The organism is Brachybacterium sp. AG952 (assembly GCF_004362645.1).
Classification (GTDB): Bacteria; Actinomycetota; Actinomycetes; order Actinomycetales; family Dermabacteraceae; genus Brachybacterium; species Brachybacterium conglomeratum.
On sequence record NZ_SNXV01000004.1, the window covers coordinates 284,555 to 397,228 of the forward strand.

98 protein-coding genes (2 of these 98 only partly in view) are annotated in these 112,674 nt (G+C 71.3%); 43 read left to right on the forward strand and 55 right to left on the reverse strand.

Annotation, left to right across the window (positions count from 1 at the left end; translation table 11 throughout):
• The 5 genes from ngcE to DEU31_RS11665 all read left to right on the forward strand — a co-directional run.
• Positions 1-646 carry the final stretch of an N-acetylglucosamine/diacetylchitobiose ABC transporter substrate-binding protein gene (gene ngcE, locus DEU31_RS11645; protein ID WP_166649489.1) on the forward strand. 851 nt of this gene lie to the left of the window's left edge, so the window shows 646 of its 1,497 coding nt (coding positions 852-1,497); its start codon lies off the left edge, out of view; it ends in the stop codon at positions 644-646.
• Positions 646-1,566 carry a sugar ABC transporter permease gene (locus tag DEU31_RS11650; RefSeq protein ID WP_133677235.1) on the forward strand — a complete coding sequence of 307 codons (921 nt, stop codon included), beginning with the start codon at positions 646-648 and terminating at the stop codon, positions 1,564-1,566. The genes ngcE and DEU31_RS11650 overlap by 1 nt, the downstream gene beginning before the upstream one ends.
• A complete protein-coding gene (locus tag DEU31_RS11655; RefSeq protein WP_133677236.1) occupies positions 1,566-2,612 on the forward strand; it encodes a carbohydrate ABC transporter permease in 1,047 nt (348 codons plus the stop codon). The genes DEU31_RS11650 and DEU31_RS11655 overlap by 1 nt, the downstream gene beginning before the upstream one ends.
• A gap of 119 nt (positions 2,613-2,731) precedes the next feature.
• Positions 2,732-3,634, forward strand: a complete 903-nt coding sequence (locus DEU31_RS11660) for a MurR/RpiR family transcriptional regulator (protein WP_166649490.1) — start codon at positions 2,732-2,734, stop codon at positions 3,632-3,634.
• Positions 3,635-3,755: 121 nt separating this feature from the next.
• Positions 3,756-4,604 carry an endonuclease/exonuclease/phosphatase family protein gene (locus DEU31_RS11665; RefSeq protein ID WP_133677238.1) on the forward strand — a complete coding sequence of 283 codons (849 nt, stop codon included), beginning with the start codon at positions 3,756-3,758 and terminating at the stop codon, positions 4,602-4,604.
• A gap of 39 nt (positions 4,605-4,643) precedes the next feature.
• On the opposite strand, the gene DEU31_RS11670 is transcribed toward DEU31_RS11665, so the two are convergent.
• The 4 genes from DEU31_RS11670 to DEU31_RS11685 form a co-directional block, all read right to left on the reverse strand.
• The gene (locus DEU31_RS11670; protein ID WP_133677239.1) at positions 4,644-7,058 is read right to left on the reverse strand and encodes a glycoside hydrolase family 3 protein; all 2,415 of its coding nucleotides are present in this window, start codon (positions 7,056-7,058) and stop codon (positions 4,644-4,646) included.
• 70 nt (positions 7,059-7,128) lie between these two features.
• Entirely contained in the window at positions 7,129-8,067 is a 939-nt protein-coding gene (locus tag DEU31_RS11675; RefSeq protein WP_133677240.1) for a carbohydrate ABC transporter permease, read from the reverse strand.
• Positions 8,067-9,092 (reverse strand): ABC transporter permease subunit, encoded by a 1,026-nt coding sequence (locus DEU31_RS11680; RefSeq protein WP_133677241.1) that lies wholly within the window; start codon positions 9,090-9,092, stop codon positions 8,067-8,069. The genes DEU31_RS11675 and DEU31_RS11680 overlap by 1 nt, the downstream gene beginning before the upstream one ends.
• Complete coding sequence (locus DEU31_RS11685) at positions 9,089-10,309, reverse strand: cellulase family glycosylhydrolase (RefSeq protein ID WP_133677242.1); 1,221 nt, start codon at positions 10,307-10,309, stop codon at positions 9,089-9,091. The genes DEU31_RS11680 and DEU31_RS11685 overlap by 4 nt, the downstream gene beginning before the upstream one ends.
• Before the next feature lie 59 nt (positions 10,310-10,368).
• Here DEU31_RS11685 and DEU31_RS11690 point away from each other — a divergent pair, with 59 nt between their 5' ends.
• The gene (locus DEU31_RS11690) at positions 10,369-11,016 is read left to right on the forward strand and encodes a TetR/AcrR family transcriptional regulator (RefSeq protein ID WP_133677243.1); all 648 of its coding nucleotides are present in this window, start codon (positions 10,369-10,371) and stop codon (positions 11,014-11,016) included.
• Between the two features lie 9 nt (positions 11,017-11,025).
• On the opposite strand, the gene DEU31_RS11695 is transcribed toward DEU31_RS11690, so the two are convergent.
• Positions 11,026-12,702, reverse strand: a complete 1,677-nt coding sequence (locus DEU31_RS11695; RefSeq protein WP_133677244.1) for an extracellular solute-binding protein — start codon at positions 12,700-12,702, stop codon at positions 11,026-11,028.
• Positions 12,703-13,039: 337 nt separating this feature from the next.
• Here DEU31_RS11695 and DEU31_RS11700 point away from each other — a divergent pair, with 337 nt between their 5' ends.
• On the forward strand, positions 13,040-14,569 hold the full coding sequence (locus DEU31_RS11700) for a glycoside hydrolase family 30 beta sandwich domain-containing protein (RefSeq protein ID WP_133677245.1): 1,530 nt from the start codon (positions 13,040-13,042) through the stop codon (positions 14,567-14,569).
• Positions 14,570-14,617: 48 nt separating this feature from the next.
• On the opposite strand, the gene xylB is transcribed toward DEU31_RS11700, so the two are convergent.
• Both xylB and xylA read right to left on the reverse strand, forming a co-directional pair.
• Positions 14,618-16,009: a xylulokinase gene (gene xylB, locus DEU31_RS11705; protein ID WP_133677246.1), complete on the reverse strand. Its 1,392-nt coding sequence runs from the start codon at positions 16,007-16,009 to the stop codon at positions 14,618-14,620.
• Between the two features lie 306 nt (positions 16,010-16,315).
• Positions 16,316-17,509: a xylose isomerase gene (xylA, locus tag DEU31_RS11710; protein WP_133677247.1), complete on the reverse strand. Its 1,194-nt coding sequence runs from the start codon at positions 17,507-17,509 to the stop codon at positions 16,316-16,318.
• 203 nt (positions 17,510-17,712) lie between these two features.
• Between xylA and DEU31_RS11715 the strand changes: the two genes are divergently transcribed.
• The 3 genes from DEU31_RS11715 to DEU31_RS11725 are packed head-to-tail and all read left to right on the forward strand — an operon-like array spanning position 17,713 to position 19,436.
• Positions 17,713-18,876 (forward strand): ROK family protein, encoded by a 1,164-nt coding sequence (locus DEU31_RS11715; RefSeq protein ID WP_133677248.1) that lies wholly within the window; start codon positions 17,713-17,715, stop codon positions 18,874-18,876.
• Entirely contained in the window at positions 18,876-19,010 is a 135-nt protein-coding gene (locus DEU31_RS11720; protein ID WP_133677249.1) for a glycoside hydrolase N-terminal domain-containing protein, read from the forward strand. Before DEU31_RS11715 ends, DEU31_RS11720 begins: the two co-directional genes overlap by 1 nt.
• Before the next feature lie 15 nt (positions 19,011-19,025).
• Positions 19,026-19,436 (forward strand): hypothetical protein, encoded by a 411-nt coding sequence (locus DEU31_RS11725; RefSeq protein WP_133677250.1) that lies wholly within the window; start codon positions 19,026-19,028, stop codon positions 19,434-19,436.
• Positions 19,437-19,504: 68 nt separating this feature from the next.
• On the opposite strand, the gene DEU31_RS11730 is transcribed toward DEU31_RS11725, so the two are convergent.
• Positions 19,505-20,545 carry a substrate-binding domain-containing protein gene (locus tag DEU31_RS11730; protein ID WP_010551871.1) on the reverse strand — a complete coding sequence of 347 codons (1,041 nt, stop codon included), beginning with the start codon at positions 20,543-20,545 and terminating at the stop codon, positions 19,505-19,507.
• 194 nt (positions 20,546-20,739) lie between these two features.
• Between DEU31_RS11730 and DEU31_RS11735 the strand changes: the two genes are divergently transcribed.
• Positions 20,740-21,723: an acetylxylan esterase gene (locus DEU31_RS11735; RefSeq protein ID WP_010551872.1), complete on the forward strand. Its 984-nt coding sequence runs from the start codon at positions 20,740-20,742 to the stop codon at positions 21,721-21,723.
• Between the two features lie 9 nt (positions 21,724-21,732).
• Here DEU31_RS11735 and DEU31_RS11740 read toward each other — a convergent pair whose 3' ends face one another.
• The 4 genes from DEU31_RS11740 to DEU31_RS11755 all read right to left on the reverse strand — a co-directional run bounded on the left by DEU31_RS11740 (position 21,733) and on the right by DEU31_RS11755 (position 26,630).
• Entirely contained in the window at positions 21,733-22,914 is a 1,182-nt protein-coding gene (locus tag DEU31_RS11740) for an endo-1,4-beta-xylanase (protein ID WP_029360857.1), read from the reverse strand.
• 101 nt (positions 22,915-23,015) lie between these two features.
• A complete protein-coding gene (locus DEU31_RS11745; RefSeq protein WP_010551874.1) occupies positions 23,016-23,942 on the reverse strand; it encodes a carbohydrate ABC transporter permease in 927 nt (308 codons plus the stop codon).
• Between the two features lie 8 nt (positions 23,943-23,950).
• On the reverse strand, positions 23,951-24,925 hold the full coding sequence (locus DEU31_RS11750) for an ABC transporter permease subunit (protein WP_133677251.1): 975 nt from the start codon (positions 24,923-24,925) through the stop codon (positions 23,951-23,953).
• Positions 24,926-24,959: 34 nt separating this feature from the next.
• The gene (locus tag DEU31_RS11755) at positions 24,960-26,630 is read right to left on the reverse strand and encodes an extracellular solute-binding protein (RefSeq protein WP_133677252.1); all 1,671 of its coding nucleotides are present in this window, start codon (positions 26,628-26,630) and stop codon (positions 24,960-24,962) included.
• Between the two features lie 464 nt (positions 26,631-27,094).
• Between DEU31_RS11755 and DEU31_RS11760 the strand changes: the two genes are divergently transcribed.
• Entirely contained in the window at positions 27,095-27,790 is a 696-nt protein-coding gene (locus DEU31_RS11760; protein WP_133677253.1) for a DUF624 domain-containing protein, read from the forward strand.
• Here the strand turns inward: DEU31_RS11760 and DEU31_RS11765 are convergent.
• Both DEU31_RS11765 and DEU31_RS11770 read right to left on the reverse strand, forming a co-directional pair.
• On the reverse strand, positions 27,774-29,027 hold the full coding sequence (locus tag DEU31_RS11765) for an endo-1,4-beta-xylanase (protein ID WP_133677254.1): 1,254 nt from the start codon (positions 29,025-29,027) through the stop codon (positions 27,774-27,776). The two genes, DEU31_RS11760 and DEU31_RS11765, sit on opposite strands and share 17 nt — an antisense overlap.
• Complete coding sequence (locus tag DEU31_RS11770) at positions 29,024-31,387, reverse strand: glycoside hydrolase family 3 N-terminal domain-containing protein (protein ID WP_133677255.1); 2,364 nt, start codon at positions 31,385-31,387, stop codon at positions 29,024-29,026. Before DEU31_RS11770 ends, DEU31_RS11765 begins: the two co-directional genes overlap by 4 nt.
• Positions 31,388-31,734: 347 nt before the next feature.
• On the opposite strand from DEU31_RS11770, the gene DEU31_RS11775 reads away from it, so the two are divergent.
• The 6 genes from DEU31_RS11775 to DEU31_RS11800 are packed head-to-tail and all read left to right on the forward strand — an operon-like array spanning position 31,735 to position 37,958.
• Entirely contained in the window at positions 31,735-33,060 is a 1,326-nt protein-coding gene (locus tag DEU31_RS11775) for an extracellular solute-binding protein (protein WP_133677256.1), read from the forward strand.
• Positions 33,061-33,062: 2 nt separating this feature from the next.
• Positions 33,063-34,037 carry a sugar ABC transporter permease gene (locus DEU31_RS11780; RefSeq protein ID WP_208109984.1) on the forward strand — a complete coding sequence of 325 codons (975 nt, stop codon included), beginning with the start codon at positions 33,063-33,065 and terminating at the stop codon, positions 34,035-34,037.
• 1 nt (position 34,038) lies between these two features.
• On the forward strand, positions 34,039-34,851 hold the full coding sequence (locus DEU31_RS11785; protein ID WP_126988752.1) for a carbohydrate ABC transporter permease: 813 nt from the start codon (positions 34,039-34,041) through the stop codon (positions 34,849-34,851).
• Positions 34,852-34,891: 40 nt separating this feature from the next.
• Positions 34,892-36,115 carry a Gfo/Idh/MocA family oxidoreductase gene (locus DEU31_RS11790; protein ID WP_133677257.1) on the forward strand — a complete coding sequence of 408 codons (1,224 nt, stop codon included), beginning with the start codon at positions 34,892-34,894 and terminating at the stop codon, positions 36,113-36,115.
• Positions 36,112-36,873 (forward strand): ThuA domain-containing protein, encoded by a 762-nt coding sequence (locus DEU31_RS11795; protein ID WP_133677258.1) that lies wholly within the window; start codon positions 36,112-36,114, stop codon positions 36,871-36,873. Before DEU31_RS11790 ends, DEU31_RS11795 begins: the two co-directional genes overlap by 4 nt.
• Positions 36,870-37,958: a Gfo/Idh/MocA family oxidoreductase gene (locus tag DEU31_RS11800; protein ID WP_133677259.1), complete on the forward strand. Its 1,089-nt coding sequence runs from the start codon at positions 36,870-36,872 to the stop codon at positions 37,956-37,958. Before DEU31_RS11795 ends, DEU31_RS11800 begins: the two co-directional genes overlap by 4 nt.
• Before the next feature lie 12 nt (positions 37,959-37,970).
• On the opposite strand, the gene DEU31_RS11805 is transcribed toward DEU31_RS11800, so the two are convergent.
• Positions 37,971-38,645: a maleylpyruvate isomerase N-terminal domain-containing protein gene (locus DEU31_RS11805; RefSeq protein WP_133677260.1), complete on the reverse strand. Its 675-nt coding sequence runs from the start codon at positions 38,643-38,645 to the stop codon at positions 37,971-37,973.
• A gap of 15 nt (positions 38,646-38,660) precedes the next feature.
• On the reverse strand, positions 38,661-40,232 hold the full coding sequence (locus tag DEU31_RS11810; RefSeq protein ID WP_133677261.1) for a TrkA C-terminal domain-containing protein: 1,572 nt from the start codon (positions 40,230-40,232) through the stop codon (positions 38,661-38,663).
• Positions 40,233-40,520: 288 nt separating this feature from the next.
• Here DEU31_RS11810 and DEU31_RS11815 point away from each other — a divergent pair, with 288 nt between their 5' ends.
• Entirely contained in the window at positions 40,521-41,603 is a 1,083-nt protein-coding gene (locus tag DEU31_RS11815) for a Gfo/Idh/MocA family oxidoreductase (protein ID WP_133677262.1), read from the forward strand.
• 94 nt (positions 41,604-41,697) lie between these two features.
• Here DEU31_RS11815 and DEU31_RS11820 read toward each other — a convergent pair whose 3' ends face one another.
• Complete coding sequence (locus DEU31_RS11820; RefSeq protein WP_133677263.1) at positions 41,698-43,227, reverse strand: HNH endonuclease signature motif containing protein; 1,530 nt, start codon at positions 43,225-43,227, stop codon at positions 41,698-41,700.
• 326 nt (positions 43,228-43,553) lie between these two features.
• Here DEU31_RS11820 and DEU31_RS11825 point away from each other — a divergent pair, with 326 nt between their 5' ends.
• Positions 43,554-44,087 (forward strand): MarR family transcriptional regulator, encoded by a 534-nt coding sequence (locus DEU31_RS11825; RefSeq protein WP_243733822.1) that lies wholly within the window; start codon positions 43,554-43,556, stop codon positions 44,085-44,087.
• Positions 44,088-44,135: 48 nt separating this feature from the next.
• Positions 44,136-45,425 carry an MFS transporter gene (locus tag DEU31_RS11830; protein WP_133677264.1) on the forward strand — a complete coding sequence of 430 codons (1,290 nt, stop codon included), beginning with the start codon at positions 44,136-44,138 and terminating at the stop codon, positions 45,423-45,425.
• Positions 45,426-45,714: 289 nt separating this feature from the next.
• On the opposite strand, the gene mgtE is transcribed toward DEU31_RS11830, so the two are convergent.
• Together mgtE and DEU31_RS11840 are read right to left on the reverse strand one after the other, a co-directional pair.
• Positions 45,715-47,070, reverse strand: coding sequence for a magnesium transporter (mgtE, locus tag DEU31_RS11835; protein WP_133677265.1), 1,356 nt, complete (start codon positions 47,068-47,070; stop codon positions 45,715-45,717).
• A 67-nt stretch (positions 47,071-47,137) separates the two neighbouring features.
• The gene (locus DEU31_RS11840; RefSeq protein ID WP_133677266.1) at positions 47,138-49,285 is read right to left on the reverse strand and encodes an MMPL family transporter; all 2,148 of its coding nucleotides are present in this window, start codon (positions 49,283-49,285) and stop codon (positions 47,138-47,140) included.
• Positions 49,286-49,359: 74 nt separating this feature from the next.
• On the opposite strand from DEU31_RS11840, the gene DEU31_RS11845 reads away from it, so the two are divergent.
• Complete coding sequence (locus tag DEU31_RS11845) at positions 49,360-49,947, forward strand: MarR family transcriptional regulator (RefSeq protein WP_133677267.1); 588 nt, start codon at positions 49,360-49,362, stop codon at positions 49,945-49,947.
• A 117-nt stretch (positions 49,948-50,064) separates the two neighbouring features.
• Here the strand turns inward: DEU31_RS11845 and DEU31_RS11850 are convergent, their stop codons facing one another.
• The 3 genes from DEU31_RS11850 to DEU31_RS11860 form a co-directional block, all read right to left on the reverse strand.
• Positions 50,065-50,574 carry an SRPBCC domain-containing protein gene (locus DEU31_RS11850; protein ID WP_166649491.1) on the reverse strand — a complete coding sequence of 170 codons (510 nt, stop codon included), beginning with the start codon at positions 50,572-50,574 and terminating at the stop codon, positions 50,065-50,067.
• 116 nt (positions 50,575-50,690) lie between these two features.
• On the reverse strand, positions 50,691-51,956 hold the full coding sequence (locus DEU31_RS11855; RefSeq protein ID WP_133677269.1) for a Bcr/CflA family efflux MFS transporter: 1,266 nt from the start codon (positions 51,954-51,956) through the stop codon (positions 50,691-50,693).
• A gap of 206 nt (positions 51,957-52,162) precedes the next feature.
• Positions 52,163-52,738 carry a DUF664 domain-containing protein gene (locus tag DEU31_RS11860; protein ID WP_133677270.1) on the reverse strand — a complete coding sequence of 192 codons (576 nt, stop codon included), beginning with the start codon at positions 52,736-52,738 and terminating at the stop codon, positions 52,163-52,165.
• 135 nt (positions 52,739-52,873) lie between these two features.
• Between DEU31_RS11860 and DEU31_RS11865 the strand changes: the two genes are divergently transcribed.
• Complete coding sequence (locus DEU31_RS11865) at positions 52,874-53,851, forward strand: YafY family protein (RefSeq protein ID WP_133677271.1); 978 nt, start codon at positions 52,874-52,876, stop codon at positions 53,849-53,851.
• 32 nt (positions 53,852-53,883) lie between these two features.
• Here the strand turns inward: DEU31_RS11865 and DEU31_RS11870 are convergent, their stop codons facing one another.
• The gene (locus DEU31_RS11870; protein WP_133677272.1) at positions 53,884-54,726 is read right to left on the reverse strand and encodes a sulfite exporter TauE/SafE family protein; all 843 of its coding nucleotides are present in this window, start codon (positions 54,724-54,726) and stop codon (positions 53,884-53,886) included.
• A 196-nt stretch (positions 54,727-54,922) separates the two neighbouring features.
• On the opposite strand from DEU31_RS11870, the gene DEU31_RS11875 reads away from it, so the two are divergent.
• Complete coding sequence (locus tag DEU31_RS11875; protein ID WP_053916582.1) at positions 54,923-55,123, forward strand: hypothetical protein; 201 nt, start codon at positions 54,923-54,925, stop codon at positions 55,121-55,123.
• A gap of 78 nt (positions 55,124-55,201) precedes the next feature.
• Here DEU31_RS11875 and DEU31_RS11880 read toward each other — a convergent pair whose 3' ends face one another.
• Positions 55,202-55,873 (reverse strand): DAK2 domain-containing protein, encoded by a 672-nt coding sequence (locus DEU31_RS11880; protein WP_133677273.1) that lies wholly within the window; start codon positions 55,871-55,873, stop codon positions 55,202-55,204.
• A gap of 11 nt (positions 55,874-55,884) precedes the next feature.
• The gene (locus tag DEU31_RS11885; RefSeq protein ID WP_133677274.1) at positions 55,885-56,883 is read right to left on the reverse strand and encodes a dihydroxyacetone kinase subunit DhaK; all 999 of its coding nucleotides are present in this window, start codon (positions 56,881-56,883) and stop codon (positions 55,885-55,887) included.
• A 130-nt stretch (positions 56,884-57,013) separates the two neighbouring features.
• On the opposite strand from DEU31_RS11885, the gene DEU31_RS11890 reads away from it, so the two are divergent.
• Positions 57,014-57,517 (forward strand): DUF3592 domain-containing protein, encoded by a 504-nt coding sequence (locus DEU31_RS11890; RefSeq protein WP_010551905.1) that lies wholly within the window; start codon positions 57,014-57,016, stop codon positions 57,515-57,517.
• Positions 57,518-57,730: 213 nt separating this feature from the next.
• Here the strand turns inward: DEU31_RS11890 and DEU31_RS11895 are convergent, their stop codons facing one another.
• Positions 57,731-58,870 (reverse strand): 3,4-dioxygenase subunit beta, encoded by a 1,140-nt coding sequence (locus tag DEU31_RS11895; RefSeq protein ID WP_133677275.1) that lies wholly within the window; start codon positions 58,868-58,870, stop codon positions 57,731-57,733.
• 385 nt (positions 58,871-59,255) lie between these two features.
• Here DEU31_RS11895 and DEU31_RS11900 point away from each other — a divergent pair, with 385 nt between their 5' ends.
• Complete coding sequence (locus DEU31_RS11900) at positions 59,256-59,930, forward strand: histidine phosphatase family protein (RefSeq protein ID WP_208109985.1); 675 nt, start codon at positions 59,256-59,258, stop codon at positions 59,928-59,930.
• A 141-nt stretch (positions 59,931-60,071) separates the two neighbouring features.
• Here DEU31_RS11900 and DEU31_RS11905 read toward each other — a convergent pair whose 3' ends face one another.
• From DEU31_RS11905 to DEU31_RS11935, 7 genes are all read right to left on the reverse strand, one after another.
• Positions 60,072-61,091 carry an aldo/keto reductase gene (locus DEU31_RS11905; protein WP_166649506.1) on the reverse strand — a complete coding sequence of 340 codons (1,020 nt, stop codon included), beginning with the start codon at positions 61,089-61,091 and terminating at the stop codon, positions 60,072-60,074.
• Positions 61,092-61,212: 121 nt separating this feature from the next.
• Positions 61,213-61,923: a CbiX/SirB N-terminal domain-containing protein gene (locus tag DEU31_RS11910; protein ID WP_133677277.1), complete on the reverse strand. Its 711-nt coding sequence runs from the start codon at positions 61,921-61,923 to the stop codon at positions 61,213-61,215.
• Positions 61,920-62,822: a uroporphyrinogen-III synthase gene (locus tag DEU31_RS11915; RefSeq protein WP_133677278.1), complete on the reverse strand. Its 903-nt coding sequence runs from the start codon at positions 62,820-62,822 to the stop codon at positions 61,920-61,922. Before DEU31_RS11915 ends, DEU31_RS11910 begins: the two co-directional genes overlap by 4 nt.
• Positions 62,819-63,826, reverse strand: coding sequence for a uroporphyrinogen-III C-methyltransferase (gene cobA, locus DEU31_RS11920; protein ID WP_133677279.1), 1,008 nt, complete (start codon positions 63,824-63,826; stop codon positions 62,819-62,821). The genes DEU31_RS11915 and cobA overlap by 4 nt, the downstream gene beginning before the upstream one ends.
• Entirely contained in the window at positions 63,823-64,209 is a 387-nt protein-coding gene (gene nirD / locus DEU31_RS11925; RefSeq protein WP_133677280.1) for a nitrite reductase small subunit NirD, read from the reverse strand. The genes cobA and nirD overlap by 4 nt, the downstream gene beginning before the upstream one ends.
• On the reverse strand, positions 64,206-66,770 hold the full coding sequence (gene nirB / locus DEU31_RS11930; RefSeq protein WP_133677281.1) for a nitrite reductase large subunit NirB: 2,565 nt from the start codon (positions 66,768-66,770) through the stop codon (positions 64,206-64,208). The genes nirD and nirB overlap by 4 nt, the downstream gene beginning before the upstream one ends.
• A complete protein-coding gene (locus DEU31_RS11935; RefSeq protein ID WP_133677282.1) occupies positions 66,767-67,771 on the reverse strand; it encodes a formate/nitrite transporter family protein in 1,005 nt (334 codons plus the stop codon). Before DEU31_RS11935 ends, nirB begins: the two co-directional genes overlap by 4 nt.
• 260 nt (positions 67,772-68,031) lie before the next feature.
• Between DEU31_RS11935 and DEU31_RS11940 the strand changes: the two genes are divergently transcribed.
• On the forward strand, positions 68,032-69,012 hold the full coding sequence (locus tag DEU31_RS11940) for an LLM class flavin-dependent oxidoreductase (RefSeq protein WP_133677283.1): 981 nt from the start codon (positions 68,032-68,034) through the stop codon (positions 69,010-69,012).
• Between the two features lie 34 nt (positions 69,013-69,046).
• Here DEU31_RS11940 and DEU31_RS11945 read toward each other — a convergent pair whose 3' ends face one another.
• Positions 69,047-70,051, reverse strand: coding sequence for a M14 family zinc carboxypeptidase (locus DEU31_RS11945; protein WP_133677284.1), 1,005 nt, complete (start codon positions 70,049-70,051; stop codon positions 69,047-69,049).
• Positions 70,052-70,219: 168 nt separating this feature from the next.
• Here DEU31_RS11945 and DEU31_RS11950 point away from each other — a divergent pair, with 168 nt between their 5' ends.
• Both DEU31_RS11950 and codB read left to right on the forward strand, forming a co-directional pair.
• Positions 70,220-70,816 carry a nucleoside deaminase gene (locus DEU31_RS11950; RefSeq protein WP_243733823.1) on the forward strand — a complete coding sequence of 199 codons (597 nt, stop codon included), beginning with the start codon at positions 70,220-70,222 and terminating at the stop codon, positions 70,814-70,816.
• Positions 70,813-72,096, forward strand: a complete 1,284-nt coding sequence (gene codB / locus DEU31_RS11955) for a cytosine permease (protein ID WP_133677285.1) — start codon at positions 70,813-70,815, stop codon at positions 72,094-72,096. Before DEU31_RS11950 ends, codB begins: the two co-directional genes overlap by 4 nt.
• Positions 72,097-72,133: 37 nt before the next feature.
• Here the strand turns inward: codB and DEU31_RS11960 are convergent, their stop codons facing one another.
• Positions 72,134-72,997 (reverse strand): DUF3883 domain-containing protein, encoded by an 864-nt coding sequence (locus tag DEU31_RS11960; protein ID WP_133677286.1) that lies wholly within the window; start codon positions 72,995-72,997, stop codon positions 72,134-72,136.
• A gap of 183 nt (positions 72,998-73,180) precedes the next feature.
• On the opposite strand from DEU31_RS11960, the gene DEU31_RS11965 reads away from it, so the two are divergent.
• The 3 genes from DEU31_RS11965 to DEU31_RS11975 all read left to right on the forward strand — a co-directional run bounded on the left by DEU31_RS11965 (position 73,181) and on the right by DEU31_RS11975 (position 78,184).
• Positions 73,181-73,609: a (deoxy)nucleoside triphosphate pyrophosphohydrolase gene (locus DEU31_RS11965; RefSeq protein ID WP_133677287.1), complete on the forward strand. Its 429-nt coding sequence runs from the start codon at positions 73,181-73,183 to the stop codon at positions 73,607-73,609.
• Positions 73,609-76,749, forward strand: a complete 3,141-nt coding sequence (locus tag DEU31_RS11970) for a DEAD/DEAH box helicase (RefSeq protein ID WP_133677288.1) — start codon at positions 73,609-73,611, stop codon at positions 76,747-76,749. The genes DEU31_RS11965 and DEU31_RS11970 overlap by 1 nt, the downstream gene beginning before the upstream one ends.
• A gap of 85 nt (positions 76,750-76,834) precedes the next feature.
• Positions 76,835-78,184 (forward strand): FRG domain-containing protein, encoded by a 1,350-nt coding sequence (locus tag DEU31_RS11975; RefSeq protein WP_166649492.1) that lies wholly within the window; start codon positions 76,835-76,837, stop codon positions 78,182-78,184.
• Positions 78,185-78,205: 21 nt separating this feature from the next.
• Here DEU31_RS11975 and DEU31_RS11980 read toward each other — a convergent pair whose 3' ends face one another.
• Entirely contained in the window at positions 78,206-79,528 is a 1,323-nt protein-coding gene (locus tag DEU31_RS11980; protein ID WP_133677290.1) for an acyltransferase, read from the reverse strand.
• Positions 79,529-79,680: 152 nt separating this feature from the next.
• On the opposite strand from DEU31_RS11980, the gene DEU31_RS11985 reads away from it, so the two are divergent.
• The 3 genes from DEU31_RS11985 (at position 79,681) to DEU31_RS11995 (ending at position 82,554) form a co-directional block, all read left to right on the forward strand.
• A complete protein-coding gene (locus DEU31_RS11985; protein ID WP_133677291.1) occupies positions 79,681-80,364 on the forward strand; it encodes a class I SAM-dependent methyltransferase in 684 nt (227 codons plus the stop codon).
• Between the two features lie 256 nt (positions 80,365-80,620).
• Positions 80,621-81,652, forward strand: coding sequence for a ParA family protein (locus DEU31_RS11990; RefSeq protein WP_279535630.1), 1,032 nt, complete (start codon positions 80,621-80,623; stop codon positions 81,650-81,652).
• On the forward strand, positions 81,649-82,554 hold the full coding sequence (locus DEU31_RS11995; RefSeq protein WP_133677293.1) for an SIR2 family protein: 906 nt from the start codon (positions 81,649-81,651) through the stop codon (positions 82,552-82,554). Before DEU31_RS11990 ends, DEU31_RS11995 begins: the two co-directional genes overlap by 4 nt.
• Positions 82,555-82,618: 64 nt before the next feature.
• Here DEU31_RS11995 and DEU31_RS12000 read toward each other — a convergent pair whose 3' ends face one another.
• The 5 genes from DEU31_RS12000 to DEU31_RS12020 all read right to left on the reverse strand — a co-directional run bounded on the left by DEU31_RS12000 (position 82,619) and on the right by DEU31_RS12020 (position 88,362).
• A complete protein-coding gene (locus DEU31_RS12000; RefSeq protein WP_243733824.1) occupies positions 82,619-83,821 on the reverse strand; it encodes a DUF1524 domain-containing protein in 1,203 nt (400 codons plus the stop codon).
• Positions 83,822-84,073: 252 nt separating this feature from the next.
• Positions 84,074-84,454, reverse strand: coding sequence for a nuclear transport factor 2 family protein (locus tag DEU31_RS12005; RefSeq protein WP_133677294.1), 381 nt, complete (start codon positions 84,452-84,454; stop codon positions 84,074-84,076).
• Positions 84,455-84,540: 86 nt separating this feature from the next.
• Complete coding sequence (locus DEU31_RS12010) at positions 84,541-85,338, reverse strand: SDR family oxidoreductase (protein ID WP_133677391.1); 798 nt, start codon at positions 85,336-85,338, stop codon at positions 84,541-84,543.
• Positions 85,339-85,489: 151 nt separating this feature from the next.
• Entirely contained in the window at positions 85,490-86,407 is a 918-nt protein-coding gene (locus DEU31_RS12015; RefSeq protein ID WP_133677295.1) for a type II CAAX endopeptidase family protein, read from the reverse strand.
• 44 nt (positions 86,408-86,451) lie between these two features.
• Complete coding sequence (locus DEU31_RS12020; protein ID WP_133677296.1) at positions 86,452-88,362, reverse strand: S9 family peptidase; 1,911 nt, start codon at positions 88,360-88,362, stop codon at positions 86,452-86,454.
• 134 nt (positions 88,363-88,496) lie between these two features.
• Here DEU31_RS12020 and DEU31_RS12025 point away from each other — a divergent pair, with 134 nt between their 5' ends.
• Positions 88,497-89,273 (forward strand): MerR family transcriptional regulator, encoded by a 777-nt coding sequence (locus DEU31_RS12025; RefSeq protein WP_133677297.1) that lies wholly within the window; start codon positions 88,497-88,499, stop codon positions 89,271-89,273.
• A gap of 28 nt (positions 89,274-89,301) precedes the next feature.
• On the opposite strand, the gene DEU31_RS12030 is transcribed toward DEU31_RS12025, so the two are convergent.
• Positions 89,302-89,484, reverse strand: coding sequence for a hypothetical protein (locus tag DEU31_RS12030; RefSeq protein ID WP_126986154.1), 183 nt, complete (start codon positions 89,482-89,484; stop codon positions 89,302-89,304).
• An 800-nt stretch (positions 89,485-90,284) separates the two neighbouring features.
• Here DEU31_RS12030 and DEU31_RS12035 point away from each other — a divergent pair.
• The 4 genes from DEU31_RS12035 (at position 90,285) to DEU31_RS12050 (ending at position 94,152) form a co-directional block, all read left to right on the forward strand.
• Complete coding sequence (locus DEU31_RS12035; protein WP_133677298.1) at positions 90,285-91,412, forward strand: hypothetical protein; 1,128 nt, start codon at positions 90,285-90,287, stop codon at positions 91,410-91,412.
• A gap of 160 nt (positions 91,413-91,572) precedes the next feature.
• The gene (locus DEU31_RS12040; RefSeq protein ID WP_010551928.1) at positions 91,573-92,790 is read left to right on the forward strand and encodes a toxic anion resistance protein; all 1,218 of its coding nucleotides are present in this window, start codon (positions 91,573-91,575) and stop codon (positions 92,788-92,790) included.
• A gap of 286 nt (positions 92,791-93,076) precedes the next feature.
• A complete protein-coding gene (locus DEU31_RS12045) occupies positions 93,077-93,634 on the forward strand; it encodes a dihydrofolate reductase family protein (protein WP_133677299.1) in 558 nt (185 codons plus the stop codon).
• Positions 93,631-94,152: an SRPBCC family protein gene (locus tag DEU31_RS12050; RefSeq protein ID WP_133677300.1), complete on the forward strand. Its 522-nt coding sequence runs from the start codon at positions 93,631-93,633 to the stop codon at positions 94,150-94,152. The genes DEU31_RS12045 and DEU31_RS12050 overlap by 4 nt, the downstream gene beginning before the upstream one ends.
• A gap of 11 nt (positions 94,153-94,163) precedes the next feature.
• Here DEU31_RS12050 and DEU31_RS12055 read toward each other — a convergent pair whose 3' ends face one another.
• The 5 genes from DEU31_RS12055 to DEU31_RS12075 form a co-directional block, all read right to left on the reverse strand.
• Complete coding sequence (locus DEU31_RS12055; RefSeq protein WP_133677301.1) at positions 94,164-96,947, reverse strand: sugar-binding protein; 2,784 nt, start codon at positions 96,945-96,947, stop codon at positions 94,164-94,166.
• A gap of 76 nt (positions 96,948-97,023) precedes the next feature.
• Positions 97,024-98,208: a PfkB family carbohydrate kinase gene (locus DEU31_RS12060; RefSeq protein WP_133677302.1), complete on the reverse strand. Its 1,185-nt coding sequence runs from the start codon at positions 98,206-98,208 to the stop codon at positions 97,024-97,026.
• On the reverse strand, positions 98,208-99,011 hold the full coding sequence (locus DEU31_RS12065; protein WP_053918393.1) for a carbohydrate ABC transporter permease: 804 nt from the start codon (positions 99,009-99,011) through the stop codon (positions 98,208-98,210). The genes DEU31_RS12060 and DEU31_RS12065 overlap by 1 nt, the downstream gene beginning before the upstream one ends.
• A complete protein-coding gene (locus DEU31_RS12070; RefSeq protein ID WP_166649493.1) occupies positions 99,008-99,871 on the reverse strand; it encodes a sugar ABC transporter permease in 864 nt (287 codons plus the stop codon). The genes DEU31_RS12065 and DEU31_RS12070 overlap by 4 nt, the downstream gene beginning before the upstream one ends.
• 220 nt (positions 99,872-100,091) lie before the next feature.
• Positions 100,092-101,459, reverse strand: a complete 1,368-nt coding sequence (locus DEU31_RS12075; RefSeq protein WP_133677303.1) for an extracellular solute-binding protein — start codon at positions 101,457-101,459, stop codon at positions 100,092-100,094.
• 157 nt (positions 101,460-101,616) lie between these two features.
• Here DEU31_RS12075 and DEU31_RS12080 point away from each other — a divergent pair, with 157 nt between their 5' ends.
• Complete coding sequence (locus tag DEU31_RS12080) at positions 101,617-102,384, forward strand: DeoR/GlpR family DNA-binding transcription regulator (protein WP_133677304.1); 768 nt, start codon at positions 101,617-101,619, stop codon at positions 102,382-102,384.
• Positions 102,381-103,904 (forward strand): 6-phospho-beta-glucosidase, encoded by a 1,524-nt coding sequence (locus DEU31_RS12085; RefSeq protein ID WP_133677305.1) that lies wholly within the window; start codon positions 102,381-102,383, stop codon positions 103,902-103,904. Before DEU31_RS12080 ends, DEU31_RS12085 begins: the two co-directional genes overlap by 4 nt.
• Positions 103,905-104,236: 332 nt before the next feature.
• Here DEU31_RS12085 and DEU31_RS12090 read toward each other — a convergent pair whose 3' ends face one another.
• Together DEU31_RS12090 and DEU31_RS12095 are read right to left on the reverse strand one after the other, a co-directional pair.
• Positions 104,237-105,070 carry an aldo/keto reductase gene (locus DEU31_RS12090; RefSeq protein ID WP_133677306.1) on the reverse strand — a complete coding sequence of 278 codons (834 nt, stop codon included), beginning with the start codon at positions 105,068-105,070 and terminating at the stop codon, positions 104,237-104,239.
• Positions 105,067-105,465, reverse strand: a complete 399-nt coding sequence (locus DEU31_RS12095) for a GNAT family N-acetyltransferase (protein WP_133677307.1) — start codon at positions 105,463-105,465, stop codon at positions 105,067-105,069. The genes DEU31_RS12090 and DEU31_RS12095 overlap by 4 nt, the downstream gene beginning before the upstream one ends.
• 598 nt (positions 105,466-106,063) lie before the next feature.
• On the opposite strand from DEU31_RS12095, the gene DEU31_RS12100 reads away from it, so the two are divergent.
• Entirely contained in the window at positions 106,064-107,152 is a 1,089-nt protein-coding gene (locus tag DEU31_RS12100; protein ID WP_133677308.1) for a hypothetical protein, read from the forward strand.
• 51 nt (positions 107,153-107,203) lie between these two features.
• On the opposite strand, the gene DEU31_RS12105 is transcribed toward DEU31_RS12100, so the two are convergent.
• The 6 genes from DEU31_RS12105 to iolC all read right to left on the reverse strand — a co-directional run.
• A complete protein-coding gene (locus DEU31_RS12105; protein ID WP_133677309.1) occupies positions 107,204-107,671 on the reverse strand; it encodes a VOC family protein in 468 nt (155 codons plus the stop codon).
• Positions 107,672-107,861: 190 nt separating this feature from the next.
• Positions 107,862-108,593, reverse strand: a complete 732-nt coding sequence (locus DEU31_RS12110; protein WP_208109989.1) for a GntR family transcriptional regulator — start codon at positions 108,591-108,593, stop codon at positions 107,862-107,864.
• A gap of 231 nt (positions 108,594-108,824) precedes the next feature.
• Complete coding sequence (locus tag DEU31_RS12115; RefSeq protein ID WP_133677310.1) at positions 108,825-109,898, reverse strand: Gfo/Idh/MocA family oxidoreductase; 1,074 nt, start codon at positions 109,896-109,898, stop codon at positions 108,825-108,827.
• Complete coding sequence (gene iolB, locus DEU31_RS12120) at positions 109,895-110,776, reverse strand: 5-deoxy-glucuronate isomerase (protein WP_133677311.1); 882 nt, start codon at positions 110,774-110,776, stop codon at positions 109,895-109,897. The genes DEU31_RS12115 and iolB overlap by 4 nt, the downstream gene beginning before the upstream one ends.
• A gap of 37 nt (positions 110,777-110,813) precedes the next feature.
• Complete coding sequence (locus tag DEU31_RS12125; RefSeq protein WP_133677312.1) at positions 110,814-111,749, reverse strand: deoxyribose-phosphate aldolase; 936 nt, start codon at positions 111,747-111,749, stop codon at positions 110,814-110,816.
• On the reverse strand, positions 111,746-112,674 hold the 3' portion of the coding sequence (iolC, locus tag DEU31_RS12130) for a 5-dehydro-2-deoxygluconokinase (RefSeq protein WP_133677313.1). 112 nt of this gene lie beyond the right edge of the window; only the last 929 of its 1,041 coding nucleotides appear in the window; its start codon lies off the right edge, out of view — the gene reads right to left on this strand; its stop codon occupies positions 111,746-111,748. The genes DEU31_RS12125 and iolC overlap by 4 nt, the downstream gene beginning before the upstream one ends.

Sequence of the window (112,674 nt, forward strand, 5' to 3'; positions counted from 1 at the left end):
CGGCGCCTGGCAGCAGGACGCCGTGCGCGAGGCCGCCGAGGCGCTGCTGCAGCTGCGCACCGACGAGCTGATCCTCCCCGGCGTCGCCCAGATGACCCACGTCCAGTCGCAGACCGCGTGGCTGAACCACGAGGCGGTGTTCATCCCCGTCGGCGCCTGGCTGGAGAACGAGATGAAGTCCGCGATCCCCGAGGGCTTCCGCATGACCGCCGCGGCGCTGCCCTCCCCGGACCCGGCGCTGGCCGACCTCACCCCGAACAACCCCGGGGCCGGCTGGTTCGTGCCCGAGGGCGCCGCGAACAAGCCCGCCGCCCTCGAGCTGCTGCGCGCGCTGCTGTCGAAGGAGTCCTCGCAGAACTACGCCGAGCTCTCCAACAGCGTGACCATGGTCGCCGGCGCGCACGACGACCAGCAGCTCAGCGACCCGTTCACGACGCTGACCGAGATGATCGAGCGCTCCAACGCGGTCGAGCCCTGGCAGGTCGTGAAGTACCCGACCTGGTACCCGGCGATGGCGGAGGAGACCCGCGCCGCGCTGATCGCGCTGCTGCTGGACGACCTCGACGTCGACGGCTTCCTCACCCGCTGCCAGAAGGCGGCGGACCAGGTCGCCGGCGACGACGCGATCGCGAAGCAGACCCGCTGATGCATCTGCGCGGCAGGTGGTGGCTGATCCTCACCTTCATCACGCCCGGTCTGGTCCTGTACTCGGTGTTCGTCCTGTCGAGCTTCGCGCAGGGGGTGCAGATCTCGTTCACGAACTGGACGGGCTACACCCCCACCCTCGAGTACGTCGGGCTGGACAACTACGTGCGGATGGCGAGGGACGGGGCGTGGTGGAGGGCGGTCTCCCACAATGCGGTGCTGCTGGTGATCATCCCGGTGGTCACCCTCGGGCTCGCGCTGCTGCTCGCCACGCTGATCACCCGCGGCGGCTCGGGCACGCTCCGGGCCGTCCGCGGGGCGGGCGCCTACCGGGTGCTGTTCTTCTTCCCGCAGGTGGTGCCGGTGGTGATCATCGGCATCATGTTCAGCTACATCTACGCCTCCCGCGGCGGACTGCTGGACGGCCTGCTGCGCCTGGTGGGCACCGACATCCTCGCGGTCGTGCCGAACGGACCCCTCGGGAACCCGCGCACGATCCTGCTCGCGATCGCGCTGGCGGCGGTGTGGTCCTCGGTCGGCTTCTACATGGTCCTGTTCCTCTCCGCGATGAGCGGGGTGCCGCAGGAGCTGTACGAGGCGGCGTCGCTGGACGGGGCGGGGCGGGTGCGCAGCTTCGCGCACGTGACCCTGCCGCTGATCTGGTCGCACGCCCAGACCGCGCTGATCTATCTGGCGATCGGCACCCTGGACTCGTACGCGCTGGTCGCCGTGATGTCGATGACCGGTACGGCGGCGGACTCGGGGGCCGACGTCATGTCGACCTACCTCTACCGCACCGCGTTCTCCTTCAACTCCCAGTTCGGCTACGCCTCGGCGATGGGCACCGTGATGATGCTCGGCTCCGTGGCGCTGGCCCTGGTCACCTTCCGCCTCACCAAGCGCGAGGAGCTCGAGTACTGATGGCCCCCTCCCCCGCGACCTCCTCGTCCACACCGGCCCAGCCGCGCGCCGAGGTCAGCTCCGCGCCGACGGGCCCCGCGCTCGACGACCGGCCGGCGGGCGAGCCCGCCGGGCACTCCCCGGGCGGGTCCGCCTCGTCGGCGACGACGACGTCTCCGTCGGCCGACGGGCCGCACCGTCCCCGTCGGCCGCATCGACCCCGTCGACCCCGCGGCTCGGGCCTGCCGCACCTGATGCTCGTGCCCTGGGCGCTCGTGGTGCTGGTGCCGCTGGTCTGGATCCTCGCCTCCTCGCTGAAGACCAACGAGGAGATCTACAACGACCCCTTCGGCCTGCCGGGCGAGCTGCGACTGGGCGTGTACGTCGACGCCTGGCAGCAGGCGAACATCGGCGCGTTCTTCACCAACACCGTGATCGTGGTCAGCGGCGGAGTGGTGCTGACGATGCTGCTGTCGGTGATGACCGCCTACGTGATGGCGCGCTATCCCTTTCCCGGCAGCCGGGTGCTGTACTGGCTGTACCTGGCGGGGATGACCTTCCCGGTGTTCCTCGCGATCGTGCCGCTGGTGCGGATCGTGCAGGGGCTCGGACTGTTCGCGACGAACCTGGGCCTGGTGCTCGTCTACGCCGCGTTCTCCCTGCCGTTCTCGATCTTCTTCCTCACCGGGTTCTTCCGCACCCTCCCCAAGGAGCTCGCCGAGGCGGCGTTCCTCGACGGAGCCGGGCACTTCGGGGTGTTCTTCCGGATCATGCTGCCGCTGGCACGGCCGGGGCTGATCTCGATCGGGGTGTTCAACGTGCTGGGGCAGTGGAACCAGTTCCTGCTCCCGCAGGTGCTGAACCCGCAGCAGGACGAGGAGCGCTCGAACTTCGTGCTCAGCCAGGGGCTGGCGGCCCTGGCCCTCGGGGAGAACTACGAGACCTCACCGACGTCGATGGCGCAGCTGTTCGCCGGGCTGATCATCTCGATGGTGCCGGTGCTGATCGTGTACGTCCTCTTCCAGAGGCAGGTGCAGGAGGGTCTGAGCGCCGGCGCCCTGAAGTAGCGCGCGGGACCCGACGCCGAGTCGCCCGCCCTGCCCGCGCCGCTCGCCCTGCCCCACATGCCATGATGCCCAGCACACGGGCCCGGCCCCGTCCGGGAGCCCACGACCAGGAAGGCCCCATGCCCTCGACCTCACCCGACGCACCGGGACCTGGCGCCCCGGGGACGCCGCATCCGCCCGTCCTCGCGCTGCTGCGCACCTCGCTTCCGACGCTGCCTCCGCAGCTGCAGCGCCTGGCGGTGCTCGCCCTCGAGTCCCCCGCCGAGGTGGGGCGGATGACCATCACGGAGTACGCCGAGCGCGCTGGCGCCTCGGCCGCCTCGGTGACCCGCCTGTGCCGCACCCTCGGCATCGAGCGGTTCACGACGCTGCGCACCGAGCTGGTGCTGGCCGCGGAGCGACCCGCCGCCGGCGGTGGCCCGCGGGTCACCGGGGACATCACGGCCGAGACTCCGCTGCCGGAGCTGATCGCCAGCCTCGGCGTGCTCTCCACCGGCTCGATCGAGGAGACCTCCCGTCTGCTGGACCCGGCCGAGGTCGCCACGATCGTGCAGGCCCTCGGGGATGCCCGGCAGGTGTTCGCCACGGGCGCCGGCTCAGCGCACGTGGTCGCGGTCTCCCTCGAGCACAAGCTGCGCAGCCTCGGCATCCCGGCCACCACCTTCCACGATCCGCCGTCGGCCGTGATCGGGCTAGCGGCCTCCCGGCCCGGGGACGTGTTCGTGGCGGTCTCGGAGACGGGCACGGCGAGCGAGACCGTGCCGCAGCTGGCCGAGGCGAAGCGGCGCGGCTGCCTCACGGTGCTGATCACGCGGCTGTCCAGCTCCCCGGCCGCGGAGATCGCCGACCACGTGCTGCTCGCCGTGCAGGACCGTGCACCGCTGCGCGTCGGCACGCTGACCAGCCGGATCGCCGAGATGTATCTCGCCGACGTGCTCGCCAGCGGGGTGGTGGTGCGCCATCACGAGCGCTCCCTCGAGGCGCTCTCCTCCGTCGAGGAGGCGCTCGAACGGTACTGGTGAGCGGGGACGGACCGACGCCTGACGCCTGCGGTCCCGCCCACGCCCTCCGTCCCGCCATCGACGCTCCTCGCGCCCGCCCGCTTCCGCCCTTCCCGCACGCCACCCACCCAGGAGCCCCTGCATGACCACCCCCGCCCTGCCCGCCCCGTCGGCCGATCTCGCGCCGCTGCGGGTGATGAGCTTCAACGCGCTGTTCGCGACCGACACGACCACCGCGGCCGATCCCGGGCACTGGCCCCACCGCGCCCCCGCGATCGAGGCGCTGCTGGCCGCCGAGCGCCCCCACCTGGTGGGACTGCAGGAGATGCAGGAGCACACCTTCGGCCCGGTCGAGCAGGGACTGGGGCAGGCATACCGACGGCTCGGCACCGCCACGCGCGGCGGCAGCGACGGGCTGATCAACCCGATCCTCTACGACGCCGGGCGCCTGGAGCTCGTGGCGTGGAACCAGTTCTGGCTCTCGGACAGGCCGCGCGAGATCGGCTCGGCGACCTGGGGGAACGCCGGCCCGCGGGTCGCGGTGTGGGCGCGCTTCCGCGACCGCGAGACCGGCGGGGAGCTCGTGCACCTCAACACCCACCTCGACCACGTGATCACGCAGGCGAAGGTCAAGGGCGCCCAGCTCATCGCCGACCACCTGCGCCAGTTCCACCTCCTGCACCTGCCGGCGCTGGTCACCGGCGACTTCAACTCTGTCGCCGCCGACTCCCCCGCCTACGAGGTGCTGGTCGAGGAGTTCGGCCTGCAGGACACCTGGCGAGAGGCGGCCGAGCGCACCACGCCCGGCTGGGGCACCTTCCCCCACTTCGGCGAGGTCGAGGTCTCCGACTTCCGCATCGACTGGATCCTCGCGAGCCCCGGCGTGGAAGTGCTCGAGGCGTCGATCAACGCCGGGCGGCCGGGCGGGGTGTTCCCGAGCGACCACCTGCCGGTGCAGGCGAGCGTGCGGATGCCGGTGACGGGGGCCTGAGCGGGACGCCGGCGGGAGCCCCGGCCCTGCCCCGCGCGCTCAGCCCCGTCGGCCGGCGCCGGTCTCCCGCTCCAGCAGCATCCGCAGCACGTTCCGCGCCGTGCGCTGCACCTCCCCCAGCGTGATGCCGCCGTCCCTGGCGAGGGAGTCCTCGATCGCGTCGTCCCGGGTGGTGCCGAAGTGGACCTTCGAGCCGGGCATGAGCACGTCCACCTGCGCCCGGACCCGGTAGGCGCTGTCGCGCAGGGCCGAGAAGTGCGGATCGGGCTCCATGCGCATCCACCAGTCGGTGACGACGTTGCCCTCGTACCCCCACTCGCCGCGCAGCACGGTCGTGACCAGGTCGTAGTGGTAGTGGCCCCACACCCCGTTGATGCGGTTGTAGGAGGTCATGAGGTTTCGCGGGCGGGCCTCGCGCACCACCGTCTCGAAGGCGCGCAGGTAGATCTCGCGCAGGGCGCGCTCCGAGACCCGGGAGTCGTTGACGGTGCGGGCGGTCTCCTGGTTGTTCGCGGCGAAGTGCTTCGGGCAGGCGGAGACGCCCTGGGACTGCACCCCGGCGACCACCGCGACCGCCATCTCGCCCGTGAGCAGCGGGTCCTCGGAGAAGTACTCGAAGTTCCTGCCGCACAGCGGGTCGCGGTGGATGTTCATGCCGGGCGAGAGCAGCATGTCGGAGCCTTTGGCGACCATCTCGGCGCCGTGCAGCGCGGCGAGCTCCTGCACCGCGGCCGGGTCCCAGGAGGAGGCGAGCGCGGTCCCGCACGGCAGCAGGGCCGCTGTCGCGGCGAGCCGCAGCCCGGAGGGTCCGTCGGTCGTCGTGACCACGGGGATGCCGCGTGCGCGCAGCGCCTCGGTGACCCCGCCGAGCGTCCCCGCGTTCCCGGGCACGCCGAGCGGGCTGTCCATGACGATGTCCCCGTAGGCGAGGGAGGCGAGCTCCTCCGGGGAGAGCGCGGCGACGAAGCGGTCCAGGTCGAGCCGTCCCGCGGTGACGTCCTCGAAGCGGGCGGTGGGGTCCTCGGCCGGGGGGATCGTCTCGGGAAGGCGGTCCAGGATCCGCTGAGGGAGGTCCACCCTCGCCGTCGGCACCGTCTCCCGCCCGCTGAGCGCCCGGCCCTCATCGTCGCGGCGCAGCACGCTCCGCTCGAAGGCGTGCTCGGGCCGCACCGCGGCGACCTCCTCCAGCTGCCGCACCACCCGCAGGGAGGGCACGTGCGCGGAGCCGACGTGCACGGCCCGGCGCACGTCGGGGCCGACGAACAGGCGGTGCTCCCCGGCCTCCAGCACCCAGGCGCTGCGGTGCCCGCTCGCCCCGGAGTCGTCGTACCGGGCGTGCTCGGCGAGGTCGACCGCGAGCTCGAGCCGCACAGACTCCCCGGGCGCGAGCTGCGGGGTGCGGGTGAAGGCGGCGAGGGTGCGGGCGGGCCCGCCCAGCGTCCCGTCGGGCGCGCCGAGGTAGACCTGCACCACCTCGGAGCCGCTGCGCTGCCCCGTGTTCACGGCGGTGACCTGCACGCTCGCCTGCTCGCCGGAGACCGTGACCGTGACCTCGCCCAGATCGACCTGCGTGTAGCCGAGCCCGTATCCGAAGGGGAACAGCACGTCCCCGGGCGCGAAGGTCTCGAAGTGGCGGTAGCCGACGAACACGTCCTCGACGTACTCGGTCGCCTCCGTGTGCCCGAAGTGGCCGGCGGAGGGGTGGCTTTCGTAGCGTCGGGCGATGGTGTCAGTGAGCCGTCCGCCGGGCTCGCTCGCGCCGGTGAGCACGTCGGCGGCGGCGCGGGCGCCCTCCATGCCCCCGGACCAGGCCAGCAGCACGGCGGCGGGCTCGAACTCGTCTATCCACGAGAGGTCGATGACGTTGCCGGTGTCGACCAGCACCACCATGTGCGCGAAGGCGGCGCCGACCCGGGCGAGCAGGGACCGCTCCTCGCCGGTGAGGTGGTAGCCGCCCTCCTCGAGGACGTTGTCGCGGTCCTCCCCGGCGGCGCGGCCGATGACCACGACCGCGGTCCCGCAGCGCTCGGCCGCCGCGCGGATCGCGCTCTCCTCGAGCGGCATCTCGGGGAAGTGCCGCGGCCAGCGGCCCCACTCCTCGCCGGGATCGGCCGGATGCCGCGCCGTCCAGGACTCGTAGCGCGCGGCGAGCTCCTCGTCGACCGCGACCGCCCCACCCTCCCGCAGCGAGTCCAGCAGGTTCGTGACATAGGGCGGGTTCACGTCGCCGCCGGAGCCGTAGCCGACCGCGATCCAGTCCTTCTGGGTGCGGCCGAAGAGCGCCACCTCCGCTCCCGGCCGCAGCGGGAGCGCCCCGTCGTTGCGCAGCAGCACGATGCCGCGGGCGGCGAGCTCGCGGCAGCGCGCGGCGAGGGCCGGATCGACCTCGGGCAGGGCATCGTCCGCCGCGGCGCGGACGGCGGTGGGGCGCTGGGACAGCAGGGCATCGGTCATGGTGGAGGCGCTTTCGTCGGCGGCGCCGCGTGAGCGGGCCGCTGCGGGTCGGTGGGCGGAGGCGGCCGGGTCAGCCCTTGATCGCCCCGGTCAGCACGCCCTTGGTGAAGAACCGCTGGGCGAAGGGGTAGACCACGAGGATCGGCAGGGTGGCGACCACGACGATCGCCATCTGCACCGTCTGCGCGGGCGGTGCGGGCCGATCCGGAGCCTGCAGATCCGTCATCGCGTTGGACTGGACCACGTACTGGTTCAGCACCAGCTGGATCGGCCACTTGGTGGTGTCGTTGATGTACAGAAGGGCGTTGAAGAAGGAGTTCCAGTAGCCGACCGCGTAGAACAGGGCGATCACGGCGAGGACCGCCTTCGACAGCGGCAGCACGATCGAGGCGAAGATCCGGAACTCGCTGGCCCCGTCGATCCGGGCGGACTCGAGCAGCTCCTGCGGCAGCTCCATGAAGAAGTTCCTCATCACGATCATGTTGAACGCGCTGATCAGCCCCGGCAGGATCAGCGCCCAGTAGCTGTCCAGCAGCCCCAGCTGCTTGATGAGCAGGTAGTTGGGGATGATCCCGGCGCCGAAGAACATCGTGCACAGCACCATCACCATCGCGGCCTTCGAGAAGGGCACCTGGCGGGTGCGGGTCAGCCCGTAGGCGAGCATCGAGGTGAACACGAGCGACAGGAGCGTGCCGACCACCGTGATGCCGGCGGTGACCAGCAGGGAGCGGGTCACCACTCCCCCGGCGAAGATCGACTCGTAGGCCGAGGTGGAGAACGAGGTGGGCCACAGCTGTCCCGAGCCGACAGAGCGTCCGTCGGCGAAGGAGAACATGATGACGTAGAGGAACGGGTACAGCATCACCACCACGATCGCGGCGATCGCGACGACCTTGAGCGACTGCATGGTGGGCGAGGGACGGTCCATCCACGGGGGACGGCCGGCGGCCGTGCGGCGCGGACGCCGCCGGGTGGGGTCGGGCTGGGCGAGCTGGTCGATGACGGTCATCAGAAGATCCCTCCGGTGCCGAGACGCTTGGCGATGCGGTTCGCGCCGATGACGAGGACTGTTGCGATGACGCCCTTGAGCAGCCCGGCCGCGGCCGAGAGCCCCCAGTCCCCGCCGGCGACGCCGCGGTAGTAGACGAAGGTGTCCAGCACCTGCGCGGCGTTCGCGCCGACGGCGGGCTGCTGGAGCAGCAGCTGCTCGAACCCGACGGTGAGCACGTTGCCCACGGTGAGGATCAGCAGCAGCGAGATGACGGGCACGAGGCCGGGCAGGGTGATGTGCCACATGCGCCGCCAGGACCCGGCGCCGTCGGTGGCCGCGGACTCGTACAGCTCGGTGGGGATCGAGGAGATCGCGGCGAAGAAGATGATCGTGCCCCAGCCGATGTCCTTCCAGATGACCTGGCTGACCACCAGGATCTTGAAGGTCTCGGGGTTGGTCATGATGTTCACGCCGTGCAGCCCGATCAGCTCGAACATCTCGGCGATCGGCCCGGCACCGCCGAGGATCTTCTGCCAGATCGCGATGACGATCACCCAGGAGATGAAGTGCGGCAGGTAGACGACGGTCTGGATGGCGCGTTTGATCCTCTCGCTGAGCAGCGAGTTCAGGAACAGGGCCAGGATGATCGGCGCGGGGAACGCGAAGGCGATCTGCAGCAGCGAGATCACCAGGGTGTTCACCAGGGCGCGCAGCACCTCGTCGTCGGTGAGCAGATTCGCGAAGTTCTGCAGCCCCACCCACTGCGAGTCGAAGACGCCGCGGAAGGCTGAGTAGTCCTGGAAGGCGACCACGTTCCCGGCGAGCGGGAGATAGGCGAAAACCGCGAAGAACAGCACGCCGGGCACGATGAACACGTACATCTGCCATTCACGTCGCATCCGCTGCAGGAGGCTGCGTCGGCGGGGCGCGACGGGCGGTGTGGCCGACGGGTCGGCCGACGGGGCGATGCTCTTCGGCGGCGGCACGGCGGCGAGCGCCTGAGCCGTCGGCGCCGGGGCGGGGTCCTGGGCGTCGATGCTCATCGCGGACGTCCTTCCTGGGTGGTGGTGGGGCGGGCCGCGCCGGGCCCGCCGGGGGCGGTGATGCCCGGGAGGGCCTCGAGGACGGCGCTGCGGAGGTGGCAGCGGGCGGCGGGGAGGTGCTCGAGCAGCTGCTCGAGGATCTCGCCGGGGCGCTCGGGCGCGGGGCCGGTGCCTGCGGCGTACCGGGCGAGCTCGTCCCAGCGCTCGGGGCGGGCGATGACCAGCGGCGAGGTGGGGCGGTCGAGCTTCTTCCAGGTCCAGAACGTCCAGGGGATTTGGTGGCGCTCGAAGAGGGAGAAGGCCTCGGTGTACCAGCTCTCCTGGTTCTCGCCGCTCTCCCCCATCCACAGCGGCAGGCCGAGCCGCTCGCGCAGGTCGAGATAGGGCCGGATGCTGTCGGTGGTGGGCTCGGACCAGTACTTGTGGAAGTGCAGGCAGGAGTTCTCGTCCCAGACCCGTTCGAGGCCGTCGAAGCGGGTGGACCAGTGCCAGCCCTCGATGGAGAGTAGGTGGTGGGGGTCGACCGCGCGGATCTCGGCGATGACGTCGCGGTAGAACTCCGCCAGGCGCGGCACGAGATGGGCGTGCTGCTCGGGCAGCGGCTCGTTGAGCAGGTCGTAGGCGATGACGGTGGGGTCGTGCGCGTACCGCGCGGCGAGCAGCCGCCACAGGCCGAGGCCCTGCGTGTAGGCGTCCGGGTCGGTGAACAGCTCGGGCAGTCGGTGCGGGGAGTCGTCGATGTTCGCGCCGGTCTGCCCGCCGGGCGCGCCGTGGAGGTCCAGCACACAGCCGATCCCCGCCTCCCGACACCAGGCGAGGGTGTCGTCGACGTGGGCGATGCCCTCCGTGCGCAGTCCCTCCCCGTCCAGCAGCAGGCGGGCGTTCAGCGGCAGGCGCACGTGGTCGAAGCCGGCGGCGGCGATCAGGGCGATGTCCTCGGCTGTGATGAACTGGGCGCGGTACCGGGTCCAGAAGTCGGCGGCCGCCTCGGCGCCCTCGAGCTCCTGGACCATCGCCTCGATCCGGCGCGGGGAGTCGACGTGGCCCTCGAGGTCCCACATGTATCCCTCGGGCAGCAGCCAGCCGCCCAGGCCCATGCCGCGACGGAAGGCGGGCGCCCCGTCGGGCGCGATGAGCTCCGTGCCCTCGCGGCGGTGGAAGTCCGCGGCCGACGCCCCGCGGGGCGCCGCGGTCGCGTGGGTCCTCTGCGCTGTCACTGCTGCTCTCCTCCTGTGCGTGCCCCGCGTCCCGGGCGGGACGCACTAGGGTGCGGGCCATGGCCAGCACCTCCCCGGACCCGACCGACCCGACGCTGGGTCCGCGCGCCCGACGGTCCGCGCTGCGGCGCCGGGAGATCCTCGAGTCGGCGGCGCGCACCATCGGCCGACGCGGCTACGCCGGGGCGTCCCTCGCGGCGATCGCGCAGGACGTCGGCATCTCCGCGCCGTCCCTGCTCCACCACTTCCGCAACAAGGAGTCCCTGCTCACCGAGCTGATCGCCTACCGCGACGAGATCTCCCGCGGCGGCGGGCCGACGTCCTTCGACGAGGGCGGCCAGGCGCTGCTGGACCACCTCGGGGACACCGCGGAGCTCAACGCCCGCGACCGCGGTCTGACCCAGCTGTACGCGGTGCTGCTCGGCGAGTCGATCACCGAGGGCCACCCCGCCCAGGAGTCGTTCCGGGCGCGGTTCGAAGGGCTGCGGGCGCCGGTGCGGGACGCGCTGCTCAGCGCCGTGGCCGATCCGTCCCTCGACGAGCAGGACGTGCTGGAGGCCGCGGCCGCGATCGTGGCGGTGATGGACGGCATCCAGTACCAGTTCCTGCTCGCGCCCGAGTCGTTGGACATGGCCGCGGTGACGCGCCGGGCCGTGCGGGCGATCCTGGCGGACCTCCGCGACGGCTCCGGTCGCGACAGCGGATGAGGGCATCGCTCAGGACGCCTGGTCGAGGGCTTCGGTGTACTCGTCGCAGAGGGTCTGCCCGCCGCCCTTGAGCCATGCGTCGCGATAGGTCTGCATCTCGCTCAGCGGGCGACGGCCGGTGACGAAGCCGTTGCGGTAGTCCTCGTTGATCGAGTCGAGCTTCGCGTTCAGCGTCGCCGCGCTCGGGGCGATGATGCCCGCGACCGGGTTCGGCACGGTCTGGGAGATCAGCGACTCCATGGTGGTGCGGAAGTTGTCGACGTAGTCGTGCAGGGTCGAGCCGATCGAGTAGATCGGCGAGTTGAAGGCACCCAGCCACTGCAGGGCCAGGCGGTCCGAGTCCGCCTGCTCGTCGTTCAGACCGACGATCTCGTGGTCCTTCCCGAACTCGTAGTTCACGCCCTCGGTGCCGGTGCCGATGAACAGCGCCTCCTCGGAGCCGAAGGGCGCGCGCCAGTAGTTGACGATGTTCAGCAGCTCGTGCAGGCGCTCCTCGTCCTCGGCGGCGGCCGCGGAGATCGCGACGATGCCCCAGTAACCGTCGTCGCGCTGGATGACGAGGTCGCCGCCGTCGACGGCCGGGGGCACGAAGAACTCGAGCTCGGCCTCGGGGGTCGCCTCGACGACCTGGCCGATGATGGGGTTTCCGAAGAAGCCGGAGAAGGAGTCGACCGAGAGCGCGATCTGGCCCGGGGTGAACATGTCAGGGAGGTCGCCGCCGATGCCGTCGGGGTGGATGGCGCCGGCCTCCCAGAGCTTGGTCTCGAACTCCATGACCTGCTCGAAGGCGTCGGTCATGAGGACGTTGGTGACCTTTCCGGCGTCGTCGAGCTGCCAGGTGGTGCCGGCGCGGAACATCCACTCGAACATCGCCTGGACCGTGCCGCTGATCCCGGCGAGCGCCCAGATCTGCTTCCCGTGCGCCTTCTTCAGCCCCGCGATGTCCGTCATGACCTGCAGGAACTCGTCAGTGTTCGTGCCCAAGGAGTCGTGTCCGGCCATCCGCATGAGGTCGCCGCGGATGATCGGGAAGTTCGTGAGATAGGGGTTCTCGTTGGGGATGCCGTAGAGGTGGCCGTTCTTGGCGGAGACCTGCCAGGCGTTGGTGGAGACGTTGGCGAGGTTCGGCCACTGGAGGATGTTGTCGCCGGCGAGCACCTCGGTGAGGTCGGCGAAGGCGCCGTCGGCCAGGGCTCGCTGCCCGATCGCGTCATTGTCCTGCACGAAGGAGAGATCGGGGACGCTGCCCGAGGCGATCGTGGTGGAGAACTTGTCGTTGTAGCCGTCGGAGGCGGTGAGGGTGGGGGTGAAGGTGACGTTCAGCCGCTCCTCGAGCTCCTGCCAGTACACGTTCTGCTCGCGGGGCCGGGGCGGTGCCGCCCACAGCACCTGGAAGGTGGTGACCTCGTCGCCGCTGCCGGGGACCTCGCCCACGGAGGTGAAGTACTCCTTGACGGGGTCGGTGATGATCATCGGCATGCCCTCGACCTCGGAGACGATCGCGCCCTCCGGGGCGGGCGGCTCGACGTAGGTGGGCAGCTCGAGGTCCTGCTGCTCGAAGCCGCCGGCGGAGCCGCCGCCCCCGCCGCTGCAGGCGGCGAGCCCGGTGACCCCAAGGGCGGTCGCGCCGAGCGCGAGGACGCTGCGGCGCGAGGGGCGGATGGTGCGCGAGGAATCGTGATGCATGACGCTCTCCCTTGAGGTCGGGTCGACAACCGAGCAAACGCCTAACGGTCATTAGGCGTTGATGACCGGGAGTCTAGACGGGCCCACGGGCGGCCCGAGGTGCCTCACGTCACGATCGGGTCACGGATTCGGCGCCCTCGCGCGCGCGGGTCGGGGAGGCACCGAGGGGCCGCCGACGCCCGCGACCCGGGTTCCGCCCGGTGCGGCGCGCGGCTAGGGTCGGCGCCGTCACTGCCCCTCCGCCGACGCGGGGCATCACCTCGGGCACCGCTGCTCGAGGCGCTGACCTGCACGGTCGACGACACCGGGCCCCGCCATGCCCCGGAAGGACCCCGCCATGACCGCACCCCTCCGCCGCCGCACCGCCCTGACAGCGCTCGGCCTCACCACCGCCGGCGCGGCCGCCGCGCCACTCCTGTCCGCCCCGGCCCATGCCGACGGCCCGCCGACGGGGATGCCCTCCCAACAGGTGCGGGTGGACCGCTCCGGCGGCGTGGTCGCCACCCAGGGCGAGCGGGAGATCGTGTGGGAGCAGGTCCCGACCACGGACGCCGCCCCGGACGCGACGCTCGAGATCGACACCGCCTCCCGCCGGCACACCCTGGACGGCTTCGGGCCCGCGCTCACGCATTCGGCGGCCTGGCTGCTGCTGCGCATGCCCGCCGCCCGGCGCCGCCGGCTCCTGCAGGAGATGTTCTCCCCGAACGGCCCGCTGCGCCTGAGTGCCCTGCGGATCCCCGTCGGGACCTGCGACTTCGCCCCCAACGAGGGTGAGCGGACCTACTACACGCTCGCCGACGAGCCCGGCCCGTCGGCCGACCCGCTTGCGCACTTCGACCTCTCGCGCGACGAGGGGACGATCCTGCCCGTGCTGCGCGAGATCCTCGAGGTCGCCGGGGAGCTCGAGGTGGTCCTCTCGCCCTGGTCGGCCCCGGCCTGGATGAAGATGAACGGCTCGCTGATCGGCGGCGCCCTGCACGAGGACGAGGAGACCCGCCGGCTCTGGGCCGAGTACCTCGCGCGCGCCGTGGAGGCCTACGAGGCGGCGGCGCCGGGCCTGCACGTCTCGGCGCTGACCGTGCAGAACGAGCCGCTGCACGACACGGCCGCCTATCCCTGCATGGGCATGTCGCCCGAGGTCCAGACGTCGGTCATCTCCCACCTCCTCGAAGAGCTGGACGAGCGCGGCCTGGACACCCGGATCCTCTCCTACGACCACAACTGGGACCGCGTCGACTACCCCCAGCAGGTACTCGACGAGCTGGCCGGGCAGGGCATCGACCCGCAGCGGGTCGGGTCCGCCTTCCACGCCTACGCGGGCAGCGCCGATGCGGTCGAGCCGCTGCACGCCGCCCACCCGGACTCCCCGATCTGGTTCACCGAGCAGTCCGGGACCCAGGATCCCGGCAAGCCCTACAAGGCCGACTTCGCCGACGGGATCTGGTGGATGTCCAACCAGCTGTTCCTGCCGGCCCTGCGCCACCACCACCAGGGGATCATCCTGTTCAACCTGGTCCTGGACCAGGACGGTGGGCCGGGACCGGCGACCTTCACCAACGGCACGGGGCTGTTCCAGATCGACGAGTCGACCGGGGCCCTGACCCCGAACTCCGAGCTGTACGTGATGGCTCACTTCTCCCGCTTCGTGCCGGTGGGCTCCCCCGTGCTCGCCTCAGCGGATGCCGAGGACCTACCGAACGTCGCCTGTCTGCGCCCCGACGGGTCGGTGGTCGTCGTGCTGCACAACAATGCACCCGCCCGCACCCTCCGGGTCCGCGCCGGGGAGCGGGAGCTCACCGTCGCTCTGCCCGGCTGGACGCTCGCGACCTGCGTACTCACCGAGCGTCAGCAGGTGCGGCGACGGTGAGCCGGCGGTGAGCCGGGCGGCGTTCCCGCGGGAACGCCGCCCGCGCCCTCACCCCCAGCCCTCGGTCCGCTCCTTCAGCTCGCGGTAGGCCTCGAGCACCTCGGGCGTCGGCTCCGCGTCGACGATCCGCGAGCCGCTGATCTCCCAGGCGGGGGGCTCCTCGGTGCCGGCGAGCGCCCAGGCGGCCTGACGGGCGGCGCCGAGGGCGACGAACTCCCCGTCGGGCGCGATCGTGACCTCACGGCCGAAGATCGCGGGCGCGAGCTGCTGGACAGCGCGGGAGCGGGCGCCGCCGCCGATCAGGGTGATGCGGCGGGCGGCCGTGCCGGTGCGCTTTTCGAGGGACGTGATGCCGTCGGCGAGGGAGCACAGCAGGGCCTCGACGTAGGCGCGGGCCACGTCCTCGCGGGTGGTGGAGGTGCTCATGCCGGTCAGGGTGGCGCGGGCGTGGGGGCGGTTCGGGGTGCGCTCCCCGTCGAAGTAGGGCAGCAGGGTCACGCCGTTCGCGCCGGGCTCGGAGGCGAGCGCCAGCTCGGCCATCTCGTCGTGGCTGACGCCGAGCAGGGCGCGGCCGGCCTCGAGGATGCGGGAGGCGTTGATGGTGGTGGTCATAGGCAGGAAGCGGCCGGTCGCATCGGCGAAGCCGGTCACCGTGCCGCTGGCATCGCCGGGTCGCGCATCGCTGACCATCGCACACACGCCGGAGGTGCCGATCGAGACGGAGACGTCGCCGGGGCCCAGCGACAGGCCGAGCGCGGCGCCCATGTTGTCGCCGGTGCCGGCCGCGATCGCGGCCCCGGAGGCGGTGCGGGCCATGACCTCGTTCGGGGCCTCGGGCAGGCGCGGCAGCTCGAGGCCCTTCCCGAGCGCGGCCTCGACGAGCTCGGGCTTCCATGCCTCCTCGCGGGTGGAGTAGTAGCCGGTGCCGGAGGCGTCGCCGCGATCGGTGAACGGGGCGGTGCCGGACTCGGCGAGGTGGAGGGAGACAAAGTCGTGCGGGAGCAGCACCTGCGCAGCACGCCGCGCGTTCTCGGGCTCCTCGTCGCGCACCCAGCGCAGCTTGGACGCGGTGAAGGACGCGACCATGAGGCTGCCGATCTCCTCGACGCTGGCTGCGGCCCCGCCCATCTCCTCGATCAGGGTCTGCGCCTGCGGGGCGGAGCGGGTGTCGTTCCACAGCAGCGCATCACGCACCACCTCGCCCGCCTCGTCGAGCAGCACCATGCCGTGCTGCTGGCCGCCGACGGCGAGGGCGTCGGCCCGCTCGAGCAGGGGGCCCGCCGCCTCGTCGACCGCCCGGAGCCAGGCGCGGGGGTCGACCTCGGTGCCGTCGGGATGGGAGGCGCGGCGCTCCTCGAGCACCTGCCCGGTCTCGGCGTCGACGAGCAGCGCCTTCGTGGACTGGGTGGAGGAGTCGATGCCGAGGACGAGCGGGGCCATGAGGGGTCCTTTGCGAGCGGGTCGGGACGGAAGGGCAGGTGAGGGGGCCTGTCAGGCGGTCAGCGGGGCGCGGGCGCGCCCCGCGCACGAGGCCAGGGTACGGGCGAGGAGCGACCGGCCGCCCCCGGAAGCCGGCCTCGGGCCGGGGCGGTGCCGGAGGGTGCGCGGGCCCGGCCGCCGCATCCAGTGGCGCTCAGCCCGCAGCCACCCGGCCTATGGCCGATGGCTGCGGGCTGAGCGCCAGTGGAAGACACGGGCCCGATGCAGGGCGCCCGCCGACCAGCCTCGGGCCCCGGGCCTGGATCCTCAGGCGCGGAAGCCGAGGAGGTGCTGCATGGCCAGCTGCTGCAGGCGCACGAAGCCGTAGTTCCGCTCGCCGGCCTTGTCGGCGTCGAAGTCCTCGAAGGTGGAGCGGTCCGCGAGGAGGTCCGCGAGGGTCTCGCCCTCGCCGAGGGTGGGCTGGGAGAGCTCCTCGATGCCGGAGTAGGCCATGGCCTCCTGCACCTCGGAGTCCTGACGGAACGCGATCGCGCGCTCCTTGAGCATCAGGTACATCTCCATGTTCGCCGCCGCAGAGTCGTACTGGCCCTGCTCGTGCTCGGTGCGGGAGGGCTTGAAGTCGAAGTGGCGAGCGCCCTCGTAGGCGCCGGGCTTCGAGGGGAAGCCGTTCTCGAGCAGGTCCACGGTGAAGAACGCGCTGATCAGGTCGCCGTGACCGAACACGAGGTCCTGGTCGTACATCGGGCCGTGCTGCCCGTTGAGGTCGATGTGGAAGAGCTTGTCGCTCCACAGCGCCTGGGCGAGGCCGTGGGTGTAGTTCAGGGTCGCCATCTGCTCGTGGCCGGTCTCGGGGTTGATGCCGACGATGTCGCCGTGCTCGAGCTGCTCGATGAAGGCCAGGGCGTGGCCGACGGTGGGCAGGAAGATGTTGCCGCGGGGCTCGTTGGGCTTGGGCTCGAGGCCGATGCGCAGGTCGTAGCCCTTGTCCTTGATGTAGCCGGCGACGGTGTCGAGGCCCTCGCGGTAGCGCTCGAGCGCGGCGTGGAGATCCTTGGAGCCGTCGTACTCGGAGCCCTCGCGCCCGCCCCACATCACGAAGGTGCTCGCGCCGAGCTCGGCGGCGAGGTCGACGTTGGCGAGCACCTTGCGCAGGCCGAAGCGGCGCACGGAGCGGTCGTTGGAGGTGAAGGCGCCGTCCTTGAAGACTGGGTGGGCGAAGGTGTCGGTGGTGACCATCTCGATCACCAGGCCGGTCTCCTCGGTGACCTTCTTGAGCTGGTCGATGATCCGCGAGCGCTCCTCGGGGGTGGCGTCGAAGGGGATCACGTCGTTGTCGTGGAAGGTGAAGCCCCAGGCGCCGAGCTCCGCGAGCTTGCGGACGTGGGCGGTGAGCTCGAGCGGCGGGCGGGTGGCGGAGCCGAACTGGTCCTGCGCCTGCCAGCCCGTGGTCCACAGGCCGAAGGAGAACTTGTCGTCACGGGTGGGGGTGGGTGCGGTCATGGGGTGCTCCTCGGTGGTGGTCGACGGCGTCGTCGGGGGTGCTGCGCACGGCGGCGGTCCGCCATGGCGGGGGTGCACCCCTTCCCTTAGTAAGTTTCCGTTACTAATCTACGCATGGGAGGCTGTCCCGCACAACCCGGGGAGCCGACGAACCCCGAACGCCGACAGCGACGAGCACGGACGAGCACGAGAGGACGGACGCGATGCAGTCCACCCACCTGCGCGAGCACAACCTCTCCGCCGTGCTGCGCGCCCTGCAGACCACCCCCTCCCCCACCTCCCGCGCGGGCCTCGCGACGCTCACGCAGCTCACCAAGCCCACCGTCTCCAAGCTCGTCGAGGAGCTGATCGGCGCGGGCCTGGTGGCCGAGGGAGAGCCGGTCGCGGCGGGCGCCGGGCGGCCGATGGTGCCGCTGCGACCCGCCTCCGGGACCCTGCTCGCGATCGGGCTCGAGATCGCCGCTGACCACATCTCCTGCCTCGGCATCGACCTCACCGGCGCCGAGCTCGCGCGCCGCACCACCTACCACCGCATCGCCGAGGGCACGGCCGAGGACGCCCTCGCGCTCGCGGCCCAGCTCGTCCACGAGGTGCGGGAGGAGGCGCCGGAGCTGCCGGTGGTCGGCGTGACCGCCGCGATCCCGGGCCGTCTCTCCCCCGAGGACGGCCGGATCCTCTCCGCCCCGGGCCTGGACTGGGCGGATGTCCCCGTGATCTCCCGACTGCAGGAGCTGCTGGCGCCCGCGGCCTGGCCCGTCGGCGCCCAGAACGACAACCGCCTCTCGGTGCTCACCGAGATCGACCGCCGCCCGGGCGAGTCGTTCCTCTACGTGCGCGGCTCGACGGGCGTCGGCGGCGCGGTGGTGCTGGACGGCGCGGTGCTCGAGGGTGCGCACGGCTGGGCCGGCGAGTTCGGACACACGGTCGTCGCGCCCGACGGGCGGCAGTGCCGCTGCGGGCGGCGCGGCTGCCTCGAGGCCTACATCTCCTACCTCTCTCTGGTGCGCCAGGCGGGTCTCTCCGACGAGGTGCGGATCGAGGACCTCGTCGAGGAGCTCGCGCGCAGCTCGAGCCGCGCCGAGGTGATCGGCGTGATCGGCCGCTCGCTCGGCCTCGCGATCGCCAACGCCCTGAACGTGCTGGACCTGTCCACCGTGGTGCTCTCCGGCTATCTCGCGCCGATCGCGGAGGAGATCACGCCGGTGGTGCAGGAGACCGTGGACCGCCACGCCCTGGCCGCCGAGGCCGGGCCCGTCGCGATCGAGCGGGCCGACGCCCTCGCCGACCCCGCGCTGCACGGCGCGGCGCGCGCGGCGCTGCAGCCGGTGTTCGACGCGCCGGTGAGCTGGGTCGAGAAGGAGAGCTGATGACCGTCCTGACCCGCCGCTCACCCGCCGACGACTGGCTCGACGCACTGCCGCTCGGCAACGGCCGTCTCGGCGCCATGGCCTGGGGCGACCCGGCCCGCGCGCGCTTCGGGCTCCACGAGTCGACACTGTAGTCGGGCATGCCGGGCGTGAACTCCGATAGGCGCGCCGACGCGGAGACCGCCGCAGCGGCCCGTGCCGAGGCCCGGGCCCTGTTCCGCGCCGGCCGGGAGGCGGAGGCCGAGCAGGTGCTGGCGGCTCTCGGCGCGAGCTGGAGCCAGGCGTACCAGCTCGTCGGCGATCTCGTGGTCGAGGTGCCGGGGGCCGCACCGGGGCCGCGCGAGCTGGATCTCGGAGCCGCCCTGCATCGCGTGCGCACGGCCGACGGCGAGCACGTCACCCTCGTCTCCGTGGCGGACACCGCCACGCTGCAGTTCATCCTGGGCCAGCGGGACATGGGCGAGTGGGACGCCTTCCTCGGCGAGCTCGAGGCCTCCGGGCTGGAGAGCTACGTGGAGCTGATCAACGGCGCCCGCGACCGGTTCGTCGACGGATCCTGAGGGTCTACGACCGACGGGCCTGCGGGTCTTCGGGCGCCGACCGACAGCGCAGCCGACGGCCCCGGAGGTCAGGAGCCCTGCTCCTCCTTCGGGGTCGTCGACTCGCGCTCGATGAGCACGGTCTCCAGCTTGAAGGGATGGGCGAAGAGCCCGGGGTCGGCGGAGAGGGCGAGCAGCCGCTCGATCGCGACCTGCCCCATGGAGAACAGGGGCTGGCGCACCGCGGTGAGCTGCGGGTGCGTCCACTGCGCGATCATCGTGTCGTCGAAGCTGACCACGCTGAGCTGCTCGGGCACCTCGACGCCGAGCTGGCGCGCAGCACGCAGGGCCCCGACCGCGAGGGTGTCCGCGACGGCGAAGATGGCGGTGGGCGGATCGGGGAGCTGCAGCAGACGCTCGGCGCCCCGCTGTCCGTCCTCGTAGGAGAAGCTTCCGTGCTCGATCAGGCTCCGCTCCCACTGCACCCCGACCGAGCCGAGCGCGGAGTGGTAGCCCTGGAGCCGCTGGCGCGCCGGGACCGAGTCCTCCGGGCCGGCGAGCACGCCGATGCGGCGATGCCCGAGGTCCAGCAGATGCTCGACTGCGGTTCCGCCGCCCTCCCAGTTGGTGGCCGAGATGGTGACGATGCCCTGGACGTCCGGGTCGATGGACACGGGATCGATCGCGATCAGCGGCAGCGAGAGGTCGCGGCTCCAGCGGGCATGGCGGGCACCGATCGGCGTGGTCACCAGGATGACGCCCTCGACACCGCGGGAGGCCACCTCTGCCATCCACGCCCGGGAGAGTCCGGCCGCCGTCTGATCGCCGCTGACGACGATCAGGTCGACGTCCGCGCGGTGCGCGGCCTGCTCGGCCCCTTCGAGCACCTGCAGCGAGTACGGGCTGGTGAGCGTGTCGAAGTGGATCAGCGCCGAGCGTCGGCGGTCGCTCTCACGGCGCTTGGGCTGGTACCCGAGGTCGCGGGCGGCCTGGGCGACAGTCTCGCGCGTCGACTGGCGCACATCCGCACGCCCGTTCATCACCTTGGAGGCGGTCGCGAGGGACACCCCGGCCTTCTCTGCCACCTCCTTCAGCGTGACGCGCTCGCTGCGTGCGCTGCTCTGGGCCATGACCTCACCTCTCCCTGCTCCCAAGCCTCGACACCCGGGGTCGTCTCCCTGGACAGTACCGGGCGAAGGGTGCTTGACCGGCCACATCATCGGCCCTAGCCTAAACCGGAACGCAACTTTCAGCCTATTTTCATGTCTTTTTCGTGCGCTGGCGCAGGAGCATTCTCCCCGGCGCTCACGTGGAGGTTCCCCGTATGGCGCTGTTCGACATGTCCCTCGAGACGCTGCGGGAGTACCGGCCCGAGGTCGCCGAGCCCGGTGACCTCGACTCCTTCTGGGAGGACACGCTCTCCCGCTCCCGCGAAGCCGCCGCACCGCTGCTCTCCCTCGAGCGCGTGGACAACGGACTGAGTCTCGTGGACACCTGGGACGTGAGCTTCGCCGGGCACGACGGCACCCCGGTCCGTGCCTGGTACAACCGGCCCGCCGCCGCCTCGAGCGATCTGCCCGTCGTGGTCGAGTACATCGGCTATGGAGGCGGCCGGGGCGAGCCGCTCGAGCGCCTGGCCTGGGCCGCTGCCGGGTACGCGCACCTGTTGATGGATACGCGCGGCCAGGGCTCGAGCTGGGGCGCCGGCGGTCACACCGCCGATCCCGTCGGCTCGGGGCCGGCCGCTCTGGGCGTGATGACCCGCGGCATCGAGTCCCCGCACACCTCCTATCTCACGCGGCTGCTCACCGACGCGGTGCGCGCCGTGGACACGGCTCGTGCGCTGCCCGGGGTCGACGGCCGGGTGGCGGTCACCGGCAGCAGCCAGGGCGGCGGGCTCGCGCTCGGCGCCGCCGGCCTGGTGCCCGACGTCGACGCACTGATCGCGAACGTCCCGTTCCTGACCCACATGCGCCGCGCGATCGACATCACGGACGCCGATCCGTACCAGGAGATCGTGCGCTACCTGGCGGTGCACCGGGAGCTCGAGCAGCAGACTCTCCGCACCCTGTCCTACGTCGATGCCCTGCACCTGGGCCGCAGGGCCACCGCACCCGCGATGTTCTCGGTGGCCCTGCGCGACACCATCTGCCCGCCGTCGACCGTCTTCGCCGCCCACAACCTCTACGGCAGCGCGAGCGGCACCGATCCCCAGCGGGAGATGGTCGTCTACCCGTACAACCACCACGAGGGCGGCGGGCCCGCCCAGCAGCGCCGACAGCTCGACTGGCTGCGGGCCCGCCTGTGAACGGCGCTCTCAGCGCCGCAGCGCCGGGTGCCCTGCCCGTCCGCTCGCCTCAGCGAGCGCGTCCTGCACCGCGTAGTAGGCGGGCTTGCGGGTGAAGTCGTCCCACAGCACGGTCGCCGCGCCCTCCCCCGGGAAGGTGCCCGGCACCCACGAGTACTTGTCGAGCACACCCCACAGGGTCAGGGAGTCGCAGCCGTCCACGGCCAGCGCCGCCTCGGTGACGCGGCGGTAGTAGTCGGCCTGCTGTTCGAGCTGCGCCTGCGTCGGCTCCCCGCCCTCCGGCAGATCCATGCGCACATCGAGCTCGGTGATCGCGGTCTGCAGGCCGAGGTCGGCGAAGCGCTGGAGGTTCTCCGCGAGATCGCCGGGGAAGCCGTAGCGGATCGACAGATGGCCCTGGGTGGAGAAGCCGTGGATGGGCACGCCGTCGGCGAGCAGGTCCTGGATCAGAGCGTAGTAGGCATCGGACTTGGGATTGATGCCGTCGACGTTGTAGTCGTTGACGAACAGCAGCGCCTGCGGATCGGCGTCGTGCGCCCAGCGGAAGCAGTCGGCGATGACCTCGACGCCCAGCTCCCGCAGCCAGATGTTCCCCTCGAGGCGCAGCTCGGCGTTGTCGTCGACGATCTCGTTGACCACGTCCCACTGCTGCATCCGGCCCGCATAGCGGCCCACCACGGTGGTGATGTGGTCCTTCAGGATCTCGCGCAGCTGCTCGGGGCTGAAGTCGCCCTCCGCGAGCCAGGCGGGGTTCTGGCTGTGCCACATCAGGGTGTGGCCGCGCACCACCTGACCGTTCGCCTCGGCGAAGTCCATGATCGCGTCGGCGTCGGCGAAGTCGTACGTGTCCTGCGCCGGACGCAGATGATCCCACTTCATCTGGTTCTCCGCCGAGAGCGAGGTGAACTCGGTCGCGAGCACGCCGCGGTAGGGCTCGTCGGCGGTGAACGGATCGGGATAGTCCGCGTCCGTGTGGTGCCCGCCGCCGGCGACGGCGCAGCCGATCTTCAGCGTGCTGCCTGCGGCGAAGGCGAGGTCGTCCTTCTTCGCCAGGCCCGGGGGCTTCGTCGTCCCGTCCCCCGGGGGCTGCGTCGGTCCACGCCCTCCGCCGGGCGCGGCGGACGCTGCCGGTGCAACGGCGGCCATCGTCGTGGCCACTGCTCCGGCGGCAAGTATCTGACGGCGTCTCATGCTGTCTCCTTCGACGTCTTCGACGGGTGATTCACTGCGGGACTGCCACGACCCGTACGGGCACCCCTCCGGCGGAGGAGAGCCGACGGCGCGCAGGGCGCTCAGCCCTTGACGGAGCCGAGCATGATCCCCGAGACGAAGTACCGCTGCACGAACGGGTACACGCACAGGATGGGGATCAGGATCAGGATCATCGTCACCGACTGGATGTTGGCGTTGATGTCGCTGACGGTCGAGCCGGAGGCCGCGGCCCCCTCGGAGGCCGCTGTCGAGGCTCCGGCGATCAGGTTCCTCAGGAACAGCGTCACGGGGAACAGCTCGGTGCGGTCCAGGTAGAGGAACGCCGCGAACCAGTCGTTCCAGTACTGCACCGAGTAGAACAGCACCATCGTGGCGATCACCGCCTTGGACAGCGGCAGCGTGATCCGGAAGAAGATCCCGAACCAGCTCAGACCGTCGATGTGCGCCGCCTCCTCGAGCTCGGTGGGCAGGTTCTCGAAGAACGCCTTCATCACCAGCAGGTTGAAGACCGACAGCGCCGGCGGGAGGATCACCGCCCACATCGTGTTCTTCATGCCCAGGGAGGAGACGAGCACGTAGTTGGGGACGATGCCGCCGTTGAAGAACATCGTGAACACGGCGATGCCGATCAGCAGGCCGCGGCCGCGCAGGTGCTTCTTCGACAGCACGAACGCATACGTGGTGGTCAGCACCATCGCGATGGTCGTGCCGATCACCGTGTAGAGCACGGTGTTGCCGTAGCTGCGCCAGAAGCTGTCGTTGTCCGCGACGGCCCGATAGGTGTCGAGGTTGAAGTCGACGGGGAAGAGGTTGACCTTCCCGGCGTTGATCGCACCGGCCGAGCTGAACGACTGCGCCAGCAGCATGATGAACGGGTAGAGCATCACCGCGCACATCAGCAGCAGCGCGATGGTGTTCACGGCCGTGAAGACCTTGTAGGACCTGGAGTCCTTGATGCGGGAGGACCGCGGAGCCGCCGCCGCCTTGCGCGGTCGCTCCGGGGCCATAGCTTCGATCACCACAGGCTCGTCCCCACCAATCGTCTCGAGATGTAGTTCGCGGACATGACCATCGCGAATCCGATGATGGCCTGGAACAGACCGATGGCCGCCGCGTAGCTGAGGTTGTTGGACACCAGACCCACGCGGTACAGGTACGTCGAGATGACGTCACCGGTCGAGTAGGTCATGGGGTTGTACAGCAGCAGCACCTTCTCGAACCCGACGTTGAGGAAGTTGCCGATGTTCAGGATCAGCAGCGTGATCATCGTGGGACGGATCCCGGGGATGGTCACGTGCCAGGTCTGCTGCCAGCGGTTCGCGCCGTCGATGCGTGCGGCCTCGTAGAGGGCGTCGTCCACGGCGGTGAGCGCGGCGAGGTAGAGGATCGTCCCCCAGCCGACGGTCTGCCAGGCCTCGGAGGCCACGTAGATGAACCGGAACCACTCGGGCTTCTGCAGGAAGGAGACCGGTTCGCCGCCGAAGGCCTCGGTGATCTGGTTGACCGTCCCCTGCAGCGAGAGCAGCTGGTAGACCATGCCCACCACGATCACGACCGAGAGGAAGTGCGGCAGGTAGCTGATCGACTGGACGATCTTCTTGAAGTGCTTGCGCCGCACCTCGTTGAGCATCAGCGCGAGGATGATCGGCAGCGGGAAGCAGACCACGAGGGTCATCGCGCCGATGATCACCGTGTTCGAGAAGACGTTCCAGAACGCGGGATCGTGGATGAACATGTCGACGTAGAGGGTTCCCACCCACTCGTCGCCGAAGATGCTCCCGCCCGGGCGGAAGCGTCGGAAGGCGATCACGTTGCCGAGCATCGGCACGTACCGGAAGATCGCCAGGAAGATCAGCGGGAGGATGGCGAAGGTGTACAGCGGCCAGTCCCGCCGCAGTGCACGCTTCCACCCTCCGGGACGGCGCTTGGGGGCCGGGGGCCGCGGCGCAGGCTCCTGCGCCGCGACCTCCCGGGTCTCCGCAATGGTCATGAGCTCCCCTCCTCCTCAGTCGTCGTAGAGCCGATCACCCGGTCCCCTCTTCGAACCGCTTGCGCGCGCCGTTGAGCAGCTCGAGATAACGGGGAAGACCGGCCGCTTCGAGCTTGCCGACGAAGGCGTCCCACTCGCCCATGTCCCGCTCGCCCATGATGAACTGCAGGGTCGCGGTGTCCACCGCGTCCTTGATCGGGGTCGCCAGGAGCGAGGCCTGCTCGAGCTCCATCTCGTCGAGCGGCGCCGGCGGGTAGGGCTCACGGGGCGTGCGGACGGTGAGCACGTCGTCGATGTACTGGACGAACGCGTCGGTGCTGTAGGACTCCTTGAGCGCCCGGGACTCGGTGGACTCCGCGGGGAAGGTCGAGTAGCCGAGGTCCACCTTGATGTCGGTCTCGCCGTCGGGGTTGATCGCGTAGTCGTCGAGGGAGAACTCAGGCTTCAGCTCGATGGATCCGTCGTCGGCCTTGGTGAAGTGGACGTCCTTCTCGCCCCAGCGCAGCATGTCCCGTGCCTCCGGGTTGAAGTACAGCCAGTCCACGAACTGCAGGGTGGCCAGGAAGTTCTCCGACTGGGTGACCTGCGAGCTGAGCATGAAGCCGTGCCAGAAGTTGCGCGGCTCGATGTTCTCGCCCGCAGGGCCGGCAGGCGGTGGGATGAGAGCGACGTCGTGGTTGCCCTCACCGACCGTCTCGTTCAGCGCCTGCGCGAACTCGATCGCGGTGCCGGAGGAGCCCGAGGCCGCGAAGCAGGTCTCGTTCGCGAACTTCTCGTCGACGCCCGCCGCGCCGCTGCCGTCGTTGGAGGCGGTGAGGGACTCGCGGTCCAGCAGGCCCTCCTCGGCCAGGGTGCGGAAGAACTCGACCATCTGCTTGTACTCGTCGGTGGTCGCCGCGTAGACGAACTCGCCGCCGTTGTCGATCATGCCGTCGCCGAAGCCCCAGCCGGCCTTGGTGCCGAAGGCGTGGGAGGCGTAGTTGAGCATGGACTGCCCCTCGAAGCCGTCCGCGAGCGGGGTCGCGTCCGGGTACTCCTCCTTGATCATCCGCAGGCCCTCGTGCAACTCCTCCCAGGTGTTGGGCACCGAGCCGGTGAGCTCCTCGAACACGTCCTTGCGGACCACGAGGCTGAAGGCGGGGACGGAGACCTCCTGCAGGCCGGGCATCATGTAGTACTTGCCGTCGGCCTGCTTGATGTTCTCGATCATGTCGGCCAGGTCCCACTCCTGGAGGTACTTCTGGAAGTTGGGCATCTTGTCCGCGTAGTCGCTCAGAGGCACCACGGCGCCGGAGGAGACGAACGGGGCGTCCTCACCGGTGTAGACCAGCGGGATCAGGGTGGGTGCATCGCCGGCGCTGATCAGCAGCGAGCGCTTCTCGGTCGCATCGCTGAAGGGGATGTGCGTCAGCTTGATCTCGACGTTGGTGAGCTCCTTGATGTGGTCGAAGAGCCGCCAGGTGTCCTCGACCGGGACCTCGGGCCAGTCGGTCCACAGCATGCTGACCTGCATCGGCTCGGTCGCCTTGAACTGCATATCGGCCGCGTAGTCGTCCATCGCACCGACGCTCTGCGCCTCGGCGTCGATCTCCTCGCCGGAGCCGGAGCCGCAGGCGGACATGGCCACAGTGGCGAAGGCCGCGGCGGAGAGGCCGACGAATCCGCGTCGACTGGGGGCGAAGGGGAAGTGGTGGGGCGTGGTCATTGCCGTCTCCTCATCAGGATCTGAGCCGGACCGGATGGTGCGGCGAGGGGCGAAGCAGATCGAACCGGTGCTGCAGATGCCTCGGCGGCGGGACGGGCCTCACGGCCCCCTCGTCCGACCGAGTCCGACTGTGGAGTCGAGGGGATGCGCCCCCGCCCGGCGACCGTGCCGAGTGGCTCCACGTGACTCTCGTCATGCGTTAGTTGTGCTGGTTAACCTAACCGTGGAACCGACTCTGGTCAAGAACTTCCCGAAAACTTGCGGCTCGTGGGCAACCCCTTCGAACTCGCCCCCCAACTGGCGCTATGGCCGACAGAGTGCCGCCCCAGCGGCCTGGCCGCTAGACTACGAGTTGATAACGGCCGGACGTCCGCGGGAAGTCTGCTGACCGAAAGTTTCGATCACCGTGGGGTGCGAGTCGTCGCCGCAGCCCCCGGTGCGCCCATGCACGACCTGGAGGAGCCATGACCTCATCCCACCGCTCCCGCGGGCTGTTCACCGACCTCACCGAGGGCGTGTACTGGTTCCTCGTGCTCGACGTGATGCTCCTGGTGGCCGCTGCGCCGACAGTCCTGCTGTGGACCGTCATGTCCCCGGGCCCCCTGGGGTCGCTGCTGTTCGTGATCGCCGCGCTGCCGCTCCTGCCGGCGCTCTCCGCCGGCCTGTACGCCTGTCGGTCCTGGCGGGAGGACCGCGACCTGAGCCCCGCCCGGCAGTTCCTGCGCGGCTACCGGCTCAACGCTCTCGACTCCCTGAGGGTCGGCACCCCGGCGCTGCTCGTGGTGGCGCTCGCGGCGTTCAACCTGACCCGGAGCTCCTCCCCCGGGCTCGGTGTCGGCGAGACCGCCTTCCTGGTGGTGGGCGCGGCGGCGCTGCTGGTGCTGCTCCGGGGGCTCGCGATCGTCTCGCGGTTCAGCTTCCGGGTGCGGGACGTGCTCCGGCTGTCCGTGTTCACCCTGCTGGTCCGGCCGCTGTCGACCCTGGCACTGCTGTCGCTCGGCGTGCTGACCCTCGGCATCGTCCTGGCGGTCGGCGATTTCCTGCTGCTGGCCACCGCTTCCCTGCTGGTCTTCGCCCTGTGGTCCTCGGAGCGCCCGGTCGCCCAGCTGCTCACCGTGCAGTTCACGACCGGGGCGCCCGAGGTCAGGACAGGCTCGTGACGGATCCGTCGGTCGCCAAGCGGAGGGTCGCCCCGCCGCGCGGAAGCGTCACCTCGCGCACGGCGCCCTCGATCTCCAGGCGGTAGTCGCCGGCGAAGCCCTGGAGCCGCACGAGGCCCTCGGCATCGCTGCGGTGCTCCTCGCGGCCCAGCCACCAGTCCTCGGTGATCAGCTGCTTCAGCGCGTCGTAGCCGGGCTTGGCGGTGCCGTCGGCCCGCACCAGTCCGGCCGGGGCGCCCAGCCACGCCGAGGCGTCGTCCAGGCCCCAGTAGGTCAGCGACTCGACGGCAGGGTTCGCGAGCACCGTGCGGTAGTGGCTGAGGAGCTCCTCGGCCTGTCGCTCCTCGCCCTCGGCCGTGGAGGGCCAGGACTCGACCTGGTGGTCGTTGAGGTCCACGACGTGCGCGGGCATCAGGTCCCCGGAGAGCAGCGTCGTCTCCGTCATCTGAAGCGGAAGGCCGAAGCGCGAGAAGCGCTCGAGGACCTCGGCGATCTGCTCCTCACCGCGATACCCCTTGTGCATGTGGGTCTGCAGACCGATCGCGTCGATCGGCACACCCGCCTCCAGGCACTCCTCGATGACGGCCTCGTAGTCGGGGGTGAGGTCGAAATCGTTCAGCACCAGACGCGCCGCGGGGTTCGCGGCGCGGGCGGCCTCGAAGGCCAGACGGATGACGTGCCTCCGCCCTCGAGCCCGGGCGAGCCGCGTCACCGCGTTCTCCTCCGCCTCGAAGACCGGGAGGATGACCGTCTCGTTGATCGCGTCCCACTGGTCCACGAGCCCGGCGAAGTCGCCGGCCTCGCGGGCGATGCGGGCGCGGATCACGTCTTCGACGGCCTCGTCGTCGCCTTCCATCAGCCAGGTCGGGGCGAGGGTGTGCCAGAGCAACGGGTGCCCCTTCAGCCGCACTCCGCGGGAGCGCAGGTGCTCGGCGAGGGCGCGCAGTCGCGGGGCGTCCGTCGGCCCGCCGGGCGTCGGCTCGAACCAGCGCCAGTAGAACGGGAGCGTCGCGGCGTTGAACAGCTCCAGCCACTGGTCGGCGAGCTGGGCGCCGGCGGGGTCCTGTTCGCGCTGTTCCTGCGTGATCGGCATCCCGAAGGCGATGCAGCCGAAGCCGAAGGCGTGCGCGGTCTGCTCGGCGGAGACGTGGACACCGGCGCGCGGGGAGCCCGCCTCGTCGACCAGCTGGACCTCGAGGGTCTCGACCCGCTCGGCGGGAGCCGGACCGATGCTCATCGGACACCTGCCGTGGGGGCCTCCTCGCCCGCCGCCGCAGCGACGGGGACAGGGGTGACCTCGACCGGGGTGTCCAGCACCCGCTCGCCGTCGCCGACGGTGCGGACCGGGCCGGTCACGCGGAAGCCGGCCTCGAGCGTGATGTCCTCGCTCGAGGAGCCCACGCGCACGCGGAACTCACCGGGCTCGACGATCCGTCGATGGTCGGGGCCCAGGAAGGAGGTGCGATCGGCGTGCAGGCGGAAGGTGACCCGCGCGGCCTCCCCCGCCGCGAGGGCGATCTTGGTGAAGCCGACGAGCCGCTTGAGCGGCCGCACCACGGAGGCCACGGGGTCGCTGAGGTAGAGCTGGGCGACCTCCTTGCCGTCGCGGTCGCCGACGTTGGTGATGGTCGCGGAGATCTCCACGGTGCCGTCGGCGGCGATCTCCGGGGAGGAGACCTGCAGGTCGGAGTACTCGAAGCGGGTGTAGCCGAGGCCGAAGCCGAAGGGGAACAGGGGCTTGGGATCGATGTTGGAGATGCCGTCGCTGACCCAGGCGAGGACCGGGGCGAGATAGGTGCCGGGCTGGCCTCCCATGCCGCCGGGGATGCCGATCGGGAGGCGTCCGGAGGGGTTGACCCGGCCGGAGAGCACCCCGGCCAGGGCGCTTCCGCCCTCCTCCCCCGGCATGAAGGCCTGGATGATCGCAGCGCAGCGCTCCACGTAGTTCCCGAGCGCATAGGGACGACCGGTGACCAGCACCAGCACCACCGGGGTGCCGGTGGCGAGCACGGCCTCGACCAGCTCGTGTTGGGCGCCGGGCAGGCGGAGGTCCGCCACGTCGCAGCCCTCTCCGGAGGTGCCGGCGCCGAAGAGGCCCGCGATGTCCCCGACCGCGAGCACGGCGACGTCCGCGGCCTCGGCGGCGGCGACGGCCTCGGCGATGCCCGATGTGTCGGGCTCGAGGAAGGGCACGCCGCTAGCCTCGGTGACGGTCGCCTCCGGGTACTCGACGCGCAGGGCCTCGCCGAGAGTGGGCACGGCCACCGAGGTGCCGTTGTCCTCCAGACGCGAGAGGACGTGGTTGGTGAAGCTGTAGCAGCCCAGGAAGCTGCGGGGCTCGACCGCGGCCGGGCCCAGCAGCGCGATGCGGCCGGGCGCGGCGAGCGGGAGCGTCCCGCGGTCGTTGCGCAGCAGCACGATCGACTCCTCGGCGACGCGGCGTGCGAGCTCGCGGTTCTGCGGGGGGTCGAGGTCGATCGCCTCGCCGGTGGTGGCGGGGTCGAAGTCGGGATCCAGCAGTCCCAGCTCGATCTTCTGCCGCAGCACGCGGCGGACGGCGGCGTCGAGCACCTCGACCTCGAGCTCCCCGGCCTCAATGGCCTCGAGCAGCTCGGGGAAGGTGTTCGTCTCCGGAAGCTCCACGTCCATCCCGGCGCGCAGGGTGGTCACGGCGGCCTCGCGCGTGCTCTCCACGACCCGGTGCATGGACTGCAGGAAGTTCACGGCCCAGTAGTCCGAGACCACGGTTCCCTCGAATCCCCAGGTCTCGCGCAGCAGCTCGGTGAGCAGCCAGCGGCTGGCGGCGGGGGCGATGCCGTCGATGTCGGCGTAGGAGTTCATCACCGACCGGGCGCCGCCCAGGCGCACGGCCATCTCGAAGGGCACCAGGTCGACCTCGTGGAGCTCGCGAATGCCGATCGATACGGGGGCGTGGTTGCGGCCGGCGCGGGAGGCGGCGTGGCCGGCGAAGTGCTTGAGGGTCGCGATGACGCCGGAACTCTGCAGGCCCTTCACGTAGGCGGTGGCCAGGGTGCCGGTGAGGTAGGGGTCCTCACCCATGGTCTCCTCGATGCGGCCCCAGCGGTAGTCGCGCACGATGTCGAGCACCGGGGCGAGCCCGTGGTGGGTGCCGAGCGCGCGCATGTCCTGCCCGATGCGGGCGGCCATCTCCTCGACCACCTCGGGCGCGAAGGACGCGCCCCAGGCGATGGCCGCCGGGTAGGTGGTGGCCTGGTGCGCCATGAGGCCGGTCAGGCACTCCTCGTGCGCGATCGCGGGGATGCCGTGGGGGGAACCGGCGACCACGGCGCTCTGCAGGCGGCGCAGGGTCGCCACGCCCTCCTCGGAGGTGAGCGGGGCACTGCCGAAGGCGCGGGTGATGTGCCCGAGCCCGCTCTTCACGGCCTCCTCGAAGGGGTCGCGATCCTCGTCGAAGGTCGACTGCATGGGGGCGAATCCCTCGGCGTCGCCGATCTCGGGACGCTTCCAGTAGCTCCCGAGCTGGGCGATCTTCTCCTCGGGCGCGAGATCGGCGAGCAGCGCCTCCGCGCGCTCCTCGACGCTCAGCGCAGGGACTCTCCACGGGGCAACGGTCATGGGGTGCTCCTTCGCACTGTCCTGGAGGGTGCGAAGCACCCAGTCCGCCCGCCGAACGCGGGTACGGTCAGAAACCTTTCTGACCACTTTCGGCTGCGCACAGGCTAGAGCAGACGCGATCCGACGGTCAATCCCTCCGCACTTCTCAGTGCGGACGAGCGGCGCGACAGACTGAGCCGCCCGGGTCGCCCACGAGCGGCGCGACCGCAGCAGATCCGGCATCCGTCTCGAAAATTCGCAGCGCTTGACCGCAAGACTTTCCGTTCGTACGTTAAGACTCTCACGCCGGAGCAGTCCGCTCCCGCCAGGCCGTCGCATCCCGTCATCGTCGACACCAAGAGTAGGTCATGACCATCGAGAAGCTTTCCCGCCGTTCCCTGCTCGGCGCCACCGCCGGGCTCTCCGCCCTCACCCTCGGCGCCTGCGGCACCTCCGGACCCGGCGGTGCCGGCGGCGGAGGCGGCGACAGCGCCTCCTACTGGGCCCTGTCCGGAGAGCCCAACGAGACGATCTACGGCGATGCCGTGGAAGCCTTCAACGAGGGTGATGCAGGTCAGGTCGAGGTCACGTTCTTCCAGAACGACGCCTACAAGCAGAAGATCCGCACCGCGATCGGTGCCGGCGAGGCGCCGACGATCATCTACGGATGGGGAGGCGGCGGTCTGCGCACCTACGCCGAGGAATCGCAGGTCCTGGACGTCACCTCGTGGCTCGAGGAGAACGCGGACTACAAGAACCGATTCGTCGAGTCCGTCTGGGACGCCGCGACGGTGGACGACAAGATCTACGCCCTCCCCCAGGGCGCCACTCAGCCCATCATCCTGTTCCACAACAAGAAGGTGCTCGGCGACATCGGCGCCGAGGCGCCGGAGACCTGGGAGGACCTCCTGGGCGTGGTCGAGAAGGCGAAGTCCGCCGGCATCGCGCCGATCTCGCTCGCCGGGCAGTCGAGGTGGACCTCGATGATGTGGCTCGAGTACCTCCTGGACCGCGTCGGCGGCCCCGAGGTCTTCGCGAAGATCGCCGCCGGCGACAAGGAGGCGTGGCTCGACGACGCCGTCCTCGCGATGGGCGAGAAGGTCCACGAGCTGCTCGAGATCAAGGCCTTCGCCGATGGCTTCGAGTCCATGGCCGCCGACTCCAACACGGACCAGGCCCTGCTCTGGACCGACCAGGCCGCCCTCATGCTCCACGGCGGCTGGACCTTCGGCAGCATGAAGGCCAGCGGCGGGGAGTTCGTGCCGAGCGGCAATCTGGGCTTCGGCCCGTTCCCCACGATCGAGGGCGGTGCCGGCGAGCTGAAGAACCTGGTCGGCAACCCCTGCAACTACCTCTCGCTCTCCTCGGCCGCAGCCGACGAGGAGATCGAGGTCGCCAAGGCGTTCCTCCAGGACGGAGCGATGTCCGACCAGGTCGCCTCCGACCTGATCGCCGCCGGCTCGGTCCCCGTGATCGTCGGGCAGGACGAGGCCCTCGCCGCGAGCGAGGACGCCGAGTACCTCCAGTGGGTCTACTCCTCGATCCAGGAGGCCCCCGCCTTCACGCAGTCCTGGGACCAGGCGCTGCAGCCCACTGACGCCGAGACCCTGCTGGTGAACACCGAGCAGCTATTCCTCGGCGCGATCACCGCCGAACAGTTCGCCGAGAACATGAGCACCGGCAAGGGGGCCTGAGCATGACGGCCCTGTCCAGGGAGTCCGCCCTCCCCGCCACCGGGGCGGGGGTCGAGCGCGCGGAGTCGGCGCGCTCGACCCCGTCGGTCCGTCGTCCTCGCGAGGACCGGGTGAAGATCTCCCACCTCCTCTTCGTCCTGCCGGCGCTGCTGTTCTTCGCGGTGTTCGCCCTGCTGCCGCTGGTGGGGGTCGTGGCGCTCTCCTTCACCACCTGGAACGGGATCGGCGCCATCGAGTTCACCGGGCTGACCAGCTGGATCGAGGCGCTCGGGAGGTCCAGCACCTGGAACGGCCTCGGGCTGGTCCTGCTCATGATCGTCGCGACGTGGCTACTGCAGACCCCGATGAGCATCCTGCTCGGAGCCTTCCTGGCGGGCCCGCAGCGGTACCGCAACGTGCTCGCGATCCTGTACTTCCTGCCGCTGCTGCTCTCCTCCGCGGCGATCGCGATCACCTTCAAGTCGCTGCTGGACCCCAACTTCGGCCTGGCGAACGGCCTGGACATGCCGCTGCTCAAGCAGAACTGGCTGGGCGACTCCGTGCTGGTCTGGGTGGTGCTGCTGTTCATCATCGCGTGGCAGTTCATCCCCTTCCACACCCTTATCTACCAGGGCGCGGTGCGGCAGATCCCCCGCTCGATGTACGAGGCGGCGGAGATCGACGGGGCGGGCCGCGTGCGACAGTTCTTCTCGATCACTCTGCCCCAGCTGAAGTACACCCTGATCACCAGCTCGACCCTGATGGTGGTGGGTGCCCTGACCTACTTCGACATCATCTTCGTGCTCACCCAGGGCGGCCCGGGCGCCGCCACCCGGATCCTGCCCTTGGACATGTACCTCACCGGCTTCCGCGGCAACGAGATGGGCGTCGCGAGCGCTCTCGCCGTGATGCTCGTGGTGCTCGGGCTGGGTCTCGCCCTCGGCGTGCAGCGTCTCGGCGGCAAGGACTCCGCCGCCAGCCAGATGGAAGGAGCCTGACATGAAGCGCAACTGGATAGGTGGGGCCTTCGGCTGGCTGTGGCTCGCCGTCGTGCTGCTCCCGATCTACTTCGTGCTGATCACCAGCCTCAAGTCGATCTCGACCTACTTCGGCTCCAACCCGGTGCTGCCCTCGCTGCCGCTGGCGTTCGAGAACGTCACCGCGGTCCTCGAGGCAGACTTCACCCAGTACCTGCTCAACAGCGTGCTGGTCGCCGTGGGCACCGTGATCCCCCTGGTCCTGATGGCCTTCATGGCCAGCTACTCCCTCGTGCGCGGGACCCGCCGGGTGTTCAGCCCGATGCGGAGCCTGTTCCTGCTGGGACTGGCGATCCCCGTGCAGGCCACCATCGTGCCGATCTACCTGATGATCATCTCGATGCGGATGTACGACTCCCTGGCCGCGCTGATGATCCCGGCGATCGCCTTCGGCCTGCCGCTGAGCATCCTGATCATCTCCAACTCCCTGCGCGATGTGCCGAGGGAGCTCTTCGAGGCGATGGACGTCGACGGCTCCACCGAGTGGCAGAAGATGTGGCGCCTCGCCTTCCCGATCGTGCGCCCCGCGCTCGTGACGGTCGCGGTGTACCAGGCGCTGATGTCCTGGAACGGCTTCCTGTTCCCGCTGATCCTCACCCAGAGCCCGGACAAGCGCACCCTGCCGCTGGCACTGTGGAGCTTCCAGGGCGAGTACGCCACCAACGTCCCGGTCGTGATGGCCGCCGTGGTGCTGTCCTCGATCCCGATCGTGATCCTGTACGCCTTCGGCCGCCGCTACCTGGTCAGCGGCATGACCGCCGGCTCCGGCAAGTGACCCCCGACCCCGCCCGCGAACTGCAAGGAGACGTCCCCTCGTGACCTCGACGCCTGCCCGCTCGACCCCCCTGAACGTCGGCCTGATCGGCTACGGCTTCATGGGCGCCGCCCACTCCCACGCCTGGCGCACCGCGCACCGCTTCTTCGACCTGCCGGCCTCCCCGGTGCTGCACACCATCGCGGGCCGCACCGAGTCCGCGGTCGCCGATGCCGCCGAGCAGTACGGCTTCGCCCGCCACACCACGCGCTGGCTGGACCTGATCGAGGTCCCCGAGATCCATGTCATCGACATCTGCACCCCGGGCGACACCCACCACGAGATCGCGCTCGCCGCGCTCGCCGCGGGCAAGCACGTGCTGTGCGAGAAGCCGCTGGCGAACTCGGTCGCAGAGTCCGAGGAGATGGCCCGCGCCGCGGCCGACGCCGCGACCCGCGGCATCCGCTCGATCTGCGGCTTCTCCTACCGCCGCACCCCGGCGCTCGGCTACGCCCGACAGCTGGTCGAGGAGGGCTTCGTCGGCGAGATCCGGCAGGTGCGTGCCCAGTACCTGCAGGACTGGCTCTCGGACGCCGACGCCCCGATGACCTGGCGGCTCGACAAGGACAAGGCCGGCTCCGGGGCGCTCGGGGACATCGGCGCGCACGTCATCGACCTGACCCAGTGGATCACCGGCACCCAGATCGAGCAGGTCTCCGGCACCCTCGCCACCGTCGTCCCCACCCGCCCCGCGGCCGGGACCGCGCAGGGCCTCGGCGGGAAGGGCGATGCCTCCGGCGAGCGCGGCCAGGTCACGGTCGACGACGTCGCCCTGTTCTCCGCCCGCTTCGCCGGCGGCGTGCTCGGCGCCTTCGAGGCGACCCGCATGGCGCAGGGCCGCAAGAACGCGATGCGCGTGGAGATCAACGGTGCGAAGGGCTCGATCGCCTTCGACTTCGAGCGGATGAACGAGCTGGAGATCTACGACGCCACCGCCCCGGCGGGCCGTCAGGGCTTCACCCGCGTGCTCACCACCGAGCCGGAGCACCCCTACGCCGCGGCCTGGTGGCCCACCGGCCACGGCCTCGGCTACGAGCACACCTTCACCCACGAGATCGCCGACCTGGTCCGCGCCATCGGCGAGGGCACCGACCCCTCGCCGTCCTTCGCCGAGGCGCTGCACGTCCAGCGCGTCCTCGCCGCCGTCGAGGCCAGCGACGCCGACGGCTCGCGCTGGACCGCCGTCGGCACCCAGCACCCCACCACCGAGGAGACCACCGCATGAGCACCGCCCCCACCCGAGTCGCCCTCGTCGTCCGCGGCGGCTGGGACGGCCACCAGCCCGTCGAGGCGACCGACCTGTTCCTCCCCTTCCTCGAGGAGAACGGCTTCAGCGTCCGCATCGAGGAGTCGCCGGCGATCTACGCCGATGCCGAGTACATGGCCACGGTCGACCTGATCGTCCAGTGCAACACCATGAGCACCATCGAGCGGCCCCAGTTCGAGGGGCTGCGCGCGGCGATCGAGGCCGGCACCGGCATGGCCGGCTGGCACGGCGGGATCGCCGACAGCTACCGCAGCGAGTCCGACTACCTCACCCTCATCGGCGGCCAGTTCGGCTGCCATCCCGGCAAGCACCCCGACGAGCGCAAGGGCGAGCAGGCCGACAACTACGTCCCCTACACCGTGAACATGCTCCCGGAGGCGGCGGACCACCCGATCACCGCCGGGATCAGCGACTTCGACCTGGTCACCGAGCAGTACTGGGTGCTGGCCGACGACTACTGCGACGTCCTCGCCACCACCACCCAGAAGGTCCGCGACTGGGACCCGTGGCACCGGGAGATCACCTCCCCGGCGCTGTGGACGCGACTGTGGGGCAAGGGGCGGATCTTCGTGACCACCCCCGGGCACCGCGTCGAGGTGCTCGAGGACCCGAACGTCCGCACGCTCGTCGAGCGAGGCCTGCTCTGGGCCGCGCGCGGCAGCGACATGCCCTACGGCGACCACAGCAGGACCCGAGTGAAGGAGGCGACCCGATGAAGATCGGCATGATCGGCTGCGGGGTCATCTCGCGCCAGTACCTGGAGAGCTTCGACCGTCTGCCCGACGTGCAGCTCGTCGCCGTCGCGGACCTCGACCGCGTCCGCGCGGAGGCCGCGGCCGAGGGGCGCGAGGGGGTGCGCGTGCTGAGCGTGGACGAGCTGATCGCCGACGCCGAGGTGGACACCGTCCTGAACCTCACCATCCCCGCCGCGCACGCCGAGGTGGACCTGCGCGCGATCGCCGCGGGCAAGAACGTCTACTCGGAGAAGCCCTTCGCGGTCACCACCGAGGAGGGTGCCCGCGTGCTGGAGGCCGCCGCGGCGGCGGGGGTCCTCACCGGCTCCGCCCCGGACACCGTGCTCGGCACCGGCACGCAGACCGCGCGCGCCGTGATCGACGACGGCGTGATCGGCATCCCGATCGCGGCGACCGCCACGATGGTCACGCCGGGCCACGAGCGCTGGCATCCGCAGCCGGACTTCTACTACGTCCCCGGCGGCGGCCCGCTGCTGGACATGGGCCCGTACTACATCCACACCCTGGTCACCCTGCTCGGACCGGTCGAGGCCGTGATCGGTGCGGCGAGCCGGCTGCGCACCGAGCGCACGATCGGCTCCGGGCCCCGCGAGGGCGAGACCATCCCCGTCACCACGGACACGCACGTCACCGGCGTGCTGGTGCACGAGTCGGGGGTGCTGTCCACGCTGGTGATGAGCTTCGACGCGGTCGCGACCACCGCGCACCCGATCGAGATCCACGGCACCGCCGGCACCCTCGCCGTCCCGGATCCGAACCGCTTCGACGGGGACGTGCGCCTGCACCCGCTCGGCGGCGAGGGCTGGGAGACCCTTCCCGTGACCGGCGGGTTCGAGCAGGCCGGGCGCGGGATCGGGCTGCAGGACATGGCCGTGCGCGGCGCGGACCTGCGGGCCTCCGGGGAGCTCGGCCAGCACGTGCTCGAGGTGATGAACGGGGTGCTCGAGGCCGCCGCGTCGGGCACGCGCGTCGAGATCACCAGCACCGTGGAGCGTCCGGCGGCGGTGCCGCTGACCGCGGCCGACGGCGCGGTGGTCGCCGGCTGACAGCGGGGCCGCTCACCCGAAGGACAGCGGCAGCATCCCCCCGCGCGGGCCGAGCTCCTCGAGCTCGGCCCGCTGCGCCCCGGTGAGACTCTCCCGCCCGGTCGCGCGGCGCAGCGCCTCGGCGTCGGACCATCCCGCAGGGAGCCGCAGGCGCAGCCGGCGCTCGACCATGTCCCGCGCCTCGGCGAGACCCTCGACGGGCGGAGGGGCGGGGGCGTCCTCGGGGCCGAGGTGGGCGAGCAGGTCCAGATGGTGCAGCGTCCACTCGAGCACGTAGGCGTGAAGGAAATCCCGCACGGTCAGGCTCATGGCCTGGGTGGCGACCGGGAGGTCCGGCTCCGCGAGCAGCGCGGCCCGCTCGGCGGCCCCGCCGAGATCCTCCAGGTGGTCGCGCAGCAGTCCCGGGTCCTCGTACGCGGCGGCGAGGCGCACGGTGAGGGCGTCGTGCGGATCGGTGCCGTCGGGCGGGGTGGGCATCGGCGTCCAGCAGCTCAGCGCGTCCGCGGTCGGGGCGGTCTCCGCCGGGGTCGCCAACGTGATCAGCACGTCCTGGGCGTCGATCACGAGGTGGCCGACGAGGTCGCGCACCAGCCAGCCGCGGCATCCGGAGGGCAGGGCGAAGGCGTCGTCGGGCAGCTCGTGGACGGCGCGGCGCAGCGCGGCCCAGCTCGTCGTGAACAGCTCCATGGAGAAACGCTAGCCCTACACGTTCCAGATGACCGGGACCAGCAGGATCTTCACCACCATGGCGAAGGCGAACAGGGTGGCGTAGGCGGCCTCGATCCGCTCGTCGGCCTTCCGGGAGTTCGCGGCGTCCAGCACCGCGGGCTGGCCGAGGAAGCCGGCGACGGCGCCGGCGGAGCGCGCGGCGGAGAGGTCCAGCACCCAGCGGGCGGCCAGCAGCAGCACCACGCAGGAGAGCGCGGAGACGACCACGGACAGCAGCGCGGCGCGCCAGGCCATCGGCGAGGCGAGGACGGCGGCGACCTCGGGCCCGGCGGTGAGGCCGAGCGCGGCGAGGAACAGCAGCAGCCCCAGCTGGCGCACGGTGGTGTTCGCACCGCCCGGCAGGGACCAGACGATCGGGCCGGTGCGGCGCAGCGCCCCGAGGGCCATACCGACGATCAGCGGCCCCGCGGCCGGGCCGAGGGAGAAGGCGCTCCCGCCCGGCATTGGCACGGTGACCATGCCCAGGCCCACGCCGAGCATCAGCCCGAGGCCGAGGGAGAGCACGTCCAGCTCGCTCACCTGGCGGTCGGAGTCGCCGAGGAAGCGGTGCACGGCGTCGAGCTCCGCCCGGTCCACGACCACGGCGATGCGGTCCCCGGGCTCGAGGATGAGGTCGTCGCGGGCGAGCAGCTCGAGGTCCCCGCGCCGCACCCGGGTGACCACGGCGCCGAAGCGGACGGGCAGGTTCAGCTCGGCGATGGAGCGGGAGGCGAGGTCCGGGTTCGAGACGGTCAGTCGCGTGAACTCGACCAGGGAGCGGTCGTGGGCGACGTGCCGGGTCGAGCGCTCGCCGAGCTCGGCGACGACCTCCTCGACCGCGCCCGGCAGTCCGACGGCGACCACCTCGTCCCCGGCCAGCAGGTCCTCGCCGGGCACGATCACGCGCACCTTCCCGTCCCGGCGCAGATAGGAGAAGCGCACCCGCTGCTGGTGCCACTGCGGCACGTCGCGCAGGTTCACGGCGCGGTGGACGAGCACGGTGGTGGAGGCGAGGCTGGTCCCGGCGAGCGCGGGGGTGTCGCCCCGTCCGGGCCAGGCACGGTTCACGACCATGGAGACCAGCACGATCCCGACGATCACGCCGATCGGATAGCCGAAGGAGTAGCCGACGGACGGGCCCGCCGTGCCGGTCAGGCGCGAGGCAGCGTCGAGCGCGGGCGCGGCGGTGAGCGCGCCGGTGAACAGGCCCAGGCCCAGGTCCCGCTCGATCCCGAGGGCGTGGCCCAGCAGGATCGTCGCGAGCGCGGCGATGACGGTGGCGACGGTCGCGGCGCCCAGCAGCGGCAGCTGCTTGTTCAGCGTGGCGAAGAAGGTGGCGCCGGCGGAGATGCCGACGGTGTAGACGAACAGGGCGAGCCCGAGGGTCTGCACGATCTGCATGCCGTCGCCGAGCTGCGGGGCGATCGCGGACAGCGCCAGGCCCGTGAACAGGGCGCCCGCGGCGCCGAAGCGCATCCGGCCGAAGGGGATCGCTCCGAGCACGGCCCCGGTCGCGACGACCAGGAACAGCGTGAGCAGGGGGCTGTTCGCGAGGGCGTCGATCACGGGGGTCCTTCCCGGGCCCGCCCTCGAGCGGGACGGGCGCGCTCGTGCACGGGCACCGCAGTGTGGGGGTTCAGGTCCACGATAGGCCCGTCGGCCGTGCCCGACGAGCCGGGGTTGTCCGAGGTCACGCCGGAAGGGAGGGCCGACGGAGGTCGCGGCCCGCGCGGCGGCGCCGCCCCGCGCGACTGGCAACCCCCGGCACTCCGCGCCATCGCACCTCGTGGTGCACGACACTGGTGGCGACTATGACCGGGCCCCAGCCCGCACTCTCGACCGAAAGGACTGTCGATGGCCGTCTCCGAAGGTGCCAACTACGCCCCCGCCGCGATGCCGAAGCCGGTGGTCGAGCCCGGGGAGTTCGTGTTCGCCGCGATGCATCTCGACCACGGCCACATCGGCGGGATGACCCAGGGTCTGCTCGGCGCGGGCGGCACGCTGAAGTGGGTGTACGACCCTCAGCCCGAGCGCGCCGCCGCGTTCAAGGAGCAGTTCCCCGAGGTCACCATCGCCTCGAGCGAGGAGGAGGTGCTCTCCGACCCGGAGGTGCACCTCGTCGCCGCCGCGGCGGTTCCCGTGGACCGGGCCCCGCTCGGCATCCGCGTGATGGAGGCCGGCAAGGACTACTTCACGGACAAGACCCCGCTGATCTCCCTCGAACAGCTCGCCGAGGCGAAGGCGGCCGTCGCGCGGACCGGGAAGAAGTACATGGTCTACTACTCCGAGCGCATCCACGTGGAGGCCGCGGTGCTCGCCACCCAGCTCATCCAGAAGGGTGCGATCGGCAAGGTCCTGCAGATCACCGGCATGGGCCCGCACCGCATGGGCGATCCCTCCTCCCGCCCCGACTGGTTCTTCGAGCGCGCCCGCTACGGCGGCATCCTCACCGACATCGGCTCGCACAACTTCGAGCAGATGCTCACCTTCACCGGCTCGGACGACGCGGAGATCCTCTCCTCCTCGATCGGCAACTTCGGCAACCCCGACCATCCCGAGCTCGACGACTTCGGCGACGCGCACGTCGCGCTCTCCTCCGGGGCGACGGGCTTCGTCCGCGTGGACTGGTTCACCCCGTCGGGCCTGCGCACCTGGGGCGACGGCCGCACCTTCGTGGTGGGCACCGAGGGCTACCTCGAGCTGCGCAAGTACGTCGACGTCGCCACCGACAACGGCCCGAACCAGGTGATCCTGGTGGATTCCGAGGGCGAGCACCGCCTCGAGGCCGACGGGAAGGTGGGCTACCCCTTCTTCGGCGAGCTGGTGCTCGACGTGCTGCACCGCACCGAGAACGCGATGACCCAGGAGCACGCCTTCAAGGCCGTCGAGCTCGCGCTGACGGCGCAGGAGCAGGCACGGGAGCTCACCGGTCGCTGAGCCTCATCGGCCGGCGGACTCGTCGGCCGCCGGGCCGAGGCCACCACGAGAGGGGCCTGATGCGCATGTGCGCGTCGGTGCTCGTCGGCTGAGGTCAGGCGACGCGGGAGAGCACGTTCTCGCACAGGGCCTGCACGCAGTCGGCGAGGCGGAACCCCGTCCCACCCGTGGTGGCCGCGATCCGTTCCGGGTCGCGGCCGCTCGGCGTCCCGGAGTCCTTGCCGCTCCCCGGAGCCTCCTCGCTTCCCGGCAGCTCTCCGCTCTGCGGAATTCTTTCGCTCGCCGGACCCTCCGGGTCCACATCGCCCTCCGCGGGATCGGGGCGGAGGATCAGCCGCTCGAGCATCGCGGGCCAGCGCGCCTGGACCGGATGCCCGTCGGCGTCGAGCACGAGGAACCGGGGGCCGAGGCCCGCGGGGACGGCGCCGGACGAACCCGAGCGCGACCGCACGAGCCGCAGCCCGCCCTCGTGGACCATCACGTGGTGGCGCCGGCACAGCAGCGCGAGCTCGTCGAGATCCGTCGGCCCGCCCTCCGACCAGGGCGTGAGGTGGTGGGCGTCGAGGTGCTTGCTCTGGTGGCAGCCGGGGAAGACGCAGGTGCCGTCGCGGAGTCGCAGGGCGCGGCGCTGGGCCCGGGAGGCGAGGCGCCGGGCGCGGCCGAGGTGGAGGATCTCGCCGTGGACGTCGGCGAGGGCGAGCGAGACCTTCCCGGTGCAGGCGAGGCGTTCGGCGGTACGGGGCTCGAGGGGTCCGCCGCCTGCGACTCCGCAGCGCGGAAGCGTTCCCGCGGGAACGCTTTCGGAGAGTGACTCGGCGTTGACCTGCACGACCACGAGATGGCGGTCCTCGCCGGAGCGGTCATCTGGCTCGGCGGCGAGATAGGTGCGGGCAAGGTCGTGGAGGGCGTCGGCGCGACGCTGGTCGAGGGTCGCCTCGGTCGTGATCTCGGCGCAGCGCTCGGCGATCGCGGAGCATGCGGCCGTCTCAGTGCTCGAGGGCGGGGCCGTGCCGTCGCGGTCCAGCGCCAGTTCGAGGGCGGTGAGGAGCTCGGCGCCGGTCTCCGCGGGCAGGACCGCGCGGATCTCGACCATGCCGTCCTCCCGCACATGCCAGCGCGCCTCGCGCCGCGAGTCCTGGTCGAGCCGGGAGCCGTCGACCGCCCGGAACGAGGAGACCGTGCGCGCGAGCTGGGAGGCGGTCATCGCGCGGGCCATCTCGACCAGGACCTCCTCCTCGACGCGATCCGCGACGCGGGTGATCTCGCGGACCTTGGAGTAGGAGAGCCTCCCTGCACGGAACTCGGCGACGGTGAGCGGCAGCGCGGGCAGCGCGCGGGCGACGCGGAGGTGCTCCCGCGCGGTGCCGGCGGCCATCGAGCAGGCCCAGCCGAGCCAGTGCGCGGTCGACTTCAGCCCCTCGTAGAACCGCACTCCCTCGCGCGTGTCGAACTCCGCGAGCATCAGCAGGAACTCGCACGTGGCCTGGGCGATCACCGCGGCCTGGTTCTGGATCCGTCGGCCGAGCCGCTCGGCGTGCTCGCGGTCGAGCCGCGGGGGCGGAGCGGAGCCGGGCGAGGGCGGGTCGACGTCGGGGCTGGGCGGTGGTGGGGCGATGAGGGTCATGACGTCCTCCGACCGAGTGACGGGAGTGCGGTCCTCCAGTCCAGTCGAGAAAGGCCTGGAGTTCATCCCCACCTGCGCCGATGTGGATCGATGCCCGCTGTGGAGGAACGGTCGCGCAGGCGCGAGTTCGCGCGGAGGAGAAGAAGGCGGACGGCAAGAAGGCCGAGACGCACGGCCGACGGCTTCGCGCTCCACGAGGAGCGGTCGCGGGGGCGGGCACGGGACGAGGTGCGGGACGGCAAAGAGGGTGCTCGGGACAACAAGGGGCGGCGAGGCGGCGAGCACCCCCTTGCCATAGTTAGCAATGCAAACTACTATCGGTCGTCGTGACCAGAACACCGCCTTCCACCCCCTCCCCGCAGACCCCTGCCGGCACCACGTCGGGGCCGGAGGGCGATGCCGCACTGGACGCCGCGACCCCGTTGGCCGTCGACCCCGTCCTCGCCGAGCTCCCCCAGCACCTCGCGCTCGTGTGCAGCCAGTTCGCCCGGCTCGCCGCGCGCCGCTCCGAGGTGGGCGTCGGCTCGGTGTCCTGGCGGGTGGTGGCGACGATCGAGCGGCTCGGGCCGCTGCGGCTGAGCGAGATCGCCGAGCGCGAGAGGGTCTCCCGCCCCACCGCGACCACCGTCATCAAGCGCCTGGAGGAGGAGGGCCTGGTGCGCCGCGAGGCCGACCCCACCGACTCCCGCTCCTCCCTGGTCAGCACCACCGAGGCCGGCTCCACGCAGCTGGCCGCCTGGCGCGGACAGCTCGCCACCGGCGTCGGCGCCCTCCTCGAGCCCCTGCCCGAGGAGGATCTGGCGACCCTCGCCCGCGCCTCCGAGCTGCTGGCCCGGATCCTCGAGTCGCACGACGGCTGAGCCGCCGCACCCCGCCCGCCCCTTCCCCTCCCCGGAAAGAAGTCCCGCATGACCACGACCACCCCGGCCGCCGCGCAGGCGGCCCCGTCGGCGCCCACGCTGCGCGACGCCTTCCACCAGCCGCGCGCGGTGTGGGCGATCGCCTTCGCCGCGACCGTGTCCTTCATGGGTATCGGCCTGGTGGACCCGATCCTCCCCGCGATCAGCACGCAGCTGGACGCCTCCCCCTCGCAGGCGATGCTGCTGTTCACCAGCTATCTCTTCATCACCGCGATCGCCATGTTCTTCACCAGCTGGTTCGCCTCCGCCGTCGGCGTGAAGCGCACACTGATGATCGGCCTCGTGCTCGTGGTGCTCTTCGCGGCGCTCGCCGCTGGCTCCGGGTCGGTCAACGAGATCATCGGACTGCGGGCGGGCTGGGGGCTCGGCAACGCGCTGTTCATCTCGACCGCGCTCGCCGCGATCGTCGGCGCCACCGCGGGCCCGAGCGGCGGCGCGATCATCCTCTACGAGACGGCGCTCGGGATCGGCATGGCTCTCGGTCCGCTGCTCGGCGGCCTGCTCGGCTCGGTCTCCTGGCGCGCCCCCTTCGCCGGCACCGCGGTGCTGATGGGCATCGGCGCGCTCGCGATCGCGGTGCTGCTGCAGCGCGAGGCGAAGCCCGCGCACGTCTCGCCGCTCGCGGCCCTGCGGGCGCTGGGGAACCCGGCGCTGCGCACCCTGGCGCTGACCGCGATCTTCTACAACTTCGGCTTCTTCACGCTACTGGCATACTCCCCCTTCCCGCTCGAGGCCGCCGCGGCCGCGCACGGCATGGAATTCGGTGCGATGGGCATCGGCGGGGTGTTCTTCGGCTGGGGCCTCGCGCTCGCGATCACCTCGGTGTTCGCCGCGCCCGTGCTGACGCGCCGCCTGGGCCTGATCCCGACGCTGCTGACCACGCTCGGCCTGCTCACCGTGCTGATGGTGGCGCTCGCCCTGGTCCACACCTCGATGACCGCGATGATCGCGCTGATCGTGATCGGCGGACTGCTGCTGGGCATCATGAACACGGCGTTGACCGAGACGGTCATGGAGGCCACCGACCTGCCGCGCGGCGTGGCGAGCTCGGCGTACTCCGGCGTGCGCTTCCTGGGCGGCGCGATCGCCCCGGCCGTGGCCGGCCCCCTCGCGGCGGCGACCACCGCCGGCGCCCCCTACCTGCTCGCGGCGCTCACCCTCGCGCTCAGCATGGCCATGCTGATGATCGGCCGACGGCACCTCGCCGCGATCGGCCAGGAGCACCACCTGAGCGCCGCCGAGGAGGCCGAGGCGATCACCGTCGGCGACGAGGTGTGAGAGCCGGCAGGCCGGCCGGTGCGCGGGTCGGCCGACGGGCGGGGCCCCGGGATGCGAGGAGGCGTCCCGGGGCCCCGCTCGTCGGGCCGTCGGTGGTGGAGATTCCCGTCGGACGCCCGCCTTGCTAAGCTGTTGCGTGTTCCGAAACATGCGTTCTGTTATGCAAAACGTTGGGCGGGGTGCGATGCAAGTACCAGGTCACAAGCCTCTCCTTCACCGACAACGCCGATGTGCGCTGGCATTCGGATGACAGGGCCCGGCTGGAGCGGGCCTGAGGAGTCCCCCGCCCCTACAGCCCCAGCACCACCGTCGCGATCGTGAAGTAGATGATCAGCCCCGTCGCGTCGCAGAAGGTCGAGATGAACGGGTTGGAGAACACTGCCGGGTCAGCGCCGATCCGCTTGGCGACCAGCGGCATCAGCCCGCCGACGATCGCGGCCATGATGCAGATGGACAGCAGCGTCAGCCCCATCACGGCCCCGATCGACAGGCCGTAGACGAGCCCGGAGACCACGAACCCGAGGGAGCCGAGCACCGCGCCCAGCACGGCGCCGACGCGCAGCTCCTTCCACACCACGCGGGGCAGGTCCCGCACCCGCACCTCGCCGACGGCGAGGGCACGGGTGACGGTGGTCGCGGCCTGGTTGCCGGTGTTCCCGCCGGTGCCGGTCAGCAGCGGGATGAACAGCGCGAGCACGACCACCTGCTCGAGGCGGTCCTCGAAGATCTCCAGCACCTGCACGGTGAGGATCGCGGAGACCGCCAGCACCAGCAGCCACACGATGCGGGAGCGGACCACGCGCAGGATCGGGGTGGCGAGATAGGAGCGGGTCAGCGGCTCGGAGCCGCTGGTGCGGGCGGAGTCCTCCGCGTTCTCCCGCTCGATGATCTCCACCGCGTCATCGACGGTGAGAACACCGACGAGCCGCTCCTCCGCGTCGACGATCGGCATGGCCAGCAGCTTCGCGGCGAAGAACCGCCGGGCGGCCTCCTCCCGGTCGTCGGTCGCCAGGGCGCGGACGGCCTCGTGGGCGAGGTCACCCACGCGCTCCTCCGGATCGGTCAGCAGCAGACGGCGCAGGCCCACCACCCCCAGCAGCACGCGGGAGGAGTCCACGACGGGCAGGAGGTACACGGTCTCCGCGTCCTCGCCGCGCTCGCGCACCTCGGCGAGCGCCTCGGCGACGGTCTGCTCGGGGCGCAGCGCGAGCACCTCCGGGGACATGTAGCGCCCGATCGCATGGCGCGGGTAGCCGAGCACCGCGGTGGTCATCGCCCGCTCGTCGGCGTCCAGGCCGTGCATGAGGCGCTCGGCGACGGAGGCGGGCAGCTCGTCGAACAGCGAGGCGCGGTCGTCGGGGTCGAGGTCGCCGATGATCTCGGCGACCTGCGGGGTGCGCAGGGCGGAGATCAGCTCGGCCTGGTGGCCGGGGCTGAGGCCCTCGAAAACGGCGAGCGCGCGGGCCTTGTCCAGCACCCGGAAGAGCAGCGCGGCCTCGGTCGCGGGGCGGGCGCCGACGAGGTAGACGAGCTCCCCGGTGGGCAGGAGCTGCGCCTCTCGGGCGAGGTGCTCGAGCTCGGCCTCGCTCTGCGGATCGGCGCGCAACAGGTCGAGCACGGTGTCGAGAGCGGCGGTGGAGGTCACGGAGCCATTGTGTCCGACGTGGTCGAGGGCCGGCCCCGCTCCCCTTCGAGCGCGGTGTGCGATGCGCCTAGTCGTCCGCACGCGCGAGGCGAGACGGCCACCAGATCCTCTTGCCGATGTCGTCGGCCAGCGCCGGGACCAGGAGGGAGCGCACGACGAAGGTGTCGAGCAGCACTCCGAACGCGACGATGAAGGCGAGCTGCGCGAGGAACAGGATCGGGATGACGGCGAGCGCTGAGAACGTGGCGGCCAGCACGACCCCGGCGGACGTGATCACGCCGCCGGTGATGGCGAGACCTCGCGTGATGCCATCCCGTGTGCCGTGCGCCTTGGCCTCCTCCCTGACCCGTGTCATCAGGAAGATGTTGTAGTCGATGCCCAGCGCCACCAGGAAGACGAAGCCGTACAGCGGCACGGCCGCGTCCGCGCCCGGGAAGTCGAGGATCTGGTTGAACACGATCGCCGAGACGCCCAGCGCCGTCCCGAAGGAGAGCACGGTCGTGAGGATCAGGAGGAACGGAGCGAGCAGGGAGCGCAGCAGGAGCACGAGGATCACGAAGATCACTCCGAGGACCAGCGGGATGATGAGATCGCGGTCGTGGACGGCCGCGTCGTTCGTGTCGACCGCGGTGGCCGTGACCCCTCCCACGTACACCTGCTCGGAGATCTCGTGCAGCGGCCCGCGGAGCGCGCGCACGTCCTTCGCGGCCTGCTCGGAGTCCGCCGCTTCCACCAGGGTGGCCTGGATCAGCACGTCACCCTGGGAGACCCTCACCGCCGGGGATTCGCCGGGGACGAGCGACTCGATGCCGCCGTCAGCGCTCAGGGTCGCGGTGGTGGACGAGGAGCCGTCGACCGTGATCGTCACTCCATCGATCGCCTCGCTCCCGGCGAGCACCCCCGCCACCTCCTCCATGTCCTCTTCGGGCGCGAGGACGTACACCGGCGAACCGGATCCTCCGGGGAAGTGCTCGCCGAGCGCGACCTGACCATCTCGCGCCTGGGACTCACCGAGGACCAGGTCCGACTGCGGGACGCCGTCGGCGCGCAGCTGCGTCAGACCGGATGCACCGACGACCAGCAGCAGGGTCGTGATGATCCAGATCGGTCGGGGGTGGCGGCGCACGAAGCGTGCCACGGCGGCCCACACCCCTCGTGCGGTGGCCTGGGCGCCGGAGGCGGACAGCTCGGGATCGTAGTGCGGACGCCGCGGCCAGAACGCGACCCGCCCCAGCGCGTAGAGGACTGCCGGGAGGAACGTCAGAGCAGCCAGCATCGCGAACGCGATGCCGATCGCCGCGACCGGCCCGAGGGTGCTGTTCGACCGCAGGTCGCTCAGCAGCAGGCACAGCAGGCCCGCGATCACGGTGCCGCCGGACGCCAGCACCGGCTCGATGGTGCCGCGGAGCGCGACGCCGGTGGCGATGCGCTTGCTCCGGTTCTCCCGCAGAGCCTCGCGATATCGCGCGACGTAGAGAAGGGAGTAGTCGGTCGCCGCGCCGATGACGAGGATGAACAGGATCCCCTGCGTCTGTCCGCTGAGAAGGAGGACCCCGGCCTTCGCGAGCCACCAGATGGCGAGCAGCGCGGCGGAGAGCGCGAGAACGCTGGTCAGCAGGACCGCGATGGGGAGGATCACTGAGCGGTAGACGAGCACCAGGATGACGAGCACCGCTGCGAGTGCGACCAGTAGCAGCACGCCGTCGATCCCGGCGAACGCCTCGCTCAGCTCGGCGGAGAATCCCGCAGGGCCGGTGATGTGGAGGCGAACCCCCTCCGGCATGCCGTCCGTGGCCGCGTCCTCGACCTCCGTGAGCACCTCGCCGGTCTCGGCATCCGGGTCCAGCGGCAGGATCGCCTGGACGGCGAGCCCGTCCTCGGAGGGTATGGCCGGCGAGCCGCCCTCCAGCACCCCGTCGACGCCGGCGGCCCGGTCGAGGCTCTCCTGCAGCTCGCCGAGCGCGCTCTCCGACAGCTTCTCGTCCGAGGTGAAGACGAGGATCGCGGGCAGGGAGTCGCTGTCCTGGAACTCGTCGAGTCTGCTCTGGACGACCGTGGCATCAGCCGATTCCGGCAGGAAGGTCGTCTGATCGTTCGAGGAGACCTCCTCGACCCGGCCGAAGTAGGGCCCGCCCACGGCGGCAGCGGCAAGCCAGGCGACGATCAGCACGGCCGGTACGAGAACCCGCAGCCAGCGGGCGAGAGAGCGTGGCACAGGGGGCTCCTGAAACTAGTTAGCCGACGACGTTATTCGCTCAGCATACATATGCCCTGGTGTACGGTTTACGGATGGACGATCGGGAGGACGGCGAGGGGGCGAGCGGCGTCGCCGAGGGCGACGGGGCGCATCGCTGGCTGTACGACCTCGACGCGACCGATCCGCTGTCCGAGCTCGTCTCCCGCGACCACGTGAGCCGTGAGGACATCGTCCAGATCGGTCGCCTGATGGGCGCCATGGCTGATCTGCGCCGAGCCGAGGAGGCACTGTCTCTCGCCGGCCGCGAGTACATGCGGCTCGGGACGACCGACATGAAGGCGGTCCAGTTCCTGATCGTCTCCGCGAACAAGGGCGGGGCGCCCACGGCGAGCGCCCTCTCCGCGCACCTGGGAATATCGAATGCGTCGGTGACGAAGCTGCTCGACCGTCTCGAGCGTGGTGGCCACATCGAACGTCTGGCACACCCGACCGACCGCAGGTCTCGCACCATTCGACTCTCCGAGCAGACGAAGGCCGCGGCCATGGCGTCGATGGGCAGGGCTCAGGCGCAGCGATTCCACGCGGCGGCGAGCCTGACCGCCGACGAGCGCGAGGTCGTGACCAGATTCCTCCAGCACACCGCCGACGACCTCCGCGACGCCCTGGGGCGCTTCTTCTGATCGACGTCCCGACGATCGAGGCCGCCGACGCCCAGCGATCGTGGTGACCGCGCTCGCGGCCGGGCGCTGCTCGCGCTCGACCGGAGCCTCCGCCCGCTCCTGCGAGCGCGGCGCGCCTCAGCCGGCGAGCGCGGCGTATTCGGGGGCGCGGCTCATGTACTCCGCGTCCCACACGTCCATGCCCGGCACGCGGGAGCCGGTGACGGCGCCGACGAGCCGGTCGAGGTACCACTCCCAGCCGGGGCCGATGTGCTCGACCATGTCGGCGGGCACGTCGTGGTGGCGCAGCGCGAGGTGGGTGAGGTCGCCCGCGGCGCCGCCGGCCCCGTCGGAGCCGCCCTCGAGCTCGAGCGAGAGCTTCCAGACCTGGTCCCCGAGTGCGGAGCTGACGGTGAGCAGGCGCTCCGGGTCGCAGGCGTGGATCGCGAAGGACGAGGTGGACGGCTCGCCGGGCTCGGCGGTCATGGTCACCTCGACGACGCCGCTCGCGGGGTCGCCGGCGTAGGTCCCGTACCAGATGGCGAGGCGGTCCGAGTCGGTGAGGTGCTGCCAGACCCGCATCCGCGAGGCGGGGACCGTGCGACGCAGCACCAGGTCGCCGCCGTCGAGTCGTCCGGTGATGCTCATGTGCTCTCCCGAGGTCGGTCGCGGCCGGGCCGGCGCGGTGGCGGCACCACCGTAGCCCGGGGACGGGGCGGGGTCGATCCCACCGCGGCGAGCGGTCCGCCCGTCGGCCGGGCGGCTCATGCGGCGGCGGCCAGCCGACGGGAACGGTCGGCCAGGTGCCAGGCCCACAGCAGCGCCCCGATGATCACGCAGCCGAGCGCGGCGAGCGCCACCACCGTGAGACTGCCGGTGATCAGCGGGGCGATCACGCCGGAGAGCAGCGCGTTCATCACGAGGGTGAAGAAGGTGCCCATCGAGGCGGCGGCGCCGCGCTGGTGCGGGAACAGCTCGAGGATCTCCAGCTGCATCGGGGCGAAGAAGAGGGAGGCGGTGAAGGACATCAGCGCAGGGCCGACGAGGACGGGCAGCAGCGTGAGGTCCAGGCCGCCGGCCGGGTCGGGCGCCAGCAGCACGAGCACGAGGTTCAGCACGCTGGTGGCGAGGGTGCCGATGTAGCCGATCGTGATCAGCCGGCTGCGGTCCATCACGTCGGCCGCGCGACCGACGACCAGGGAGCCGGCCATCATCTCGATGATCAGCGGGGCGAAGAGCACCCAGAAGTCCTGCTCGCCCAGGCCCAGCAGGCGCACCACGATGATCGGCGCGGCGGCGACGAACACGAAGTGGGCGGCGAAGCCGAAGGCGGTGGCCAGCGCGATCCGCAGCATCACCGGGGAGCGGCCCACCTCCCACAGGGACCCGATCACGGCGCCGATCCGGAGCGGGATCCGGGCCTCCTTCGGCAGCGACTCGGGCATCAGGGCGGTGAGCACGAGGACCAGCACGCCGTAGAGGCCGACGCCGGCGAACACCCAGCGCCAGTCGCCGAGCAGCAGCAGCCAGCCGCCGAGGACGGGCGCGATCACGGGGGCGAGCGCGAAGATCATCATGATCCGGGCCATCAGCCGCTGCGCCTCGGCGCCGGCGAACAGGTCCCGCACCACGACGCGGGAGACGATCGTGGCCGCGCCGGCGCTGACGCCCTGCAGGATCCGCAGAGCGATGAGCGCCCCGAGCCCGGTGGCGAGCACCGCCCCGAACATCGCCACGATGTAGATCGCGAGCCCGGTGAGCATGACCTTCTTGCGGCCGAGGGCGTCCGAGAGCGGGCCGTGAAACACGCTCATCACCGCGAAGGACGCGAGGTAGACGCTGATCAGCTGCTGGAGGACCACGTCGGAGGCGCCGAACTCCTCGCCGATCTGCGCGAACGCGGGGAAGACGGTGTTGATCGTGAACGGGCCGAGCATGCCGAGCGCGGCGAGGGTGAGCGTGATGCGGGCCCCCGCGGTGCGGCGTCGGGTCAGGGTCGGCGGGGCCTGCTCGGCGTCGGGGATGCTCACCCTGTCGAGCCTATGGGCAGGCGTTTTCCCTGCCCAGGGACGTCCACGCCCTGGCCGTCCGGGCGGCAGGGCGCTTCGGTGGCGGCGCGTCTGTGCTCGCCGCGCGCCGCCGCCCAGCCGCTCATACCCGGTGCGCCCACAGGTCGCGCAGCAGCGCCGCCCCCGTGTGCAGGGATGGTCGGGGGCGGGGCGCAGGCGCCTTGCGCTCACCACCCTGCCGGCGGCCACTCCTGGCCGGCGGCGAGCGCGTTGAGCTCGTAGGCGCCCTTCCCGTCGATGCTCTCGCGCAGGATGTCGGCGTGGCCGGCGTGCCGGGCGTTCTCCTCGATCTGGTGCAGGGCGTACCAGCGCAAGCTCCAGCGGGTGCGGCCCTCGAACCAGGGCGCGTCGGGGACGGGCGCGAGCATGTCGAGGTCGGCGGCGCGGATCGCGGCGGCGAGCTCCTCTCCCGCCTGGTGCAGCTGCGCGATGAGGGACTCCGGGGTGTCCTCGGGGCGCAGGGCTTCGGGGGCGAGCCCGCCCTCGGCCTGCAGCTGCTCCGGGGTGCGCTCGGGGTCGGAGCCCGGTCCGGGGGCGGCGGCGATGGACAGCGCCGCGCCGCCCGCGATCAGCAGGACGTGGCGGGCGAGCGCGCCGAGGCTCACCCCGGAGGCGCTCGGGACCAGGGCGAGCTGCTCCTGGTCGAGTCCGTGCAGGGCGGTGGCGACCTGCTCGATCTGCTGCTGGGCGAAGGTGGCGAGGCTGTCTGGCTCGTCGGTGGTCGCGGCGGTCAGGAAAGGCATGGGGTGCTCCTCGGTGGGTGCGGATGCTGACAGGCCCCACCCTCCGCACCGATGCGGACAGATCCTGTCCGCGAAGCGGGGCAGACTGTGCACCACCAGGACCGGACACCGGTCGACGCGGAACGAGGAGGCGCGATGAGCGACGTGACCACGAGGGCGCTGCGTCTGCTGGCGCTGCTGCAGTCCCGCTCGGTGTGGACCGGGCCCGAGCTGGCCGACGAGATGGGCGTGACCACGCGGACCGTCCGCCGGGACGTGGATCGGCTGCGGCAGATGGGCTATCCGGTGCTGACCTCGGCCGGGCACGGCGGCGGGTATCAGCTCGGTGCGGGCCGGGCCCTGCCTCCGCTGCTGCTGAGCTCCCCGGAGGCGGTCGCGGTCGCCGTCGGCCTGCGGCTCGCCGCCTCGTCCGGTATCGACGGGCTGGACGAGGAGGCGCTGCGGGCGCTCGCGGCACTGGACCGGATCCTGCCCGCGTCCGTGCGAGCGGAGGTCGGTGCGGTCTCCGAGGCGATGGGCGTGATCTCCCGTCACGCTCCCGGCGCCCGCTCGGAGGTGCTGCTGTCCCTGGTCACCGCGGTGCGGGACGGGGTGCGGGTGCGGGTGGACTACGAGCGGGCCGACGGGGAGCGGTTCGAGCGGCGCCTCGAGCCGCGCCGGGTGCTGTCGATGGAGGGGCGCTGGTACCTCTTCGCCTGGGACCTGGAGCGGGAGGACTGGCGCACCTTCCGCCTGGACCGCATGCACGAGGTGAGCGCCTCGACCCTGCCGATCACCGACCGCCCCGTCCCGGACATCGAGGCCGCGGTGCGGGAGTCGATCACCGTCAGCTCCTACCCCACCGCCTGCACCGTGCGGATCCTGGCCCCGTACGACCAGATCGCACCCCACGTCCCGGCACGCTCCGGCACGCTCGAGGCCGACGGGGAGGACGCCTGCGTGCTCCGCGCCGGCGCCGATGACCTGACCTGGGTGGCGCTGCACCTGGCCCGGATCGGTGCGCCGGTCGAGGTTATCGATCCACCCGCGCTGCTGGAGGAGATCGAACGGCTCGGCCGCTGGGCGGCGTCGGCCGGGCCGGGCGCTGGCGCGGGGGCCGACGAGGAGCCGTGACGGGCCGAGCTGCGGTGAGGGCCCGACCCCGGTCAGGGAATGAGCAGGCCGATCGCGGCGAGGACCGTCAGGCCCAGCACCAGCTTGTCGAAGACCGACTGGGAGATGCGGCGGGCGACCTTCGCGCCCGCGAAGGCGGCCAGCAGCACGACCGGCACGAGCAGCGCGTCCATCGCGAGGGTCTCGGCGGTGAACAGGCCGAGCCCTGCGGAGAAGGGCAGCTTGAACAGGTTGATCACGGCGAAGAACCACGCCGAGGTGCCCAGGAAGGTCAGCACCGGCATCCGCATCATCAGCAGGTACAGCGACATGACGGGCCCGGCGGCGTTGGCGACCATGGTGGTGAAGCCGCCGAGCAGGCCGTAGCCGATGCCCTGCGCGGTCGCGGCGGCGCCCTTGCGGCTGCCGCTGGCCTGCTCGGCACGGGTCGCGGGCCCGGGGGCCGAAGAGTGGTCCGACGCCTCCGACTCCGCCGCGGTGCGCCGCGCGGCCTGTGCGCGACGGACGAGGGTGAGGGTGACCAGCGCCAGCAGGATCACGCCGATGGTGACGCGCACGGTGGTGTCGTCGACCGCGGCGAAGAAGAACACGCCGATGATCACGCCGACCATGGCGCTGGGGAGGAGTCGCACGAGGGTGCGCCAGTCCGGTTCGCGTCGGTACACCCACAGCGCCGTCATGTCGCCGAGGATCAGCAGCAGCAGGAGCGCGGCGGTGGACTCCTTCGCAGGCATGGCCAGTGCGAACGCGCCTGCGGCGAGGGTCCCTGCGCCGGGCAGCGCGGTCTTGGAGAAGCCGACGATCAGCGCGCCGAGCACCACCAGCAGCCACGAGGTGGTGCTGAGATCGGGGAGCAGGGCGGCGAGGTCGGACACGAAGAGCGAACCTACCAGCGGGCGAGTCTGCGGTGCGCGAGGTGTCCGGAGCCGTCATCCACAGTCCTGCGGAACGAGATCCTCATCCAGGAGATCCTCGAGATGTCCCGGAGCGCGCCGGCGCCGCCCGCCATCCCTTCCGGCCGTGCGGGGCTCCTCGGTAGACTCGTGTCCGAACCAGCATGAGGAGATCGCGATGACACTCGGCTCCCGTCCCCGCCCCGATGACAGCGCTCGGACCTACACCGTGCAGATGGAGTCCCGCGGCAACGAGCGCTTCATCGTGGAAGACCGTCTCGACGCAGAGTTCCTGGAGCTCGCCGACGAGTTCGCGATGAAAGCACGCAGGATCCTCGCCGAGAACCCGCGGAAGACTCGGCGTCGAGCACGACGCTGAACCGATCCGCCGCGTTCCGCCGATGGCCCGTCGCCGGCCGAGCTGCTGAGTTCGAAGGCACGAGACGATGCGCGGGCCTCACCCGATCCAGTCGGCGCGGACCTCTCCCCCGTCGGCCCCGGCCGCGGCGCGCAGCGCGCCGACGACCAGCGCCATCGCGCAGGCTCCGGGGTCCATGACGCCTTTCGCGCTGTCGCCGACGTAGCTGGCGCGGCCGCGTCGGGCGGTGAGCTCGGCGGTGCCCTTCGCGGCGTCGATCGCGGCCTTCTCCGCGGCGCCGAGCGCGTGCACGGCATCGGCCCCGGAGCCGGCGGCCTCGCGCAGCGCGGTGACGGCCGGGGCGAGGGCGTCGACCATGGTGCGGTCGCCCACCTCGGCCTCGCCGTACTTCTGGACCACGGCCTGCCCGGCCGCGAGCGCCTCGGCGAGCGCGGCGAGATCCGGGACCTCGCCGTCGCCGGCGGCCCTCGCGAGATCACGGTAGAACATGCCGAACAGCGGCCCGGAAGTGCCGCCCACGCCGAGCCAGGCGCGGGACATGGCGGTGACCCAGCCGCGGTAGTCGGCGGGCTCGCCGCCCTCGAGCTCGCGGCCGAGGTTCTTCATGGCGACGCGGACGTTGTCGCCGAAGTCGCCGTCTCCGGCACGGCGGTCGAGGTCGCCGAGCGCGGGCGCGGCACCCTCGAGGCTCTCGCGAAGGGTCGTGACGACGAGACGGCCGAAGTCGTCGGGCAGGGCGTGGTCGGTCATCGCGGTGCTCCTCACCAGGTCAGGGCAGGGGTCTGGACGGGCGCGTCCCAGAGACGGCGCAGCTCCTCGTCCAGCGGCATCAGCGTCAGCGAGACGCCGTGCATGTCGAGGCTGGTCACGTAGGAGCCGACGAGGCTGCGGCCGACGGCGAGGCCGGCGTCGCCCAGGCGGTGGTGGAGGCGACGGGCGACGAGGTTCAGCTCGAGCGGGTAGGTGCCGCCGAGGCCGCCCACGATCGCGAGCACCTCGGTGCCGCGCTCCAGGCCCAGCTCCTCCAGCAGAGGGTCCAGGAGCAGGTCGGTGAGTCCGTCGGCGCTGGTGAAGGGGACCCGCCGGGCGGCGCGCTCGCCGTGGATGCCGACGCCGAGCTCGACCTCGTCGTCGCCGAGGGCGAACTGGGGCTCCTCGTCGCCGGGGTGGGTGCCGGCGGTCAGCGCGAGGCTCATGGTGCGGGCGGAGGCGGCGGCGCGCCGGCCCACCTCGGCGACCGCGGCGAGGTCCTGGCCCTCCTCGGCGGCGGCGCCGCACACCTTCTCGACGATCACGGTGGCGGCGGTGCCGCGGCGGCCCGGGCCTCCCCCGTCGGCCGTGTCGGTGGCGAGGTCGTCGTCCACCAGCACGATCTCGGTCTCCACCTCGGAGTCGCCGCTGATCTCGCCGGCGATGCGGAAGTTCAGCACGTCGCCGGTGTAGTTCTTGACGATCTGGACGACGCCGTGGCCGGAGTCCGCGGCCTTGGTCGCCTCGAGGACCTGCAGCGCGGTGGGGCTCGCGAAGACGGCGCCGGCGACCGCGACGTCGAGCATGCCCTTCCCGACGAAGCCTGCGTGCAGGGGTTCGTGGCCGGAGCCGCCGCCGGAGACGAGGCCGACCTTGCCCCTCGCGGGCTCGGCGCGGCGCACGAAGCGGTGCTCGGCGTCGAGGGCGAGGCGGCCCGGATGGCTGAGGACGAAGCCCTCCAGCGCCTCGGGGACGAGCTGGTCGGGGTCGTTGACGATGCTGCGTCGCATGAGGGTCCTTCCCGCGGGCGGATGCTCGATCCCGACTCTAGCCCCCGCCGCCCAGAGCCGCACCGTGCCCGGTACGCTCGGTCGGAGTGACACGTCGGCGGGGGCCGACGGGTGGGGGCGAGGGGGGACCATGGACGGGGTGCGCCTGGGCTTCGGCGCGTTCGCGACGCTCTTCGCGCTGGTCGTGCTGCTGCTGGTGCTGGTGGCGCTGTGGATGATGTTCTCGGCCGTGCGGGACCTGCTGCGGGCGCGGCGTCTGGCCTCGAGCGGGATGCGGACCGATGGGCGGGTGATCTCCTCGCACGTGCACTACAGCGGCACCCGGGAGGACCGCTCCAGCCGCGTCGTCGAGACGATCGAGTTCACGACCGACCGCGGGCAGACGGTCCGCGCGAACCCGGTGGTCAGCGATGCCGGGACCGTGGACCGCAGCGGCATGAGCGTGACCGTGCTCCACGACCGCGACCGGCCCGAGCGCTTCATCGCGCCGCAGAACGGGCACGGCATCTCCGCGAGGGTCCCGGTGATGCGGATCGGCTTCGCCCTGCTGTTCCTGGCCGTCATCGGGATCATCCTCAACGGCAGCTGGATGATCATCGGCTACGTCCCGTTCCCCTGGCGCGCTGCCTCTTGAGGAGGTGCCTGCATAAAGGGGACTCCAGCGGCACGGCGAGGAGCTGAGCTCCGCAGCGTGCCGCTGGAGTTCCCTTTCTGTTGATCACCCTGCCGCCGTGGGCAGCTCGTCCGGGCCAGACCTGCTCGTGCCGGGTCACCTCTCTCCAGGCCGCATCAGCTCGACCGGAGCCGCGTCTGCCCTGCTCGCCGCATCATCCCTGCTGGTGCCGCGTCAGCTCTGCGACGTCCCGCTGTCGTCCTCCGAGGTCGCACCGCCCGGTGCGCCCTCGCCCGGCGCACCCTCGGGCGGGGTGCCGCCGGGTCCGCCCTCGCCGCCCGATGGGGGCTCGCCGCCCTCGCCGCCGCCCATCCCCCCGCCGCCCATCCCGCCGGCCTCGGGCTCGGTGGTGGTGTCGATCGGCACGTCGATGGCGAAGGAAAAGCCGTTCTCGAGGTCGCCGGAGAGGGCCGCGAGCTGCTGCTCGTAGCCGTCGGAGAAGATCCCGTCGGTCTCGAGGGTGAGCTGGGAGAGGTTCTCGGCGCTGCCCGCGTACTCGGTGAGCTCGTAGACGCCGTCCGCCTCCGTCTGGGGCAGCGCGATCTGCGAGGTGAGGATCGCGTTGGTCGCATCCACGATCGACTCCGCGTCGGGGAACACCTCGAAGTGGAGGTGGGGCCAGCGGCCGGCGTAGCAGCCGGGGAAGATGGAGGTGAAGGTGACCTTGCCCTGCGCGTCGGCGATCTGCACGCCGCGCAGGTAGGTCTCCTCCTCCACGCCCTCGGAGTACATCGAGTACTGCCCGGCGGCGTCGCACTGCCACAGGTACACGGCCGCGCCCTCCATCGGCACGTCGCCGCCGGCCATGTCGATGATGGTCATGGTGATGTCGAGGGGGATGCCCTCGGCGGTGGTGTCCGAGTCGATGGAGGAGCGGATGTCGGAGCGCTCCACGCCGCTGGTCTCGAGCACGTCGGCGCCGTTGGAGCCGTCGCCCGGGTAGGGGCCCGCAGTCTCGCCGGGCATCTCGGTGAGCTCGGACGTCGCGCTGGAGCCGCCGGCATCGCTCGCCCCTCCCCCATCGCTCGCGGCGCCGGTGGTGGAGGCGGAGCCACCGGTGCAGGTGGCGAGGACGGCGGTGACGCTGCCCGCGCCGAGCACGCCGAGCGCGCCGCGGCGGGAGACCAGAGTGCCGACGTCGAAGGTGAGACCCTGGTCCTCGACGTCCTCGGCCGGGTGGTGGAGGGGCCGGCCCTCGAAGCTGTTGAGAGGTGCGGTGCCCGAGGGGACCGATCCGGCGGAGTTCTGTGCGGCGGTGTGCTCGCGCGCCTCGGGATAGGGGCGGCCGACGCGGCGGGGGTCGGTGATGTCCATGACGGGTCCTCTCGGTCTCCTGGTGTGGAGCCGGAAAGCTAGAAGCGCAGGCTGTAGAGCCGCTGTCAGCTATCCGTGATCTGCCGGGAGGGTGTCGGGGAGCTCGCTGGGAGTCGTGGGCGGCACGGTCCCGGGGGCAGCGGCGAGGGGTCGGACAGAGACGGCCGCGGAGTGTCGGTCACGTCGGTCCTGACCTGCGGCGGGGGCGCGGTCCCCGGCGACCGGCGAGCGCGGCGGCGAGACGCTGGAGGCGCCGCCCCGGGAAGCGGCCGAGGTCGAGGGCGCTGTGATGCAGAACGCCGCCGGGGTCGAGGGCGCTGTGATGCAGAACGCCGCCGAGACCGCGCCCGTGCACGCTCACGACGGATCTCGTACGGTGCTGAGCATGCGCCTCCTCCTTCTCCGCCACGGCCAGACGCCCTCCAACGTCGAGGGAATCCTCGACGCCGCCTATCCCGGGCCGGGGCTGACCACGCTCGGCCACACCCAGGCCCGTGCGGTCCCCGCCGCGCTCGCGCACGAGGACATCGCCGCCATCCACGTCTCCCGCCTGCTGCGCACCCACGAGACCGCGGCCCCGCTCGCCGCCTCGCGCGGGCTCAGCCCGCGCCTGACCGAGGGGATCGAGGAGATCCGCGCCGGAATCCACCAGGACCAGCAGGACGCGGAGGCCGTCGACGCCTATCAGGCCAACCACCACCGCTGGAGCGCGGGCGAGCTCGAGGGCGGGCTGCCCGGCGGCGAGACCGGCCGAGAGTTCTGGGACCGCTGGACCCGGGCGCTGCGGCACATCGCGGATCAGCACGCCGAGGACGCGACCGTCGTCGTGGTCAGCCACGGCGCCGCGATCCGCGTGTTCGCCTCGGTCGCCGGCGGGCTCGGCGCCGCCTCGCTGTCCGAGCGGCCGCTGTACAACACGGGCCTGGTCACCCTGGTGGGGGACCCGGCGGCGGGCTGGCGCGTCGAGGACTGGATCTCCAGCCCTGTCGGCGGCGAGCACCTGCTTCGCGATGCCGAGCACGACGTGACCGCCGACGACGCGGCCGACGCGAAGGCCTGAGGGCCGCCGCAGATCACCGCGCCGTCGGCCAGGTGCGAGGAACCGGGGCTGTCCAGCCCGTCGTCGCAGCGGCGAAGATGCTCTAGCTCCGGGGTCCGCCCGCCGTCGTCGGCGGAGGCGTGGTGCTCGGGGTCGGCGGGGTCACCATCGCGGATGGATGCTGTCCCGCAGCAAGGCGTCGTACGTCTCGTGCACCGCCGCGTCGAACCGGGCCAGGACGTCCTGCTCCGCGGTCGAGGGCGCGGAGCCCGCGGCGGCGTTCGCCCGGGCCTGCTCGCCGCTGCTCGCGCCGGGGATGACGGTGGTGACCCCGGGCTGCGCGAGGATCCAGCGCAGGCTCGCCTCGGGCAGCGCCATCTCCCCGTCGAGCGCCTGCTCGAGCCGGGCGACGGCCTCCAGGCCCGTCGCGTAGTCGACGCCGGAGAAGGTCTCGCCCTGGTCGAACGCCTCCCCGTGTCGGTTGAAGCGGCGATGATCGTTCTCGGCGAACTCGCTCGTCGCGGAGAACTTGCCCGTGAGCAGCCCGGAGGCCAGCGGGACCCGGGCGATGACCGCCACGCCCTTGGCCCGCGCGAGGGGCAGCACCTCGTCCAGGGGCTTGAGGCGGAAGGGGTTGAGGATGATCTGGAGCGAGGCGAGGTGCTCGCGCTCGAGGCTGATCAGGGCCTCTTCGCAGGTCTCGACGCTGACGCCCCACGCGGCGATCCGCCCCTCCTCGACCAGCGCGTCGAGCGCCTCGAACACCCGGTCGTCGCGGTAGATCGCCGGCGGCGGGCAGTGCAGCTGCACCAGGTCCAGGGTGTCCATGGCGAGGTTCTGCCGCGACCGCTCCACCCAGCCCCGCAGCGCCTCCTCGGTGAAGGACTCCGGCGCGAAGGGGTCCGCGCGTCGGGACGCCTTGGTGGCGAGGAACGGGAGGCCCTCGGCGGCGGTGGCGTCGGCGGCGACGCGGGCGCGCATCGCGCCGACGAGCCGTTCGCTGCGGCCGTCGCCGTAGACGTCGGCCGTGTCGAAGAAGGTCACCCCGGCTTCGAGGGCGACGCCGAGCACCTCCTGGGCGGCGTCGTCGCCGACCTCGCCCCAGTCCGCGCCGATCTGCCAGCAGCCCTGGCCGATCACGGACAGCGGGCGGCCGAGGCGGGCAGGGGTGCGGTGCTGCATGGACATCGTCGACCTCGCGTTCTCCGGGCCGCCCCTCGATGGGCGGCGCTCGGGAGAGGAGTCTTCCAGACCGGCAGGCGCCCTCGCGCGCCGCGTTCGTGGGCGCTCACGGACCGCGGCCTCAGCCCACCGCCAGCGCGAGGGCGGCGCGAGCCTCCCGATAGCGCTGGGCGGCCACGGCGATCACCTCCGGGTGGTCGCCGAGCGGGGCGGAGACGAGGTCCGCGCCGGCCCGGTGGACGAGACCCGCGAAGTGCCCGGGAGCGAGGACGTAGCTCGCGGCGATCACGCGGCGCGCCCCGGCCGCGCGGGCCGCGGCCACGGCCTCCGGGAGACCGGGCGCGCATCCGGCGCCGTAACCGGTCGTGACGGGAGCGGGCAGGCGCGCGGAGAGCAGGTCCCGCATCCGCTCCACGGCGCGGGCGGCCGCCGGGTCGGTGGAGCCGGCGGCGGCGAGCACCACGTGATCGCCTGGTCGGTGCCCGGCATCGCCGCCGCTCACGGCCGCCAGTCGGTCGCGCAGGGCCCGCACCAGGTGCCCGTCGGGGCCGAGGGGCTCGGCGGCCACGGCGCCGGGATGCGGGGCGACCGCGGCGGCGATGTCGACGGAGGTGTGGAAGCCGGTCGAGAGCAGCAGCGGCAGCACCACCACGGGTCCGCGCGACGCGGCCTCGGCGACGACCTCCGCGACCTCGGGCTGCTCGACGTCGACGTAGGCCTCCCGCACCGCGGCGTCCGGCACGGCGACGGCGAGCGCGGCACGGATCCGGGCGATGACGGTGCGGCCGGCCGGGGAGCGGGTGCCGTGGGAACAGGCGACCAGGGTGGTCATGGGGCGTCCTCCTGGTGAGGGGCGGGCCGGCGGCTCTGAGGGGCGGCGGGCTGGTGGGCGTCGGCGGGGGCGGGATCGAAGTGCTGGACCACGGCGCGCACGAGCGCGCCCATCCGGCTGCGCGCGGGCAGCAGCGCGGGGATGCCGCGCGCCTCGAGCGGACCCGCGGTGAGGGGGCCGACGGCCGCCATCAGCAGCCGTCCGGCGCGGGCATGGCCGGCGATGCCGGGCAGGGCGCCGGCCCGTTCGGCGGCGACCAGCCAGTTCTCGGTGCCGGGCGCGGCGGTGAACAGCACCGCGTCCACCTCGCCGGCGGCGGCGTCGAGCACGGAGCGGTGCACGGCCGCGGGGTCGCGCGGCGGCCCCCACCGGTAGACGGTCAGGGCCGTCACCTCCGCGCCGGCTCGCTCGAGCGCCTCGTCGAGGCCGTCGGCCCCGGAGCCGTGGTGCTGCACGGCGGCGCGGAGGCCGCGCAGGTCGTGGCCGGCGAGGTGGTCGATGATCTCGGCGGAGGTGCCGTCGGCGGCGACCCAGTCGACGTCGAGGCCGGCGCCCTGGGCGGCGCCGCGGGCCTTCGGGCCGCGGGCGAGGACGCGGGTGCCGGCGAGCGCGGCGCGCAGAGCGGGGGCGATGCCGGCGGCCTCGGCCGCCTCGAACCAGCCGCGCATCCCCACCCCGGTGGTCGCGACCAGCAGCTGCGGCGGGCGGGCGACGAGCTCGGCGGTGCGCTCCAGCAGCAGCGGGTCGTCGACGTGCGGGATCATGCTCATCGCGGGGGCGTGCTGGATCGCGGCGCCGTGTCGCCGGAGCGCGGCGGCGAGCTCGTCGGCCCTGCGGTCCAGGGCCAGGACGAGGCGCCGCCCCTCGAGCGCGGACGAGAGGCGCGCGGGGGCGCTCACGCCCCTGGCCCCGTGGCCGACAGCCCCGTGACCAGGGCCGAGGCATCGGCGGAACCGACCGTCGGGGCGAGAGACGCGACCGACGGGGCACGAGGCGCGACCGGCGGGGCAAGGGTCACGGCCGGCGGGGCAAGGGGCACGGCCGAGAGTCCGACCGGGGCGCCCGCGAGGACGCCCGCGCCGAGCACCGCCGGCTCCTCCTCGAGCGCCGGGGCCTCCGCGCCGAGCAGCCCGGGCCGGGCGACCTCACCGATCACGATCACGGCAGGGCTGCGCACCTGCGCCTCCTCGGCCGCGCGCACGGCGCGCTCGAGGGTGGTGCGGGTGGTGCGCTGGCGCGGGGTGTGCCCGTTCTCGACGATCGCGACAGGCCTCTCCCCCGGAACGCCGTGGGCGAGGGCGGCGCCGACGAGGGCGGGCAGGGCCCCCACGCCCATGAGCACGACGGTGGTGAGGGTGTCGTCGGCGAGCGCGGCGAGGGTCGCGACGGAGGGGCCGTGCGGTCCGGCGGCGTCGTGCCCGCTGACCACGTGCACACCGGCGGCGACGCCGCGATGGGTGACGGGGACGTCCGCCGCCTGGGGAACTGCGAGCGCGCTGCTGATCCCGGGGACCACCTCGACCTCGATCCCGGCGGCCCGACAGGCGAGCACCTCCTCCCCGCCGCGGCCGAGCACGAAGGGGTCCCCGCCCTTGAGCCGCACGACGGCGCGGCCGGCGCGGGCGTGCTCGACGAGCAGCGTGCCGATGCGGTCCTGGGGGACGGGGTGGTGGCCGGGCGTCTTGCCCACGTCGATCACGAGCGCGCCGGGCCGCAGCTCGGCCCGGATCTCGGCGGCGGGGCCGAGCCGGTCGGCGATCACCACGTCGGCCGCGCGCAGGAGCCGCAGGGCGCGCACGGTGAGCAGGTCCAGCGGTCCGGGCCCGCCGCCGACGAGGGCGACGCGCCCGGCCGTCCCCTGGCCTCGCGCGCCGGGCGTCCCGCCCCCCTGCACGCCGGTCATCTCGCGCCCCCGCGCAGCACGTACAGGTCCCCCTCGAGCGTGCGCACGGGCCAGACGCGCAGGCGCCGGACCTCCTTGCCGCGGGTGTCGACGCAGGTGCCCGAGCGCAGGTCGAAGACCTGCTTGTACATCGGGGAGGCGACGGTGGGGCGGCCGCCGCGGGAGCCGACGATGCCGCGGGAGATGACGTTCGCACCCGAGTAGGGGTCGTGGTTGTCGACGGCGCGGACGTCCCCGCCGGGCAGCAGGAACAGGGCGACCTGCTCGGTGCCGAGGAGGGCGGCGCGGCCCCGTTCGACCTCGAGGTCCTCCAGCGGGCACAGGCGCTCCCAGTTCGCGGCGAGCTGGGGGGCGAGGGTGGGGGTGGTGAGGGTCGTGGTCATCGTCGTACCTCCAGGGTCGTGCCGGCGATAAGGACGGAGTCCCCGTCGCGCTCCTCGGGCCGGGCGGGGCGGATCTGGCCGCGCTCGGGGACGTGCGCGAGGCCGGGGTCGGGGGTGGCGGGGGCGTTGACGAAGGAGCGGAAGCGCGCGAGCTTCGCCGGGTCGGCGAGGGTCTCTGCCCATTCGTCGCGGTAGCCGGCGACGTGGCGGGCCATCGCGGCGTCGAGGTCGGCCGCGAGGCCCAGGGAGTCCTCGAGGATCACCGCGCGCAGCCCGTCGATCCCGCCGTCGAGGGCCTCGAGCCAGGGGGCGGTGCGCTGGAGCTTGTCCGCGGTGCGGATGTAGTACATGAAGTAGCGGTCCAGGGTGCGGATCAGGGTGTCGTCGTCCAGGCCCTCGGCGAGCAGCTCGGCGTGGCGCGGGGTCGCACCGCCGTTCCCGCCGACGTACAGGTTCCAGCCCTGGGCAGTGGCGATGATGCCCGCGTCCTTCCCGCGCGCCTCGGCGCACTCGCGGGCGCAGCCGGAGACGCCGAGCTTGAACTTGTGCGGGGCACGCAGTCCGCGGTAGCGCAGCTCGAGGGTGACGGCCATGCCGGTGGAGTCCATCACGCCGTAGCGGCACCAGGCGGAGCCGACGCAGGACTTCACGGTGCGCAACGACTTGCCGTAGGCGTGGCCGGACTCGAAGCCTGCGTCGACCAGGCGCTGCCAGATCAGGGGCAGCTGCTCGAGGCGGGCGCCGAACATGTCCACGCGCTGCCCGCCGGTGATCTTGGTGTACAGCCCGAAGTCGCGGGCCACCTCCCCCACCGTGATCAGGCCCTCGGGGGTGACCTCCCCGCCGGGCATGCGGGGGACGACGGAGTAGGTGCCGTCCTTCTGCAGGTTCGCCATGACGTGGTCGTTGGTGTCCTGCAGCGTCGCGTTCTCGCCCTCGAGCACGTGGCCCTCGGGGACGAGGACGGCGAGGATGCTGGCGAGGACGGGCTTGCACACGTCGCAGCCGCGGCCGCGGCCGAACCGCTCGATGACGGCGCTGAAGGTGTCGAGGCCCGAGACGTGCACGGCGTCGAAGAGCTGGCGTCGAGAGAGGTCGAAGTGCTCGCACAGTCCCGTGGAAACGGCCTTGCCGAGCTTCGCGAGCTCGCCTGTGACCAGGGATTTCACCATGACGGTGCAGGAGCCGCAGGTGGCGCCGGCCTTGGTGCAGGCGGTGACCTCGGCGGCATCGGTGCAGCCCTGCTCGCGCACGGCGTGGCGGATCGTCCCGGCGCTCACGGAGGAGCAGGAGCAGACGATCGCCTCATCCGGCAGCTCGGGGGTGGGGGCGGAGCCGGCGCCGGCGGGCAGGAGGTGCACGGCCGGGTCGGCGCCGAGCGCTCCGCCCACGAGGGGGCGCAGGGAGCCGTAGGCGGAGGCGTCGCCCACCAGCATCCCGCCGAGCAGGGTCTTCGCGTCGTCGGAGAGGACGAGCTTCTTGTGGACGCCGCTGACGGGGTCGGTGTAGACGACGTCGAGGGCACCTGGGGTGGTGGCGAAGGCGTCACCGAAGCTGGCGACGTCGACGCCGGAGAGCTTGAGCTTGGTGGAGAGGTCGTAGCCGTCGAAGGTCGCGTCGCCGCCGAGGATCCGGTCGCAGACCACCTCGGCCATGGCGTATCCGGGGGCGACCAGGCCCACGCACTGCCCGTCGAAGGCGGCGACCTCGCCGATCGCGTGGATGCGGGGGTCGGAGGTGGTGCAGGCCGCGTCGATCCGCACCCCGCCGCGCTCCTCGCAGGAAAGGCCCGCCGCACGGGCGAGCTCGTCGCGGGGGCGCACGCCGACGGTGAGGACGACGAGGTCGGCGGGCACCTCGTCGCCGTCCCGGAGGAGGACGGACTCGACCGCTCCGTCGGGACCGGGGCGGAGCGCGGTGGTACGGGCCTCGGTGCGCACGGCGATGCCGCGGGCCTCGATGAGGCGGCGCAGCACCGCCCCGGCGGGCAGGTCCAGCTGCGCGGACATGAGCCGGTCGCTGGACTGGAGCACGGTCGCCTCGACGTCCATGCCCTGCAGGGCGCCGGCGGCCTCGAGGCCGAGCAGTCCACCGCCGACGACGACTCCGCGCACGGGGCGGTCCAGGGCCGCGGCCCGCTCCTGGACGTGGCGGCGCAGGTCCTCGACGTCCGCCAGGGTGCGGTAGACGAAGCTGCCGGGCAGCTCCGCGCCCTCGACGGGGGGCCGGGCGGCGACCGAGCCGGTCGCGAGGACCAGGTGGTCGTAGGCGTGGACGGTGCCGGAGGCGGTGGTGACGGTGCGGGCGCCGGTGTCGATCGCGGTGGCCGGGTCGTCCTCGTGGAGGGTGACGCGGGGGTCGGCGAAGATCGTGGCGGGGAGGGTGAGATCCTCGGCGGTCTCGCCGTCGAAGAAGCGGGTCAGGCCCACCCGGTCGTAGGGGCGGTGGGCCTCGTCGCCGAGGACGGTGATCTCCAGACGGTCCTCCGCGCGGGTCACCAGGGAGTCGACCAGGCGGTGCGCCGCCATGCCGGCGCCGATCACGACGATGCGGGCGCTCATCGGGTCGCCCCCACCAGGTCGGCGGTCTCGGTGGGTCCGTCGGCCGACGGGTCGGCGGTGGAGCCGGCGGCCGGTGCGGCGGGCGACGCCGCCCGGAGCTCGGTCGGGTCGGCGGACGCACCCGAGGTCGCGTCGGAGGTCACGGTCGCGCCGGGCGCGGCGGAGGTGGCGGCGGGCTCCGTGTCCGCAGGCACGTCGGCCGGAGCGGCGGCGTGGCGGCGGTGGGCGAGGAAGAGCGGAAGGGCGACGAAGGTCAGCCCGCCCACGAGGTTCCCGACCACGGTGGGGATCTCGTTCCAGACCAGGTAGTCCAACAGGGTGAAGTCCGCGCCGAGCAGGAGGCCCGAGGGGAACAGGAACATGTTCACGATGGAGTGCTCGAAGCCCATGTAGAAGAAGAGCATCACCGGCATCCACATGCAGGCGATCTTCCCGAGCATGCTGTCGGACATGAACGCGCCGACCACGCCGGTGGAGACCATCCAGTTGCACAGCACGCCGCGCACGAACAGGGTGAGCATCCCGGCGGCGCCGTACTCGGCGTAGCCGACGGTGCGGCCGTGGCCGATCTCGGAGATCGCCTCGCCCACGGCGCTGGGCTCGGTGGCGAAGCCGTAGGTGAAGTAGATGGCCATGAGCACCGCGACGGCGACGGCGCCGATCAGGTTGCCCAGGAACACCAGGCCCCAGTTGCGCAGCATCGCGGGGAGGGTGACGCCGTCTCGGCGGGCGAGCCAAGCGAGGGGCACCAGGGTGAACACTCCGGTGAGCAGGTCGAAGCCCATCAGGTACAGCAGGATGAAGCCGACGGGGAAGAGCAGCGCGCCGAGCAGCGGCTGGCCGGTCTGGGTGGAGACGGTGACGGCGAACGCGGCGGCCAGCGCCAGGATCGCGCCGCCCATGATGGCGCGGAGGATCGTGGTGCCGGTGGAGTAGGAGGCCTTCGCGGCGCCGGCGGCGGTGAGCCGGTCCACCAGGTCGGCGGGCTGGACGTAGGACATGGCAGCTCCTGGGACTCGGGGAGAGTGGTCATGTCCCGTGCGCCTGCAGCGGGATGCGGCCATCCTGTGGCTCCCGGGCCCGGGGGCGAAGACCAGGAGGGGCCCGTGACCTTCTCGTGACATGGGGTCTCAGGGGAGGTCCGCGGCGGGAGCCCCCTGCTGCTCCCGGGAGCACGGGAAGAGGAACGGCACGTGAGGCGTTGATCCCGTGGGTGCCGGGCCAGCCGGCACGGCACCCTCACTCGACGAAAGGTGCCCCCATGCCCGTCCCGCTCTCGATCCTCGACCTCGCGACCGCCGCCCGGGACCAGTCCCCGGCCGAGGCGCTCGAGGGGACGGTCGCCCTGGCCAGGAAGGCGGAGGAGACCGGGTACGAGCGCGTCTGGTACGCCGAGCACCACAACATGGTCAGGATCGCCTCCTCCGCGACCTCGGTGCTGATCGCCCATGTCGCCGCGCACACCAGCACGATCCGGCTCGGAGCGGGCGGCGTCATGCTGCCCAACCACTCCCCGCTCGTGATCGCGGAGCAGTACGGCACCCTCGAGACGCTCCACCCGGGGCGGATCGATCTGGGCCTGGGCCGTGCGCCGGGCACCGACCAGAACACGATGCGTGCGCTGCGCCGCAGCGGCGCCTCCGCCGACTCCTTCCCCGAGGACGTCATGGAGCTGCAGGGCTACCTGCAGGGCCGGTCGCGGATCCCGGGCGTGGACGCCTACCCGGGCAAGGGCACCGACGTCCCGCTGTTCATCCTCGGCTCCTCGCTGTTCGGCGCGGGCCTCGCCGCCGCGCTCGGCCTGCCCTATGCCTTCGCCTCGCACTTCTCCCCCGGCGCCCTCCATGAGGCGATCGCGCTCTACCGCCGCGAGTTCCAGCCCTCCGAGCAGCTCGAGACGCCCCACGTCATCGCCGGCTTCAACGTGATCGCCGCCGACGATCGGGCCGATGCCGAGCGCCAGCAGCACGAGATGATGCGCAGCCGGGTGGCGCTGCTGCTGCGCCCGGGCACCGAGTACACCGACGAGCAGGCCGACGAGCTGCTCGCCGCTCCCCAGGCCCAGCACCTGCACCAGATGGCGACCTACAGCGCCGTCGGCACCGCCGACGTGGTGCGGGACCAGGTCGCCGAGTTCGCCGAGGCCACCGGCGCCGACGAGCTGATCATCGCCCACCAGGGCCCGCGGCTGGAGCAGCGGCTGCGGTCGGCGGAGCTGCTGGCGGAGGCGTACATGGAGTGAGGGTCCCCCTCGGCCGCGGCCTGCGCCGCCGCCCTCACTCGTCGGGGTCGTACCGCCCCTGGGTGGGGAGGGTGTCCCAGAAGGAGGCGTCGGCGGCCCGGATGGACCCGTCGGCGATCGCGCGGGTCGTCTCCTCGAGGGTGATGACCGTCTGCCGGATGAGGTAGCCGCTGCTGCGGGCACCGAGCACGTAGCTCTCGCCGGAGTGGTCGGCCATGCCGCGCATCTCGAACAGGAGCGTGGCGATGTCGTACTCGACGGCGAGGCCGTTGCGACTGATGGTCTCGGCGGAGCCGCCGTTGTACTTGCCGATCAGCCCCCAGCCGGTCGAGTTGACCGCGTCGTACACGACGGCGCCGAGCTGCTTGGAGCGCTCGACGAGCTCGGCGGAGGCGTTCGGGGCGGTGGGGTACAGGATCGAGCCGGAGACCCAATCCTCGCCGATCGCGCTGTAGGCGCCCTGGTGGTGGAGGTCGATCATGTAGTCGATGTCGTAGGCGCCCAGCACGTTCTCGTGCAGCGCCTGGGTCTCGGGCTGGAGCCGGTCGACGTGATCGCGGTTGAGATCGACTTCGCGGGCGTTGTAGCGGGTGAGGTGGCGGTCGCCGTGGGCGATGTAGCCGTCGAGGGAGAAGTCGACGTCGCCCATCGCGCCGTCGGGGTTGAGCATCGGGACGACGAGCACGTTGACGCCGTCGAGCACATCGCGGTTGCGGCCGGTGCCGAGGTGCTTGATGAACTCGAGCGCCCCTTCGGTGGTGAGCTGCTCGTTGCCGTGCTGCTGGGTGAGGAAGAGGATCGTGGGGTTCGCGGGGTCGCCGATCCACGAGGCGAGGTAGAGGTCGCGGCCCTTCACCGACTGCCCGATGACGTCCAGCTGCATCGCCGGCTGCTTGTCGGCCTGCTTGTGGAGGAACGCCGCGACGTCGTCGTAGGTGGAGAGGTGGGCGGTGGTGATGTTTCCGTTGCCGCCCCATTCGGGGCCCTTGCCCACGGCGTGGGCCGCGGCGGGGAGGGTGAGGAGGGGGAGCGCAGTCATGGCACCGATGACACGTCGTCGTGTGAGGTGGGTCATGCGCCATAGCCCACCACGGGGCGCCGTGCGTCTCAAGGGACGATTCGGACAGGTTCCGACCGATTCGGAGAGGGTGCAGGTCAGGGCGAGTCCGCCCGGTCTCGCTGCAGGAGCTGGGAGTGCGGTGAGGGAATGATCAGCTCTACGATCACCTGCGACCCCTCCCCCACCCCGCAGGAGCACTCCGCCATGACCTGGACCCCCACCGCCGAGGACGACCGCCGCTTCCTCTCCCTCGCGATCGAGCAGGCGCAGAAGAGCTGGGACGAGGGCGGGGTGCCGATCGGCGCGGTGCTCGTGCACGACGGGGAGGTGCTCGCCGCCGGTCACAACCAGCGCGTGCAGAAGGATTCCGCGATCCTCCACGGCGAGACCGACACGATCGAGAAGGCGGGGCGTCTGCGCGCGAGCGTGTACCGGGAGTCGGTGCTGTACACGACCCTGTCGCCGTGCATCATGTGCTCCGGCACCGCGCTGCTGTACGAGATCCCGCGGATCGTGGTGGGCGAGAACCGCACCTTCGAGATGGCCGAGGACCTGCTGCGCGAGCGGGGCGTCACCGTGGACGTGCTCGATGATCCCGAGTGCGTGGCGCTGATGGAGCGGATGATCGCCGAGCGGCCCGAGATCTGGAGCGAGGACATCGGCGTGGAGACAGGCGAGCTCGGCGCGCCGGCCTCGGACGGGGCCGCCGAGGGCGGGGCCGACGGCGAGGGTCAGGGCCGGTGACCGCGGTCGAGCTCGAGGAGGGCACCGCCGCCGAGCCCGTCGACCCGGACTACCCGGTCATGCCGGTCCCCCGCTCCGCCCGTCGGGGCGTCGTCTCGATCTCGGTGGTGCTGATCGGGTTCACCGTCTTCGCGCCGACGCTCATGGCCGGCGCCTCGATCGGGGCGGCCTTCCGCTTCTCCGAATTCCTGGCCGTGCTGCTGGTGGGCTCGGTGGTGCTCGGCGCGTACGTCGCCGCGATCGGCTTCCTCGGCGCCCGCACGGGCCTGACCACCGTGGTCATGTCCCGCTACACCTTCGGCACCGCCGGGTCGAAGCTGGTCTCGGTGCTGCTGGGCGGCACGCAGATCGGCTGGTACGGGGTGGCGGTCGGCTCGATCGGACAGATGACGGCGCTGGCCTTCGGCTGGCAGAGCGCCTGGGCGCCGGGACTGGTGATGATCGGCGTCTCCGCCCTAATGATGCTCACGGCGCTGTACGGCTACGAGGGCATGTACTGGGTCTCGCTGATCTCCACGCCGCTGATCCTGGTGCTCGCCTTCTGGATCACCGCGCTCGCGCTCACCGAGGTGGGCGGCTGGCGGGGCCTGTTCGACATCGCCCCCACCACCTCCATGACCTGGGCCGCGGCCGTGACGACCGTGGTGGGCACCTTCGCCTCCGCCGGCACCCAGGCCGCGAACTGGACCCGGTTCGCGAGGCGCGGCCGCGACGCCGTCATCGCCTGCGGGCTCGGCTTCGTGATCGGCAACGGCCTGATGGTGTTCTTCGGCGCCGTCTCCGCCCTCGCCTTCGGCGAAGGCGACTTCACCACCCTCCTGCTGGGCATGGGCATGATCGGCTGGGGCCTGTTCTTCCTGTTCGGCAACCTGTGGAAGTCCAACGCCGACGCCGCCTACGCCTTCGGCGTCGCCGGGGCCGAGCTCGCCAACGCGAGGCGCAAGGGCCCCTTCATCATCGGCGGCGTCGCCATCGGCACCGTGCTGGCGCTGCTCGGCGTCGAGGGGCACATCGTGGGCTACCTCAGCCTCATCGGCATTCTCATCCCGCCGGTGGGCGGCGTGCTGATCGGCGACTGGATCGCGCGCTGGCGCCACGGGCAGCCGCCGCTGTCCACGCTCACCGAGAAGGTGCGCTGGCAGGCGCTCGTGCCGTACGTGCTCGGCTGCGGGGTGGCGTGGGTGAGCAATGAGTACGGGATCGGCATCGCACCGCTGAACGGGATCGTGGTGGCGCTGGTGGGGGCGTGGGTGCTGGGCGTGCGGGCGGGGCGACGCTGAGGGCGTCGCGCTCGGCCGACGGGCGGCGTCTGCGGGATCAGCCCCAGGCGCCGCCCTCGCCGTCGGTGAGCGGGAGCGTGCCCGCGGCGCGGTGGCGCTCGTACAGCTCGCGCAGGTGATCCCGGTACTCCGGATCGTCACCGGCCGGCTCCATCGGCGGGAGCGCGGCGAGGAGCTGGTCGGCGATCTGGTCGCGGTCCCACCAGGCGGGGATCATGACGCCCGCGAACTCGCGGGCCGTCCTCTGCACGTCGTCGAGCGAGGTGGACAGGATCAGATCCGAGGTCGTCACCTGGAGCGGGTCGCCCGGCATCTCCGACTCCCGGCCGACGTGCAGGCGGGCGTGGAGCCCGTCGGGCGCCCATGTCACCGCGAAGCGGGTCCGGTGATAGCCGCGCTCGTGCAGGGCGAGGACGCCGTCCAGGATCTGCAGGAGGAAGCCGGCGCCGTCCAGGGTGGGCAGCGCGGCGGCGTTCGCGACGAGGTCGTCGTAGACGGCGACGGGCATCGGCACCTCGAAGTAGTGCTTCTCGCGCTTCTTCCCGAGCCTCTCGCGCAGCTGCTCCCCCGTGAGATCGAGGATCCGGATCGCCGATGGGTCCGCCGAGCGGACGTTCGTGACGAGGTAGAGGTGCGCGGCGGGGTCCTCTTCGAAGGCCTTGACCTGGTTGGGCTCGAGCCACAGGAAGTCACCGCGTCCGGCGCCGCCGAAGGCCTTGATCTCGATCAGGCGCTTCTCACCGGTGGTGTCGTCGATGGACTCGACGTCGACCAGGGCGTCCTTCCTGCTGCGTAAGTCGACAGCAGTGCGTCCTGCAGCGCGCTCGAAGGCGATCACGGCCTCGATGGCTCGGGCCTCGATCTCGTGGTTGGACAGCTTCAGCAGGTCCGCCTGGTTCATGGCGTGATCATGACAGAGGGGGCCGACGGCCGCCGGTCGAAGATCCACATGCCATGCGCCTCGAGACACTTGAGAACCCTCGCTTCCCCAGCCGCGGCACCTCTCGACCCTCGGCTTTCGCTGCGCATGTCACCGCCGCTTCGTACGATCGACGGTGTCGGCCCAGGCAGAGGAGATTGCGCGGTGGAGAATCCAGTCATCCGAGTCGTCGGCGCCATCGTCGAACGAAACGGCGCGGTCTTCGCCGCTCGACGCAACGCCGAGCGCAGCGCCGGCGGGCTGTGGGAATTCCCCGGCGGCAAGATCGAAACCGGCGAGACGCCCGAGGCCGCACTGCGCCGCGAGCTTCAGGAGGAGCTGGGTGTCGACGTCGCTGTTGGCCCGTTCGTCGACCGGAGCCTGAGCGATGTTGGCACCGCGCGCATCGAACTCTCCTGCTACGCCGCGCAGTTCACGGGCGAGGATCCGACTACCAGCAGCGACCACGACGCGATGCAGTGGGTGCCTCTCACGGAGTTGTCCTCGCTGCAGTGGGCGCCTAGCGATGTCCCACTCCTCGAGGGCTTGCCAGAGCGGCTCGCAACTCTCCGCGACGAGTCCAAGGCGAAGTGATGGAGGCGCAGCCGGCCCTGGATCCCGGCCTCTACGAACTGCTCCTCACCACGGGCCTCACTGATGCGGTGCAGTCGACCGAAGAGCAGGGCTTCCTCACTCCGACGGAGGACGTGGACGACGCGGATGTCGTGCATGTCCTCTCCCAGCACGTCGCACGAACCGTCGAGCAGGCGTTGAAGACTGCACCCCGTGAGGAGCGCATCGCCCTCGCGAACCGTCTCCTCTCGGCGTTGCCCTCCACTGCCCCGGATCCCGAAGTGTCTCCTGGGCCGCGCCTTCTCACCTCGGTGACGCCACCGGAGACACCCCTCTTGCCCCGTCCGTCGACACCGCTCAGCGACGTCGCGCTCTTCACGAACTCACGAATGGATCCGCAGCTCGGCTCGGAACTGCGCCTCGAGATGGCGAGCGCGGATCGCATTGACCTGCTGTGCGCGTTTGTGCAGTGGAGCGGGATCCGCGTGCTGGAATCAGCTTTGCGCGAGGCGGCTGAGCGCGGAGTGCCCATCCGGGTTCTGACTACCACGTATATCGGTGCCACGGACCGGAAGGCGCTGGACTACTTCGTGCGCTCTCTGAACGCCGAAGTGCGGGTGAACTACGACGCGCAGTCCACCCATCTCCACGCGAAGGCGTGGATGTTCCATCGGTCCAGCGGTTACACCACCGCGTATGTGGGCAGCTCGAACATGAGCCGGGCAGCGCTCGTCGACGGACTGGAATGGAACGTCCGTCTCTCGCACCTCGCGACTCCGACCCTGGTCGACAAGTTTGAGTCGACCTTCGAGACCTACTGGGACGACGCGGCGTTTGCGCCGTACAACCCAGACACTGACGCCGAATTCCTCGATGCACTCCTCGCGAAGAACAGCGGCCGCGCCTCCGCGACAGACCTGTCGATCAGCCATCTCGACGTGCGTCCATACCCGCATCAAACAGAGATGCTGGATGACCTCGCCGCCGAGCGGGAGGTGCACGATCGACATCGCAACCTGCTTGTCGCAGCAACAGGCACGGGCAAGACCGTGGTTGCAGCGCTCGACTACAAGCGCTTGCGGACATCGGACGCCGACCAACCGACCATCCTCTTTGTCGCGCACCGCAAGGAGATCCTCGAGCAGTCCTTGAGGACCTACCGCGACGTTCTGAAGGACGGCGCGTTCGGGGAACTGTTCGTCGACGGGCGGAAGCCCATCCGGCGGCGGCATGTCTTCGCCTCGATCCAGTCGTTGCAGCAGGCCGGCGAGCTCGAGCGATGGGCGCGCGACCACTTCGACATCATCGTCATCGACGAGTTCCATCACGCCGAGGCGGCAACGTACCGAAAGGTCCTCGACTACTTCACCCCTAGGGAGCTCCTCGGGCTCACTGCGACACCCGAGAGGGCCGACGGGGTGGACGTGGCTCAGGAATTCTTCGACGGTCGCGTGGCGAGCGAGCTGCGGCTCTGGGACGCGCTCAGCGCCGACCTGCTTGTTCCGTTCCACTACTTCGGGATCGCCGACGGCGTGGATCTCAGCGGGCTGCGATTCACCCGCGGTGCGTACAACATTGACCAGCTGAACAGCTTGTACACCGGCAACGATGCTCGAGCCGCCAAGGTGCTTCAGGCCCTGCGAGACAAGGTCAGCGATCCGAGCCGAATGAGAGCGCTTGGATTCTGCGTCAGCGTCGAGCACGCCCACTACATGGCCGAAGTGTTCCGTCATGCCGGGCTCCCCTCGCTAGCGCTCAGCGGCGCCTCGGGGGCCGACGAGCGTCAGGAGGGGCTCGCAAAGCTGCGGCGCGGCGAGATCGTCGGCCTGTTCGCTGTCGACCTCTTCAATGAGGGCCTCGATATCCCGATGATCGACACGGTCCTGATGCTGCGCCCGACGCAGTCCGCGACGATCTTCCTCCAACAGCTCGGCCGAGGCCTCCGGCGCGCGGACAACAAGGCCGTGCTGACGGTCCTCGACTTCGTGGGGCTCCAGCACACAAGCTTCCGCTTCGACCTAAAATACCGGGCACTCACTGGTCTCTCGCGGAACCGGCTCGAGCGCAGCATTCGCGAGGGGTTCCCGTTCCTCCCTCCCGGAACGCAGATCGTCTTCGACCGCGTCGCGCAGGACATCGTGCTCTCGAACGTGAAGAAGCAACTCAAGCTCTCCACGCGGGACCTGGTGGCGGACGTTCGTCAGCACAAACCGGCCGACGCCACTCCCTCGGACTACGGCTTGGGTTCCTACCTGCACGCGGCAGAGCGGTCCCTCGCTGACATCTACGGTCCGGGGACGCGCAGCTTGAACAGCCACAAGCGCTCAGCGAGCTGGTCCACTCTCGTGGACTGGGCCTTCCCTGCCAACCGGGGAGAGCCACTCTCAGACTCGGCCGACGCCCTCCTGCGCCGCGTAGGCACGCTGACTCACATCGACGATCCTGAGCGGATCCAGGCGTACCGCCGGCTACTCACCACACCGACTCTCCCCACCGGGATTGAGAAGGATCTGCACGCCGCGATGCTGGTGTACTCCTTCTGGCCCGCCGGGGAGCGGAGTATTCGTTTGGGCCTCGACGAGCTACGTTCGCACGCCCCGGTAGTCGAAGAACTACTCCACCTGCTCGCGTTCCGGGAGCAGACTTCTCGAGTCCGCCCGGAAGCACTGCCTGGTTCAGTCGCGGACTCACCGTTGCGCTCGCACGCGCGCTACTCCCGCGAGGAGCTCCTGGCCGGACTGGGGCTTGGCACCTTGGACGCCGGCGCGCCGGGCTCGATCCGCGAAGGCGTGAAATGGCTCCCCGGCATGACCGTGGACGCGCTACTGGTGACGCTCAAGAAGTCCGAAGCGGACTACTCCCCCACCACCATGTACCGCGACTACGCCATCAACCAGCAGCTCTTCCACTGGGAATCCCAGAGCACGACGAGCGTGGAGAGTCGCACTGGTCAGCGATACATCAATCACGCTTCGCACGGATCCAGCGTCGCACTCTTCGTGCGGCGCGCGAAGACTGGCGATATCGGCACCGAACCGTACACGTGCCTCGGCACGGCGCAGTTCCAGCATGCGACGGGGTCACGCCCGATGCAGATCGTGTGGCGACTGGACCGGTCGATGCCGGCTGAGCTCTTCATGGAAGCTCGAGCCGTGGCTTAACCAATATCATCGCGCCCCTAGCAAGCTCTACCTGCTGAAACCAACAAGCACTATTAACCCTTTGTGCGAAACGAGGCACCCGACCGTGACGAAGAACTCTCCAGAGAGTACACCCGAGTCCAATAGCGCCGAAATGAATGAAGGTGAAAATGCCCCAAGTGGTGTCGGTAACACCGAGGAGAGCTCTCGCGACCTGACGAACATAAACCAACATGCGTTGCGCAACGATGAGCAGACATCCAAATACCTACTCGCCATAACGCAACCCATTGCCGACATGATCGCTCGCAATAATCAGTCGGCAATTGATTCAATCCTCCGCGCCATTCCCCGCCAGTACACGACGTCCCTCTTTTCACCCGGCCTGGATGCCGTACTGAAGCAACTTGCGACGTGGCCGAGCCTTTCCCGAGCAGGCGACTTCGCCGCAGAGGACGAACCTGCAGGTTCATACTCTCCCGAACTCGAAACGCCTGGAACATACTTCAAGTCTACCGAACGCACCGTAAGCAGTCTGGCGGATCTCAATAATGCGATCTCCAAACTTATTGAGAAGACTCCGTCACTCCCCTTGGTCTGGCGCGGAGTCGGAGACGCCGACTGGGGGATGTACAGCAGCCTGTATCGCAGACTCCTCGACGACAATGGCGTGAAGCTCCCACAAGACGACCCTATTGGAGACCAGCCCTATCCCGATGAAGACCAGATGGTTGCGGCAGAGAAGGAAATACTTCGGATTGCCCGGTCAGATTGGCGCTTCGACAACCTTAATGCCCTGGAGACATTTGCGCAACTTCAACATGTCGGTGGACCCACTCGATTGATCGACGTCACCAAGAATCCTTACGTTGCAGCTTGGTTTGCAGTGGAATATAATGAGAAGCTTGAAGATCGAGATGGAAGACTTTTCGCAATTTCAACTCGCCCGGTACCCAGGGCTGACGACGACGAGTCGCCCGATGGGGAGATCCACATGGATGACATTGGCTCTAGCCGTGAACCATTTTGGCATCATTTGGTAGACAACAAGGCGCGCCAAGCGTACGACTGGGGCACCGGATCACTTAGAAGGCTCTGGATCCCTCCAGCGTATAGCGATAGAATATCTGCACAGAACGCTGGGTTTATCTTCGACGGAGTTCCGATGACAACATCGAAGACAGCTCGCCACTTCAAAATTGACGGCAACAAACCCTGGGCCCGCGCCGACCTCTTGGCCGCCTCGTCGATCTATCTTAAGATGTTCAAAAGCACCAGGAAGCCGACACACAATGCGGCAAACCTGGCACCCACTTTTAGCTTCCGGATAACATCCGAAGCAAAAGCAGAGATTCGCACCTACATGGAATCCAGGTTCGGGTACCGTTCGTCATACATCTATCCGGACATACAGGGGCTGGCTGCCCATCTCAAGAATCATGAACTCACGCAATAACCCGGCCGTTGGACACTGTTACTAAGCACCCATCCCTCCAGAGAATCGCCTGCGTTCTGTGCCCACGACTTGTAATCCCCACAGGCCAGCCACCGGCAATAGCGGCCACCACCAGGTCACACCGCTCTCCCCCGCCACGCCCACGGACGCCATCACGGCGAGTCCCGCGATGACGCACACCGCCGCGGCGATCGGCTTCCACACGGGCGGGGCTGGGCGGTCGTCGGCGCGCGGATCCTCGAAGCGGCCCATCACCAACACCACGAGGCCGGTCAGGGCGAGCAGCACGAGCGCCCACAGCGGCCGGGTCGCCCACCACAGCCCCGTCAGCGGCTCGGGCAGCAGCGCCCGCGCATCGAGCGCGAGCAGCAGGTGGGCGAGTCCCACCATGACAGTGAGGTGCCACAGGAACCAGGTCATGATCCGCTGGTTCACGAGCACGGTAACGAACCACAGCTTCGGCCGGCGCAGCAGAGCCTCGAGCGGCTTCTCGAGGGACAACACGAGCCCGGCCTGGAGCATGCCGAGGAACGCCATGGTCACGCGCGTCGGGCTCGAGTTGGAGATCGCGTCTCCCCCGGCGGTGATCATCGAGACCGGATAAGGGCCCACCAGCACGAGCAGCAGCAGACCGACCAGACCGATCGCGGCCAGCAGCATCCGTCGGCCGATGCCGGAGAGCCGGCCGTCGAGCCAGGCGTAGCCGACCTGGTGGAACGCCGCCCACACGAGGAGGTAGTTCGGGAAGCCGAGCAGTGGCTGGTCGGCGGCGATGCTGATCGCGTCGACGATCCCGGCGAGTGCGATGCCGCCCACGATCGACCACCACCCGAAGCGTTCCCACAGCCACAGGCACGGCGGCCCCACGAGGATCACCATCAGGTACGCGGCGAGGAACCAGGTGGGGATCAGCGCCATCTGCGAGGCGAGCTGCACGGTGGCGTGCGGGGCTCCGAGCGCGACCGCGACCACGCCGATCACGAGCCAGGCCAGCAGCAGCGGGATCAACGGGATGCTGAGGCGGCGGAGCCTCGTGCGCAGCCACTCGGCGTAGGCGATCCCCTTGCGCCTCGCGGAGCGCCAGGAGAGGCCGTTGGAGTACCCGCCGACGAGGAAGAAGATCGGCATGACCTGGAACAGCCAGGTCAACGGGTGCGTCCACCTCGCACCATCGAGGACGCCGTGCGGGAGGATCCCTCCGTCGGGGTCGACGGCGATGATCGTCCAGTGCCCGAGGACCACCACGGTGATCGCGGCGGCGCGGAGGAAGTCGACCACGCGATTACGGCTCGCGGGCGTCGCGGCGTCCACCTTCTCGGCGCGGCTCGGGCGCGTGCTCGTCATCGGGTCCCCTCCCCTCGTCCCTGCGGCGGCGGAGCCGCTGGAAGTGGCGACAATCTACCCCGAGATCCGCACTCCGCACGCGGGACCGGCTCGCTCTGGCGTCCCCCGCAAGAGTGCTTCCACGCTACGGCAGGCTCTGCGAGGCTCAGCCCATGACCGCACACCATCACGCCTCGCACGCCCACGCGCCCGCGCACGCCGAGCCGAACCCCGATCTGTCCCCCACCGAGTACTGGGAGCAGCGCTACTCCGGCAGCGAGCGGGTCTGGTCGGGGAAGGTCAACGCGACCATGGCGTCGGTCGTCGCCGAGCTGTCACCGGGCACGGCGATCGACCTCGGCTGCGGGGAGGGCGGGGACGTGCTGTGGCTCGCCGAGCAGGGATGGACTGCGCTCGGTCTCGACATCTCCGCCACTGCCGTCGGCCGGGCCCGTGACGAGGCCGCCGCGCGGGGGCTGGACGGGGCGAGCTTCGAGGCAGTCGACCTAGACGCCTGGGAGCCGGAGCCTGCATCGGTCGACCTGGTCACCGCGAGCTTCTTCCAGTCGAACGTGGCGCTGGACCGCATCACGATCCTGCGCCGTGCCGCCGCCGCGATCCGGTCCGGCGGTCATCTCGTGATCGTCTCCCACGCCGCGCCTCCGTCCTGGGCGACGGATCATCCTGCGCGGATGGTCGGTGCCGAGGAGGACGTCGCGCAGCTCGCCCTGCCGGACGACGCGTGGGAAGTGCGGATCGCCGAGGACCGGCCCCGCGCCGCCACGGCGCCCGACGGCTCGGCGGGCGAGCATCTCGACGCGGTGCTGGTGCTCCTGAATTGCTCAACATCGAAGTAGAACTCATGCCCTTTGGGTAGGCTCCTAGGGGCGGAACGTTTCGCGATGGCTAGCACAAGCTCAGCAGACATCCTCCAAGTCTCCGCTTTCAGAATCCTCGAAAGCATCTCCACCCATCCGACACACGGGAGGTGACCTCAGCCGGCACACATACCTCAGCATGGCGATTGCGAGCTCAAGGCAAGTCTGTTCGTCCTATTACAAACGAAAGCAGGACCACATGGCGCGAAGCGTCGAGGCGCGGAGCCTTACATTCATGAACAATAAGGGCGGAGTAGGCAAAACGACCCTAGCCTGCAATATGGCCCACTACCTTAGCGCCTCCGAAGGCCTCAAGGTGCTTCTAATTGACCTCGATCCGCAGTGCAATGCAACACAGTTGCTCATCGAGACGGATTCGATTGCCGAACTGTTCGCCAATCGAGCTGCACACAAAGATCCACGCACAGTCTTGTACGCACTTGGCGACATTCGGAAGGGCGAGAGTACCGTCCCATCCAACTTCGAGCCAGTGCACTCAAAGAGATTCGAGGTAGATGTACTTCTAGGGCACCCGTCGCTTTCACTTCACGAGGATACACTTAGTAGCTCGTGGGAAGGGACACTGCGAGGAGATTTGGGCGGAGCTCGCCGCACCCATTGGATCCAACGAGTCGTTGAGGGCGCTAGCGGCGAGTACGATATTGTTTTAATGGATGTTGGACCTAGTCTCGGCGCGTTGAACAGGACTGTTGCAATCGGCTCTGATTACATTCTAACGCCGACAGCCGCAGATCTATTCAGTGTGAATGCGATTGACAATATTGACGAGTGGATCAAACATTGGGGGCGTCGCTATCAACAATCCATGGAACGCGTCTTTGAAGAGTTCCCGGATGACGCCGAAGAACTCGCATTACAGCCAGACGGCTCATTGCGTGCTGGGTACCTTGGATACACTATCCAACAATACGTAACGAAGAGTACGAGCGATGGAAAGCGCCGCGGGGTACGTAGCTACGACTATTACCGCAAACAAATCCCATCTCGCGCTTCGCGTCTGGCTTCCACTCTTCGTCCACTTCCAATCGAGAATCTTGACCTAGGAACTGTCCCACACATGTTCTCGATGGTTCCACTTGCACAGAGCCGCAATGCGCCAATCGCTTCCCTCACCTCGGCCGACGGACTAAGAGGATCGCAGTTCAGTCAACAGAAGAAGTATTTAGAGCAACTCAATGAGCTCGGAAGCCACCTTGCCAGCAACTTGTCAACTGCCGAGGCTCAGGTAGCGGGTGGCAACAAATGAGTCAGAGCAACCTGAGATGGCCTTCGGCGCTAATAGACGCAGTCGCCCGCGGTGAGTGTATGATTTTTATTGGGGCGGGGATAAGCCGCCATGCTAAGCAGGCAGGAGAGTCGGAAGCTTCACCCGTTGGCTGGAGGGCCCTCCTAGAACACTTACTCGAGAACATTGTCCCAAAGTCCGAAGTTAGAAGATCGTCTGCGAGGTCGCGGATTCGGTCCCTAATCAACTCGGGCGACTACCTAGGGGCGGCGCAGTCAATTGAATCTATATACATGGACAAAGGACTGTCGGCCGACTTTCGGAAGTTGATTGCCGAGACCGTTGATGGACCTTCCGGCAATCCATTTATGCCTTCAGTGGCACACGATTTAATTGCCGAACTCAACCCTAGAACCATAGTTACTACAAATTATGATAATATCCTAGAGCGGAAGTTTTCGGAGGGGTACCGTACCGTGACATACGAGTCGACCTCTCTCGGGGACAGCATAAGGACTGGGGCGTACACCATCCTTAAGATCCATGGAACCAAGGATGACCCACAAGGCCTCGTTCTAACTCGCCTCGACTTCACTAGGCTCCGCCGACAAGGGCGACGCTCCCTGGAGTTACTCGAAGCGCTATTCATGACCCGAACTGTACTGTTCACAGGGTACAGCCTTGGAGATCCGGATCTGCAGTTAATTCTAGAGAATCAGTTCGGCGCCGCCGGAGATTCTGCTGGGCATTTCATGCTGGCGCACAATAAGAGCCACTCCGACACGGATAAGAAGATTCTTCGCGAGGCTTACGGAGTAGAGATTTTACCCTACGAGGGGGATCGCGACGCAGGCCTAATTGCGTCCCTCGAAGGTCTAGTCGCCGAGTCTTCAAAATTACGAATGGAAATGACCGGCCTCTAGAACACTTTTGACTGGTTGCCTGCAGTCAGGCAGTCACGATAGCGCACGAAAATACTCCACTACCTCACTCGCAGCCGACCCCGTCGCCGTCGCGGTCCAGCTTCCTGCTGTAGCCGGGGTCGCCGGCATACACGGGTGCCGCACCGGCCGCGCGCGCGGCGTCGCAGTTCTTGTAATAGGCGCTGCCGCCACCGGAGCCGCTGTCGTTCGACTCCTCCGTCGGGGCAGGCTCGTACGCGGGAGCGGGCTCGGGCTCGGGTTCCGGAGCAGGCTCGGGCTCAGGGGCCGGCTCGGGCTCGGGGGCCGGCTCGGGCTCGGGGGCCGGCTCAGGCTCAGGCTCCGGCGCGGGCTCCTCCTCGGTCGCGACGACGTCGCCCTCGCCGGTCGCGGGCCACTGGTCGTCGTCCTCGATCGCGAGGAAGCCCTCGCAGTCGCCGAGCACGCGCTCCATGGCGTCGGCCTCAGCGGGCTTCACCCAGAGGTCGTACTTGTCCTTCACGGCGATCTGCCGGGCGACGTACTCGCAGCGGTAGTCCTTCAGCGGCGGGAGCCAGGTGGCGGCGTCGCCGTCGCCCTTCTGCCGGTTCAGGCTCGACTCGACCGCGAGGAGGTTCAGCGGGTCGTTGGCGAACTCGCGGCGGGTCTGCTCGTCCCAGCTGGCGGCGCCGGTCTGCCAGGCGTCGGAGAGCGCGACGACGTGATCGATGTCGACGGTGCTGTTCTCGCGGTCGAAGGCGAGGGGGTCGCCGCTGTACGGGGAGGCGAGAGTGCCGCGCTGGACGACGCAGCCGTTCGTGCCGCCCTTGAGGGTGATCGCGGTGAGGTCGCGGCGCAGGATGTCGTTGCGGGTGTCGCACCCGTTGCGGTCCATGTCGTCGCGCCAGCCGAACAGCTCGCGGTCGTAGTCAGTCGTCGGGGCGCGACCCTTCTCGTCGAGTCCCCCGAGGACTGCGAGCGCAGTGCCCTCCGCGGCGACGGGCTCCGGGGCCGTGGTGGGCGTCGTGGTGGGCGCCGGAGTGGTCGGCGCCACCGTCGTCGGGGCGGCCGTCGTCGGCGTCGAGGCATCGGCCTCGTCCGCCGGGCCCGCCGGCGATTCGAGGACGGCGGGCTCACCGCCGTCGATCTCGTCCTGCGGGACCGTCGGGCCGCACGCGGCGAGAGCGACCGCGGCCACGAAGGCCAAGGCGACCATGAACGCCCGGGCGATGAAGGAGTTCCTGGCAGACTCCTGGAGAGGTCGTCGCAGGGTCTGGTGGCGCGTGGTCATGCGCATCCTTCGTGATCGTCACCGATGTCCGTGCGCGGCACGGACCTGGGCGTCGGCGGCATGCGCTCGTCCCCCTCGTCTCCCCACCGGAGACACCTGAAGAATACTGTTCAACGACCACGGATGAGCAGGACTTTCGTCCGACGCCGCCGACATCACACCGTTGTGCAGAAAAACTGCGGAGCACGCTCCTGCCCTTCTGGCCCAGGCGACCGCGGGAATCGTCCGTCCCCCCGTCGACGCCGGAACCGGTCAATGCGTCACCGTCGTCTGCTGGTACAGCGTGAGCGCCAGCCGGCCGTCCACCAGCGTGTAGTGGCTCGACATCAGGGCCACGAAGGGCTCCTCCTCGCCGTCACGGGCGGCGGTCGCCCGATAGACCAGCGCCGCGCTGCCCTCCCCCGTCGGCACCAGGCGTGCGTCCTCGAGGGTGAAGGCGCTCCAGGCGGGCGAGTCGTCGAGGGTCGCGGCGACGGTGTCGCGGTCCAGGACCATGCCGTTGACGAGGATCATCACCGCGTCGGCCGTCATCAGCGCGCCGTAGAAGCGGCCTCCGTCGTGCCGGGTGAGGGACTCCCAACCGCGGTGCTCCAGGGCAAGCAGTGCGTGGAGCGTCAGCGAATTCTCCGTCATGTCGTCTCCTCGGTCGTCGCGCCGGCGCGGGCCCTGCAGGCACCGTACCGAGGCGGCGGGGCCCTCCGCCATGCGCCGCCCGTCGTTCACGGCAGGATCGCGTCGGTGTACCCGCCGTCCACTCGCAGCGCCCCACCGGTCGTGGCCGACGCGAGCGGCGAGGCGAGGTAGACGACCATGTTGGCGATCTCCTCGGGCCGGATCAGGCGCTGCAGCAGCGACTGCGGACGGTGCAGGCGCATGAACTCGGCCTCCGCCTCCTCCCAGGGCAGGGACGGATCCACCAGCTCGTAGACGAAGTCCTGCACGCCCTCGGTGTACGTGGGCCCGGCGATCACGGAGTTCACGGTGACGCCGGTGCCGGCGGCGTCCTTCGCGAAGCCGCGGGAGACGGCCAGCAGCGCCGTCTTGGAGACGCCGTAGTGGATCATCTCGGCCGGGGTGACGATCGCGGAGTCGCTGGCGATGTTCAGCACCCTTCCCCAGCCGCGCTCCTTCATGCCGGGCAGGGTCGCGCGGATCAGCCGCACCGCGGCCATCACGTTCACGTCCCAGTAGCGCTGCCACTGCTCGTCGGTGATCTCGAGCGCCGGTGCGGCGCCGAAGATGCCGAGGTTGTTCACCAGCACGTCCACCTCGCCGGCGGCCTCGAGCGCGGCGGCGAGACCGTCCTGCGCAGTGACGTCGCCGGGCGCCGCGATCAGCCGCGACGGGTCGACCCCGGCGCCGACCAGGGCATCGAGCGCCTCCTGCACCCGCTCTGCGCTGCGGCCGTTGACGGCCACCCGCGCACCGGCGAGCGCGAGCCGCTGCGCGATCGCGAGGCCGATGCCCTGCGTGGAGCCGCTGACGAAGGCCGTCCTGCCGGTCAGGTCCAGGTCGATCATGGGATGGTCCTCTCCTCGTGCCCCAGGGGCCGGGCGCCTCGGGGTGCCAGGGGGAAACGCCGTCGGCCGACGGATCCTTCCCCGGTGATGCCCGACGCCGCGCGATGGTGCCCGCCGCCCTCGCGCTGCAGGAGCCCGTGACAGCGAGTCAGTCCCGGAGCGCTGCGGCCCGCCGCTTCTCCACCCGCCACACGATCAGCACCCCCACGGCCTGCGCGAGCAGGAACAGCAGCATGTACGAGCCGCCCGCGCCAGCGGAGCGGTCCTGGGCGATGCCGCCCCCGTAGGCGAAGACCGCGCCGATCCCCATCGCGAACACGTTGTTCATGGCGTGGAAGGCGATGGAGGCCTCGAGGCCGCGGCTGAGCAGCGCCATGAGCGCCGTGCTCGCGCCGAGGCCGAGGTAGTTCAGCAGCATCCACGAGTCCGCGGAGGTGTGCACCAGGGCGAACAGGACGGTGGAGAGGCTGATCCCGAGGGCGAGCGCGGGCCGGGCCGCGCGCAGCCAGGAGCCGTAGGCGGCGGTGAGCACGCCGCGGAACACGATCTCCTCCGCCGCGGCCTGCAGCGGCGTGGTGAGCAGCACGATCGCCAGCAGCGCGACCGTGGTGCCGGTGACCGCGACGGCGGTGAGCGGAGAAGGCTGCACGAGCGGGAGGATCAGGTTCGCCACCGCCATCAGTCCGGCGAACACGGCGGTCCAGCGGCCCAGGCGCCGCCAGGAGAAGCGTCGGCCCACCGCGAGCACGTCCCGCCAGGACGTACCGGTCATCAGGCGCAGCACGGGAAGCGCGATCGGGACCAGCAGGATGATCGACAGGTTCAGCGCGAGATAGGTGAGCGGGGTGAGGGATTCGTCGGCGGGATCCTTGCCCAGCACGCGCACCTCGACGATCGCGGCGACCGCCAGGAACAGGATCTGCAACAGATAGAGCGCGCCGACCACGACGACCGTCATCAGCACGGGCTTCCACCAGCTCATGACGAGATGGGCCCCGAAGGGGCGGGCGGGGTCGACGGGACCACTGCGGTCCACGGAGCGGTCGGAGGTGGCTGGGGTGGTCATGACGGTCCTTCCGGTCGGGTCGTGCGCGGTGTGCGATCAGCGGTTCAGCTCAGGTGACGGTCGAAGTGGGCGGCGATCGCGCGCTGCAGGCGGATCTCGTTCTCGGGGTTGCCGAAGCCGTGGCCCTCGTCGTCCGCCACCAGGTACTCGACCGGCACCCCGCGCTCGCGCAGCGAGGCGACGATCCGGTCGGACTCGGTCTGCATGACCCGTGCGTCGTTCGCGCCGTGGGCGATCAGCAGCGGGGTCGTGATCTCCTCGACCCGGCTGATCGGGGAGCGGGCGATCATGTCCGCCTCCTGCTCGGGATCGTCGGGGTCTCCGGCATACGCGAGCCAGTTGCTGGCGAGGTACGGGCGGCTGAAGGGCGGGAGGGCGCGGACGAAGCTCGTCAGGTCCGCGATGCCGACGAGGTCCACGGCCGCGGCGAAGCGCTCCGGGGTGAAGGCCGCTCCGACCAGCGCGGCGTACCCGCCGTAGGAGCCGCCCATGATCCCGACCCGGTCCGGGTCGGCGAGGCCGCGTCCGACGGCCCAGTCCACCGCGTCCAGGAGATCGGTGTTCATGGCGCCGGCGAACTCTCCCTGCGCGGCGAGGGTGTGACGTCGGCCGTGTCCGGTGGAGCCGCGGAAGTTCACCTGCAGCACGGCGTGCCCGCGGTCGGCCAGGAACTGCGCCTGCGGACTGAAGCCCCAGGCGTCATGCGCCCATGGCCCGCCGTGGACCGTGAGCACGAGCGGTAGGTCCCGGGCAGGAACGCCGACGGGCAGGGTGAGGTAGCCATGCAGCTCGAGTCCGTCCCCGGCGGGGAACGAGACGGGCTCCATCGGGGCGAGATGCGCGGGGTCCAGGTGCGGGTGCGGCCGGAACAGCCGACGGCTGTCCCCGGTGGCGTGGTCGTACAGCCACGCCTCCGGCTCCCGATCGTGGACGAAGGTCGCGACCCAGCGGGTCCCGGTGAGGTCCGAGCTCAGCGTGCCGAGCACCCCGTCGGAGAGCGCGGCGAGCGCCGAGTGGACCTCGGTGAAGTCCGGATCGACCACCTCGATGTGGGCGCGGGGTCCCGCGAAGCGGGCGGCGAGGACCTCCCCCGTCCCGCGATCGATGTAGAGGGGAGGCGGGAGCACGCCGGGGGCCAGCATGCCCATGATGTCCAGACTCCGGCCGGGAACGGCGGCCAGCACGCTCACCTCGGCGCTCTCGCGGTCCACGCGCACCAGCTGCAGGTCATCGCCGTCGAGGTAGAGGCTCAGGAGCAGGCCCGTGCCGTCGGGGGTGGAGCGCTGCACCTCGACCCCCAGGGGCTGCTCCGGGCCGCCGGCGCGCAGCAGCGGGCGCCGCTCGCCGGTGTCCGGGTCGATCGCGGAGAACTCGGTGCTCCCGTCGGCCGTGACGCGCGAGGCGAAGGCGGGCTCCCCCTCCCGGTCCAGCAGCAGATCCACCCCGGGCTCCGTCTGCTCGTGCAGCAGCGTGGTCTCGCCCGTGCACACGTCGATGAGGAACATGTCGAAGCTCGCAGGCCGCGGGTTCATCGTGACCAGCACCGTCCCGGGACGAGCGGGCAGCGGTTCGGCGGAGAAGACCCGCGATCCCGGCTCCAGCGGAGTCAGGTCCTCGGCCACGGCCGACGGGTCCTCGAGGTCCACCCGGAACAGGTGCCAGTCCTCGTTCCCGTCGGTGTCCTGCAGGTAGAGCAGCCAGCGCGGGTCGTCGGACCAGAAGAAGGTCAGGATCCCGCGTCGGGTGTCGTGGGTGACGCGGCGGGCGTCCTCGTGCTCCTGGTCGATGTCGCGCACCCAGACGTTCCTCCGCCCGCCGGACGGTGCCAGATAGGCGAGCGATTCGCCGTCGGGCGAGATCACGGGGTGGGAGAAGGCGGGGTCTCGGAACAGGTCCGCCGCCTCGAGCCGGCGGGGGGCCGGAGCGGCGGGGCGGGGGTCGGGGCGGGCGGTCATGAGCGTCTCCTCGGTCTCGATGGCGATGCCCGCACCGCACACCGTGCCCCGGGGGCACGGTCAAGGACGCCCTTCCCCGCCCGCCGTCGAGAAGGGAGGATGGCCCCCATGCCCGCACCCCGCAGCGAGACATGATGGCCTGGAGCACGCGTCGCCTCGCCCAGCTCGCGGGCACCACGATCAAGACGATCCGGCACTATCACGCGATCGGGCTGCTCGAGGAGCCCAGTCGTGCCGGGAACGGCTACAAGCAGTACGAGACCGCGCACCTGGTGCGTCTGCTGCAGATCGCGCGGCTGCGGGAGCTGGGTATGCCGCTGGCGGACATCGCCGAGCTCGAGACCTCCGGGGAGACCTTCACGCAGACCCTGCGCACCCTCGATGCGCAGCTCGCCGAGTCGATCGCTCGCAGCCGGGAGCTGCGCGCCGAGATCGCCGAGCTGCTCGAGCACCATGCCGAGGCCGACGTCCCGGCGGGCTTCGCCTCCGTCGCAGACGCCCTCACCCCGGCCGACCGGGCGATCGTCATGATCAGCGAGCGCCTGTTCGACGAGCAGGGCATGGAGGACCTCCGAGAGATCGCCGCGGAGCACCAGGAGGCCGACGACGCGTTCGACGCCCTGCCGGCCGACGCGGACGAGGAGGAGATCGACGCCGTCGCCGCAGATCTCGCTCCGGTGCTGCGCACGATCCACGAGGAGCACCCCGGCACGAGGAACCCGCCGCTCGGGCCGGAGCGGCGCTCGTCCCTGCCGGATCTCACCCAGGTCGTGGCCGAGCTCCACAACCCGGCCCAGGTCGAGGTGCTGCGCCGCGCGTACGTGCTCGCGCGGCAGGCAGGGGCCGACGACGGCGGAGCACGGTCCGACGCCGGCGCGACGCCCGACCCCGGGGATCAGGCCGGCGGCTGAGCGCCCGCCCGTCGGAGGGCGTCCGGGCTCAGAGCCCCATCAGCACGATGCCCGCGAAGGCGAGCACGAGCGCGATGGCCACCGCGATGGTGGTGCGCGCGGAGGAGTCCCGCTGTCCCGCGTCGGCGCTCGCGGACACGACCGGGATGGGCCCGGTATGGGTCGTCGGGGTCAGATCGTGACCGAGGTGGATATCGGTGCGAGAGTCCATGCCGGAGGCCTCCTTCAGCGGTGTGTGGGACGCGCCTGGTGCAAGACGTGTCCTGCCAGGTCAGTCGGGGGAATCGTGCGCCTGGGCGCACCGGTCAAGGGTAGGGTCCTCGCGGGCGCGCGCGAAAGAGCTGTCCAGCACCCGTCAGCGGGATCACACCGCCTCGGGCGCACTGCTCGTCGCCCGTCCTGCCCCTCTCCGCACTGCGCCGGAGGCCGGGGCCTTCAGTCGGTCCCACCTGCCCGCACACCCCACGCCGTACCCCGCACCGTCGGCCGCCGACGGTCACCGTGGACGTCGGAAGAGGGTCCCATGACCGACGAGACCGACGCGGCCGATCCTCCCGCGGCTCCTCCCTGCCCGAGCATCTGCGCGGCGCCCTCGACGATGCCGCCGAGCGGCAGCGCCGCTGTGCGAGGACCTGCACAGCGCGGACGGCATGGAGGCGGGAGCGGATCCCCCGATCCGTCTCCCGCCTCCGCTGGGCCACGGGCCCGGCGCCGGCCTCCGCCCCCGCGGAGGGCCACCATCCCTCTCCCCCGAGAGTCCCGCACCCAGTGCCTGGAATCTATGACGGGTGCTGGAAATGCGCGATGGGGCGAACTGCCTGGGGAGAACTCCCCATGCCCTCCCCCGGCCATCCCCCGAATCCAGCCCGCGCCCACCTGCGGTCCAGCTGCTCGCGGTAGCCTTCCAGCACGCCCAGGACGAGGCGTGCGCACGGCCCTCGAGGCGGTCCCCCGCCTGCACGGGCCGACGCTCGGACCTCGTCACCGTCCCGGGGAGGACAGCGAATCGCAGTGAGCGCAGGAGAGACACCCTCGGCCGAGCAGCCGAGCAGCGGGAGCAGCCGGTTCCCGGACCCCTTCGCGCCCGACTCGCCGCCCCCGCAGGCCCGCCAGCCCCGCCCTCCGGCGCAGCAGTCCGGCTCTCCGTCCCAGCAGTCCGGCCCGCAGGTCGCCGACCCGGCCGTCGGCTCCGCTGCCGGCGACGAGCGGCTCCGCCCACCAGCACCTGTCCCGTCGGTCGGCGCCTCGGCGCCTCCTCTCCACCCGGCCACCGCGTCGGCCGATACACGACCCACCGAGCCGTCGGCCGACAGGCCGGTCGCCCCCGGCGCCCAGGACCTGCCGTGGAAGGCGACGGCGGAGCGGCGCGACCTGTGGGGCCCGAAGCAGACGGCGCTCGAGGGCACGGTCCGCGGCCCCGCCTCCCGTGAGATGTCCGCGCCGCGTCCGTCGTGGCTGGTGCGGCTCGGCGCGCCCGTCGTCCTCGGCGGTCTGGCCGGCCTCGCGACCCTGCTGGTCGTGCTCGGCACCGGCCTCGGCGGGCCCGTGCTGGCCCTCGGCGCCGCGGTCGGCGTCGGCGCCGTCGCCCTCGGCGGGGTCGGCGTGGCCGTGAACCGTCCCCGGTCGGGATCCGCCGAGCGCCCCGTGATCGATGCGAGCGTCGCCGGCGGCACCCGCGAGGTGCTCGAGCGGATCCTCGAGGCCGATGCCGCCACCCGCGACCGCGTCGCGCAGCTGCGTCCGCAGGCCTCCGCGGCCCCCGCAACTCAGGTGCTCGACGACGTCGACGCGCTGCTGACCAGGATCGACGCGCTCGTCGGCGCGGAGCAGCTGCAGGAGATGCGCCCGTCGGCCGGCGAGGTGACGATGCTGGAGGGCATCGCCACCCGCTACGTGCCGGACCTCGTCGACGCCGCCGCGGAGATCATCGGCTTCCTGCGCACGTTCGCCGGCTCCGCCCGCGAGGAGGCGCTGGCGAACCTCGCCTCGATCGACCGGCAGCTCGACGTGCTCGCCGAGGGCGTCGAGCGGATCGAGAGCGACCTCGTCGGCGGCGTCTCCCATTCGCTCGAGGTGCACTCCGAGTTCCTGCGCCAGCGCTTCGCCGACCAGCACCTGGACCCGATCATCGACGTCTGACCCGCCCCGTCGGCCGCCGCGGGAGGAGCCCGCCGACCGCGCCGCCGCCCCTCCGCACCACCGCCGACCCACCGCACTCACCGACCATCCGCCCGAGAGATGCCCGGCCCCGCCGGCATCGACCACCAGCCATCACCCGCGACCCGCCCAGGAGGCACCGATGGACAAGCTCCAGCCGCCCACCCCCGCCCAGGAGATCACCCCGGCAGAGCCGGTCGAGGAGATCAGCGACGACGACGCGGTCTCCGTGCTCCCCGATCTCCCCGCCGAGAAGCAGCAGGAGCTCGAGCAGCGGGCCGACGCCTGGGTCGACCAGGTCTCCGCCCTGAACCCCCACTCCCAGGAGTTCACCGCGCAGGTCAACGCCCTCGGCGCCGTCGCGCGACGCACCTTCGAACGCACCTCGCAGACCTCCTCGCGCTTCATGGAGCAGTCGCTGCGGGACGCGAAGGACAAGAAGGGCAGCGCCCAGGAGAACGTCGCGAAGTCGCTCACCGAGCTGCGCACCACCATGGAGGAGCTCGCGCCGAAGGAGGAGACCTTCGCCGACAAGGCGCTCGGCTTCCTGCCCGGCCGCAACCGCGCCAAGCGCTACTTCCGCAGCTTCGAGTCGAACCAGGACCAGCTCGACCACGTCCTCGGCGCGCTCTCCCGCGGCCAGGAGGGGCTCCAGCGCGACAACGCCGAGCTCGCCGTCGAGCGCCGCGCCCTCTGGGAGGACCTCGGCGCCCTCCAGAAGGCCTCCCACCTGCTAGGGCTGCTGGATGATCGGGCCGTGCGCAAGGCCGAGGAGATGCGCGCCTCCGGCAAGCAGGCCGATGCCGACGCGCTCGAGCGGGACGTGCTCTTCGCCGTCCGCCAGCGCCGCCAGGACGTCGCCACCCAGATCGCGGTGACCGTGCAGGCCTACCTCTCGATGGGTGTCATCGAGGACAACAACACCAAGCTCCAGCAGGGCGTGGAGCGGGCCCGCACCACCACCGTCACCGCCCTGCGCACCGCCGTGATCACCGCGCAGGCGCTCGAGAACCAGAAGCTCGTGCTCGACCAGATCGACGCGGTCAACGCCACCACCGACAACCTCATCTCCTCCACCTCGAAGATGCTCGCCGACAACTCGGTGAAGGTGCAGCAGCAGGCCGCGAGCTCCGGCGTCTCCGCCGAGACGCTGCAGAAGGCCTTCGACAACCTGTTCACCACGATGGACGGCATCGACTCCTTCCGCACCCAGGCCAACCAGAACTTCCTCACCACGGTGACGAACCTGGAGCAGCAGGTCGAGCGGGCGCGGCCGTACATGGAGCGGATGCAGAAGGAGCGCCCCGAGCACGAGGAGATCGAGAGCGCGGCGAGCCTGCTGGAGATCGAGGACCGCTGACCTGGCGGGACGGCCGGAGTCTACCTGCGGCGGCACCGGCCGGCGTCTCCCGGATCAGCCTGCGGCGGCAGGTGATCTGCACAATGGGGCTCTGAGCGGCACGCCGTGGAGCTGAGCTCCGCGGCGTGCCGCTGGGAGCCCCTTTCTGCCGGCCGCGACGACGGTCCCCGGACTGCGCATTTCTGCCGGCCGCGGCGACTGGCCCGGACTGCGCAGGATCGGATGCACCTGCGCCTCCCCGCCCCGCTAGCGTGGGCGCTCCGAGGCACCGACCGGAGGAGGTCCCGTGCGCCCCTTGATCCTCACCCAGAACATCACCGCCGACGGCAGCATCGAGATGCTCGACGACTGGTTCGACCCGATGTCCCAGCACGCCGACCAGGCCCGGATCGTCGCCCGCGACAGCGCCGCCTGCGACGCGATCCTGCTGGGCCGGCAGACCTTCGAAGACTTCCGCGGCTTCTGGCCGGAGCAGACCGAGGACACCACCGGCGTCTCCGACGAGCTGAACACCCTGCAGAAGTACGTGGTCAGCTCCACGATGACGGACCCCGACTGGCAGAACTCCACGATCCTCACCGGCGACCCGGTCGCGCAGGTGCGCGCCCTGAAGCAGACCGAGGGCGCGGAGATCTCGCTGACCGGCTCGATCACCCTCTGCCACGCGCTCATCGCCGCCGGGCTCGTGGACGGGTACTGCCTGTGGACCTACCCGTACGTGCAGGGGCGCGGGCGCCGACTCTTCCCCGACGGGCACACCGAGCGGCTCGAGCTCGTCGAGCACCACGCCTTCGCCTCCGGCGTCACCTACACCCGCTGGACCTCCCGGAAGGACCGCTCATGACCACCGCCGACCCCTCCACCCCGGACACCGGCACCCGCTACGCCGTCACCCGCATGATCGCCGCTCCGCCCGAGGCGGTGTTCGCCCTGCTCGCCGACCCGGCCCGGCACCACGAGACCGAGCCGACGGACTGGGTCCGCGGCTCCCTCGAGGAGGACCCCGCCCCGCTGATCGGGGTGGGGCAGGTGTTCGGCATCGAGATGTTCCACGAGAACGCCCACGGCCGCTACGACATGCACAACCGCGTGATCGCCTTCGCGCAGGACCGGACGATCGCGTGGGAGCCGGGGCAGTACGGCCCGGACGGCGAGCTCGGCACCGGCGGCTGGACCTGGCGCTACGACCTCGCCCCGGCAGGCGGCGCGGGCGACGGGGACTCAGCCACCGAGGTCACGCTGACCTACGACTGGAGCGCCGTGCCCGACCCGCTCCGGGAGGAGTTCGGCCTGCCGCCGTTCCCGCCGAGCTTCCTCGAGGAGTCCCTCGCCGCGCTCGAGCGGGCGGTAACGGCGCAGTAGCCGCCGCCCGCTCAGCGCACCGTCGCGGCACCCGCGCCGGCGCCGTCCTCGTTCTCCAGCGACACGGCCACCGTCAGCGTCGCATCCGCCGGCACGTCCCCGACCAGCGGGATCGTCACGACCTCGCGGGCGGAGCGGACGTCGGTGGCCTCGAGCTCGCCGACGGTCCGCTCCCCGTCCCAGACGAACACGCGCCGGGTGCCGGGCGCCCCGGTGCGCACCACGGCGCTGATCTCGCGGCGTCGGCGGGTCGCCTTGTCCACCCGCACCGCGTCCGCGCCGAGCGAGGGGAAGCCGCCGAGCCCCACCCCGTCGGCCGCGGACTGCAGGATCGACTGGGGCGAGGCGACGGAGCGGGCCGAGGTGTTCGGGATCCTGGGCTCGACCGGCGCCGACGGCGCGGCCTCGAGCCCCGGCAGCTCGAGCACGCCCCAGCGGAAGGGGTCGGCCTGCACGCCGGGGAAGGTGGACCAGCCGATGCGGGACTGGCCGGTGCGGTCCTGGGTGTCGGAGTCGTAGACGACCACGTTGAAGCCCATGCGGGTGGGGTCGATGCCGTCCGGCAGCTCCGCGAAGGGGATCGTCGTCTCGAGGACGTAGCCCTGGTAGGGCTCGGAGATCTCGGCGGCGATCCTCACCGAGGGCGCGACCTCCTCGATCGGGCCCTGGCGGTTGTCGTGGTCGCGCCCGGCGACCGGTCCGCCGATCCCGCCCGCGCCGTCGTCCGTGCCGGGCAGCGCCCCGAGGATGAAGGTGGTGGCGGTGTGGTCGGAGGTGCCGCGCGGATCGATCATGATCTCGACCGAGTCGGTGCGGAAGCGCTGCTTGTTGTCCTCCGGCGGCAGCAGCGTGCCGAGCACGTCGTCGGTGACCTGCACGAACACGTGCAGCGCGGCGTCGTCGTAGGTGACCCAGGTGGAGCCGGAGGCGTCCTCGGGGGTGACCTCCGACCCCTCCCACAGGGTGCCGATGTCGATCGGCTCGCCGGGGTACTCCCCGGTGCCGCGCACCGCGTCGACCTCGACGCCCTCGGTGCGGGAGGCGACCAGCCGCGGCACGAGGTGCAGGCCCTGCGCCGTCGCGGCGGCGACGCCTCCGGCCGACGCGGTGACCGTCACGGCGTAGACGCCGCCGTCCGGGGCGCGGTTCGCCGTCGGCAGCGAGGGGTCGGTGTTCTCGATCCGCACCGTGGCCGTCGACTCGCCGAGCGCGGGCACCCCCTCCACCAGCAGCTGGGCGGGCTCGGCCGTGAAGCCGTCGGGCAGGGTGAGGGTGACCTCCGCGTCCTGGACCTGCTCGGAGCGGTTGCGCACCACGATCTCGAACTCCTCGGCGCGGCCCTGGCCGAGCGAGCGCCGGGTGGGCACGAGCGCGTCGAGGCGCTGCATGCCGAGCTCCTCGGTCCACTCGAGGAAGGCGGCGATCTCGGCGCGGTCGGCGATCCCGGCCTCGACCACGCCGGCGGTGCGCAGCGGGAGCACGTTCTCGCCGGTGCCCTTACGGGAGGTGACGCGGGCGCGCAGCAGCACGTGCTCGCCGGGGGTCGCACTCTCCGGCACCTCGACGGTGAAGGTCGCGGTGCGGGACTGCTTCGCGGGGATCGTGCCGAGGACCTGTCGGCGCCCGGCGTCCCATCCGTCCGGGACCTCGAGCTCGATCTGCACGCCGGGCAGGGCGCTGCCCGGGGAGCCGATCTCCACCTCGACCTCGACGCTGCCGCCGGTCTGCACGGCGAACTGCTCGCTGCGCAGCTCGAGCGTGGTGCCGAGCGGCAGCCCGCCCTCGACCGGGAGGCTCGCCCCGCCGAGCGCCGCGGTGTCGCCGCTGGTCGGGTCCGGGAACGGGGTGCGGGAGTCGATGAGGGTGAACCAGGCGGCGGGGATCTTCGCGGGGTCCGTGGTGGTGGGCGGGAAGACGTGCCAGCCCTGGGTGCGGTAGGCGTGGATCGAGTCGTCGCGCACGGCCGACCAGCGCTTGCCGTGCGTCTCGGACACGGTGCCGTTCCACGCCCCGAACACGACGTCGCTCGCCACCAGCGGCGTGAACCCGGTCGCGACGGCGTCGGGCCCGGTCGGGGCCTGCCCGTCGGAGCCGGAGCGCAGCAGACGCTTCGGGGCGAAGGGCTTCAGGCCCTCGTCGAAGTGCTCGGGGAAGACGTCCTCGCGACCGGCGAGGAGGTACGCCTCGACGGCGAACATCGCGGCCTGCTGGTGGTTGCCGTGGTTGCCCTGCACGGCCGAGGGGTTCATCGTCACGATCACGTCCGGCCGGGTCGCGCGCACGACGCGGATCACGCGGCTGAGCACGTCCCGCCCGCCCCACACCTCGTGGCTGAGCGGGGCGGAGAGGGTGTAGAAGAAGTCGACCGCGTCGAGGTTGAAGACGTGCTCGATCCCGGCGAAGCCGACGGCGGTGCGCTCCTCGCCCTCGCGGATCAGGCCCAGCGCCGGGCCCTCCTCGAGGCCGACGGCGTTCCCGCCGCCCTCGCCGCGGGTGATGGTGATGACCCCGGCCCTCTGGTCCTCGTACTCGTTCCACTGCCCGAAGGCGGCCAGCGTCCAGGCCTCGTCGTCGGGGTGGGCGCCGATGTAAAGGATGTCGAGGTCGACGCCGCCGTCGGCGAGGGCGCGCTCCATCGGCGGCAGCCCGCTGAGGTCCAGGGCGGTGGCCCCGGCGGCGAGGCCGAGCACGGCCGAGCCCTGCAGGAGGCGACGGCGGGAGAGTCCGCGCGGGGCGGGGGCGTCGGGGACGGGCGCGGCAGACGCGGGGCGGGCGGGGAGGGGAGGGTGCGACATGGTTCCTGACTTCTCTCGTGCGGCGGTGCGTCGATGCACCGGTGGATGGGTCGGGGTCGTACGGGCCGGGCCGGGGTCAGTGCCGGCCGGCGTCGGAGCGGAGCGCGAAGGTGCCCTGGGCGCGGCGTCGGCCGAGGACGGGGTGGTCGGGGACGATGCCGGCGAGGAACTCGTAGCCGCCGCGGGTGTAGGCGGCGCGGAGGTCCCCGTCGGCGGAGGCGTCGCTGAGATGGCGCCACCAGTCGGTGATGTCGCCCCAGCCGGGCGCGGCGAGGGAGCCGCCGAACTGCTGCACGGCCAGCGCCGAGCACAGGGAGGCGAAGCGCAGCCGCTGCTCGAGCGGCCACTCCGCCAGGGTGCCCAGCACGAGCCCGGCGGCGAAGACGTCCCCGGCGCCGGTGGTGTCGATGGCGTGGACGGGCACGGCGGGGCAGAACGCCTCCTCGCCGGTGGAGGCGTCGATCGCGTAGGCGCCGTCGACCCCGTCGGTCACCACCGCCAGCGGCACCATCTCGGCGAGCGCCCGCACGGCGCGGCCGGGGCTGTCGGTGCGGGTGTAGGCCGTGGCCTCCAGGGCGTTGGGGGTGAAGGCGTGGCAGTGGGCGAGCGGGGCGAGGTCCGCGGGGTCCCAGCGGCCGGTCGCGTCGAAGCCGATGTCGGCGAAGATCAGCGCGCCGCCGCGGGCGAGCTCCGCCCACCAGGAGGTCTCCCCCGCGAGGTCCACGACGGCGGCGCGGGCGGCAGGGGCGCGGGCGATCATCGCCGACAGCGGCTCGGGCAGGTCGTGGCCGTGGGTGGCCATGGCCCGGTCGCCGTGGGCGGCGATGGAGACGGTCAGCGCCGAGTGGAAGTCGTCGAAGCGTCGCGAGGCCGAGAGGTCGATGCCCTCCTCCTCGGCGAGGGTCTGCCACATCCAGTCGCCGTAGGCGTCGTCGCCGAAGCCGGCGACCAGGCCCGTGCGCAGGCCGAGCCGGGCGGCGGCGGTGGCGAGGTTCGCGATCCCTCCGGGGCTCGAGCCCATCCCCTTGGACCACAGCTCCTCGCCGGGCTGGGGCAGGCGGTCCATGCCGGTGAAGACGATGTCGAAGAACACGGTGCCGGAGAGCAGCACGTCCAGCGGCGGGTCCGACGGGGCGCGCAGCGAGGCCAGCGGGTCCCAGTCCTGCCGCTCGGCGGCCTCGGGCGGGGCCGGGGTCGCGGCGCCCGGGGCATGCGAGGCGGCGGCGGACCCGTCGGTCAGGGCGTCGGGGCGTTCGGTCATCACTTGGCGACTCCTTCGAGCATCCCGCGGATGAAGTGGCGCTGGAGGAACAGGAACAGGATCACAGTGGGCAGGGCGATGATCACGGCGGCCGCGGCGAGCAGCGCGGTCTCGGAGGTGTACTGGCCCTGGAAGGTCGCCAGGCCCAGCGGGGCGGTGCGTCGGCTGCCGCTCGGGGTCATGATCAGGGCGATGAGGAACTCGTTCCACGTCCACATGAACACCAGCACCACGAGCGTCACGATCGCGGGCCGGGAGGCGGGCACGAGGATGCTGCGCAGCGCGCGCAGGGGGCCTGCGCCGTCGAGCGCGGCGGCCTCGAGCAGGCTCGTCGGCATCGAGCGGAACTGCGCCCGCAGCCAGAAGGTGCCGAAGGCGATGGACTGGGCGACCTGCGGCAGGGCGATCGCGAGATAGGTGTCGGTCAGGCCCAGGGTGCGCAGGTCGAAGAACAGCGGGATGATCGTCGCCTCGGCGGGGATCATCATGCCCAGCAGGAACAGGTAGAAGAGCACCGTCGCGCCGGGGAAGCGCATGGTGCCCAGCGCATAGCCGGAGCCGATCGAGAGCACGGTCGCCAGGCCCACCACGATCGCGGCGACCACGACGGAGTTGCCGAGCGAGCTGCCGAAGCCGCCCACCGTCCACGCCTCGAGGTAGTTGCCGGGGTAGAAGCCGGCCGGCTCCCCCAGCGGCGCCGAGACGGAGCCGATCAGGATCGTCAGCACGGGCGCGAGCGCGAACAGCGCGAAGGCGATCAGGAGGACGTAGTTCATCACGACCTCGCCGCGGGAGACCCTCATGACTCACGCTCCCCGATGCGGGTGACGCCTACGTTGATCGCGAAGATCAGCAGTGTCAGCACGATCGCGACGGCGCTCGCGGAGCCGACCTCGCGCAGGTCGAAGGCGCGGAAGTACACCTCGTAGCTGGGCACGGTGGTGGAGTTGCCGGGGCCGCCGGAGGTGGTCATGTAGACGAGGTCGAAGGTCTTCAGCGCCGCGATAATGGTCAGCACGAGCGCGACGGTGATCTCGCCGCGCACTGCGGGCAGGGTGATCGCGAAGAACTCCTTCACGGGTCCGGCGCCGTCCAGCCGCGCCGCCTCGAACAGCTCGGCGGGGATGCGGCTCATACCGGACAGCATCAGCAGCATCACCAGCCCCATCTCGACCCAGGTGCCGATGAAGCCGACGGACGCGAGCGCCGTGCCCGGGTCGCCGAGCCAGCCGCGGGTGAGCCCGCCGAGCCCGACGGCCTCCAGCACCTGGTTCAGCGGGCCGACGGGCGAGTAGATCTGCCGCCACGCGACCGCGACGACGACCAGCGCGATCACCTGCGGCAGGAAGATCACGGTGCGGAAGAAGCCCATCCCGCGCACCTGGCCGCGGCGCAGGATCGCGGCGAGCACGAGGCCGACGACCAGCGGGATCACCGCGTAGAACACGATCAGGACCAGGGCGTTCCCGATCGCGGCGCGGAAGGCGGCGTCCCCGGCGAGGTCGACGTAGTTCTGGAGGCCCACGAAGGTGGACGCTCCGAAGCCGCGCCACTCGAAGAGGGAGAACTGCGCGGCGCGGCCCAGCGGGTAGAGCGCGAACGCGGCGTAGACCGCGAAGGCAGGCAGCAGGAACAGCAGCGGTGTGGCCCGCGAGCGGGCCACGGCCGAGGGACGCTGACGGCGCGACGTGGCATATGTGCCACGTCGTGTCACCCGCGTCCCGCCGGCCGACGGACGGGCGGGCGCCCCGTCGGCGGACGCGCGCACGGCCGCTCCGTCGGCGGACGGGCGCACGGCCGCTCCGTCGCCCGACGCGCGCGCACCCGACCCGTCGGCCCCTCCTCCTGCCCGGGCCGTGCTCCCGTGAGCTGACGCCATGTGGTCAGGACCCCTCGGTGAACGCGGCGTAGTCCTCCTGCAGCGCGTCGGCGGCGGCCGCGGGCTCGGTCTGCCCGCCGATCACCTCCTGCAGGGTGGCCCCGGCGGTGTCGGCGAAGGACGGGGTGGCGTAGTCGAGATAGGGCAGCAGGGTGCCGTCGGTGGAGACCGCGTCGAAGGCCTCGTAGACGTCCTTGTTCACCCCGGACTCGGGGGCGAGCTCGGCGGTGCGGTTCACGGGCATGCCGCCGTTGTCGGCGATGAGCTGCATCGCCTCGTCGCTGGTGAGGAAGTCGATGTAGGCGGCGGCGACGTCCTTGTTCTCGGCGGCGGCGGGGATCGAGAAGGGGATGCCGGTGCCACCGGTGGTGGCGACCGCGCCGTCGGCCCCGGGCGGCGGGGCCATGAAGCGCAGGTCCTCGCCCATCACGGCCTCCATGTCGGGGGCGAGCCAGGAGCCGCCGATGAGGAGCACGCCGGTGCCCTTGGTGTACAGCGGCCAGGCGTCGTCGTAGGCGAGGCCGTTGGGGGAGTCGCCCATCGCGCCGGAGGTGCCCCATTCGGCGAGCTGGGTGAGGGCGGCGACGTTCTGCTCGCTGGTCCAGTCGGCGCCGGCGTTGCCCATGCCGAGGGTGACGATCTCCTCGGCGGGCACGAAGTTGGCCTGCAGCGGGCCGAAGACGTGCAGGGCCGGCCACTGGTCGAGGTTGCCGAGCACGATCGGCTGCTCCCCGGCCTCCTTCGCGGCGTCGACCAGGGCGAAGAGCTCGTCCCAGGTGGCGGGGGCCTCGAGGCCGAGCTCGTCGAGCTTCTTCTGGGAGTAGTAGATGCCGCAAATCTCGCCGGTCTGGGCGAGGCCGTAGAGGGCGCCCTCGCCGAAGGTGACCCCGTCGGCCGAGTAGCGCATCTTCGCCAGCACGCTGTCGCTGAAGCGGTCCTCCCAGCCGTAGGCCTCGGCGTAGCCGGTGAGGTCGGTGAGCAGCTGGTCGGCGACGTAGGCGCCCATGTCGCCGCGGGCGTTGTTGACCTGGAGCACGTCGGGCACGTCGTTGCCGGACAGGGCCAGGCCCGTCTGCTGCTGGAGGTCGTCGAAGGACTGGCTCTGCCGGTCCACGGTGACATTGGGGTACGTCTCCTGGAACGCGGTGATCAGGGCTTCGATCGCGTCGTTCTGCGCGCCGCGGACCTCCTGGTCCCAGACCGTGAGGGTCACGTCCCCGAGGGAGGCGATGTCGGTCTCGACGTCGCCGGCCGCCGGGCCGCCGCCGTCGGAGGCGTCCCCGCCGCCGCCGTCCGAGCCGGGGGCGCAGGCCGCGAGGAGCCCCAGGCCGCCGAGCGCTGCGCTGGTCCCGAGGAAATGACGTCGTCGCATGGTGTCCTCCTGAAGGGTCGGCGGTGCCGCTCCGTCGCGTCCGCCCGTGCGAGCACCCGGGTGTGGTGCACGGCACCATGATGGCATGATCTGCGCGGGACTGCACGTTCCTGTTCGAAGCTGCGTGAAGTTGCGTGCTCGGTGCTACGGTATCGCCATGCTGAGCGAGGAGCGCCACCGGGCGATCGTGTCGGCGATCCGTCGCGGCGGTGCGGCGACCGTCGCCGCTCTCAGCGCTGACCTGCAGGTCTCCGAGGCGACGATCCGTCGGGACCTCGACGCGCTCGCCGAGCAGGGCCTGGTCCGACGGGTCCGCGGTGGCGCCACCGATCCGCGCGGCTCCGTGCGCCCCGAGGCCGATCCGCGCTCCTTCGCGGACGTCGCCGCCTCCGCCCCCGCCGCGAAGCAGGCGATCGCGGCGCTCGCCTGCACCCAGATCCGCGACGGCGAGGTGATCGCGCTGGACATCGGCACCACCGTCGCCGCGATGTGCCCGCTGCTGGCCGAGCGCTCCCTCACCGTGGTCACCGCCTCCCTCGCCGTGGTGCGGGCGCTCGCGAGCGCGCCGGCGATCGACATCGTCGTGCTCGGCGGGCTGCTGCGCCCCAACTACGACTCCCTCGTCGGCACCCTCACCGAATCGGCGCTGCGCCAGCTGCGCGTGGATCGCGCCTTCCTCGGCACCGCCGGGGTGCGGGCCGACGGCGCGGTGCTCGACTCCACCCCCAGCGAGGTCCCCGTCAAGCGGGGCCTGCTCGAGGTCGCGACCTGCTCCTACCTGCTGGCCGACCACGAGAAGTTCCCCGGCTCCGGCTTCCTCGAGGTCGCCCGCCTGCCGCGCTTCACCGCCCTGCTCACCGACCGCCCCCTGCCCATCGAGATCGGCCTCCCCGAGGGGGAGGCCGTGGAGGTCCTGCTGCCATGAAGCTCACCATCCTGGGAGGCGGAGGGTTCCGCGTCCCCCTCGTCCACGAGGCGGTCGCCACCGCCGCCACCGGCCTCACCGTCGACGAGATCGCGCTGCACGACGTCGACCCGGAGCGCCTGGCGACCATCAGCGCCGTCATCGAGGAGCAGGGCGCGCGCCTGGCCGCCGAGGGACGAGCCGTCGCCCTCCCCCGCCTGATCGCCACCACCGACCTGCGCGAGGCCGTGACCGGCGCGGACTTCGTGTTCAGCGCCGTGCGCGTGGGCGGGGCGGAGGCCCGCACCGTCGACGAGCGGGTCGCGCTCGGCCTCGGCCTGCTGGGCCAGGAGACGATCGGCCCGGGCGGACTCGCCTATGCGTTGCGCACGATCCCCGTGGCCCTCGAGATCGCCCGGACCATCGCCGAGCTCGCGCCGACGGCGTGGACCATCAACTTCACCAACCCCGCCGGGATCGTCACCGAGGCGATGCACTCCGTGCTCGGCGACCGCGTCGTCGGCATCTGCGACACCCCGATCGGGCTGGTGCGTCGCGTCGGCCGGCTGCTGGGGGCGGACCTCGTCGCCGGCGAGCGCGGCGCGGAGGTCGACTACGTGGGCCTGAACCACCTCGGCTGGCTGCGCTCGGTGCGGCTGGAGGGGACCGAGCGCCTCCCCGGCCTGCTCGCCGACGACGCCGCCCTCGAGGAGATCGAGGAGGCGCGGCTGATCGGCAAGGACTGGGTGCGGGCCGATGGCGCGCTGCCCAACGAGTACCTCTTCTACTACCTCCACACCGCCGACGCGATCGAGCGGATCACCGGCGCTGCGACCACGCGCGGGGAGTTCCTCGCCAAGCAGCAGGGCGACTTCTATCTCGCCGCCGCGGAGGCCGACGGGCGCGGGCCGGGCGGGAGCGGCACGACATCCGCCGCCGGAGCAGCCGGCACGGGCACCGACGACGGGTCGGCCGGGCCGCACGATGCCGGCACGCACGACGCCGCGGGCAGCGCCTGCTGCATCTCGCCGCTGGACCTCTGGCGCGAGACCCTCCACGAGCGGGAGGCGACCTACATGGCCGAGTCCCGCGACGAGGAGCGGCGCGAGGAGGACGTCGCCGGCGGCGGCTACCAGGAGGTCGCGATGCGACTCATGACCGCGCTCGCCACCGGCCGTCCCGAGCGGATGATCCTGGACGTCGGCAACATCGGCGCCGGCCGCGAGGAGGCCCCTGCGAGCGAGCGGATCGTGCCCGAGCTGCCCGCAGACTGCGTGCTCGAGGTGCTGTGCGAGGTGGACGGCGACGGGATCCACCCTCTGCCCGTGGCACCGGTGGAGCTGGGCCGGCTCGGGATGATGAGCGCGCTGCGCTCATCCGAGCGGGCGATCCTCGAGGCCGCGGTGACCGGTTCGCGGGAGGCGGCCTGGCAGGGCTTCTCCACGCATCCGCTGGTCAGCTCCCCGGAGCTGGGCCGGAAGCTGCTCGAGGGCTACGAGGCCGGACACCCGCAGATCGCGGCGCTGCTCTCCGGCCGCTGATCCCGGGCCGATCCCTCACAGGTGCCCGGCCGTGGCCCGCACCCTCTGCCGAGCCCTGCCCGGGCTGGCCACGGTGCAGAGGTCCGCCCGGCCCTGGCCCCGCCGTCGGCCTCTCCGCAGGGTGTGTCCACCGAAGGGACGTCAGCGGCACGCGGCCTGCCTATGACAGGCCACCTGCTCCTCACGTCCCTTCGGCGGACACGAACAGCTCCGGACCCGGCCGCCCGGCCCAACAGCTCCGGATTCAGCTCCCCGGCACAATGGCACCGGACCCAGCTGACCGGCCCAGCGGTTCTGACCCCACCCGGCCCAGCTCGTCGGGACCGGGCGAGTCAGAACCCGGGGTTCGAGGGGTCCGCGCCGATCCGTCCGTCCGCCCGGTCCAGGCCGTCGATGCGCTCGACCTCCTCGTCGGTGAGGACGAGCTGCGCGGCGGCGAGGTTCGAGACGATCCGCTCGGGCGTGACGGTCTTCGGGATCACGACGTTCCCGATCGCCAGGTGCCAGGCGATGATCACCTGGCCGGCGTCGACGCCGTGGGCCTCGGCGATCGCGGTGATCACCGGATCCTTCAGGATGTCGCCGCCCTGCCCCAGCGGCGACCACGCCTCGGTGAGGATGCCCTTCTCGGCGTGGTAACGACGCAGCTCGGACTGCTGGAACTGCGGGTGCAGCTCGATCTGGTGCATCCCGGGGACCACTCCGGTCTCGGCGATGATCTCCTCGAGCTGCGGGATCGGGAAGTTCGAGACGCCGATGGACTTCGCCTTCCCCTCCTGCTGCAGCTCGATCAGGGCCTTCCAGGACTCGAGGTACTTCCCGCGCTGGGGGCTGGCCCAGTGGATGAGATAGAGGTCCACGTAATCCGTGTCGAGCTTCTCGAGCGAGGCGTCGAGAGCCGCCTTCGCGGAGTCGAATCCCTGGTCCTCATTGGCGAGCTTGGTGGTGATGAACAGGTCCTCGCGCGGGACGTCCGCGGCCTTCACGGCGCGGCCCACGCCGCCTTCGTTCTGGTAGCCGGCCGCGGTGTCGATGTGCCGGTAGCCGGCGTCGATCGCCTGGCGGACGACGTCGGCCGCGACATCGTCCTCGACCTGCCAGACGCCGTAGCCGAGCTGGGGGACGGACCTGCCGTCGTGGAAGGGCAGAGCGGGAACAGCGGTCATGGGCGGAGCCTCCTCGGTATGCGTTTGCCGGCCCAGCCTATGACTGCGGGCTCCGGGTCGACAACGATCGTCCGACTGGTCGGCCGCCGCCGGCGCTCACCACGTCCTGTGGTGGCAGACCCGGGCACGAGCGTGATGCTGCCCGCGCCGTGCCAGGTCGCCCCGCCGCGCACTTCGACGACGACCACACGGGCGCGACCCTGCTCGGTCTCCTCCACCTCGCGTCGCAGGCTGGCGAGGACCCGCTCCGCCGGCAGCGCGCCGCCGAGCTCCGCCATCAGCGCGGGATCGCAGCGCAGGCGGAGGTAGAGGTCCGCGTCTGCGCTCCGCACGGGGCGCAGCCGGATCCGGGCGGGATCCCCGGTACCCACCTCCGTCGTCCCGGGCATCGTCATGAGGGCATGCTGCGCAGCGGCGCCCCGTGAGCGCGGCGGCGGCAGCCGGGGGCTTCCTCCTCGTCATCTCACCATCACCGTGGAGCGAGGCGATAGCCAGTGGTCCTCGCCCCTTGCCCACTGTCCATGACCACAAGGCCCTCCTCCATCGGTCGTACCAACGCATCCCGAAGCTGACCGAGGTTCAGACCGGAGTCGACGGCAAGGTCCCGAAGTGCGCAGGGGCCGTGATCACGAAGGTTGCTGAGCACCAGCGCTTCATGCCGCGTATGCATGGAGCTCTGGAGGGCCGCCGGCTCTTCTCGTCGACGATCTGACGCATTCCCGATTGCGCCCCCTCGCCACCTTCTCTAGCGGGTCGCCAGAGAAGGGCTTTGGACTGCACACCGGTATCGATCAGCTGCGGGCGAGACAGGCCCCTCTCCTTGCATGCGCGGAAGACCTCGCGGATACCGCCACCCTCACCCTCGATGATCGCGGACCCTTTACGGGAGTCCTCCCAGGCGCGGTCCAGGGACATCCCGGCGGGTACGGAGGCGGCGCCGTCACTCTCGTCCCCTGCCCGGAGCCCCGGGCGCGCCCCACCGGAAGGACCCTCATGAGCACGTTCCGCCGCCTGATCGGCACCGCCCAGAAGGCCCTGGACCAGCAGAGCTCGGGCCGCTCCCGCTCGGGAGGGGGCTCGGACTGGCGCTCCCTCGTGCGCGGCGCCGCCGATGCCCTCACCGGGGACGGTGACTCACAGCGCACCGCTCACGACCCCTCGCCCTCCCGGGGCGACGGCCCGCGCCGGGACCACCGGGCCGCGGACTCCTCGCGCGGGACGGACGTGGGCATCCCGACGACGTCCATGCCGTCCCTCGCCGGGGACCGCTCCGTCCACGGCTCCGGCAGCGGCGCGCACACGGGCGCCACCGGGCCCGCCGGCGCAGCCCGAGCCGCCGGCGCGGCGGGGGCGGCGGAGGTCACCGCGGAGGACCGTCGGGCGATCGCCCGCTACGACTACCTGGTGCGCACCGCGGAGCCCGATCAGCTCGAGCGCGTGCACCGCGAGGCGTTCGAGCGCCTCACCCCGGCGCAGCGGCAGCAGCTGGGCACGACGATGCGCAGCGAGCTGCCCGAGGGCGAGCGGCCGCGCTCCGAGGACCCGCAGGACCTCGCCCGCTCCGCGACCCGCCTCGGCGTGCTGGATCCGCGCCGGCTCACGCGTCTGCTGGGCCGCTCCGGCGGCGTCGGCCCCTCCCGTGCAAACGGGGACGGCTCGGGCGCGGACGACTCCAGCCGCGACGGCGCGGGCGGGCGCCCCTCCGGCGGGATCGGCAAGGCCGCGCTCGGTGCCGGTGCCGTCGGCCTCGGGGCGGCGGGAGTCGGTGCGGCGGGCCTGCTCGCGGCCGTCGCAGGCGGCGCGGTGCTCAGCTCCGTCGGCGGATCGCTGCTCGAGGCGGCGATCGGTGACGGGATCGACGTCGACGCCCTCGCCCCCGACCTCTCCGAGCAGCTCGCGGGCTTCACCGACGGATTCGAGGGCATGGAGGGGCTCGAGGGAATGGGCGACTTCGGCGGCATCGATGGCCTCGACGGCGCGGCCGACGGGATCGGCGGCGGCGTCACCGACCTCGGCGAGCAGCTCACCGGCTTCGGCGACCGGATCTCCGATTTCGGCCTCGGCGACCTCTTCGGCCGCTGAGCACTCCTGACGCCCGGCTGCGGCCCGGCCCCGCACGCCGGGCCGCGGCGCTCACTTCGCCTCGGGATCCGGCTGGTGGATGCCGAAGACGTTGTTCTCGGTGTCGTGGAAGTAGCCCTGCCAGGCCATGCCCGGCAGCGCGTACTTCGGCAGCGCGACCGTGCCGCCCGCGGCGGTGATCTTCTCGGCGACCTCGTCGAAGTCGGCAACGCCCATGGTCAGGGTGGCGCCCATGACCGGGCCGCCCACCTCGGCGTTCTCCCCGCCCGGGCGGCCGAGGATCGCGCCGTCGATGCCGGGGCCGGTGCCGGTGGTGACGCCGAAGTAGGGCATGCCGGCGAAGTCGGACCAGTCCTCGGTCGTCCACCCGAACACGCTCGTGTAGAACTCGACGGCGCGCTGCGGATCGGCGGCCTGGATCTCGAAGTGGACGGGGCGGCCCTTCGACCAGTCCTGGCCCTGCGCGGAGTCGCCGTCGGCGCTGCCTGCGGTGCCGGCCTGTGCGGAGTTCTCGGTCATGGCGGATCCTCTCCGATGCGGTCCCGCGCCGGTGCGGGGACTCGGGGGAAGCGTATGGCCGAGGGCCGACGGGCGGTAGACCTCATCGCGCCGAGATGGCTGTGTTCCCGAGGCACCGACGGTATGGTCGTGAACGGGTGACGTGCACTCTCGCGTTGCCCGTGACGTGACCGAGCGCTGTCGCCCACCCTCAGGAATCGACCAGCGTGACCTCGAACGAGTACCGGGACGCGCGGTACACGTGGTACCCGAACTCGATCACGCCGCCGTCATTGGCGAAGGACTTCCGCTCCATGGTCAGCAGCGGCGCGCCGATCTCCTCCTCGAGCAGCTCGGCGTGCTCCTCGTCGGCGACGGTCGCGCCGATCCGCTCATGGGCGAGGACGGTGGTGATGCCGCGCTCGCGCAGGCAGGCGTACAGGCCGGAGGCGGCGAGCGCCTCGCGGGAGGGCGCGATCCGCTCGGGGATCGTGTTGCGCATGAGGGCGAGGGGCTCCCCGTCGGCGTAGCGGACGCGGATCAGGTCCAGCACCTGCTCGCCCGGGGAGAGCTGCAGGCGGTCCAGCGCCTCCGGGGAGGGCCGGCCGATGCGGTACTCGATGATCTCGGTGCGCGGGGCTTTCCCGGCGGTGCGCAGGTCGTCGTACAGCGAGGTCAGCGCGACCTGCCGGTTCACGGGGGCCTGCACCACCTGGGTGCCGACGCCGCGCTTGCGCACCAGCATGCCCTTGTCCACGAGCTCCTGGATGCCCTGGCGCACGGTGGGCCGGGAGAGCTTCAGCCGCTTGGAGAGGGCCAGCTCGTTCTCGAGGCGGCTGCCCGGGGGCAGCACGCCGGAGCGGATCGCGTCCTCGATGCCGCCGGCGAGCTGCAGGTACAGCGGGGTGCTGGTATCGCGCTCGATCGTGAGGTCCAGGGTGATCGTGCCGTTCTCCGACGCGGCGCTGCCCGCCGCGCCGTTCCCCGGCGCCGCGTGCTCCGTCGTGCTCTCGATGGCGTCGCTCGTGCTCTCGCTGTCCACGTCTGTCTCCTCGTCCTCCGGGTCTCCCCAGGGAGTTCCGGGTCCTCCCCCGCCGCGGCGCGGGCCCGCCCCGCAGGATACGGGGCGGGCTGAGCCGTGGGGCCGCGGGCGGGGCTCCTCGACCGCGCCGCCTCAGGCGGGGCGCTCCTGCAGGGTCACGTCCACGGCGCCCTCGGCCGTGAGCGACCGCTCCGCCGCTTCGCACACCGCGGCTGCGGCATAGCCGTCCCAGGCGGTCGCCGAGCGGGGCGCGATGTTGCTGCCGTCGGCCACCGCGGCGACCCACGCCTGCACCTCCGCGTCGTAGGCGGCGATGAAGCGGGGGCGGAAGTCCAGCGGCACCTGCCCGCCCCAGCGGGAGCCGGCCTGCTGGGTGGTGACCATCCCGGCCTCCTGGCCCACGGTCGCCGCGCCCTTCGAGCCGACGAGCTCGGTGCGGACCTCGTAGCCGGCGTCGGTGCTGACCCACAGCTCGTCGGTGACGACGGTGCCGGAGGCGGTGCGGAACAGGAACAGCAGCGGGTCGTGCAGCCCCTCGGGCGCCTTCTCGGTGCTGCGCGGCATGACGGTCTGCACCGAGACCACCGGCTCCTCGAGGAAGAAGGAGATCGCGTCGATCTCGTGCACGGCCGAGTCGTAGACCATGTGGGTGTCGGTGAAGCCGGGCAGCACCGAGGCGTTGCGGTGCTTGCAGTTCAGCAGCATCGGCGTGCCGAGCTCGCCCGCCTCGAGGGCGTCCTTCAGTTCGCCGTAGCCGACGTCGAAGCGGCGCATGAAGCCGAGGGAGACCAGCGGGGTGCCGGCCTCGGCCTCGGCGCGGACCACGTCGTAGGCGTCGGAGGGGTTCATCGCCAGCGGCTTCTCGCAGAGCACCGGCTTGCCCGCCTCGATGCAGGCCAGGACCTGCTCGCGGTGGAACTCGCCGGGGCTGGCGATGAGCACGGCGTCGACGTCCTCGGCCGCGACGACCTCCTGCCAGGTGTCGACCACGCGGGAGCCGGCGGCGGTGGCGGAGACCTTCTCGGCGGTCTCGCGCAGGTAGTCGCTGAGCACGCTCACCCGGGCGCCCTTGATGCGCCGGGTGATGCGCTCGACGTGGTCGGCGCCCATCCGGCCCACGCCGATCACGCCGACGCGGACGTCCTGCGGGGGTGCGGTCTGCGGCGCCGCGTTCTGCTGCAACGGGGCTGCATGCTCTGCGGTCATCGGGCCTCTCCTTCGAGTCGCGGGTCGATCCCGGCGTCGGCCCAGGTGTCGCGCACCCAGCCCTGCTCGGGATGGTCGGTGATGTTCCAGGCCCGCTCCGCCTCGGGGCCGGCCATGACGTTGAGGTAGTACATGTCGTGGCCGGGCGCGGCGGCGCAGGGGCCGTGCCAGCCGTGCGGGACCAGGACCGTGTCGCCGCTGCGCACCTCGGTGAGCACGTCGATCGGCGTGTCCTCGCCGCTGGAGGTGGTCTGGTGGAAGCCGAAGCCGGGACCGGCCGGGCCGTCCTGGATCTCGTAGTAGTAGATCTCCTCCAGCTCCGATTCCGTCTCGGTCGTCTCGTCGTGCTTGTGCGCGGGATAGCTGGACCAGTTCCCGCCGGGGGTGATGACCTCGCAGGCGATGAGGGAGTCCATCTGGTCGAAAGCGCCGACGGTGCCGAAGTTGCGCACCTTGCGGGTCATGTTCCCGCCGCCGCGGATCTCGACGGGCACGTCCTCGGCGCGGATCAGCGCGACGGGGTGGGCGCCGGTGGCGACGGCGGTGGCGAGCGCGAAGCGGCCGCCCTCCTCGGAGGAGATCGTCAGCTGGGAGCCGACGGGGACGTAGAGCACGTCGGTCGCGGAGGCGAAGACGTCCTCGCGGCCGCGCAGGCGATGGGTCTCGCCGGCCACGGTGACGTCGCACGCCCCGTTCAGCGGCACGACCATCGCCTCGACGCCGCCCGCGGTGACCAGCTCGCTGCCGCCCGGGGCGAGGGCGAGGACGCGCAGGCCCGTGTGGACCCAGCCCTCGCGGGCGCCGGGATCGATGATCGTCTCGTAGTTCCCGCGGCCGGTGGACCCGGCCGGCAGGTGGAGCTGCTCGGTGGTGCTCATGGATGCTCTCCTGTTCTCGATGCTGGGAGCGGGATCGTCAGGACGCGCTCGCGGAGCGGATCATGTCGACCGAGGCGGAGACCGCCGCGGTGACGTCGTCCCCCGCCGGGTACAGCAGCGTCCGGCCGACGACGAGGCCGCGCACGTTCGGACGGGCCAGCGCCCTCCCCCACGAGGCGCGGATCGTCTCGGGATCGTCGTCCACCGGGTCGCCGCCGAGGATCAGGGTGGGCATGGTGGTCGCGTCCATGACCCGCTCCATGTCCTCGACCGCCGGGAGCTTCAGCCAGGTGTAGGCGCTGGTGGCGCCGAGGCCCTGGGCGATGTGGATGGACTTGATGACCGCCTCCGGGGAGAGGTCGTTGACGACCTTCGTGCCCGGCCCGCCGGGGCGGGAGGACATGAACGGCTCGACCATGGCGATCAGCTCGTGGCGGGCGAGGTCGGTGACGGCGTTCGCGCTCGCCTCGAGGATGAAGGAGGTGCGGTCGTCGTCAAGGTCGATGCGGGTGAGCATCTTCCCGCCGTCGAAGCCGGCCTGCTTGATCGAGGCGGCGTCGTAGGCGGTGAAGCGGTCCTCGATCTCCCAGGACCCGCCCTGCAGGCCACCCCGGTTCATGGAGGCGAACACGACCTTGTCCTCGAGCGCGCCCATGACCAGCAGGTCCTCGAGGATGTCGGCGGTGCCGAGCACCCCGTCCACGCCGGGCACGGCCAGCGCCTCGCGCATGCGGTCCAGCAGCTCGGTGCGGGAGGCCATGGCCTGGTCGCGGGAGCCGACGCCGAGGGCGCCGCGGGCGGGGTGGTCGGCGGCGATGATCATCATCGTGCCGTCGGTGTCGGCGACGGTGCGGCGCTTCCGCGCGGCGGCGAGGCGGGCGAAGCGGCCCGGATCCTCGATCCGCACGCGCGTGACCTCGTCGTAGGTCGAGACGAAGGCGCCGGCTCCGACGGCGGTGGGGCTGGTGGTCATCGCTGCTCCGCCCCGACGGCGCCGCGACGCCGCAGGGCCCCGAGCATCTCGTCGACCGTCTGCCCCTTGTTGGGATCGCCGCCCGCGATGAGCAGGTCGATCTCCTCGGTGGTGGGCATGGCGGTGGAGCACTCGAGGCGGCTGGTGACGATGGCGCCGGCCGCATTGCAGCGGATCAGCGTCTCCTCGAGGGACTGGCCGGTAAGCAGGCCGTGGCAGAGCGAACCGCCGAAGCTGTCGCCGGCGCCGAGGCCGTTGATCACCTGGATCATGTTCGGGGCGACGACCACGCGCTCGTCGGCGGTCTTCCCGAGCACGCCCTTGGGGCCCTGCTTGACGATCGCGACCTTCACGCCGGCCTCGAGCAGCGCGTCGGCCGCGCGCTCGGGCTCGGTCTCGCCGACGGCGACCTCGCACTCCTCCTTGTTGCCGACGGCGACCGTCGTAAACTTCAGCGCCTCGCGGTACTGCTCCCGGGCCTCCTCGATCGAGGACCAGAACATGGGCCGGTAGTCGAGGTCGAAGACGGTGTGCCCGGCGTTCGGGCCCCCGTCGCGGCCGCGGGCCTCGAGCGCCGCGTGATGGGCGGAGCGGCTGGGCTCCTCGGAGAGGCCGGTGCCGGAGAACCAGAACAGCGGGACCTCGCGGATCGCGTCCAGGTCGAGGTGCTCGGGCGCGACCTGCAGGTCGGGGGCGCTGGGCTTGCGGTAGAAGTACAGCGGGAAGTCGTCCGGCGGGAAGATCTCGCACAGCGTGATCGGGGTGTTCAGCTCGTCGTCCTTCACGACGTAGCGGCCGGAGACGCCCAGGCGCTCCATCTCCTTGACCACGTAGCGGCCGAAGGGGTCATCGCCCACGCCCGTGATCACGGCGGGCGCGTGCCCGAGCCGCGCCGCCGCGACGGCGACGTTGGTGGGGCTGCCGC

Coding starts and splice junctions, on each gene's coding strand:
- DEU31_RS12020 (WP_133677296.1), bottom strand. CDS start 88,362: ATGACCGCCCGCCCCGACCCCCGCCCCGCCGCTCCGGCCCCCCGCCGG.
- DEU31_RS11945 (WP_133677284.1), bottom strand. CDS start 70,051: ATGACTGCGCTCCCCCTCCTCACCCTCCCCGCCGCGGCCCACGCCGTG.
- DEU31_RS12100 (WP_133677308.1), top strand. CDS start 106,064: ATGAGCACGTTCCGCCGCCTGATCGGCACCGCCCAGAAGGCCCTGGAC.
- DEU31_RS11980 (WP_133677290.1), bottom strand. CDS start 79,528: ATGACGAGCACGCGCCCGAGCCGCGCCGAGAAGGTGGACGCCGCGACG.
- DEU31_RS12005 (WP_133677294.1), bottom strand. CDS start 84,454: ATGACGGAGAATTCGCTGACGCTCCACGCACTGCTTGCCCTGGAGCAC.
- DEU31_RS11800 (WP_133677259.1), top strand. CDS start 36,870: ATGAAGATCGGCATGATCGGCTGCGGGGTCATCTCGCGCCAGTACCTG.
- DEU31_RS11670 (WP_133677239.1), bottom strand. CDS start 7,058: ATGACCGATGCCCTGCTGTCCCAGCGCCCCACCGCCGTCCGCGCCGCG.
- DEU31_RS11940 (WP_133677283.1), top strand. CDS start 68,032: ATGCCCGTCCCGCTCTCGATCCTCGACCTCGCGACCGCCGCCCGGGAC.
- DEU31_RS12015 (WP_133677295.1), bottom strand. CDS start 86,407: ATGACCACCCCAGCCACCTCCGACCGCTCCGTGGACCGCAGTGGTCCC.
- DEU31_RS11665 (WP_133677238.1), top strand. CDS start 3,756: ATGACCACCCCCGCCCTGCCCGCCCCGTCGGCCGATCTCGCGCCGCTG.
- DEU31_RS12085 (WP_133677305.1), top strand. CDS start 102,381: ATGAAGCTCACCATCCTGGGAGGCGGAGGGTTCCGCGTCCCCCTCGTC.
- DEU31_RS11795 (WP_133677258.1), top strand. CDS start 36,112: ATGAGCACCGCCCCCACCCGAGTCGCCCTCGTCGTCCGCGGCGGCTGG.
- DEU31_RS11960 (WP_133677286.1), bottom strand. CDS start 72,997: ATGAACCAGGCGGACCTGCTGAAGCTGTCCAACCACGAGATCGAGGCC.
- DEU31_RS11750 (WP_133677251.1), bottom strand. CDS start 24,925: ATGACCATTGCGGAGACCCGGGAGGTCGCGGCGCAGGAGCCTGCGCCG.
- DEU31_RS11765 (WP_133677254.1), bottom strand. CDS start 29,027: ATGAGCATCGGTCCGGCTCCCGCCGAGCGGGTCGAGACCCTCGAGGTC.
- DEU31_RS11770 (WP_133677255.1), bottom strand. CDS start 31,387: ATGACCGTTGCCCCGTGGAGAGTCCCTGCGCTGAGCGTCGAGGAGCGC.
- DEU31_RS11785 (WP_126988752.1), top strand. CDS start 34,039: ATGAAGCGCAACTGGATAGGTGGGGCCTTCGGCTGGCTGTGGCTCGCC.
- DEU31_RS12115 (WP_133677310.1), bottom strand. CDS start 109,898: ATGACCGCAGAGCATGCAGCCCCGTTGCAGCAGAACGCGGCGCCGCAG.
- DEU31_RS11815 (WP_133677262.1), top strand. CDS start 40,521: ATGGCCGTCTCCGAAGGTGCCAACTACGCCCCCGCCGCGATGCCGAAG.
- DEU31_RS12125 (WP_133677312.1), bottom strand. CDS start 111,749: ATGACCACCAGCCCCACCGCCGTCGGAGCCGGCGCCTTCGTCTCGACC.
- DEU31_RS11890 (WP_010551905.1), top strand. CDS start 57,014: ATGGACGGGGTGCGCCTGGGCTTCGGCGCGTTCGCGACGCTCTTCGCG.
- xylA (WP_133677247.1), bottom strand. CDS start 17,509: ATGACCGCACCCACCCCCACCCGTGACGACAAGTTCTCCTTCGGCCTG.
- DEU31_RS11900 (WP_208109985.1), top strand. CDS start 59,256: ATGCGCCTCCTCCTTCTCCGCCACGGCCAGACGCCCTCCAACGTCGAG.
- DEU31_RS11720 (WP_133677249.1), top strand. CDS start 18,876: ATGACCGTCCTGACCCGCCGCTCACCCGCCGACGACTGGCTCGACGCA.
- DEU31_RS12080 (WP_133677304.1), top strand. CDS start 101,617: ATGCTGAGCGAGGAGCGCCACCGGGCGATCGTGTCGGCGATCCGTCGC.
- DEU31_RS11905 (WP_166649506.1), bottom strand. CDS start 61,091: ATGCAGCACCGCACCCCTGCCCGCCTCGGCCGCCCGCTGTCCGTGATC.
- DEU31_RS11690 (WP_133677243.1), top strand. CDS start 10,369: ATGGCCAGCACCTCCCCGGACCCGACCGACCCGACGCTGGGTCCGCGC.
- DEU31_RS12065 (WP_053918393.1), bottom strand. CDS start 99,011: ATGAGGGTCTCCCGCGGCGAGGTCGTGATGAACTACGTCCTCCTGATC.
- DEU31_RS11740 (WP_029360857.1), bottom strand. CDS start 22,914: ATGAGACGCCGTCAGATACTTGCCGCCGGAGCAGTGGCCACGACGATG.
- DEU31_RS11735 (WP_010551872.1), top strand. CDS start 20,740: ATGGCGCTGTTCGACATGTCCCTCGAGACGCTGCGGGAGTACCGGCCC.
- DEU31_RS12095 (WP_133677307.1), bottom strand. CDS start 105,465: ATGACGATGCCCGGGACGACGGAGGTGGGTACCGGGGATCCCGCCCGG.
- DEU31_RS12025 (WP_133677297.1), top strand. CDS start 88,497: ATGGCCTGGAGCACGCGTCGCCTCGCCCAGCTCGCGGGCACCACGATC.
- DEU31_RS11990 (WP_279535630.1), top strand. CDS start 80,621: ATGAACAATAAGGGCGGAGTAGGCAAAACGACCCTAGCCTGCAATATG.
- DEU31_RS11805 (WP_133677260.1), bottom strand. CDS start 38,645: ATGGAGCTGTTCACGACGAGCTGGGCCGCGCTGCGCCGCGCCGTCCAC.
- DEU31_RS12040 (WP_010551928.1), top strand. CDS start 91,573: ATGGACAAGCTCCAGCCGCCCACCCCCGCCCAGGAGATCACCCCGGCA.
- DEU31_RS11860 (WP_133677270.1), bottom strand. CDS start 52,738: ATGCCTTTCCTGACCGCCGCGACCACCGACGAGCCAGACAGCCTCGCC.
- DEU31_RS11995 (WP_133677293.1), top strand. CDS start 81,649: ATGAGTCAGAGCAACCTGAGATGGCCTTCGGCGCTAATAGACGCAGTC.
- DEU31_RS12050 (WP_133677300.1), top strand. CDS start 93,631: ATGACCACCGCCGACCCCTCCACCCCGGACACCGGCACCCGCTACGCC.
- DEU31_RS11680 (WP_133677241.1), bottom strand. CDS start 9,092: ATGAGCATCGACGCCCAGGACCCCGCCCCGGCGCCGACGGCTCAGGCG.
- DEU31_RS11755 (WP_133677252.1), bottom strand. CDS start 26,630: ATGACCACGCCCCACCACTTCCCCTTCGCCCCCAGTCGACGCGGATTC.
- DEU31_RS11700 (WP_133677245.1), top strand. CDS start 13,040: ATGACCGCACCCCTCCGCCGCCGCACCGCCCTGACAGCGCTCGGCCTC.
- DEU31_RS11885 (WP_133677274.1), bottom strand. CDS start 56,883: ATGCGACGCAGCATCGTCAACGACCCCGACCAGCTCGTCCCCGAGGCG.
- DEU31_RS12075 (WP_133677303.1), bottom strand. CDS start 101,459: ATGCGACGACGTCATTTCCTCGGGACCAGCGCAGCGCTCGGCGGCCTG.
- DEU31_RS11895 (WP_133677275.1), bottom strand. CDS start 58,870: ATGGACATCACCGACCCCCGCCGCGTCGGCCGCCCCTATCCCGAGGCG.
- DEU31_RS11745 (WP_010551874.1), bottom strand. CDS start 23,942: ATGGCCCCGGAGCGACCGCGCAAGGCGGCGGCGGCTCCGCGGTCCTCC.
- DEU31_RS11850 (WP_166649491.1), bottom strand. CDS start 50,574: ATGAGCATCACCGGACGACTCGACGGCGGCGACCTGGTGCTGCGTCGC.
- DEU31_RS11910 (WP_133677277.1), bottom strand. CDS start 61,923: ATGACCACCCTGGTCGCCTGTTCCCACGGCACCCGCTCCCCGGCCGGC.
- DEU31_RS11880 (WP_133677273.1), bottom strand. CDS start 55,873: ATGACCGACCACGCCCTGCCCGACGACTTCGGCCGTCTCGTCGTCACG.
- DEU31_RS11730 (WP_010551871.1), bottom strand. CDS start 20,545: ATGGCCCAGAGCAGCGCACGCAGCGAGCGCGTCACGCTGAAGGAGGTG.
- DEU31_RS11655 (WP_133677236.1), top strand. CDS start 1,566: ATGGCCCCCTCCCCCGCGACCTCCTCGTCCACACCGGCCCAGCCGCGC.
- DEU31_RS11845 (WP_133677267.1), top strand. CDS start 49,360: ATGGACGATCGGGAGGACGGCGAGGGGGCGAGCGGCGTCGCCGAGGGC.
- DEU31_RS11950 (WP_243733823.1), top strand. CDS start 70,220: ATGATCAGCTCTACGATCACCTGCGACCCCTCCCCCACCCCGCAGGAG.
- iolB (WP_133677311.1), bottom strand. CDS start 110,776: ATGAGCACCACCGAGCAGCTCCACCTGCCGGCCGGGTCCACCGGCCGC.
- DEU31_RS11715 (WP_133677248.1), top strand. CDS start 17,713: ATGCAGTCCACCCACCTGCGCGAGCACAACCTCTCCGCCGTGCTGCGC.
- DEU31_RS12000 (WP_243733824.1), bottom strand. CDS start 83,821: ATGACCACGCGCCACCAGACCCTGCGACGACCTCTCCAGGAGTCTGCC.
- nirB (WP_133677281.1), bottom strand. CDS start 66,770: ATGAGCGCCCGCATCGTCGTGATCGGCGCCGGCATGGCGGCGCACCGC.
- DEU31_RS11675 (WP_133677240.1), bottom strand. CDS start 8,067: ATGACCGTCATCGACCAGCTCGCCCAGCCCGACCCCACCCGGCGGCGT.
- xylB (WP_133677246.1), bottom strand. CDS start 16,009: ATGGCCCCGCTCGTCCTCGGCATCGACTCCTCCACCCAGTCCACGAAG.
- DEU31_RS11660 (WP_166649490.1), top strand. CDS start 2,732: ATGCCCTCGACCTCACCCGACGCACCGGGACCTGGCGCCCCGGGGACG.
- DEU31_RS12030 (WP_126986154.1), bottom strand. CDS start 89,484: ATGGACTCTCGCACCGATATCCACCTCGGTCACGATCTGACCCCGACG.
- DEU31_RS11985 (WP_133677291.1), top strand. CDS start 79,681: ATGACCGCACACCATCACGCCTCGCACGCCCACGCGCCCGCGCACGCC.
- DEU31_RS12060 (WP_133677302.1), bottom strand. CDS start 98,208: ATGACCGAACGCCCCGACGCCCTGACCGACGGGTCCGCCGCCGCCTCG.
- DEU31_RS11865 (WP_133677271.1), top strand. CDS start 52,874: ATGAGCGACGTGACCACGAGGGCGCTGCGTCTGCTGGCGCTGCTGCAG.
- DEU31_RS12090 (WP_133677306.1), bottom strand. CDS start 105,070: ATGACCGCTGTTCCCGCTCTGCCCTTCCACGACGGCAGGTCCGTCCCC.
- DEU31_RS11875 (WP_053916582.1), top strand. CDS start 54,923: ATGACACTCGGCTCCCGTCCCCGCCCCGATGACAGCGCTCGGACCTAC.
- DEU31_RS11650 (WP_133677235.1), top strand. CDS start 646: ATGCATCTGCGCGGCAGGTGGTGGCTGATCCTCACCTTCATCACGCCC.
- DEU31_RS12105 (WP_133677309.1), bottom strand. CDS start 107,671: ATGACCGAGAACTCCGCACAGGCCGGCACCGCAGGCAGCGCCGACGGC.
- DEU31_RS11695 (WP_133677244.1), bottom strand. CDS start 12,702: ATGCATCACGATTCCTCGCGCACCATCCGCCCCTCGCGCCGCAGCGTC.
- DEU31_RS11970 (WP_133677288.1), top strand. CDS start 73,609: ATGGAGGCGCAGCCGGCCCTGGATCCCGGCCTCTACGAACTGCTCCTC.
- DEU31_RS11775 (WP_133677256.1), top strand. CDS start 31,735: ATGACCATCGAGAAGCTTTCCCGCCGTTCCCTGCTCGGCGCCACCGCC.
- DEU31_RS11820 (WP_133677263.1), bottom strand. CDS start 43,227: ATGACCCTCATCGCCCCACCACCGCCCAGCCCCGACGTCGACCCGCCC.
- DEU31_RS11760 (WP_133677253.1), top strand. CDS start 27,095: ATGACCTCATCCCACCGCTCCCGCGGGCTGTTCACCGACCTCACCGAG.
- nirD (WP_133677280.1), bottom strand. CDS start 64,209: ATGACCACGACCCTCACCACCCCCACCCTCGCCCCCCAGCTCGCCGCG.
- DEU31_RS12055 (WP_133677301.1), bottom strand. CDS start 96,947: ATGTCGCACCCTCCCCTCCCCGCCCGCCCCGCGTCTGCCGCGCCCGTC.
- DEU31_RS11780 (WP_208109984.1), top strand. CDS start 33,063: ATGACGGCCCTGTCCAGGGAGTCCGCCCTCCCCGCCACCGGGGCGGGG.
- DEU31_RS11830 (WP_133677264.1), top strand. CDS start 44,136: ATGACCACGACCACCCCGGCCGCCGCGCAGGCGGCCCCGTCGGCGCCC.
- DEU31_RS11935 (WP_133677282.1), bottom strand. CDS start 67,771: ATGTCCTACGTCCAGCCCGCCGACCTGGTGGACCGGCTCACCGCCGCC.
- cobA (WP_133677279.1), bottom strand. CDS start 63,826: ATGACCGGCGTGCAGGGGGGCGGGACGCCCGGCGCGCGAGGCCAGGGG.